We start from the raw sequence: 110531 nt of genomic DNA on the forward strand, positions 1-110531 counted from the left end.
AATCGCTTCGTGAGCCTCTTGTGCGCCTTCCTTGCTGCTGTAGACGTTCGGCTTCTCCGGCAGATAGGTCTTGCCGAACTCGCTTTCAATATACGTGCGCGCCATCGCCACCGCGTCTTGCGACAGGTTGGTGGAGTCGGTACGCATGTAGGTGATGTAACCGGCTTCATACAGACGCTGGGCCATCATCATGGTCTTCTTCACCCCGAAGCCCAAGCGGTTGCTCGCGGCCTGTTGCAGGGTAGAAGTGATAAACGGCGCCGACGGCTTGCTGCTGGTCGGTTTGTCTTCGCGCTTGACGATGCTGTAGCTGGAGGCCTTGAGCTTCTCCAGCGCGGCCATGGCCTGGGCTTCGTTCAGCGGCTTGAAGGCCTCGCCTTTCTCGCGGGCCACTTCAAAGCGCACGTTGGCGCCCTTGGCGGTGCCGAGATCGGCGTGCACTTCCCAATATTCTTCGGGGTTGAACGCACGAATCTCACGCTCACGCTCCACCACCAGCTTCACCGCAACCGATTGCACACGGCCGGCGGACAAACCACGGGCAATTTTCGCCCACAGCAGTGGCGAGACCATGTAGCCCACGACGCGGTCGAGGAAGCGACGGGCCTGCTGGGCGTTGACGCGGTCAATATCCAGCTCGCCCGGCTTGGAGAAGGCTTCCTGGATGGCTTTCTTGGTGATTTCGTTGAACACCACACGCTTGTAGCGGCTGTCATCACCGCCGATGGCTTCGCGCAGGTGCCAGGCAATGGCTTCCCCTTCGCGGTCCAAGTCCGTCGCGAGATAGATGGTGTCAGCATCCTTGGCGAGCCGGCGCAGCTCTTCGATGACCTTTTCCTTGCCCGGAAGGATTTCGTACTTGGCCTTCCAGCCATGGTCCGGGTCCACACCCATGCGCGAGACCAGCTGCTTGCGCGCTTTCTCTTTAGGGCTGAGCACCGGACCTTCGCCCGCAGCCGCCTTGCCGCGCTTGGCGGCAGGCTCCTTGCTGGCGCTAGCCGAACCGCTGGTGGGCAGGTCTCGGATATGGCCGATACTCGACTTCACCACGTACTCGTTGCCCAAGTACTTGTTGATGGTCTTGGCCTTAGCCGGGGATTCCACAATGACCAGCGATTTGCCCATGGATCGGAAAATTCCTGAATTCGAGAAGTGAAAGGCAGTTGGCGCCTGTCGCGGCAACGCTATATATAGTGGCAACAAGGTGAGGTCAAGCGCAGCATTCTGCGCGACCTGCCGTTATTGCCCTTTAAAAAGACTGGGTTCGGCCTGGACCAAAGCAAAGCGCGGGACCTGCTCGCCGTCAACTTCAACGGTCTCCAGGAACATGCTCAAGGGACGCACCCAAAAGCCGTATTCGCCATACAGTGCTTGGTAAAACACCACTTCTTCTTCGGTTTCGGAGTGCCGTGCCACGCTGAAAACGCGGTACTGCGGCCCCTTATAATGTTGGTAGAGCCCTGGTTCAACTTTCATGCTCTGGCCCTCGTACAAAATTTGTTGAAAAAAAATATTAAAAAGTTCCAAAAAACAAAAACCGGGGCACTGGGCCCCGGCTTCCGTCAACCGAACGTTTAGACGCGTTCGAAGACGGTGGAGATGCCTTGGCCGAGACCAATGCACATGGTTGCAACCCCAAGGTTGCCGCCATTTTGCTTCATCACGTTAAGCAAAGTGCCGGAGATACGTGCACCGGAGCAACCGAATGGGTGGCCCAGGGCAATCGCACCGCCGTGCAGGTTAACCTTCTCGTTCATCTTGTCGAGTACTTTCAAATCTTTCAGCACTGGCAGGGCCTGTGCGGCGAAAGCTTCGTTGAGCTCGAAGAAGTCGATATCGGAGATGGAAAGACCTGCGCGCTTCAAGGCTTTTTGTGTGGCCGGTACTGGACCATAGCCCATGATCGCCGGGTCCACACCTGCTACCGCCATCGAACGGATCACGGCCAGCGGCTGGATACCCAGGTCCTGGGCACGCTGCGCCGACATCACGATCATGCACGAAGCACCGTCGGTGATCTGCGACGACGTACCGGCTGTCACGGTGCCGCCCTTTGGATTGAACGCAGGCTTCAACGCCGCGAGGCTTTCCAGGGTGGTGTCCGGACGAATGGTTTCGTCGTAGTCGAACAGTTTCAGGAAACCGTTCTCGTCGTAGCCGTTCATCGGGATGATCTCATCCTTGAACTTGCCTTCCACGGTCGCCTTGTGGGCGAGCTGGTGGGAACGCAGGCCGAACGCGTCCTGGGCTTCGCGAGTGATGCCGTGCATCTTGCCGAGCATTTCTGCGGTCAGACCCATCATGCCCGAGGCTTTTGCCGCGTACAGCGACATGTGCGGGTTGGGATCGACGCCGTGCATCATGCTGACGTGGCCCATGTGCTCCACGCCGCCGACCACGAATACATCACCGTTGCCGGTCATGATCGCTTGCGCAGCGGTGTGTAGCGCGCTCATCGACGAGCCACACAGGCGGCTGACGGTCTGGCCCGCTGCGGTGTGCGGGATCTGAGTCATCAACGACGCCATGCGCGCGATGTTCCAGCCCTGCTCCAGAGTCTGGTTAACGCAGCCCCAGATCACGTCTTCGACTTCGTTCGGGTCAACCTTGACGTTACGTTCCAGCAGCTTGCTGATCAGGTGCGCCGACATGTCTTCAGCGCGGGTGTTGCGGTGCATGCCGCCCTTGGAGCGGCCCATCGGAGTACGACCGAAGTCGACAATCACGACGTCTCTTGGATTCAAGCTCATAAATATTCTCGCTCTAGTCGATTGGGCGCTTAACCGAAGAAGCTCTGGCCATTCTTGGCCATTTCACGCAGCTTCGCGGTCGGGTGGTACAGCGGGCCCAAATCAGCGTATTTGTCAGCCAGGGCAACGAACTCGGCCACACCGATCGAATCGATGTAGCGCAGTGCACCACCACGGAATGGAGGGAAACCAATACCGTACACCAGGCCCATATCGGCTTCGGCGGCGGTTTCGACGATGCCGTCTTCCAGGCAACGCACGGTTTCCAGGCACAGGGCGATCATCATCCAGTTGATGATGTCCTCGTCCGACACCTCACGCTGTTCGTAGATGACCGGAGCGAGCACTTCGTGCACCGACGGGTCGGCGACTTTCTTCTGCTTGCCCTTCTTGTCGGCCTCGTAGGCGTAGAAGCCCTTGCCGTTCTTCTGGCCCAGGCGCTTGGCCTCGTACAGCGCGTCGATCGCCGAACGGCGGTCGTCTTTCATGCGGTCCGGGAAGCCCTCAGCCATCACGTCGCGGCCGTGGTGGCCGGTGTCGATGCCGACCACGTCCATCAGGTACGCCGGGCCCATGGGCCAGCCGAATTTCTCCATGACCTTGTCGATGCGCACGAAGTCCACACCGGCACTGACCAACTTGGCGAAACCGCCGAAGTAGGGGAACAGCACGCGGTTGACCAAAAAGCCCGGGCAGTCGTTGACCACGATCGGGTTCTTGCCCATTTTCTTGGCGTAGGCAACGGTGGTGGCAACGGCCAGCTCGCTGGACTTCTCGCCACGGATCACTTCCACCAGCGGCATCATGTGCACCGGGTTGAAGAAGTGCATGCCGACGAAGTTTTCCGGACGCTTGAGGGCCTTGGCCAGCAGCGAAATGGAAATTGTCGAGGTGTTGGAGGCCAGGATGGTGTCATCTTTGACCTGGGCTTCCACTTCAGCCAATACCGCCTGCTTGACCTTCGGGTTCTCGACAACCGCTTCGACCACCAGGTCGACGTGGCCGAAATCGCCGTAGGACAGCGTAGGACGAATGCCATTGAGCACTTCGGCCATTTTTGCAGCGGTCATACGACCTTTATCAACGCGGCCCACCAGCAGCTTGGCGGCTTCGGCCAGGCCCTGCTCGATACCGTGCTCGTTGATGTCTTTCATCAGGATCGGCGTGCCTTTGGACGCCGACTGATAGGCGATACCGCCGCCCATGATACCGGCGCCGAGTACGGCAGCCTGTTTCACGTCCTTGGCAATTTCGTCGTAGGCCTTGGCCTTTTTCTTCAGTTCCTGATCGTTCAGGAACAGGCCGATCAGGCTCTGGGCCGCCGAGGTTTTCGCCAGTTTGACGAAGCCTGCCGCTTCCACTTCCAGGGCTTTGTCGCGACCGAAGTTCGCGGCCTTCTGGATGGTCTTGATCGCTTCAACCGGGGCCGGGTAGTTCGGACCGGCCTGGCCTGCCACGAAACCTTTGGCGGTTTCGAACGACATCATCTGTTCGATAGCGTTGAGCTTGAGTTTTTCCAGCTTCGGCTGACGCTTGGCCTTGTAGTCAAATTCGCCGCTGATGGCGCCCTTGATCAGGTTCAGCGCGGCTTCGGCCAGTTTGTCCGGAGCCACCACTGCGTCGACGGCACCGACCTTCAGTGCGTCCTCGGCCTTGTTTTCCTTACCGGCGGCGATCCATTCGATCGCATTGTCGGCACCGATCAGGCGCGGCAGGCGCACGGTACCGCCGAAGCCCGGGTAGATGCCCAGTTTGACTTCCGGCAGGCCGATCTTGGCGGTCGCGGACATGACACGGAAATCCGCTGCCAGGCACATTTCCAGGCCGCCACCCAACGCAATGCCATTGATCGCGGCAACGGTCGGCACGTTGAGGTCTTCGAAATCGCTGAAGATCTTGTTGGCTTCGAGGTTGCCAGCCACCAGCTCGGCATCGGGCAGCTTGAAGTTGTCGACGAATTCGGTGATGTCAGCGCCGACGATAAACACGTCCTTGCCGCTGGAGACGATCACGCCCTTGACCGAAGCATCTGCTTTGATGGTGTCTACGGCCTGACGCAGTTCGTTCAGGGTTAGACGGTTGAACTTGTTGACGGACTCACCCTTGAGGTCGAATTTCAATTCGACGATGCCACTTTCAAGAGCCTTAACCGTGATGGCTTTACCTTCGTAAATCATCAACTGATCTCCACGATATGGAAGCTGAACAGTACACACCGGACGCTGGTCGCTGGTTTGACATTGACAGTTGCATCAATGCTCACGCCAATCAGCCAGGCACACCCGCCAGTGCGATAGTCGGGATTCTGTACGAGTCGTCTGACAGGCAAACGCTCAATTCATACGCCCGTTTGATTTGGGTACGCCACCTTCATCCAATTCCGAGCAATTGTCAATCGCTCCAAAGGCTAGGAAAAACGCGACTTTCCAGTCATTTCAGAACCCGGACCACAGGCAGGCAACCCGTCAATATTCAAATATTCACAAGATCAATAATAGAAAAGATGTGGGAAGCGGCTGTACAGAAAGGGACATACGGCTAGGCTAGCGGGAACTTGCAGATTTACCGGCCTGCCTGGCCACCTCCAGCCCGATGATGAAGTCGGGCTTTTTATTGCCCGGCCTCTGTAGGAGTGTCAGGCCAAGGCCCTGAGCAACGCATCAATATCCTTCAACACACTCATGTCGCCCTTCTCGCCCCAGTACAAGGCGATCATCTGCTTGTCGGCCTCGACCTTGTAGACGTTCGCCGGCAGCGTCGCAAAATACGGCAACAACTTTTCATCCACACACTCTTCGCGCCATTGATTGACCCACACACCCGGCTCCAACTGCCAGTAACTCCAGATGGCCGGCGTGCTCCCACGCCGCGGTCGACAGTACTGCGCACAAGGGCTCGGCGGCTCTTGCTTGAGCCAGTGCGGCCATTCCTGGGGCGCCAACTGCATGGCCAGGCCGATGCGGCGTGCCTCCATGCGCAGGGCCATGCGCCCGCTCTGCCCACGCGACGGGCGCAGCCAGGCCAGGGGGCTTAAAACCACCGCAAGGATTGACACCACTATCCACACCGTCATATGTGTACTCCCGAATTTCTAGATGAGCGGATTTGACCTGACGCAACCCCATCCGCTTGAAAGCAGCCATACTGAACTTATTGCAGTCCCTTGGAGGAACGCCTCATGCCCTACAAACATATTCTGGTCGCTGTCGATCTGACCGAAGAGTGCGATCCGGTGATCAAGCGCGCGCAGGAATCCGCATTGGCCAATGGCGCCATACTGTCGCTGGTGCATATCGTCGAGCCCATGGCCATGGCCTTTGGCGGTGACGTACCGATGGACCTTTCCCAGTTGCAGCAACAACAATTCGACCAGGCCAAGGAGCGCCTGGACCGTTTGATTCTCAAATACCCGCACCTGAAAAAGGAAGACTGCCACCTGACATACGGCCAACCGCGTCAGGAAATCCACCACTTGGCCAAGGAAAAGGCCTGTGACCTGATCGTGGTCGGCAGCCACGGCCGTCATGGCCTGGCACTGTTGCTGGGCTCCACCGCCAATGATGTATTGCACGGCGCGCCTTGCGATGTACTGGCCGTCAAACTGGCAAAGAGTTCGTAAGACCGATGAAGGTCTAATGTGGGAGCTGGCTTGCCTGCGATAGCAGCCTGTCAGTTGATGCATCAGGTGGCTGTTACACCGCTATCGCAGGCAAGCCAGCTCCCACAGTTGAATCGCATTTCATATTAAAAAGCCCGGCGCTCATAGAAGAGTGCCGGGCTTTTTTATTGCGGTGCGATTACTCAGGCATCCAGCTCGGCCCAACGCTCAACCAACGCTTCCAGCTCCTGGTTCAACGTCTCCAGGGAAGCGATGACCTTGGCGGTTTCAGCCGCGGGTCGCAGATAGAAACCGGCGTCAGCCATTTCAGCTTCGACCGCAGCAATCTGCTGTTCCTTGGCATCGATCTCACCCGGCAAGGCTTCCAGCTCACGCTGCAGCTTGTAGCTGAGCTTCTTCTTGGCCGCGGGTGCAGCTTCCTGGGCCGGTGCAGCCTCTTGCACAGGAGTCACCACCGCCGAGGTCAGGTCGGCCTTGCCGGACTTGCTCTCGGTCACGCCCAGCAGACGTGGCGAACCACCCTGACGCAACCAGTCCTGGTAACCACCGACGTATTCGCGCACCTTGCCTTCGCCTTCGAAGACCAGAGTGCTGGTGACCACGTTGTCGAGGAATTCCCGGTCGTGGCTGACCATCAGCACAGTGCCGTTGAACGTCAGCAGCACTTCTTCGAGCAACTCAAGGGTTTCCACATCCAAGTCGTTGGTCGGTTCGTCGAGCACCAGCAGGTTGGCCGGTTTGCTGAACAGCTTGGCCAGCAGCAAACGCGCGCGCTCACCACCAGACAGGGCCTTGACCGGCGTACGTGCACGTTGCGGGCTGAACAGGAAGTCGCCCAGGTAGCTGAGTACGTGGCGGCTCTGGCCGTCGATGTCGATAAAGTCGCGACCTTCGGCGACGTTGTCGATCACGGTCTTTTCCAGGTCCAACTGGTGGCGCAACTGGTCAAAGTAGGCCACATCGATGCGCGTGCCCTCTTCCACCTTGCCGCTGGTCGGCTGCAGACCGCTGAGCATCAGCTTGAGCAAGGTGGTCTTGCCGGTGCCGTTGGCGCCCAGCAGGCCGATACGGTCGCCGCGCTGCAGGACCATGGAGAAGTCCTTGATCAGGAACGGGCCGTCCGGGTGATGGAAGCTGACATTCTCCAGCACCATTACCTGCTTGCCCGACTTGTCGGCGGTGTCCAGCTGGATATTGGCCTTGCCGGTACGCTCGCGGCGCTCACTGCGCTCCACGCGCAAGGCTTTCAAGGCACGTACGCGGCCTTCATTACGGGTGCGACGGGCCTTGATGCCCTGGCGGATCCAGACTTCTTCCTGGGCCAGCTTCTTGTCAAACAGCGCGTTGGCAGTTTCTTCGGCAGCCAGGGCGGCTTCCTTGTGCACCAGGAAGCTGGCGTAGTCGCCGTTCCAGTCGATCAGGCCGCCACGGTCCAGCTCGAGGATGCGCGTGGCCAGGCTCTGCAGGAAAGCACGGTCGTGCGTGATAAACAGCACGGCGCCCTGGAAGTCCTTGATGGCTTCTTCAAGCCAGGCGATGGCGCCGATGTCCAGGTGGTTGGTCGGTTCGTCGAGCAACAGCAGGTCCGGCTCGGACACCAGCGCCTGGGCCAGCAGCACACGGCGACGCCAGCCCCCGGACAATTCGGCGAGGGTCTTGTCGGCCGGCAGTTGCAGGCGGCTCAGGGTGCTGTCCACCAGTTGCTGCAAGCGCCAGCCATCACGGGCTTCGAGGTCTTGCTGGACGTGCATCAGCTTGTCTAGGTCTTCCTCGGTGACGCAGTTCTGCGCCAGGTGATGGTATTGCGCGAGCAACTCGCCGACGCCGTCCAGACCTTCGGCAACCACGTCGAACACTGTCCGTCCGTCGGCCACCGGCAATTCTTGCGGCAATTCGCCGATCTTGAGGCCCGGGGCACGCCAGACAGAGCCGTCATCAGGCTTCTGGTCGCCTTTTACCAGCTTCATCATGCTGGACTTGCCGGTGCCGTTGCGGCCGATGATGCACACCCGCTCACCACGGGCGATCTGCCAGGACACCTTGTCCAACAACGGCATGGCGCCGAAAGCAAGGGACACATCGCTGAATTTGAGCAGGGTCATACGCTTCTCCAAAAACTGGGCGCGCATTCTACCTGACTTGAGGGTGGGATGCGGTCGGCATTTTCTCTATTGACACGTTCTGTAGGACATTTCCGGCGAACTTGAACGAACCAGACGGCAAAGCTTTCGCGGGCCGCTGGCAAAAGGCTAAGCTAGAGGCAATCAGTGTCGGCAGTGCCGGTGCTAGTCGTGATTTCTCTGCACGGACGTCTCATGCGCAGTCGCCTTTTCAACTTTTTATCTTGTCTGCTTCTTTCCGCCACTGCCGTTCAAACCGCCCAGGCGGTGGACCTCACCACCCAACGTCAGTATTACGATCAAGCCAAACGCGCCCTGGCCAAGGGCGACAGCGGCCCGTACATGCAATACAGCCAGGCCCTGGCCGACTACCCGCTCACGCCGTACCTGGCGTATGACGAGCTGACTGCACGCCTGAAAACCGCGAGCAACGAGGAAATCGAACAGTTCCTCGCCAAACACGGCGACCTGCCCCAGGCCAACTGGATGAAACTGCGTTGGCTGCGCTGGCTGGCCGAGCGTGGCGATTGGCAGACCTTTGAAAAGTACTACGACACCAAGCTCAATTTCGTCGAGCTGGACTGCCTGCATGGCCAGTACCAGCTCAGCCACAATCTGAAGGCTGAAGGCTACAAGACCGCCGAAAAATTGTGGATGACCGGCAAATCCCAGCCCGCCGCCTGTGACGCCACCTTCGGCCAATGGGCCGCTGCCGGCCAACTGACCGAACAGAAGATTTGGGACCGCACCAAGCTCGCCGCCGAAGCCCGCAATTACGCGCTGGCCAACAGCCTGGTGAAGACCCTGCCAACCCTCGGCGTCCAAGGCCGCCTGATGGTGGATGTGGCGCAAAAGCCTGACATGCTCAGCGATCCGTCACGCTTCCTGCCGGCCACCGAGGCGATGTCTGACGCCGTCGGCCTGGGCCTGCGCCGCCTGGCCCGCCAGGATCCGGACAAGGCCATGGCCCTGCTCGACGGCTACGCCAGCAGCATGCACTTCTCCCGTGACGAAAAGGTGTCGATTGCCCGCGAGATTGGCCTGACCCTGGCCAAGCGCTTCGACCCACGTGCGCTGGACGTGATGACCAAGTACGACCCGGAACTGCGCGACAACACCGTGTCCGAATGGCGCCTGCGCCTGCTGTTGCGCCTGGCACGCTGGGAAGATGCCTACCAGTTGACCCGCAAACTCCCGCAAGACCTGGCCACCACCAACCGCTGGCGCTACTGGCAGGCCCGCAGCCTGGAACTGGCCGAGCCGAAAAACCCGCAGGCCCTGGTGCTGTACAAAAACGTGGCCAAGGAACGGGACTTCTACGGCTTCCTCGCCGCTGACCGTTCCAAATCCCCTTACCAGTTGAACAACAAACCGCTGGTGATGAGCCAGGCGTTGGTCAACAAGGTACGCAATACTCCTGGGGTGCGCCGTGCGCTGGAGTTCTACGCCCGTGGCCAGATCGTGGACGGTCGCCGTGAGTGGTACCACGTCAGCCGGCACTTCAACCGTGACGAGATGGTCGCCCAGGCCAAGCTGGCCTACGACATGAAGTGGTACTTCCCGGCGATCCGTACCATCAGCCAGGCGCAGTACTGGGACGACCTGGACATCCGTTTCCCGATGGCGCACCGCGACACATTGGTGCGCGAAGCCAAAGTGCGCGGCCTGCATTCAAGCTGGATATTTGCCATTACCCGTCAGGAAAGCGCGTTTATGGACGATGCCCGCTCCGGCGTTGGCGCCAGCGGCCTGATGCAACTGATGCCCGGCACCGCCAAGGAAACTGCACGCAAATTCAGCATCCCCCTGGCCTCCCCGGCCCAGGTGCTGGACCCGGATAAAAATATCCAGCTCGGCGCCGCCTACCTGAGCCAGGTGCACAGCCAGTTCAACGGCAACCGTGTGCTCGCTTCCGCCGCCTACAACGCCGGCCCCGGCCGCGTGCGCCAATGGCTGCGCGGTGCAGACCACCTGAGCTTCGATGTGTGGGTTGAAAGCATCCCGTTCGACGAAACCCGCCAGTATGTGCAGAACGTGCTGTCTTATTCGGTGATCTACGGGCAGAAGCTCAATTCACCGCAGCCGCTGGTGGATTGGCATGAGCGGTACTTCGACGACCAGTAAGGCACTGAACCTGCTTCCAATGTGGGAGGGGGCTTGCTCCCGATAGCGGTGGGTCAGCAACAAAACTGCTGATTGACACTCTGCTATCGGGAGCAAGCCCCCTCTCACATTGGTATTTCTGCAATGCTTGTGGCGCTAGTGATCTGCGCTGAACTGCAGCGCCGCCAACCGCGCATACAGTGGATTGCTCGCAATCAACTCCTGGTGCGTGCCCACCGCCACCAGTTTGCCCTGATCCATCACCGCTATTCGATCGGCATTCTTGACGGTCGCCAGACGGTGAGCGATCACCAGTGTGGTTCTTCCTTGCATCAATTGCGGCAGTGCTTGCTGGATCAGGTGCTCACTCTGCGCGTCGAGGGCGCTGGTGGCTTCGTCCAGCAGCAGGATCGGCGCGTCGACCAACAAGGCGCGGGCGATGGCCAGGCGTTGGCGCTGGCCGCCAGAGAGGCCCAGGCCACCGTCGCCGAGGTGGGTCTGGTAGCCGTCGGGCATCTGCAGGATGAAATCGTGGGCGTGGGCGATGCGCGCAGCGGCTTCGACCTGGGACATGGTGGCGGACGGGTTGCCGTAGCGAATGTTGTCCTCGACGCTGCCGAAAAACAGCGCCGGGCTCTGGGACACCAGTGCAAAGTGGCGACGCAGGTCCAGGGGGTCCAGCTCGGTCAGCGGGTGGCCTTCGAGCAGGATGCGCCCTTGCTGGGGATCGTAGAAGCGCAGCAGCAGGTCGAAGATTGTCGATTTACCCGCGCCTGATGGGCCTACCAGCGCCAGGGTTTCGCCGGGATTGATGGTCAGGTTCAAGCCATCAATGGCGTAACTGTCCGGCCGTGAGGGGTAGCAAAAGCGCAGATCTTGCAGCTCCATGCGGCCACTGACCCGCTGCGGCAAGCGTTCGCTGCCATCGGCCGGCGCCTGGATGTCGTTGCTCGACTGCAACAGCTCACCGATACGCTCGGCCGCACCGGCAGCGCGCTGCAACTCGCCGAGCACTTCGCTCAGAGTGCCAACCGCACTGCCGACTATCAGGCTATAGAACACAAACGCCGCCAGCTCACCGCCGGAAATGCGCCCGCTGATCACGTCCATGCCGCCTACCCATAGCATCACGCCCACGGCGCCGAGCACCAGCATGATCACCAGGGTTATCAGCCAGGAGCGTTGCAGGATGCGTTTACGTGCGGTGGTGAACGCGTCCTCCACGGTAACAGCGAAACGCTGTTCGTCCTGCACCTGGTGGTTGTAGGCCTGCACCGTTTTGATCTGGCCCAAGGTCTCGGCGACATAGCTGCCGACGTCGGCGATACGATCCTGGCTCAGACGCGACAGGCTGCGCACCCGGCGCCCGAAGATCAGGATCGGCGCCAGTACCAGCGGCAGCGCCACCACCACGATGCTGGTGAGCTTGGGGTTGGTGATGAACAGCAACACGATGCCGCCGATGACCATCAGGGCGTTGCGCAGGAACAGCGACAGCGATGAGCCGATCACCGATTGCAGCAACGTGGTATCGGTGGTCAGCCGCGACTGGATCTCCGAGCTGCGGTTGTTCTCATAGAAGCCTGGGTGCAGGTAGATCAAGTGATTGAACACTTGCCGGCGAATATCGGCCACCACGCGCTCGCCAATCCACGACACCAGGTAAAACCGCGTGAACGTACCCACAGCCAGGCCCAGTACCAGCACCATGAACAAGCCGATGGACTGGTTGAGCAAGTGCGGTGACTGGGTCATGAAACCCTGGTCGACCAGAAGGCGAATGCCCTGCCCCATGGACAAGGTGATGCCGGCGGTGACGATCAGCGCCAGCAAGGCGCCCAGGGCCTGCCAGCGGTAGGGCGCAATAAAGCGGCTGGCCAGGCGGATCGCACGGCGTTGACGGGTTGAGAGCATGGAAGGCACCACCAATGAGGAATCTGTACTTCAACATTGGGGGAACTTGCGCAAATAACAATGAGTCAGGTTAATTATGCCCGCCGATACAGGCCGCTAGAGGCTATCGGTCTAAGACTCATCTGGAAATATGTACCGGTTTCTGGTGGACTGGGTGTTCGAACCGATGAGCGTGCAAGGAGTTGTAACAGCGCGTTCATGCGGGGGATTTAAGATAGGTACACAACCTGATGAGGAGACAGGCCATGACCTTGCAAGATAGCAGCAACGCCAAGATTGAAGTGATCCGCCAGCAGCAGGTGTTGCCTTGCTCGTATATCGATGCCAAGGGCCACGAAGTGCAGATTACCGAAGAGATGATCCAGCAAGCCTGCAGCGAGCTGGAACAGCGACTGGTCAAACCTGCCCAGCAAGGCTGAAGTGCCCACGCTCTTTCAAACCCGGCCCAGGTGGCCGGGTTTTTTATGGGTGTTTACAGCGTTTCAGCGCCCAGAGCCGAAACGATAGCCGACAGCGCCGTCGACTCGCCCTTGATGCGCACTTTCAGGCCATCTATCTCACGGCGCTGCGGGTAGTGCTTGCGCAGCAAATCGAAGGACTGGCGCTGCTCCTGCACGGTCCCCACCAGGCTGCGACGAAAATCTGCATCATCACGGCGCGGGTCGTACACGCTGCGGCACAGGGCCGCCAGTGCCCAGGCCGGATCGGTTGAAGCGTTAAGGTGGACTTCGTCCAGCCACGGTGCCGGCAATAAATCACTGAGCTGAACGCTCGGTTCGTGGCCCAGGTGCGCGCAAAATGCCTGGTAGATCTGCGCGGTGCCGCGCTGCTTGCCATCGAGGCTGTAGCCGGCGATATGCGGCGTGGCCAGCACGCACAGGTCAGCCAGGTCGACGTCCACTTGCGGCTCGCCTTCCCACACATCCAGCACCGCTTGCAGGTCTTCGCGGGCCAGCAGCACCTCGCGCAGCGCGGCGTTGTCCACCACCGCGCCACGGCTGGCGTTGATCAGCCAGGTGCCGGGCTTGAGTTGCTCCAGGCGCTGGCGGTCGAATAAATGCCAGGTGGCGCCATTGCCGGACTTGATCAGCGGCGTGTGCAAGCTGATCACATCGCACTGCTCGATGATCTGTTGCAGGCTGACGTAGTCGCCGTCCTCGGCGATCTGGCGCGGCGGGTCGCACACCAGCACGTTCCAACCCAGGCCCTTGAGGACCTTGACCAGTCGCCCGCCCACCTCACCGGCACCAACGACACCGTAGGTGCGCGAGCCCAACTCGACGCCTTCGATTTCGGCCAGGGTGTGCAAGCTGCCGAGTACGTAATCCACAACCCCCCGCGCATTGCAGCCAGGCGCGCTGGCCCACTGGATCCCTGCCCGCTTGAAAAAGTCCAGGTCCAGATGGTCGGTGCCGATGGTGCAGGTGCCGACAAAGCGTACGTTGCTGCCTTCGAGCAGGGCACGGTTGACGTTGGTCACCGAGCGCACCAGCAGCACGTCGGCCTGCTCGACGGTAGCGCGGTCGATGGACCGCCCAGGCACGCGGCGAATCTCGCCAAACCCCTGGAAAAAGTCATCAAGCAGCGGAATATTCTCGTCGGCAACAATCAGCATGGCAGGCTCCTTTGGCGGATCAGCAGTGTACAGGCATGGGATTCAACTAACACAACAGATCCCTGTGGGACTGCATTACAAATCAGCAACACAGGTTTTTTCCTGACCACTGCGTCAAAGCGTAGAATCCGCCGTCCTTGCGACTGCTTTTTTATTGGACACCTGTACGTGAACACTGCCACCGCTACCCTTTCCCGCCCCGCCCGCATCAGCCGGGAAGTGCGCGGCCTGCTGACGCTGGCCTTGCCGATCATGATCGGCCAATTGGCAACTACTGCGATGAGTTTTGTCGATGCGGTGATGGCCGGGCGTGTCAGCCCCCAGGACCTTGCGGCGGTCGGCCTGGGTAACTCGATCTGGATCCCGGTGTACCTGCTGATGACCGGCACCTTGCTGGCCACCACGCCGAAAGTGGCCGAGCGCTATGGCGCGGGCAAACTCACCGAGATCGGGCCGTTGGTGCGCCAATCGTTGTGGTTGGCCGTGGTGGTCGGCCTCTGCGGTGCGGTGCTGTTGCTGTGTGCCGAGCCCATCCTGCATGCGATGAAGGTCGAGCCAGACCTGATCGAGCCGTCCATGGGTTACCTGCATGGCATCGCCGCGGGGATGCCGGCAATTGCGCTGTATTACGTGCTGCGCTGCTTCAGTGATGGCCTGGGCCGTACGCGGCCGAGCATGGTCATGGGCCTGTGCGGTCTGGCGCTGAATATTCCGCTGAACTACATCTTCATCTACGGCCACTTCGGCGTACCGGCCATGGGCGGCGTGGGTTGCGGCTGGGCCACGGCCATTGCGATGTGGGTGATGATGCTCGGCCTGGCTGGCTGGACGCGCTGGGGCCCGGTGTACCAGAGCAGCGAACTGTTCAAGCGCTTTGACTGGCCGAAATGGGCGGTGATCAAGCGCATCCTGGGCATCGGCCTGCCGATTGGCGTAGCGATCTTCGCCGAGTCGAGCATATTCGCGGTGATTGCCCTGTTGCTTGGCAGCCTGGGCGCCACCGTGGTTTCCGGCCATCAGATCGCGTTGAATGTCAGTTCTTTGGTATTCATGATCCCCTACTCCCTGAGCATGGCCGTGACCGTGCGCGTCGGCCAGGCCCTGGGGCGTGGCGAACCGCGTGAAGCGCGCTTCGCCGCCGGGGTCGGCATGGGCACTGCACTGGCCTATGCGTGCCTGTCGTGCAGCCTGATGCTGGTGTTTCGTGAGCAGATCGCGGCGATCTACACGCCCGACCCGGTGGTCATCCACCTGGCGTCGATGCTGATTGTGTTCTCGGCGCTGTTCCAGTTCTCCGACTCGATTCAGGTCACTGCCGCCGGTGCTTTGCGCGGCTACCAGGACACCCGGGTGACCATGGTGCTGACCTTGTTCGCCTATTGGGGCGTGGGGCTGCCGGTGGGTTATGCCCTAGGGCTGACCGACTGGCTCGGCGAACCCAGCGGCCCAAGCGGTTTATGGCAAGGGCTGATCGTGGGTTTGAGCTGTGCGGCGGGGATGTTGCTGGTGCGCCTGGCGCGCAGTGCACGCCGGCGCATTCGTGCCGAAAAGGCGCTGGCTTAATCGGCTTTCTTGCGGATCCAGTACAGGTAGGTGCCAGCATCTTCCTGTTGATCCACCAGTTCGTGGTCAAGAAACACGCAGAATTTGGGAATATCACGACGGGTCGACGGGTCGGTGGCGATCACCTTGAGCAAGCCGCCCGCCGGCAGGTCACGGATGTGCTGGTGCAGCATCATCACCGGCTCCGGGCAGTTGAGGCCGGTGGCGTCGAGGGTGCCGTCTACGGGTAAATCAACACTCATACTTCACTCCTGAAACAGGCCCGCTCTTATGTGGGAGCGGGCTTGCCCGCGATGACGGGGGCACATTCAACATACATTTCGACTGTTATACCGCTTTCGCAGGCAAGCCAGCTCCCACAATTATTATCAGCGGCTTTTGGATTTCTTTACGTCTATCAGACGACGCAAGTGGCACGTCACTTCCTCTCGGTCGTGGTACAGCTGCTTGCAACCGATTTCCACCCGTATGCCACGCGCCTTGAAGCCCTCTTCGATGCGTTCGAGCAGGCGCTTCACTTCGGCGTAACGCTGCTTCATCGGCAACTTCAGGTTGACCACCGCCTCACGGCAATGCCCCTCGCCGATCCAGGTTTCCAGCAGCGCCGCGTTGCGCGCAGGCTTCTCGACGATATCGCAGACCATCCAGTCCACCGGCTGCTTGGGCACGAAGGTGAAGCCATCAGCCATCAAGTGCTGCACCAGGCCGGTGTCCATCAGGCTTTCGGCCATGGGGCCGTTGTCGATGGCGGTGACCAGCATGCCACGGTTGACCAGTTGCCAGGTCCAACCGCCCGGCGCTGCGCCGAGGTCGACGCCGGTCATATCACCGTGCAGGCGCTCGTCCCATTGGTCACGGGGGATAAAGTGATGCCAGGCCTCTTCCAGCTTCAAGGTCGAGCGGCTGGGCGCGTCACGCGGGAACTTGAGGCGCGGGATGCCCATCGGCCACATTGCCGAGTTGTTCGACTCGGCCAGCCCCATGAACACTTCGCGGCCGCTCTTGAAGGTCAGCAACAGGCGCGGCTTGCTCGGGTCGTCCACCAGCTTGCCGGCGCCCAGCAGGGCTTTGCGCAGGTGCACTTCGAATTTTTTGCAAAAGTTGGAGAGTTCCTTGCCGTCATTGGTGTCGACCATTTCCAACCATAGGCTGCCGCACACCGGGAAGTCGCGCAGGTGGGTAAGGATCACGCTGATGCGGTCGGTTTCCGGCAGGTCGATAAACACCCCGCGTGCCCACTGCCTTGGGAAGATCAGCTCGGCGAAGCGCTGGCCGTGCATCAAGCGCTGGGCGCCGTCTTCTTCCGTGCAGACAAATTCGGCGCAGGCGCTGCCGGTCTTGGCCTTGGCGTAGCCGGACACGTTCAGGCGCGCGGCGTGTTCCGCGATCTCGGAACAGACTTCGCCTTCAAAACCCGGGCGGCAGTGCATAAAAAGGGTGTTCATCTACTCTCCTGGTGAATCAACTGACCTTGCGCTATCGCAATGCCTGTCATGAAAACGCGCGCATGATAGCCGAGTTCGGAACCTTGGGCTCGGCGATAGAGTCCAGTTATTAGCCTGCTAATGAAAACAGCGCTAACGTGTTAGCTCTGTTCGTCCCGCCAGGTCCGTGGCCGTGCGGACCATAAGGAGTCATGTAATGTCATCCCTTGATAGCCTGAGAACCCTTAAGACACTGCAAATAGAAAGCAAGACCTACCACTACTTCAGCCTGCCCGAAGCCGCCAAGAGCCTGGGTGATCTGGACAAGCTGCCGATGTCGCTCAAGGTACTGCTGGAAAACCTGCTGCGCTGGGAAGATGCCAAGACCGTTACCGGCACCGACCTCAAAGCCATCGCCGCCTGGCTCAAAGAGCGCCAGTCGGACCGCGAGATCCAGTATCGCCCCGCCCGCGTGCTGATGCAGGACTTTACCGGCGTACCCGCGGTGGTCGACCTGGCCGCCATGCGCGCCGCCGTGGCCAAGGCCGGCGGTGACCCGCAGCGCATCAACCCGCTGTCACCGGTGGACCTGGTGATTGACCACTCGGTGATGGTCGACAAGTTCGGTACCACCAGCGCCTTTGAGCAGAACGTTGACATCGAAATGCAGCGCAACGGCGAACGCTACGCCTTCCTGCGCTGGGGCCAGAGCGCCTTTGACAACTTCAGCGTCGTGCCACCTGGCACCGGCATCTGTCACCAGGTGAACCTGGAATACCTGGGCCGCACCGTGTGGACCAAGGACGAAGACGGCCGCACGTACGCCTTCCCCGACACCCTGGTCGGCACCGACTCCCATACCACCATGATCAACGGCCTCGGCGTACTCGGCTGGGGCGTGGGTGGGATCGAAGCCGAAGCGGCCATGCTCGGCCAGCCGGTGTCGATGCTGATTCCGGAGGTCATCGGCTTCAAGCTCACCGGCAAGCTCAAGGAAGGCATCACCGCCACCGACCTGGTGCTCACCGTTACACAAATGCTGCGCAAGAAAGGCGTAGTGGGCAAGTTCGTCGAGTTCTACGGCGACGGCCTGGCCGACCTGCCCCTGGCCGACCGCGCCACCATCGCCAACATGGCGCCGGAGTACGGCGCTACCTGTGGCTTTTTCCCAGTGGATGAGGTGACGCTGGACTACCTGCGCCTGTCCGGCCGCCCGGCTGAGACGGTCAAACTGGTGGAGGCCTACACCAAGGCCCAGGGCCTGTGGCGCAACGCCGGCCAGGAACCGGTGTTCACCGACACCCTGGCCCTGGACATGGGCAGCGTCGAAGCCAGCCTCGCCGGGCCCAAGCGCCCCCAAGACCGGGTATCCCTGCCGAATGTCGGCCAAGCGTTCAGCGACTTCCTCGACCTGCAATTCAAACCCACCAGCAAAGAAGAGGGCCGCCTGGAAAGTGAAGGCGGTGGCGGCGTGGCCGTGGGCAACGCCGATCTGGTCGGCGAGGCCGATTATGAATACGAAGGCAACACCTATCGCCTGAAAAACGGCGCGGTGGTGATCGCCGCCATCACCTCCTGCACCAACACCTCCAACCCCAGCGTAATGATGGCGGCCGGGTTGGTGGCGAAAAAGGCCGTGGAAAAGGGCCTGACCCGCAAACCTTGGGTCAAGACCTCGCTGGCCCCAGGCTCCAAGGTGGTCACCGATTATTACAAAGCCGCGGGCCTCACCCAGTACCTCGACAAGCTCGGTTTTGACCTGGTGGGCTACGGCTGCACCACCTGTATCGGTAACTCCGGGCCGTTGCCCGAGCCTATCGAAAAAGCCATCCAGAAGGCCGACCTCGCTGTGGCCTCGGTGCTGTCGGGTAACCGCAACTTCGAAGGCCGCGTGCACCCGCTGGTGAAAACCAACTGGCTGGCCTCGCCGCCCCTGGTAGTCGCCTATGCGTTGGCCGGCACCGTGCGCATCGACATCAGCAGCGAACCGCTGGGTAACGATCAGAGCGGAAACCCGGTGTACCTGAAAGATATCTGGCCCAGCAGCCAGGAAATCGCCGACGCGGTGGCCCAGGTCAGCACCAGCATGTTCCACAAGGAATACGCCGAGGTGTTCGCCGGTGACGAGCAATGGCAGGCGATTGAAGTGCCGCAGGCAGCGACCTACGTGTGGCAAAAGGACTCCACCTACATCCAGCACCCACCGTTCTTCGATGACATTGCCGGCCCGCTGCCGGTGATCAAGGACGTCAAGGGCGCCAACATCCTGGCCCTGCTCGGTGATTCGGTGACCACCGACCACATCTCCCCTGCCGGCAATATCAAGACCGACAGCCCGGCCGGACGCTACCTGCGCGAGCAAGGGGTGGAACCGCGTGACTTCAACTCCTACGGCTCGCGCCGGGGCAACCATGAAGTGATGATGCGCGGCACCTTTGCCAACATCCGTATCCGCAATGAAATGCTGGGCGGCGAGGAAGGCGGCAACACGTTGTATATCCCCACCGGGGAAAAAATGGCGATCTACGATGCATCCATGAAGTACCAGGCTTCCGGCACGCCGCTGGTGGTGATCGCAGGCCAGGAATACGGCACCGGTTCCAGCCGCGACTGGGCGGCCAAGGGTACCAACCTGCTGGGGGTCAAGGCGGTGATCGCCGAGAGTTTCGAGCGTATCCACCGCTCCAACCTGGTGGGCATGGGCGTGTTGCCGTTGCAGTTCAAGCTGGACCAGAACCGCAAGACGCTCAAGCTCACCGGCAAGGAGAAGATCGACATCCTCGGGCTGACCGATGCCGAGGTCGAACCGCGCATGAACCTGACGTTGATGATCACTCGGGAAGATGGCAGCAGCGAGAAGGTTGAGGTGCTGTGCCGGATTGATACCTTGAATGAAGTGGAGTACTTCAAAGCGGGTGGGATCTTGCACTACGTATTGCGGCAGTTGATCGCGTCATAAGCAACACTGCAAACCAATGTGGGAGGGGGCTTGCTCCCGATGGCGGTATGTCAGGTTAAATATCTATACCTGATCCACCGCTATCGGGAGCAAGCCCCCTCCCACATTTGGCTGCATTTCAAGTCAAGAAATCACAATCAGCCGAACAACCACTTCCACAACAGCACCAACACCACCACCGCCAGCACCGGCCGCGCAATGCGGTACGCCTTGGGATGCTTGCGCTTCCACTGCTTGACCTGGCCACTGAACTTGTCGCTGAAGGTCTTGCTCCAGGCATAGGCCTGGTTGATGCCGCCCACGCGTTCGTCGTCGAGGTTCTGCGGCGCAGTAGCACGGCCCAGCTGCTTGCTGACCCAGCGGTTGACGCGGGTCATCACACGGTTGCTCAACGGCCGTTCGATGTCGCAGAACAGGATCACGCGGGTCTGCTCGGTTTCGTTCTTCACCCAGTGCACGTAGGTTTCGTCGAACATCACGTCTTCACCGTCGCGCCAGGCGTAGACCTGGCCGTCGACGAAGATGCGGCAGTCGTCAGAGTTCGGCGTGGACAGCCCCAGGTGATAACGCAACGAACCGGCGAAGGGGTCACGGTGCGGGTTGAGGTGGCTGCCGCCTGGCAACAGCGCGAACATGGCGCCCTTGACGTTGGGGATGCTGCTGACCAGGGCCACGGTTTTGGGGCACAGGGCCTCGGCCGATGGCAGGGGTTTGTCGTACCACTTGAGGTAGAAGCGCTTCCAGCCTTTCTTGAAGAACGAACCGAAACCGGCGTCGTTGTTCTTTTCGGCGGCGCGGATGTAGCCCTCGTCGAACAGGTGCATGGCCTCTTCGCGGATCACTTCCCAGTTGTCCTTGAGCACGTCCAGTTCCGGGAACTTGCTGCGGTCCAGGTACGGCTTGGACGGCACCGCGGAAAACAGGTACATCAAGGCGTTATACGGGGCGAACAGCGCCGAATGGTTGACGAACTGGCGCAGCATCGGCAAACGGGCCTTGCCACGCAGGTGCACATACAGCGTGCTGCCGATAAACAGCAGCAACACCGACAGTTTGGCGGCCAAAGAAAAGGTCATGCAGCAACTCCTGGAAATAAGCGCCTGGCCGGCAAACTTGCGTCAACGGGAAACCAGACGTAACAGCCGGCCATGATAAACACTTGAGCCATTATGCAGAAGGCCCACGCCGACCGGATGACTTACATCAACCTTGTGGGACCGCTTTGAAGATCAGGCCTGGTTTTCCTGGTCGGTAAACACATCGCTGAACAACATGCTCGACAGGTAGCGCTCGCCGGAGTCCGGCAAAATCACCACGATGGTCTTGCCTTGCATTTCCGGCTTCTCGGCCAGGCGTACTGCCACAGCCATGGCGGCACCGCAGGAGATACCGCACAAGATACCCTCTTCCTGCATCAGGCGCAGGGCCATGGCCTTGGACTCTTCGTCGGTCGCCAACTCCACGCGGTCGACCATCGACAGATCGAGGTTTTTTGGCACAAACCCGGCGCCGATACCCTGGATCTTGTGGGGGCTGGGCTTGATTTCTTCCCCCGCCAAGGCCTGGGTGATCACCGGGGAAACCATGGGTTCCACGGCCACCGACAGGATCGGCTTGCCCGCAGTGTTCTTGATATAGCGTGACACCCCGGTGATGGTGCCGCCGGTCCCCACGCCCGCCACCAGCACATCCACGGCGCCGTCGGTGTCGTTCCAGATTTCCGGGCCGGTGGTTTTCTCGTGGATCGCAGGGTTGGCCGGGTTTTCGAACTGGGCCGGCATAAAGTAGGTGGTCGGGTCGCCGGCGAGGATTTCACCGGCCTTTTCGATGGCGCCCTTCATGCCCTTGGCCGGCTCGGTCAGCACCAGCTCGGCGCCCAGGGCCTTGAGCACTTTGCGGCGCTCAAGGCTCATGGACGCCGGCATGGTCAGCAGCAATTTATAGCCACGGGCCGCCGCGACAAACGCCAGGCCGATACCGGTATTGCCGGAAGTCGGCTCGACAATGGTCATGCCTGGCTTGAGCTTGCCGCTGCTTTCGGCATCCCAGATCATGCTTGCGCCAATGCGGCACTTCACTGAATAACTCGGGTTACGCCCTTCGATCTTGGCCAGAATCGTCACGCCACGCGGTGCGATGCGGTTGATCTGAACCAGGGGCGTGTTACCGATGGAATGCGCGTTGTCTGCAAAGATACGGCTCATGAGGGATCCTGTTGGCGACTTTGAAGAAGGTCCCAAGGGTATGCCTGGTTCTCCAGGGCGTCCAGACGGGGGAACGTTGCGTTCATCAGAACAGTCAATCTCCTACAAGCAAGGAGAACTGCCCCATGAAACGTCGTTACAGTTGGCCGTTAGGGACAATCGCCGCTCTGGTGCTGGTCCTGATTGCCTTGAATATCGCGCTGCCCTACCTGGTGCGCAATTACCTGAACGAGAAACTCGCCAACATGGGCGATTACCGCGGCGAAATCGCCGATGTGGATCTGGCCCTGTGGCGCGGCGCCTACCGGATCAACGGCTTGCAAATCGTCAAGGTGGACGGCAAGGTCCCGGTGCCGTTCGTGAAGGCGCCGCTGATCGAGTTCGCCGTGAGCTGGCATTCACTCTGGTACGACCACGCCGTCGTGGCCGAGGGGCATTTTGTGCATCCGCAGATCAACTTCGTCGATGGCGGTGCCAACAAGCAGGCGTCCCAGACGGGTAAAGGCACCGACTGGCAGGAACAACTGCGCAAGTTGCTGCCGATCACCCTCAATGAAGTGCGCATCGAAGACGGCGAGATTGCCTTCCATAACTTCAGCTCCAAGCCCCGGGTCAATATCAACGCCACTGGGGTCAACGCCAGCTTCTACAACCTGACCAATGTGGTGGATGTCAAAGGCAAGCGCGACGCCCGCTTCGAAGGCAAGGCACTGCTGCAAGGCCAGGCGCCGCTGGAGGCCAATGCCACCTTTGATCCGCTGAGCGATTTCGAAGAATTCGAGTTCCGCTTCCGCGCCCGCGACCTGCAACTCAAGCGCATGAACGACTTTGCATCGGCCTATGGCAAGTTCGACTTCAAGGCCGGCACGGGCGACGTGGTGATCGAAGCCCAGGCTGAAAATGGCCGACTCACCGGCTACATCAAGCCGCTGCTGCGTGACGTAGAGGTGTTTGACTGGCAACAAGATGTTGAAAACAAGGACAAGAATATCTTCCGCTCAATCTGGGAGGCCGTGGTCGGAGCCAGCGAGACGGTGCTGAAAAACCAGCGCAAAAACCAGTTCGCCACCCGTGTGGAGCTCAGCGGTAGCGTGCACCAGCAGAATGTCAGTGCGTTTTCTGCGGTGATCGCAATTCTGCGCAATGGGTTTATCCAGGCGTTCAATGCCCGGTATGAACAACCCAAGCCATCGGCGGATTGAGCCTGACCCGCCATTCAGAGACTGAATGCCCCGTCTGCGTTCACAGTCGCCGGGCCTGCGGGGTATAGTCGGGGCATTGATGAATCCGAGGAATGACCGATGAAGTTCGAAGGCACCCAGGCCTATGTGGCTACCGATGACCTGAAACTGGCCGTCAACGCCGCCATCACCCTGGAGCGGCCATTGCTGGTCAAGGGCGAACCGGGCACTGGCAAGACCATGCTTGCCGAGCAACTGGCCGAGTCCTTCGGCGCCAAGTTGATCACCTGGCACATCAAGTCCACCACCAAGGCGCATCAGGGCCTCTACGAGTACGACGCAGTGAGCCGCCTGCGCGATTCGCAACTGGGCGTGGACAAGGTTCACGACGTGCGCAATTACCTGAAAAAGGGCAAGCTCTGGGAAGCCTTCGAGTCCGAGGAGCGGGTGATCCTGCTGATCGACGAAATCGACAAGGCCGACATCGAGTTCCCCAACGACCTGTTGCAGGAACTCGACAAAATGGAGTTCTACGTCTACGAAATCGACGAGACCATCAAGGCCAAGAAGCGCCCGATCATCATCATTACCTCCAACAACGAAAAAGAGCTGCCGGATGCATTCCTGCGCCGCTGCTTCTTCCACTACATCGCCTTCCCCGACCGCACCACCCTGCAAAAAATCGTGGATGTGCACTACCCGGACATCAAGAAAGACCTGGTCAGCGAAGCGCTGGACGTGTTCTTCGATGTGCGCAAGGTTCCGGGCCTGAAGAAGAAGCCTTCCACGTCCGAACTGGTCGACTGGCTCAAGCTGCTGATGGCCGACAATATTGGCGAAGCGGTGCTGCGCGAGCGCGACCCGACCAAGGCCATCCCACCGCTGGCCGGCGCTTTGGTGAAAAACGAGCAGGATGTGCAATTGCTGGAACGGCTGGCGTTCATGAGCCGCCGCGGTAATCGCTGATGCTGCTCAACCTGTTCAATGAAATGCGTGCGGCCAAGGTGCCGGTGTCGGTGCGCGAGCTGCTGGACCTGATCAACGCGCTGAAACAGCGCGTGACCTTCGCTGACATGGACGAGTTCTACTACTTGGCCCGAGCGATACTGGTCAAGGACGAGCGGCATTTCGACAAGTTCGACCGTGCCTTCGGTGCCTATTTCAATGGCCTGGAAAAACTCGATGACCATTTGCAGGCGCTGATACCCGAAGAGTGGCTGCGCAAGGAATTCGAACGTTCGCTGAGCGATGAAGAACGCGCGCAGATCCAGTCCCTCGGCGGCCTCGACAAGCTGATCGAGGAATTCAAGAAACGCCTGGAAGAACAGAAAGAACGCCATGCCGGCGGCAACAAATGGATCGGCACTGGCGGCACCAGCCCGTTCGGTTCCGGTGGCTACAACCCCGAAGGCATTCGCGTCGGTGACGCCGGCAAGCGCCAGGGCAAGGCGGTGAAAGTCTGGGATCAGCGCGAGTACAAGAACCTCGACGATCAGGTGGAACTGGGCACGCGCAACATCAAGATCGCCCTGCGCCGCCTGCGCAAGTTTGCACGTCAGGGTGCGGCCGAAGAGCTGGATATCGACGGCACCATCGACCACACCGCACGCGATGCCGGCTTGCTGAATATCCAGATGCGCCCCGAACGCCGCAACACCATCAAGCTGTTGCTGCTATTCGACATCGGCGGCTCGATGGACGCCCACGTGAAGATCTGCGAAGAGTTGTTCTCGGCGTGCAAGACCGAGTTCAAGCACCTGGAGTACTTCTACTTCCATAACTTCGTGTACGAGTCGGTATGGAAGAACAACCAGCGCCGCACCTCGGAGCGCACCTCCACCCAGGACCTGCTGCACAAGTACGGCGCCGACTACAAAGTGATCTTTATTGGCGATGCAGCCATGGCGCCCTATGAAATCACCCAGGCCGGCGGCAGCGTCGAGCACTGGAACGAGGAGCCGGGGTATGTGTGGATGCAGCGCTTCATGGCCAAGTACAAGAAGCTGATATGGATTAACCCCTACCCGAAAGATACCTGGGGCTATACGGCCTCGACGGGGATTGTGCGGGAGTTGGTGGAGGACCAGATGTACCCGCTGACGCTGCGCGGGCTGGAAGAAGGTATGCGTTTTCTCTCGAAATAGGCGGTGTTTTGACCGGCCTCATCGCAGGCAAGCCAGCTCCCACATGTTGACTGCATTTCAAGGTTGGAATGCATTCCTCTGTGGGAGCTGGCTTGCCTGCGATGCTTTTAGCGATCGGCAAACCGCTGCAAAAACTTGGTGTGCTGCCGATGCGCCGCCTCCTGCACCACCGGTGCCAACCGCACCTTCTCCCCCGGCAAACACTGCGCCAGCCGCGCCAAGGATAGAGGCGTCAACGCGCCCAACCGCGGATAACCGCCGATCGTCTGCCGGTCATTGAGCAACACAATCGGCTGCCCATCCGGGGGCACCTGGATCGCGCCCAACGGAATCCCTTCGGAAATCAACGACGGCCCCTGGTACTGCAACGGCGTGCCGAGCAAGCGCATACCCATGCGGTCGGCGCGGCTGTCCAGCGCCCATTCGGTGTTGAAGGCGTCGAATAAACTCTGCCCGCTGAACTGGCCGATCTGCGCGCCGATAATCACGTCCAGTGAGGCACCGGATTGCAACTCCGGCTTGGCCAGCACCTTCATTGCACCGCCCGTACCGGAATAAGCCAACCGCCCGCCTTCAGCCAATGCCTTGCCGAAACCGTCCACTCCGCCCAGTTCCTCACGTACCACCGTGGCACAACTGCCAAGTACAGACGGAGCATCGAACCCACCGGGCGCCGCCAGATAAGCGCGTGCCCCATTGAACGGCTGGGTAAAGCGCAGTCGCTGGCCCTTTTGCAGGATAAAACTGCGACCGGGGCTAATGGCGCGCTCATCGATATAGGCGCCCAGGTCTGCACCGGCCAGTGCCAGCAGGCAATAATCCTCGGCCTGCACGGTGAAACCACCCAGGGTGATCTCCACCACCGGCGCATCCAGGGCATTGCCCAAGAGCCAGTTAGCCCAGGACATCGACACCCAGTCCAGTGCGCCGCCCTGGGTTACACCCAGGTGGCGCACGCCAAAACGCCCGGCGTCCTGCAACAGGCACAGCGGCGTGCTGGCCTCGATCATCAAGCGGCTCATGCCAGCGCCTCCAACGGCGTGTCATCGCCACCCAGGTTGACGAATTCGGTGTGGCTGACCGGGGCGAAGCGCACCGTGTCGCCGGGCTGCATCAGGCTGTAGCCGTCGCGCTCACGGTCGAAGAGATTGGCCGGGGTGCGGCCGATCAGGTTCCAGCCGCCCGGGGACACCACCGGGTACGCAGCAGTTTGCCGTTCGGCAATGCCGACGCTGCCAGCGGCCACGCGTTTGCGCGGCGTGTTGAGGCGCGGTGTGGCGAGGCTTTCATCCACCAGGCCCATAAAGGCAAAACCCGGCGCGAAACCAAGGGCGAACACCTGGTATTCATGGGCGCTGTGGCGGCGGATCACGTCCTCTACCGTCAGCCCGCTGCGCTGGGACAACAGGGTCAACTCCGGGCCGACGCTCAGGTCGTACCACACCGGCAGCACGTGGCACTGGCCGCTGCCCTGGGCCTGGGGTTGCAGGTCCGTGAGCGCAAGGTCGATCAGCTCCCGAGCCTGTGTCGGGGTCAGCTCCCTGAGGTCGTAATGCACCATCAAGGTGGTGTAGGACGGCACCAGATCCACCAGCGCCGTGCCGAACTCTGCGCGCAAACGCTGCGTGGCAGCGAGCATCCACGGCATGTTGGCCTCGGCAATCACCTCAAACAGACGCACCATCAGGCAGTCGATGGCCACCACTTCAATGCGTGGCTTCATGCTGTATGCAACGCTTGGCGGATACGCTGCACCGCGGCCACCGAGCTGGCGTTGTCGCCATGCACGCACAAGGTATCGGCCTGCAAGGCCAACGGGCTGCCGTCGCTGGCGACCAATGCCGCGCCACGGGAAATGGTCAGGGCCTGCTGCACGATAGTGTCGCTGTCGTGGTGCACCGCGCCGGGCAACTGGCGGGAAACCAGATGGCCCTTGCTGTCGTAGGCGCGATCGGCAAAGGCTTCGAACCACAGGGTCACACCGTATTCGTCACCCACAGCTTGGGCGGCGCTGTTGTCACGGGTAGCCAGCAGCATCAGCGGCAGGTCGCCGTAGGCGGCCACGGCCTGGATCACCGCACGCAACTGCGCGGGGTTGGCCATCATGTCGTTGTACATCGCACCGTGGGGTTTCACGTAGCTGACGCGTCCGCCCTGGACCCGGCAGATGCCGTCCAGCGCACCGATCTGGTAATGCAACAGATCCTGGATTTCCTGCGGTGTGTAGTTCATTGACCGTCGGCCAAAGCCTTGCAGGTCTTGATAGGCCGGGTGAGCGCCCACTTGCACGCCATGCTTGAACGCCAGGCTGACGGTCTTGCGCATGATGCTCGGGTCGCCAGCATGGAAACCGCAGGCCACGTTGGCGCAATCAATGAACGGCATGACTTCGGCGTCCAGACCCATGGTCCAGTTGCCAAAGCTTTCGCCAATGTCGCAGTTCAGTAGCAGGCGGCTCACGGTGGTCGCTCCTGTAGGTTTTGTTTTTTTGTAGTGTGGGATTTATTACACAGAACTCGCAACTTGTCCTGGCACCCCAACGACGCTTATCGTGGAACGGCTCGATTTTTGGCGCTTGCCCGGTGCGACGTCCAACTAATAAAAACCGATCCATGCATAAGAAAAAGTTGATCCCATGAATTTGAAGTTCCTCGAAACCTTCGTCTGGGTGGCCAAGCTCAAGAGCTTTCGCCTGACTGCCGAGAAGCTGTTCACCACCCAGGCCTCTATTTCCAGCCGCATCGCCGTGCTCGAAAGCGAGCTGGGGGTGAAGCTGTTCCTGCGTGACTCCCGGGGCGTGAGCCTGACCCCGGAAGGCTTGAAGGTGCTCGATTATGCCGAGCAGATGATGGTGACCATGCAGGGTTTGAAACAGTCCCTGGAGACCACCAGCAGCAAGGTCGGACGCATTCGGATCGGCGCGATGGACACGGTGATCCACACCTGGCTCAGCCCGCTGGTGGCAGAACTGATGAAGCTGTTCCCGCTGGTGGAAATCGAGCTGGTCGCCGATACCGCGCTGAACCTCAGCGATCAGTTGCAAAAAGGTTTTCTCGACCTGATCCTGCAAACTGACCTGCTGCGCCTGGAAACCGTGCGCAGCCTGGAACTGGCCAGCCATCCCATGGCCTGGATCGTCGCCAGCCACTCGATTTACAACCGTGACTACGCCTCCCTCGCCGAACTGGCTCAGGAGCGCATCATCACCTACTCGAAAAACTCCCACCCGCATCAGGACGTGCTGAGTCTGATGCAGGCCAACGGCGTGGCCGCGCCCAGAATGAACTGTGTGAACTCGGTGTCGGCGATTACGCGATTATTGCGTGACGGCTTCGGCATCGGTGCCCTGCCGCCGGTGCTGGTCAGTGAAGAGCTGGCGCGGGGGGAATTAGTGATGCTGCCGATGGCACAGCGCCTGCCGAACTTGCAGGTGGTGGTGTCATGGCGTGTGGGGGTGGAGTTGGTGGAGGAGATTGTGGGGTTGTGCCAGAAGGTGGTGGCGCGCTATGCCGAGGAAGTCGGTGCAGAACGCATGCAACTGCATAAACCCGATTAAAACTGTGGGAGCTGGCTTGCCTGCGATAGCGGTGGGCCAACGCGCACATCTGTGACTGGACCACCGCTATCGCAGGCAAGCCAGCTCCCACATTGGACCGAGTCGGCCCTGACTTATAGGCCCTTCAAGTCCCGCTCTTCGATCGGCCGGCTCTGGCGCAAGCGCCGGCCACCCAGCACTACCCAGTCGATCAGGCGATACAGGCACTCGATGCCGAACGACAACAGCATCGCCCCGCCCAAGCCCCAGCCCATGGCTTCGGGCGTCAGCAGAATCTGGTAGCTGTAGCCATTCCAGGTTTCCAGGCGGATATCCGGGTCGGCGGCTACGGCCACTTGCAGGGCGCGGATGTACCACGGGCCTTGCATGGCCTGGAATTGCTTGTCCAACTCAAGCTGGCGATCAAGCATCGCGCCCAGGCTGCTGGCGTCGCTCTGGAAAACCGGGTCATCGCTGGCGCGGTAATGCGCCACCAGCGCTTGCATGTCCCCGTTGAAGAACTGCTGCGCGGTCGACTCAAAGCCGCGCAAGCCAGTCTGCGCCTCGATCAGGTGGGCTTCGACGCGCTTGGCGTAATCGTTGATAAACCCCGGCACTTGCACGCCGACCAACAAGCCAATGGCAAACAGCACCAACCGCAGATAGCTGAGCAACATGGTCGATTCCTTATTCGGTAACGCCCTGGCTGACGCATTCACCGCGTCGCCACAGGCTCCATTGGCCCGGTTCATAGCGGGTCCAGTTTTCGTTGTCGGTCAAAGGCTCGGTGGCGATGACGGTTACCACGTCATTGGGCGTCGTTTCGGCCTGAAAATCGACGATCACGTCGACATCTTTCAAGCGTGCGGGGCCAAACGGCGCGCGCCGGGTAATCTGCGCCAGTTTGGTCGAGCAGTAGCAAAACAGCCAGTCGCCGTCGCTGAGCAAGCAGTTGAACACGCCCTTGCTGCGGTATTCGGCGCAGGCGGCGATCAGGTCCGGCAGCACTTGCTCGATGTCCACAGGCTCAGGGAAGGCTTCGCGCACGCGGTTGAGCAGGTCACAGAAGGCCGCTTCGCTGTCGGTATCGCCGACCGGGCGGTAAAACGTGGCGCGCGGGTGGAAGTCGGCCAACTGGCCGTTATGGGCAAAACACCAGTTGCGGCCCCACAGCTCACGCACGAACGGATGGGTATTGGCCAGGCTGACCTTGCCCACATTGGCCTGGCGGATATGGCCGATCACCACTTCGCTCTTGATCGGATAGCGCTGCACCAACAGCGCCACTTCAGACTCACTGCTCGCGGCCGGGTCCTGGAACAGGCGCAGGCCACGGCCTTCATAGAAGGCGATGCCCCAACCGTCGCGGTGCGGGCCGGTACGCCCACCGCGCTGCATCAGCCCGGTAAAGCTGAACACGATATCGGTGGGGACGTTGGCACTCATGCCCAATAATTCACACATGCCAGGGCTCTCGCTGCAGGGGCAGTCTACGTTTAAAGGCGCGGCTCGACCCGCATACCACCAGCAGGCGCCGGGCGACGGAACGGTTCGTCGTCTTCCGGCTCGGCGGCCAAGGCGGCATCTGCAGCAGCCTTGCGCTCACGGCGAGCGCTGGCCGCGCGTTCGATGGGCCAGCGGATCAGCACAAACACGATGTACAGGGCAAACACGATCATCGTGTACATGAACAGATCGGAGATCGCCCGCCAGGCGTTGTTGCCGACCTTGAGCACCAGGTCCAGGGCGGTAATGGCCACGGCCGGCGCAAACTGGGTCTTGACCGGGTCGACGATGGTCGGGCTCAGTAACAGCACCGCCATCAGCAATTGCAGCGGCTCGCGCAGCCAGCGCCAGACCCAGCGGGTCATGCGCCACCACACTAACAGGCAGCCCAAAGCGGCGAAGGCGTAGAGGCCCCAAGCGGTCAGATAGTCGTTCTCGGTCATGGTGTCCATGGCAAGGCTGGCAAAGAGGCGGCTATGATAACGGCTTTTGCGTGTCGCGGCTGCAATGCCGGCCACCGTCCGCCAGATAGGGAATTATCCATGCCTATTTCCACCGCTCCGATTGCCCGCAAGGCCCCAGGCGCAGACCCCTACGCCTGGCTGCAGGAGCGCGACACCCCTGAAGTGCTCGATTACCTCAAGGCGGAAAACGCCTGGCAGGAAGCCCAACTCGCCGACCAGCAGGCTTTGCGCGAAACGCTGTTCGAAGAGATCAAGGGCCGCATCCTCGAAACCGATCTGTCCCTGCCCTCCCCCTGGGGCCCGTACCTGTACTACACCCGCACCACCGCCGGTGACGAATACGCACGCCACTATCGCTGCCGCCGCCCGGCCGATGACAGCAACCAGGTGGACGAGAGCAGCGAAGAACTGCTGCTGGACCCGAACGTCTTGGCCAATGGCGGCTTTTTCTCCCTCGGCGCGTTCAGCATCAGCCCCGACCATCAGCGCCTGGCCTACAGCCTCGACACCAGCGGTGAAGAGATCTACACCCTGTACGTGAAGGAATTGGCCACCGACAAGGTCAGCGAACTGGCGTTCGACAACTGCGACGGCAGCATGACCTGGGCCAATGACAGCTTGACGCTGTTCTTCGGCGAACTCGACGACACCCATCGCCCGCACAAGCTGTATCGCTACCGTCTGGACGGTACGGCGGCGCAGGAAGTGTTCCACGAGCCCGATGGCCGTTTCTTCCTGCATTGCTACCGTTCCAGCTCCGAGCGCCAACTGCTGCTGGCTCTGGGCAGCAAGACCACCAGTGAGATCTGGGCACTGGATGCCGATCAGCCGCACCTGGCCTTCACCTGCCTGGCGCCGCGGGTCGAGGACCATGAATACGATGTCGACCACGGCAAGCGTAACGGCGAGTGGGCCTGGTTTATTCGCAGCAACCGCGACGGCATCAACTACGCGCTCTACCTCGCCGCCGATACCGGTACGCCGCCTACCGAGGCCGACTGGCAGAACCTGATCCCTCACAGCGACGAAGTCATGCTCGACGGCGTGAGCCTGAACGCCAGTGCCATGACATTGAGCCTGCGCATCGGCGGCCTGCCGGTCATCGAGGTGCACCCCGAGGGTGTACCGGCTTATCGCGTGGAATTACCCGACGCCGCCTACAGCCTCTACGTACAAAACAGCCTGGAATTTCCAAGCGACAAAATCCGCCTACGCTATGAGGCCCTGAACCGTCCCGCCCAGGTGCGTCAGCTAGAGCTGGCAAGCGGCGCGCAGGTGGTGCTCAAGGAAACCCCGGTACTCGGCACATTCAACGCCGACGACTACGTCAGCCAGCGCCTGTGGGCCACCTCTGCCGACGGCACCCAAGTGCCCATCAGCCTGGTGGTCAAGCGTGATCAACTGGGTAAACCCACCCCGCTGTATCTGTACGGCTACGGTGCCTACGGCTCAAGCCTGGACCCATGGTTCTCCCACGCACGCCTGAGCTTGCTGGACCGAGGGGTCGCGTTTGCCATCGCCCATGTGCGCGGCGGCGGTGAGCTGGGTGAAGCCTGGTACCGCAACGGCAAGCAGGAACACAAACAGAATACCTTCAGCGATTTTATCGCCTGCGCCGAACACCTGATCACCGAGGGGCTGACCACTTCCAGGCAACTGGCGATCAGTGGCGGCAGTGCCGGCGGCCTGTTGATTGGCGCGGTGCTCAACCAGCGCCCGGAACTGTTCCAGGCGGCGATTGCCGAAGTGCCGTTTGTCGATGTGCTCAACACCATGCTCGATCCGGAGCTACCGCTGACCATCACCGAGTACGACGAATGGGGCAACCCCGAGGAACCCGAAGTGTATGCGCGCATCAAGGCTTACGCGCCATACGAAAACGTCAGCGCCCAGGCGTACCCGGCCATGCTGGTGATTGCCGGCTACAACGACAGCCGCGTGCAGTATTGGGAGGCCGCCAAGTGGGTGGCCAAGCTGCGCGATACCGCCACTTCAGACAACCTGTTACTGCTCAAGACCGAGCTGGGCGCCGGCCATGGCGGCATGAGCGGGCGCTACCAGGGATTGCGTGACGTAGCGCTCGAATATGCGTTTGTGTTCAAGGCGCTCGGGCTGATCTAAGCACTTGATGGAGCGGTCCTGTCTGAACGCGGGACCGCCTTGACTGTTTTAACCGCCGGGCGTCTTCGGCTTGCTGTCGTTCTGCTGCAAGCCGGGGACAGTCTGGTCCTTGGGCGGCGTGGGCAACACGATGGGCACCAACGGTGGCGTACCGTTCGTCTTGGGCGTGGCGGGCGGGCTGACTTGAGGGTACAACGTCGGGGTCGGCGTGCCCGGCGCGCCTGGGGTTGGTGCGGGCGCGACCGGTACGGTTTGCAACTCCTGAGCCTGCGCCGCAGCGGATATGAGCGCGCTCAATACAATGACCGTTAGAATGCTGCACTTCATCGATGGCTCCATGGCCTGACCGGAATGCCTTAAGGCTACTCCCAACTGCGCAAGAATGCCCTTCCCAATGAGATTTCCATGAAACGTTTCGTTCTGCTGGACACTACTCCGATCCCCGACAACGGCGGCGCCTTGTGCCTGTTCGAGTACGGCGAGGACTTCGTCATCAAGATCCAGGGCGGTGACGGCGGCCAGTTGATGAACACGCGCATGCACGGTTCCGAAGACGCCCTGGCGGAGATTCCCTGCCGCAAGGTCGCCGGTCGCCCGAACTCACGCGTGCTGATCGGCGGCTTGGGCATGGGCTTTACCTTGGCCGCAGCACTCAAGCATTTGGGCAAGACTGCCGAAGTGGTGGTGGCCGAACTGGTGCCGGGCGTCGTGGAATGGAACCGTGGGCCACTGGGAGAAAAATCCGGGTGCCCCTTGCAGGACCCGCGCACGGTGATTCGTCTGGAAGATGTGGCCAAGGTGCTACAGGCCGAGCCCCAGGGCTTCGACGCGATCATGCTTGACGTCGACAACGGTCCCGAGGGGCTTACGCAAAAGGCCAACAGCTGGCTGTATTCCGCCGGTGGCCTGGCCGCCTGCGCCAAAGCCCTGCGGCCCAAGGGCGTGCTCGCCGTGTGGTCGGCCAGTGCCGATAAGCTGTTCAGCGACAAACTGCGCAAGGCCGGCTTCAAGGCTGAAGAGGTTCAGGTGTTCGCCCATGGCAATAAAGGCACGCGGCATACCATCTGGATTGCAGAAAAGCTCAAGGGCTGAATCACCATCGGTCAAATGTGGGAGGGGGCTTGCTCCCGATAGTGGTGTGTCAGCTTGCCTATCCTTAACAGACACACTGCTATCGGGAGCAAGCCCCCTCCCACATTTGGTACTGCTTCAGTCTCTGGATTTGCGGTAATCGATCACGTACGGCACTTTCTTGTCGAAGGTCTTTTCCAACTCCTTTTGATCCAGCTGGGTCATACCACCCAACTGCCCGGCAGTGAAACCGCTGTCGCCGACCATTGCCCCCGGCGCCAGGCTGACCATGCGCTTGGCGACAGCCTCGATGGCACCCTTGTAGCCGCCCTTCTTGTTCAGGTTGTACTGGCCCAGATCAATCTGCGTGCGCAGCCAGTTGCCCCAGTAGAACTCGAGAAATTCCGGCGCAATCGCACCCTCGTTTGGCTTGCCGTACGCGGCCTTGCGGGTGAAATACACCAGGCTGCGGAACGTGTCGTCCTGCAGGTTCTTGAAGCCCAGGTGCGCCGGCAGTTGCTCCGCTGGCAACGCCTGGCCCCGATTGTCCTTGAGCCAGACCTTGCGGGCCGCTTCCATCCGCTGCCAGAACGTGGCGAGGTTGGGGCTGGAACTGAAGTCGTCGGTGACCTTGACCCACATTTTCAAGCGCGGGCCAGCGCCGGGTGTTTCCCACAAGGTAGTGAAACTGTGATGACCATCGGTCAGGTAAAGCTGGCCGCCGGGGCCCACCACCACGGTTTTCATATCCTGCGGGTAGGTGCCGACCGGGTGCTTGCAGGTAAAGCTGTCGGGCCTTAGCAGCTCGGCGTTTTTCGGCACCTGGTCAGCCTCGCCCTGGCCGTTGGTTTCGCAGTATTCATCGAAAGCCTTGGCCGGCTTGTCGGCGAACAGCCCGAGGCTGTAGTAGATCTGGTCGAAACCCACCACGGCCTGGGTGGGGTGCAATTGCTCCAGGGCCACCTCGATCACCTGCCCGGGCTGCGGCGTAGAGAACGCCTGGGCCTGAGCGGTAACCACACAGAGCACAAGCCCGATAGTCCATGAATACAGACGCATAAATTTCAAATCCTTATCAGTCAGTGAAGCAATCCCTAGGGGTGATTTTCAGCGTAAGCGGCTAGAATCAACCTTATCCGTGACCCACCAAATAGCCAGGAGCCATGATGAGCTCGACCAACCCGCCCTCCCACACCGCCAAGCTGGACCGCATCCTCGCCGATGCCCAGCGCGACCGCGAAATGGGCTACCGCGACAAAGCCTTGAAGATGTACCCCCACGTGTGCGGCCGCTGCGCCCGTGAATTCGCCGGCAAGCGTTTGAGTGAACTGACCGTACACCACCGCAACCATAATCATGATGACAATCCCCAGGACGGCTCCAACTGGGAATTGCTGTGCCTGTACTGCCACGACAACGAACACTCGCGCTACACCGACCAGCAGTATTTCGGCGAAGGCTCCACCAGCAGCCCGAGCATTGCCAAGGCGACGCACAATCCGTTTGCGGCGCTGGCGGGGTTGATGAAGAAAGACGACTGAAGATCGTCCTTGTCTGTACTGGCCTCATCGCAGGCAAGCCAGCTCCCACATTTGGAATGCATTCCCCTGTGGGAGCCGGGCTTGCCCGCGATGACGATCGCCCAAGCACTGCATACCCCCAGGCCGTATAATCGCCGTTTTTCTCCAAGGCACCCTTCCCCGTGGGCAATAAACGCTACAGCTGCATCGGTCTGTATAACCCAAAATCCCCCGAAAACGTCGGCTCGGTGATGCGTGCCGCCGGTTGCTACGGCGTGGCCTCGGTGTTCTACACCGGCGTGCGCTACGAGCGCGCCCGGGATTTCATCACCGACACCAAGAAGGTCCACCACGACATTCCGCTGATCGGCATCGACGACCTGAAGAAGATCCTGCCCCTGGGCTGCATCCCGGTTGCCGTGGAACTGGTGGAAGGTGCCCGCCCGCTGCCTGAATACACCCACCCCGACCGCGCGCTGTATATCTTCGGCCCCGAGGACGGCTCCCTGGACAAGGAGATCCGCGACTGGTGCGAAGATGTGGTGTACATCCCCACCACGGGTTGCATGAACCTGGCGGCCACCGTCAATGTGGTGCTCTACGACCGCCTGGCCAAGGGCAACAATACCCGTTCGGGCCCCAAGTACTGATTCTGCGGGAACATCCGGCACCTGCGCGCAGTCAGCTAGTAACACTAGCCCTTGTTGGAGACAGATCATGAGCGACAGCAAAATTTTGCAACCTATCATCGAAGCCACACCGTTGAAGCCTCAGCCTACCCAGAACGTGCATGGCTGGGAGCGCATCGGCTCAGTGGCGGGCGGCGTGATGATGGTCGGCAAAGGCCTGCGCCGCGGCGGGATTTTCGGGCTGATCCAGGTGGCGATTGGCGGCGTGGCACTGGCCCGTGGCTTTACCGGGCACAGTTCGCTCAAAGACAAGCTGGAGCAGGGTCGCCAGGAAATGAACAGCGTGCGCACGAAGATCGAGCGGGCCGGGGAAGAATTGAAGAATTTGAAGACCAAGGCGGAAGTGGCGGCTGAGAAGGCTGTAAAACCCAAAGCCTGACCTAAGTCTTGGACATGCTGGAGATTCAAATGTGGGAGGGGGCTTGCCCCCTCCCACATTTTGAATTGCACAGGGCTTGGGATCAGCGCAGCAGCTTGCTATCCAGTACCACCGACGATTCGCCGATTACGCTTTCAGCCAACTGAACGAACTCTTTGGTGTTGATGCTGTTCACCCGCATCACCGCCTGCGCCAGATCATCCAGGGAGCGCTTGTTGTGGGTTTTCACGCGGATCTCGCGGTCCAGGTCCTGCAACACCAGTACTGCCCGCGCTACACCAGCGCTGCCGATTTGCTCGCCCCTCAGCGTGGTGACCGCCTTGCTTTCTTTGGCCAGGCGCGCCTGGATCGCCGCATAACGCTCATCGGTGAGGCCCCCGGCACGTCGCACCAGTTCAATCGCGTAATACTCCCCCAGGCCCTCGCTGATCCAGTCACTGCTGTCGTGGTCGTTGAAGCGCCCGATGGCCTGCACCACCTCGCGCAGCAACGGGCTGCTGCCATTTTCGCTGACCAGTGGCGTACGGCTGTTAAGGTAGATCGAATCGTGCGACGCCCAGGCTCCGCGGCGCATCGGGTCACTCGCGCCGACGATCAATAATTTGGCGGGATGGCGTGGGAACGCAGCGTCCACCTGCGGCCAGACGAACGTCAGCAGCGTCAGCACGTCCATACGGCGCATGCCCTGCCCCTTTGGCGAGGCCACGGTGACCTCGGTTTCACCCAGGCGCAGGCGACGGCTGCCGAGGTTACCGGCGAGCATCCAGCCGGTGGGGCGATCGAACAGGCGGGACACGTTGTCGATGCGGAATTTGCTTTTGCCAATGCGCGGCCAGGCAGTTTCGACGCTCTTCCAGCCCGCGGGCAGTTCGAACATCAGGCGCGAGACCAATTCAATGCCATCTTGTTGGTCCAGGCGCGCAGCCGGCACCAGGTCTTCACCGCGCAATAATGCCCAATTGGGCGTGGCCCGTGTGTCAAAGGTGCCCGGCTTGCGCGCGTGGGTCAGACGCACGCGGTAGGTCAGGCTGGCCTTGTCGGCGCTGGGCTGCCACACACCACGGCTGCCCGTGACTTGCCAATGGCCGTCGGCCTTGAAGTCGCTGTAATCACCACTGCGGCCCAGGTCAAAGTCCAGGCTGCGCACCGCCGAGCCTTGGGACAGGCTGACGCGCACCTCGGCCTGCTCGCTCTGGGGCAGCAGCTTGACGTGATAATCCAGGTCAACCTTCTTAGCGCACCAGCCCGGCCCGCTCAGGGCCAGCAATACCAGGGCCGCTGCCAACTTGGCTGCCACCTTCATACACACTCCTTTGTTCAGCCTGCACGGAAGATCAGGTAATCCTCCCAGTCGTCCTCTGGCACGCTGCCTTCGCTGAGCATGCGCCCGGACTGGGAAATGCGTTCATGGTGCACGGCGTCGCGGTCGCCGCAGACCAGGTGGTGCCAGAGCGGCAAATCCTTGCGCTCGCTGACCAGACGATAGCCGCAGGTTGGCGGCAGCCATTTGAACTGGTCGGCCTGGCCGGGCGTGAGCTGGATACAGTCCGGCACCGAAGCGCGGCGATTGGGGTAATCGGTGCACTGGCAGGTTTTCAGGTCGAGCAGTTTGCAGGCGATACGCGTGTAATAGACGCTGTTGTCGTCTTCATCCTCAAGCTTTTGCAGACAGCACAGGCCACAGCCGTCGCACAACGACTCCCACTCCTCCTGGTCGAGGTGCTCAAGGGTTTTGCGTATCCAGAAAGGTTCGACTTTGGCGGCCATGGCTCTACATCAGTATCAGAAGGTGAAAAGGCCGCCAGTCTAGTGCCCAAGCCCGTTACGGCCAAGCGCTTACGACTGACGGTGTTGCAAGACTTGTCAGGCCTGGGTTGGCGCAGTAGTTTTGAACCCCGGCTTTTTTCATCAGGATCTGTCCATGAGCGATAACCCACGCGTTGCCGATTACCCGATCCATACCCAATTCACCGAACGCTGGTCGCCCCGCGCCTTTACTGGCGAAAGCATCCCGCAAGAGACGTTGCTGAGTTTCTTCGAAGCCGCACGCTGGGCACCCTCGGCGTACAACTCGCAGCCGTGGCGGTTTCTCTACGCCCGCCGGGACACGCCGGACTGGGAGCGTTTCCTGGGCCTGCTGAATGAGTTCAACCGCAATTGGGCGCAGCATGCGTCGGCCCTGGTCATCATCGCGTCGAAAACCGACTTCATCGCCCCCGGCGCTACAGAAGAAACCCCGGCGCTGTGGCACACCTTCGACACCGGCTCGGCCTGGGGCCACCTGGCGCTGCAAGCCAGCCTCAGCGGCTGGCACACCCACGGCATGGCCGGTTTCGATCAGGAGCTGACCCGCAAAGAGCTGAAGATTCCCCAAGGCTATGCGCTGCACGCGGCCGTAGCGGTGGGTAAGCTGGGTGACAAGTCGAACCTGCCGGAATACCTGCAAGGCCGTGAAGCGCCGAGCCCACGCAAGCCGTTGACTGAACTGGTGTCTGAGGGCGACTTCAGCCTGTAAGCCTAGTGCAACTCCAATGTGGGAGGGAGCAAGCCCCCTCCCACATTTTAGATTGATGCATGGCCAAGGATCAGTAGCCCCGGTCGAAGTCCACTTCGCCGCGCAGCGCTCGCTTGGCCTGGTAGGCGCGCACGTTTTGCACAAACAACGCCACCATCATCGACGGCGAGGTCGGTGCCGAGCTGTGCCCAGTCAACAGCAAACCCCACGCAGTCCAGAACGGGTGGCGTTGCGACAACGGCTCCTGACGGCACACGTCGATCACCGCGCCGGCCAGATGCCCTTCTTTCAGGGCCTCGACCAGGTCGGCATCCACCACCGCCACGCCGCGCCCGACGTTGATAAACAGCGCCGTCGACTTGAATTGCTTGAACAACGCCGCGTTGTACACGTCATGGGTGTCCGGGGTATTGGGCAGCAGGTTGATCACGTAATCGACCTCGCCCACCAAGCGGCCCAACTGATCGAGCCCGGCCACTTCAATGAAGGGTGCCTGTTCCCGCGCCGTACTGGCGATGCCGTACAGCTTGACGCCAAAGGGCACCAGGAAATCAGCCACGCTTTTGCCAATATCACCCGTGCCGACAATCAGCGCCTTGCGCCCCGCCAGGCTCTGGCCCATGCGGTTGTCCCACTTGCGCTCGACCTGGCTGACCAGGCGCGCCAGCACTTCGCGCTCATGGCCCAGCATATAGGTGAGGACAAACTCGGCCATGACCTGGCCAAAGATGCCGACTGCACGGGTGAGGCGATAGTCGCGGGGCAAGCCATCGGCCAGCAGCGGCGTGATACCGGCCCAGGTCGATTGCAACCACTGCGGTTGATGGCCCTGGCGCAGCAGCGTCGCCAGCAGATCGGGCTGGCCCAGCCACACCGGGCAATCGGCGGCCAGGCGCGAGAGTTCGGCCGAGTCACCGCTGGTCAGCACGTCAAGGTCCGGGGCGGCCTCCTTGAGCAGTTGGGCGTAGAGCGGGTGATCCTGTTCAGCAATCAGAACACGCATGGTTCAAACCTTTCAAAAACAATGCAGACGGCCGCCCGCATCCTTACGGCCACCGTCGTCTAATACGATTCCATTTAAAGCCTGTGCCCTGACACGGGCACTGATCGATCACATCGGGTCGTTGCGGCGCAGCAACTCTTCGGGCAAGTGCTCGATGTACTCGTCTTCGGCCGGCGGCATTTGCAGGTGGTAGCCCTGTTTGTCGAGGTTTTCCAGCACCACGGTGATGTCTTCGCGCGACAGCTTGCGCTCCGGCGTCAGCACCATGTCAAACGCGTGATGCGCCTTGCCGAAGGCCTCCATCAACGGCTCGGGCACGCGCTCGAGGGCATCGCTTTTGAGCACGTAGAGGTACATGCCGTCTTTTTTCTTGCTGCGGTAGATGGAACAAATACGTTTCAAGGCTGTTCTCCGGCATTGGCCAGGCTGTCGAGCAGCGCCTGGCCCATCAACTCGCGGCGCCAGCCACGCAGCGAGTCTGGCAATTGGTAAGGTCCATCGGGGTAGCCACTTTTGACCAGGGCTTCGAGGGTTTTCTTGCGCAGCATCAGTTCCGGCGCCATCTCCAGGCGCTCGGCGAACGTCTGGCCCAGGGCGCGCAGTTGCTTGATCAGCGCGGCGGCGTCCACCGGCAACGGTTCGGCCACGGCGGGAGGCCATTGGTCCATCGGCACGCTACCGGCACGTTTGATCAGGTCCAGCAGGAACTGGCCGTCCTGACGCACGGTACGCGGGTGCATGTCTTCGATCTTGCCCAGCGCGGCCAGGTTATCCGGCTGGGATTTGGCCAACGGCCAGAGCGAATGCTCGCGGATGATGCGGTTGCGCGGCAGGTCACGGGCGCGGGCCTGCTGCTCGCGCCAGGCGCACAATTCACGCAGCACGGCAAGTTGGGCACGGGACAGTTTCCACGCCAGCTTGGCATCGCGGTACACCTCGAAAGGGTCGATTTCGCGGCGCAGGTTGGCCACCAGTTCGGCACCGTCTTCCAGGACCCAGGCGTACTTGTCATCCGATAGCTGCGGGCGCAGGCGAATATAGACCTCGGCCAGGTGCACCGCGTCTTCAGCGGCGTAGCTGACCTGCGTCTCGGACAATGGCCGCTGCAGCCAGTCCGAACGGGTTTCGCCCTTGGGCAGCTCGATATCCAGCACGGCTTGCACCAGGCGCGAATAGCCCATGGAAAAGCCGAGGTTGAGGTAAGCCGCGGCCAACTGGGTGTCGAACAACGGTGCCGGCAGGCTGCCGGTCAGGCGCAACAGCACTTCCAGGTCTTCGCTGCAGGCGTGCACCACCTTGATCACCGCCGGGTTCTCCAGCAAAGCGGCCAAGGGTTGCCAGTTGTCGATGGTCAGGGGGTCGATCAGGTAAGCGCGTACGCCATCACCGATCTGGATCAGCCCGGCAATAGGGTAAAAGGTGTCGACCCGCATGAATTCGGTGTCGAGGGCGACGAATGGCAACTGCTGCCATTGGGCGCAATGCTGGCCGAGGCTATCGTTGTCGCAGATCCAGTGAATATCGATGGCCACACGGCTCTCCCTTGAAGAATGGCGCGCAGTATATATCGCGAAAGGGGCTTGCGAGCATCCGTAGTGCACACACCATCATGAAAACTCCGACAGGAGATGAAGAATAGTCCGACATATGGGAGTTATCCTCTCTTACGCAGGACGTACACACACCACAGTTTGGAGCCCGGCAGGAACTCCTGGTAATTCAGAACCTTGAAGCCCGCCTGACGAAACTCATCCTCTACCGGTGTACCCGCGCTTACGGAAACAATCACCGTGTCGCGGCTGACGCGGTGAAACTCGCGCAACAACATTAATCGCACATCGCTGCTGGGCACATGGCGAAACAACTCCAGGCAGAAAATACAGTCCACCGCGTTCGCCGAAAGGCCAATCGAAAACGCCGAGCCCTGGAAGGTTTTGACACGTTTTAGCAACGTGCCCGGGTGATGGGTGCGCGCGTGGTCGAGCATGGCCTGGGAGTTGTCAGAGGCGAGGATCACCCGGTTGACGTGCTCGGCCAGCACCGGCCAGAAGCGCCCCGAACCACAGGCCAGGTCAAGGATAAGCCCTGGCTCACCCGCGACCTTCAGCGCATGGCGTACCAGCCGCGCATCCCGCCACGCGGCCAAGCGCTGCAACAGCCTTGGCGGACGCGGATCACCGCACACCCTGGCATGCTCACGGTCACAGCGCTCGGTGAATTCAGTCTCGATGGGGGATGGAGGTTGTGGCGACATCACGGGCTCATGTGGGTAAAACGGTAGTGAACGACCTTGATTCCCAGCTTAACCACTGCAACGTGAAAAAAAGGTCGAAAGCCGCCACCGTAAACTCCGTCACGCCTGATGCAGGTACCAACGCCAATCCTGCTCGCCGACCTCGCCCATGAACTGGCGATATTCGGCACGTTTGACTGCCAGGTAAACACCAAGGAATTCACTGCCAAACGCATCCTTTGCCCATCGTGAAGCCTCAAGCGCACGCAGGGTGGTCAGCCAGTCAGTGGGCAACAGCTCCTTGGCCTGGGCATAACCGTTTCCTTCCACCGGGGCGCCAGGGTCGCGTTGCTCGCGAATGCCGCGATGGATGCCGGCCAGGATCGCGGCGGCCGCCAGATAAGGGTTGGCATCGGCGCCGCAGATGCGGTGCTCGATATGCCGGGAACTGGCCGGGCCACCGGGCACGCGCAGGCTGACGGTGCGGTTGTCCACGCCCCAGGTGGCAGCCAGGGGTGCATAGCTGTTGGTTTGGAAACGCCGATAGGAGTTGGCGTTGGGGCAGAACATCAGCAGCGAATCGAGCAACGTACTCAGCATCCCGCCCACCGCCTGGCGCAGCAGTGGCGTGCCATCAGCCGCCTCGCTGGCGAACAGGTTATTGCCCTGGGCATCGGCCAGGCTGACGTGCATATGCATACCGGTGCCGGCCAGGTCGTCGAACGGCTTGGCCATAAAACATGCGGCCATTCCATGCTTGTGGGCCACGCCCTTGACCAGGCGTTTGTAGCGCACCGCTTCGTCCATCGCCTGTAAAGCATCAGTGCGATGTTCAAGGGTAATTTCCACCTGGCCCGGGGCGTACTCGGAGATGGCCGTTCGCGCCGGGATACCTTGCAGCTTGCAGGCGCTATAAAGGTCGGCGAGAAACGGCTCGATCTGCTCCAGTTCGCGCAGGCCGTAGACCTGGGTCGAACGCGGGCGATTGCCGTCCATATCCCGCGCCGGTTGCGGACGACCGTTGCCGTCGGGCTTCTGGTCGAGCAGGTAGAACTCCAGCTCTGCCGCCATCACTGGGTAATAGCCATCGGCTTTGAGTGCATCGATGACCTTGGCGAGCAAATGCCGAGGGTCGGCCACGGTAGCGGGCAAGCCTTGTGTGGGGTGCATGCTGACTTGCACCGCCGCGGTGGGGATCAAACGCCAGGGCATACGCTGCAAACTGCCACTGATCGGGTAGGCGCGGCAGTCGATATCGCCGACTTCCCACACCAGCCCTGAGTTTTCTACGTCATCGCCATTGATGGTCAGGCCGAGAATGGTGCTGGGCAGTGGCCGACCGGTTTCGTACACCGCCAGCAGTTCGTCGCGGTGCAGCAGCTTGCCGCGGGGTACGCCGTTGTTGTCGAGGATAAACAGCTCGAACATCTCAATGTCGGGGTTCTGCTCAAGGAAGGTTCGGGCTTCGTGCAGGCGGGCAAAGACACTCATGGCAATTCTCATACGTTTGGGTCGGGCAGATGCAGATGGGCACAGGTGCACGTCATCCGTGGGGGTGGATCAACGTAGAAAAGAGGTGTCTGGCGGGCGCGCGTGTCGACAATGGAACAAGGCCCAGAACGCAAGTGCAGAAGGCAGTGTCGCGGCGTGAGTGTCGGGGCAACCGTCCATGCGCGGATCACAGAAATAGAGAACCCCGAGCGTCACACGCCTGGATAGGCGGTTAAATTCAGGCTTGATGGAGTTTGGGTACAGTTTGGCTAAACATTCCCCACGCCTTGCCACCCTGCCCGGCGCTGGAAATAATGGGCGCCCCGACCGTGCCCCAAGGACTCGCCCCCATGAAAGCTCCTCTGGCCCTCTGTGTGCTGGCAAGCCTCGCCAACATCGCCCAGGCCGACACTGTTCCGTCACGTCTTGACGAGGTGGTCCAGCGCGGCACCCTGACCGTTTGCACAACGGGCGACTACAAGCCCTACACCTCATTGCGCGCCGATGGCCGTTATGAAGGTATCGACATCGCCATGGCCGAGTCCCTGGCCAAGAGCCTCAACGCCACGATCAAATGGGTGCCCACCACGTGGAAAACTCTGATGCCGGACTTCCTCGCCCAACGGTGCGACATCGCCGTGGGCGGGATTTCGGTGTCGTTGGAGCGGCAGAAAAAGGCGTTCTTCAGCCAATCGCTGGGGGTTGACGGCAAGATCCCACTGGTGCGCTGCGCCGACGTGCAGCGCTACCAAACGGTTGAGCAGATCAACCAGCCACAGGTGCGGGTGATCGAGCCGGCAGGTGGCACCAATGAAGTGTTTGCCCGTGCCCACCTGGGCCAGACGCAGATTCGCCTGCATGACAATGTAACGATTTTTGATGAGCTGCTGGCGGGCAAGGCCGATGTGATGATTACCGATGCCAGCGAGGCGCGGTATCAGCAAAAGCTCAAGCCTGGGTTGTGTGCGGTCAATCCTGAGCGGCCGATGCAATACAGTGAAAAAGCCTTCCTGCTGCCTCGCGATGATGTGGCCTGGAAGAGTTATGTGGATCAGTGGTTGCACTTGAGCGTGGCGACCGGGGGGTATGCGGGGATTGTCAGCCAGTGGTTGGCTGCGCCTTGAATTTGCTGCCATGACGGCCTGTCTGGCGCACCGAGATCCAAATGTGGGAGGGGGCTTGCTCCCGATATAGGTGGATCAGCCAAAAAATTGTTAACTGACACTCCGCTATCGGGAGCAAGCCCCCTCCCACATCAGCTCGACGAACGCCCTGCACGCGGCGCTGCGGTAGGCGCCCTTGCGGCTCAATAGTGCGGCAGTACGCTGCGGCAGCGGTGGGTCGATGGTCACGGCGTGCAGCCCCGTCTGCGCCTCGGCCAGTGCTTGGGGCAGGACGGTTGCCAGTGACGTGTTGCGGACGATTTCGATGATTGCGCTGATGGAGTTGGCTTCCATGGCGATAAATGGTTTCACACCTTGCCCGCGGCAGTAATCATCGATATGGCGGCGGGTAGCGAAGCTCGTGTTCAGCAGCACCAGGGGTTGTTCAAGCCAAACGAGTCGGCTCAATTGGGGATGGCTGGCACTGACCACTACGCTCAGTTGTTCGACAAACAGCCCCTCGCACTCAATGTCCGGCCCATGTTCGCCGGTAAATCCGATACCGATATCCAGCAGGTCTTCGCCCAGTGCAGCTTCGATACGGTCCTGGGTCAACTCCTCGACGCTGAGGGTGATGCCCGGGTACAGCGTATTGAATCGCGCCAGCAACGGGCCGATCAGGTAGGCGGTGAAGGTCGGCGTCATGGCCAGTCGCAACTGCCCGCGGCTGAGGTCCTGCACATCGTGTATGGCGCGGCTGCCGGCCTGCAGGTCCTGCAAGGCCAGCCGGGCAAAGCGCACATAGGCTTGCCCCGCATCGGTCAGGCTGATACTGCGCCCGGAGCGGTCGAGCAGCGGCGCGCCGAGGCTTTCTTCCAGCTGTTTGATCTGTTGTGAGAGGGTCGGCTGCGATACATGCAGCGCTTCGGCGGCGCGAGTGAAGTTGCGATGCTCGGCAACGGCGAGCAAGTAACGGATATGACGCAGCAGCATCGACAGCGCTCCAGCTATAGGCATGACTTATGGATAGCATCATAAACCGGTCTTGGACGCTATAGCCGAAAACTTCCATCCTTGCCCCATCAGCGACGCAAGGAGAACCACCATGCAGCATCTCATCGATGGCTTCCGCAAATTCCAACGTGAAGCCTTTTCCCAACGCAGCGACTTGTTCAAGCACCTGGCGACCACACAGAACCCCGGCACCTTGTTCGTGTCCTGCTCCGACAGCCGTGTCGTACCGGAGCTTCTGACCCAGCAGGAACCCGGCGATCTGTTCGTGATCCGCAATGCCGGCAATATCGTGCCGTCCTACGGCCCCGAGCCGGGTGGTGTGTCGGCCACGGTTGAATATGCGGTGGCGGTACTCGGGGTCAGCGACATTGTGATTTGCGGGCATTCGGACTGCGGCGCCATGACTGCCATTTCCACCTGCAAGTGCCTGGACCATCTGCCGGCCGTGGCCAACTGGTTGCGTCATGCCGAGTCAGCCAAGGTGATCAATGCATCCCGTACGCATGTCTCGGACGCTGCGCGCCTGGATTCATTGGTGCGCGAAAACGTGGTCGCCCAACTGGCTAATCTCAAGACTCACCCCAGCGTTGCGCTGGCCCTGGAACAAGGCCGGATGAACCTGCATGGCTGGGTGTATGACATCGAAACCGGTGGCATCGACGCGCTGGACGGTCGCACCGGGCGTTTCGTCTCCCTGCTCGACCATCCAGCCACCCGCGCCCACGCTGCCTGAACCTTAACCACCCGAGAGGAAATCACCATGTTGCAATCCCAATTCGCCCAAACCCCGCGCCTGGCCCTGGCCGATACCGTTATCGACCTCAAGGCACGCAAAAATCTATCATGGCAGGACCTCACCGATGGAACCGGCCTGAGCCTGGCGTTCGTCACCGCCGCCCTGCTCGGCCAGCACCCACTGCCCAAGGAGGCGGCCGACATCGTGTGCGACAAACTCGGCCTCGACCAGGACGCCAGCCGCCTGCTGCAAAGCGTCCCACTGCGCGGCAGTTTCCCCAGCGGTGTGCCGACCGATCCAACCATGTACCGCTTCTACGAAATGCTGCAGGTCTACGGCTCTACCTTGAAGGCCCTGGTGCATGAGCAATTCGGCGACGGCATCATCAGCGCCATCAACTTCAAGCTGGACATCAAGAAAGTCGAAGACCCGGACGGCGGCTCCCGTGCGGTCATCACCCTGGACGGCAAATACCTGCCCACTAAACCCTTCTGATTTGCCGCCAACCGTCTACGCTCTTGGCACACCAACAAGAACGAGGGACGGTAAATGAAGAGACTGCTCCGATTCACTTGGCTGCTGCTGTTGTGTTGCAGCCAGGTGCATGCCGCCACGGCACAGGAAGCGGATGCCCAAGCCGCCAAGGCCCTGCTGGAAAAGGCCTTGGCGTACTACCACAAGCAAGGTGACAAGGCGTTCGCCGCCTTCAGCCGTCAGGGCGAATTCATCGACCAGGACCGTTACGTGTTTGTGGTCAATACCCAAGGCGTACTGTTGGCCAGTGGCGGGCCCTCCTCCGCACTGATCGGTCGCGACGTGTCCGAGGTACTCGGGCCCGACCTGCAAGCCTCGTTCAAACAAGCCTTGAGCGAGCCGGAAGGCCAGGGTATCCAGCAGGCTGACTATCGCTGGCAGAACTGGAACGACGGCAAGGTCGAACATAAGCATGTGTTTTATCAGCGGGTGGGCGAACGCATCCTGGCGGTCGGTTATTACTTGCCGCGCGCCACGCCAGAACAGGCACGGGCGCTGCGCAACAAGGCGGTGGAAGCGCTGGTCAAGGATGAAACCGGCACGCTCAAGGCGATCAACTCCTTGCAGGGCGGCTTCTTGCAAGATGATCTGTACGTGTTCGTGGTAGACCTGAACACGCGACGCTACGTCGCCCACGGCACCAACCTGCGCCTGATCAACACCGACTTTGCCAAGATCAAGGACCCGGATGGCAAACCGGTGGGTGTGCCGATCCTCAAGATGATGGCCGAGCAGGACCAGGGCGAATACAAATACCGCTGGAAAAACCCGGTGACGGGTAAGGTCGAGAACAAGCACGCTTATGTGCGCAAAAGCGGGCATTTCATGGTTGCGGTGGGATATTACAGCCCCTGACCTGACTTGAAATGCAATCAAACTGTGGGAGCAAGTCGAATCGTCGCGCCGCCCCTCCCACATTTGGTTTCCTACATTCAATTGGACCTAGCGGGCTTTGTCTTCCCGACCACGCAGCACCCGGTTCGGCATCACGATCGCAGCCGCCAACCCCAGCAACGACACTGCCGCACTCACCATCAGCAAATGCCGGAACGTCACCGCCAACTCCCCGCGTAACGCATCCTGCGCCGGGCCGGGTGCGGCGTTGAGGCCGTCAAGCAGCACGTTGCCAGAACTGCCTTCGGCCACCAGTGCGGCGCTCGTCAAATGGGCGAAACTGGAGTCGTGCAACAGCGCCAGCAGCAACGCCGACATGCAAGCCACCCCCACTGCCCCGCCCAGGGAGCGGAACAGGTTGGTGGTGCTGGTGGCCACACCGATATCCCGTTGCTCTACCGAGTTCTGCGTACCCACCAACGAGGTCGGGAACTGCATACCGGCGGCAATGCCGCACAACAGCATGAATACGCTGGTGAGCACCACCGCCTGGGGCGCGCTGTAGGCCATGCCGAGAATCGCCAGCGGGCTCAACACCGCGCCGCTCAGGATCATCGGTTTATAGCGGCCAGTCACCGACGTCATGCGCCCGGCAAAATACGCGCCCATCGGCAAGCCCATCGCCAAGGGCAGCAAGTGCAGGGCCGCACTGTCGGCACCGGCGCCGGTCACGGTCTGGTAACGCAGGGGCATCAGCACGGTCAGGGAAATCGCCTGGAAGCTGGTGACAAAAATCGTGCACCAACACAACACCGCACTGCGGTTGGCAAACAAGTGCATGGGCAGCAGCGGTTCGCGCGCGCGGCGTTCGTGCCACACAAACACGCTCAACGCCAACAGTGCGCAGGCCAGCAACCCCAGCACTTGATCGTCACGCCACGAATGGCCCTGGCCGATTTCGGTGATACCCAGCAACAAGGCGGTGAGGCCGACGATCATCAGCACCGTGCCGAGGTAATCGATGATCGGCTTGCGCTGCGGCACCGGCAGCCCCACCAGAGTGCGATGGGCCACGTACCAGGCGCCGGCACCCAGCGGCAGGTTGATCAAAAACACCCAGCGCCACGACAGGTACTCGGTCATATAACCGCCCAGCACCGGCCCCGCCACGCTGGCCACCGCGTACATGCTGCTGAAATACCCCTGATAACGTCCCCGTTCGCGGGGAGGAATAATGTCGCCAATGATTGCCTGGCTCACTGAAATCATCCCGCCGGCACCGATGCCCTGGAGAATCCGCGCCAGCACCAATTGCTCCATGCTTTGCGCCATGCCACAAAACAGCGACGCCAGGGTGAACACGCCCATGCCGATCAGCATCATGGGCCGACGCCCATACAGATCGCCAAGCTTGCCGTAGATCGGCACCGCCACGGTCATCGCCACCATATAGCCGGAAATCACCCAGGCCAGCAGGTTGACGTCATGAAACTGCGCGGAAATGGCCGGCATGGACACCGCCACAATGGTCTGGTCCAGGGCGCCGAGGAAGATCGCCATCATCAGCGCAGCAAGAATACTGCGCACGGCGGGAACGGTTGGGGCGGGCTGATTGAGGTGAGTCACGGCAGAACCTTCGAACAAGGCCCGCAGGACAAGATCGCCCGCGGGAATGCTCAATACGATAGCAGGCTATTCGATAGGCTCGTAAGCAAGCCCGACGTAATTTTCTGCAATGGTTTTGCGCCCGGCATCCGAGTGGATGAAATAGTCCAGCTCACTCTCGGCAATGCGCTGGCTGAAGGCGTCCGCCTGGGGAAACTCATGCAGCATCGAGGTCATCCACCAGGAAAACCGCTCGGCTTTCCATACCCGGCGCAGGCAGATAGCCGAGTACTTTTGCAGCAAGTCCAGGCGCCCTTCGCGGTACACCTTGAGCAAGATCCGGAACAACGTGCTCACGTCACTGGCCGCCAGGTTCAACCCCTTGGCGCCGGTGGGCGGGACAATATGCGCGGCATCGCCAAGCAGGAACAGGCGCCCGTACTGCATGGGTTCCACCACGAAGCTGCGCAGCGGCGCGATACTTTTTTCAATCGATGGGCCGGTCACCAACTGCTGCGCCAATGAACCGGGCAAGCGGGTTTTCAGTTCATCCCAGAAACGCTCATCCGACCAATCCTCCACAGCCTCGTCCTGCGGCACTTGCAGGTAATAACGGCTGCGCGTCGGTGAGCGCATGCTGCACAGGGCAAAACCCCGTGGGTGTTTGGCATACACCAGCTCGGCGTGTACCGGCGGCGTATCGGCGAGCACCCCCAGCCAACCGAAGGGATAGACCCGCTCGAATACCTTCAAAGCCTGCGCCGGAATCGACTGGCGGGCGACGCCATGGAAGCCATCGCAACCGGCGATGTAATCGCACTCCAGGCGATAGGCTTGGCCTTGGTGATTGAACGTCAGCCAGGGTCGATCACTTTTCAGATCATAGGGCTGTACGTCGCACGCCTCGTACAGCGTGGTAGCGCCGGCGGCTGCGCGGGCGGCCATCAGGTCGCGGGTGACTTCGGTCTGGCCGTAGATCATCACCGATTGGCCACCGGTCAATGCCTTGAGATCGATTGGGATAAGTTGGTCATTAAGGGCAATGTCAAAACCTGTGTGCACCAACCCTTCAACATCCATGCGTTGGCTCACCCCGGCTTCGCGCAACAGGTCAACCATGCCCTGCTCCAACACTCCGGCACGGATGCGCCCCTGCACGTAATCGGAGCTCTGGCGCTCTAGAACAAGGGTTTGAATACCAGCGTTGTGCAGCAGCTGGCCGAGCAGCAATCCAGACGGACCGGCGCCAATAATGGCGACTTGGGTTTTCAGGGTTTTCATTATTTTTATGGCCTTCACGCTTTACCCGAACGTATCGAGTGAAAGAGTTGTCAGTGGAATTGTGGCTGACATTTTTCACTTGAGCGAACCGCATAAGAAGGTGAAAACTGCGTCAAAGCCTGCGCTTTTCGCCAATCGGGGCGATTACCGAACCATTATCCTGAGTATCGGATTGAAACCATGACCAAAACCGCGATTCCGGTCTTCAAGCTTTACGGGGAAAGCCAGCAGTGGCCGACGCCCGATTTGTTGCACTGCGAAACCATTTCCCGGCGCAGTCGGGAATACCAGTGGGAAATCCAGCCCCACCGGCACGCGGATCTGTGCCAACTGCTGTATGTGCACAAAGGCCAGGCACAACTGGAAATCGAAGGCCAGCGCACCACCCTCAATGAAGCGAGCCTGCAAGTGTTGCCGCCACTGTGCGTGCATGGCTTTCGTTTTTCCGAAGATGTGCAGGGTTATGTGGTGACCCTTTCGGCGCCGCTGGTCAGCCATTTGCAGGCGCAATTGGGCGACACCGTCGATGGCCTGCAAACCCTCGGCAGTTATCCTGCGGGCAAGGACAGCGACTACTTGAACAACCTGTTCGTGCGCTTGCAGGACGAATACGCCGATGATCAACCGGCACGGGACATGATGTTGCACGCCTTGGTCAGCGTGCTGCTGGTGTGGGTCAGCCGCAAGGCGATCCAGCGCCGTCATCCACGCGCCCCACGTGGTCGTGAGTATTTTCGGCGTTTCACCCAACTGGTCGAACAGCATTACCGTGAGCACCCCAAGATTGAAGATTTGGCCCACAAGCTGGGCATCTCGGTCTCACACTTGAACGGGACTTGTCGGGAGTTGGGCGGGCAACCGGCATTGCAGATCATGCATGACCGCCAATTGCTGGAAGCCAAGCGCTTGTTGACCTACACCAGCATGACCATCAATGAGATGTCCGAGGTGCTGGGCTTTTCCGACCCGACCAACTTCTCGCGACTGTTTCGCCGCAGGGTCGGGTTTTCACCCAAGGCGTTTCGCGAGCAATTGAAGGCCGAGCAGCCTACCTGAGCGCGCTGAAGCTGCCGGTGCGCGGCACGCATTGGTCCTGATGGCAACTGATGGCGAACGCCGCCGGTTGCATGCGCGTTTGCTCAACGCGATAGGCGGCTGTCCCGTACAACGCAGTCGCCAATGCGCAGAGGGTGAAAATCGTCAGGTATTTTCTGGTTTTGATACTCATGGCACAGACCTCTGAACGGATCTACACGGTGCTGTTTAAAGCATAGGTCAGTCAGCGTAAGTTGCCATGATTGGCTGCCATTCAGCGCGTTTATATCGCCTCAGAGACCGACGTCCCACGCAGGCGCCTCCGGAAACCGCAGCACCAGAAAATCCAGCAGGCTGCGCAGTGCCGAGGGCATGTGCTTGCGCGAGGCGTACACCGCATAGATGTTCATCTGTCGTGGCTCTGCTGCAGGCAGCAAGCGCACCAGTTCACCACTGCGGATCAGGTCACCGGCCTGATAACTGGGGAGCATCGCCACCCCTGCCCCGGCCAGGGTTATACGCAATAACGTGCTGGCCTCGTTGGCGGTGATATTGCCGTGCACCGGCACCGACACGTGTTCGCCCTGCTCTTCGAAATGCCACAGGCTCTTGCCGAAATAGGAGTGGGTCAGGCAGTTGTGCCGGGCCAGGTCTTCGACTTTCTGCGGCGCCGGATGCTCACGCAGATAGGCCGGTGTGGCACACACCACCGAGCGGCACACGGTCAAGCGCCGGGCGATCAGGTTCGGGTCCAGGTCATTGCTGGTGCGGATCGCCAGGTCGATGCGCTCGTCCACCAGGTTCACCGTGCGGTCGAGCATCTGCAAGTCCACCGTCACCAGCGGGTAGCGCTTGACGTACTCGGCAATGGCCGCGCCCAACTGCGCCTGGCCGAACGAGGTACTGACGCTCAGGCGCAACAAGCCCCGAGGCGCGTCATCGGGCTCGCTGACGGCGGCCTGCATATCAGCGCACAGCTCCAGCAATTGCCGGCAGCGCGGCAGGGTTTCGCTCCCGGCAGCAGTGAGGCTGAGCTTGCGCGTGGTGCGGTGCAGCAGGCGCGCGCCGACCCAATCCTCCAGCTCAGCCAGGTAACGCGAGACCACCGGGCGCGACAGGTCCAGATGATCGGCGGCGGCAGACTGGCTGCCCAGGTCCACCACGGTGACAAACACGCGCATTGCTTGAAGACGATCCATGATCTGCCCGATTTCAGAAACAAACTATGTCCAAGCATCGCATTTTTTGTGGTGTTTTATGCAACTAAGCTCTACCCACCCCTTACCAATGGCAGGAGCTGCCCGATGTTCTCGACCTTCAAACGCTTGACCCTGGCCACTGCCGCCCTGGCGTTCGCCGCCCACGCCGCAGCCGCTGAGCTGAAACTGGACGTGTACAACCCCGGCGAAGCGGCGATCTTTCCCGTCAGCTCGGTGCTGGTCAGCGGTGCCAAAGACGCGATCCTGGTGGACGCCCAATTCGGCAAAGGCCAGGCCGAGCAATTGGTGCAGAAGATCCGCGCCAGCGGCAAGCACCTGACCACCATCTACATCAGCCATGGCGACCCGGACTACTACTTCGGCCTCGACACCCTGACCGCCGCCTTCCCCGACGCCAAGGTGCTGGCGCCGCAACCGGTGGTCGACCATATCAACGCCACCGTCGCCGGCAAGCTGGAATATTGGGGCCCGAAAATGGGCGCCGACAAACCGACCAAGACGATTGTGCCGCAAGTGTTGCAAGGCCACAGCCTGACCCTTGAAGGGCAACAGCTTGAAGTGGTCGGCCTGGACGGTCCGCAGCCGGATCGCAGCTTTGTGTGGATCCCGTCGATCAAGGCTGTAGTCGGTGGCGTGGTTGTCGCCGAAAACATTCACCTGTGGATGGCTGACACTCAGGGCGCGCAATCTCATAAAGACTGGTTGAGCACCCTTGAGCGTATTGAAGGCTTGAAGCCAAAAACAGTGATCCCTGGCCACTACCTGGGCACCCCATCGCTGGCCTCGGTGAAATTCACCGCCGACTACATCCAGGCCTTCGACATCGAAACCGCCAAGGCCAAGGATTCCGCCGCCCTGATTGCGGCCATGAAACAGCGTTACCCCACCCTCGCCGACGAAAGCTCGCTGGAATTGAGCGCCAAAGTCGCCAAGGGCGAAATGAAGTGGTGATCGGCTTTAAACCCTAACCCTGATGGAGAACGTCATGAGCAAAATCGCAATCATTGGTGCCACCGGCCGTGCCGGTAGCCAACTGCTGGAAGAAGCCCTGCGCCGCGGGCATACCGTCACCGCCATCGCTCGCAACACCGACAAGCTGGGCGTACGCCCAGGCGTCACGGTCAAGCAGGTGGATGCCCTGGACGCCGATGCCCTGCAACACGCTATCAGCGGCAGCGATGTGGTGATCAGCGCCGCGCACTTTGCCACCTTGCCCGCCAGCGCCGTGATCGGCCCGGTGAAAAAGGCCGGGGTCAAACGCCTGCTGGTGGTGGGTGGTGCAGGCTCGTTGCTGCTACCGGACGGCAGTCGCGTCATCGATAGCCCGGGTTTCCCTGCGGAGTACAAGGCCGAAGCCAGTGCCGGGGCTGATTTCCTGGAAACGCTGCGCCAGGAAACGGAATTGGATTGGGCGTTCCTCTCGCCATCGGCGCTGTTCGACGGGACCGAGCGCACCGGCAAATTCCGCCTGGGCCAGGATGACCTGTTGGTGAGCAGTGACGGTAACAGCTCGATCAGCTTTGCCGACTACGCCATCGCCATGATCGACGAGGTTGAAACACCCAAGCACTCGCGTAAGCGCTTCACCGTTGGCTACTGACACCACGCGGTAAAAAATGTGGGAGGGGGCAAGCCCCTCCTACATTTGTGCCTGGCTGGTCAACCAATCCATCAGGGCCAACAACCCGGCAGAAGGCACTGTCTGCGGCGGATACACCAGGAAGTAGCCCATGCCCGTCGGCACCCGCAGTTCAAACGGCATCACCAGGCGCCCCGCCTTCAGGTCCTCGCCAATCAGCGCACGATCACCGATCGCCACGCCCGAGCCTTGTGCCGCCACCGTCATCGCCAAGTCCAGCGTTTCGAAATGATGCCCCTGGCTCAGACTGCTCAGGCGCGTACCCGCCGCTTTTAACCACAATGCCCAATCCCGCTGATCCCGCGTGGGGTGCAGCAGCACCTGGTGTTGCAGATCCGCTGGCGTGTGCAAGTTGTCCAGCAAGGCCGGCGCACAGACCGGTGTGAGTTGTTCATCGAACAAATGCCGAGCCTGCTCGGACTGCTCGGCGATGGGCGCATAGATCACCGCCGCATCAAATGGCTCGCGACGAAAATCCACGGTGTAGGCCACGGTGGTGGTCAGTTCCACCGGTACATCCGGGCGCTCCCTTTGCCATTGCAGCACGCGTGGCAGTAGCCAGCGCATCACACAGGTGGACGCCTTGAGCTGCAAAACCTCGCGGCGACTGCCGATTTGCTCCACGGCCTCACCGATCACGCCGAACACCTGCTGCACCCGCAGCGCCCACTCGCGACCTTCCTCGGTCAGGCTCAAGCCCCGCGCCTGGCGCACAAACAACCCATAGCCCAAATGCCGTTCCAACCCCGCGATCTGGCGGCTCACCGCCCCCTGGGTGATGTGCAGTTGCTCGGCGGCGCGGGTGAAGTTGCAGCATTGGGCCGTGACCCAGAAGGTGTGCAATGCGGGCAACGGTGGAAGGCGTTTCATTAGGGCGCAGCCATGACGTGAGGACATGGCGAGTATGACTTTTTATCGATTGTTGCCGCTACCGGCCAGCCGGTCCAATAGCGCCTTCAATCCATAACAAGAGCGACCGGCATGGCAACCTGCGGCGAAGTATTGGTCCACCTCCTGAAAGGCTACGGTGTCGATCAAGTGTTCGGCATCCCCGGTGTGCATACCGTGGAGCTGTACCGTGGTTTGGCGCGCTCCGGCATCCGTCACGTCACCCCGCGCCACGAACAGGGCGCCGGGTTTATGGCCGACGGCTACGCGCGCACCTGCGGCAGGCCTGGTGTGTGTTTCATCATTACCGGCCCGGGCATGACCAATATCACCACGGCCATGGGCCAGGCCTATGCCGATTCGATCCCGATGCTGGTGATTTCAAGTGTGCAGGCGCGCAGCCAGTTGGGCGGCGGGCGTGGCAAGTTGCATGAGTTGCCGAATCAGAGCGCACTGGTGGCCGGCGTGGCGGCGTTTTCCCATACCTTGATGTCGGCCCACGAGTTGCCCGGCGTGCTGGCGCGGGCGTTTGCACTGTTTCAGGCCGGGCGGCCGCGCCCGGTGCATATCGAGATTCCGTTGGATGTGCTGGTGGAGAATGCCGACGCTCTGCTGGGCAGCCAGCCGGTCAGCGTGGCCCGCGCCGGAGCGGCACCGGCGGCGATCGAGCACATGAGCCGCTTGCTCGCCACCGCCCAACGCCCGCTGATTCTGGCCGGTGGCGGCGCCATCGATGCGGCGCCCGAGTTGACCCGCCTGGCCGAAACCCTCGGCGCGCCCGTGGCCCTGACCATCAATGCCAAAGGCCTGCTGCCTGCCGCACACTCGCTGTTGATCGGCTCGACCCAGACCCTGGCGGCCACCCGCGCACTGGTCGCCGAGGCCGATGTGGTACTGGCCATCGGCACGGAACTGGCGGAAACCGATTACGACGTGACCTTCGCTGGCGGCTTCAAGATTCCCGGTACGTTGCTGCGCATCGATATCGACCCGGATCAGACCGTACGCAACTACCCACCCGAGGTGGCCCTGGTGGCCGACGCGAAAATCGCCGCCCGGGCGCTGCTCACCGAACTGGACCGCCAGTCACTGGCGCCGCGCAATACCGATTGGGGCGCAGTTCGCGTCGCACGTTTGTGGGCCGAGCTGGAGCCCACTTGGGACGCTGCCACCCGTGCACACACGCGGCTTCTCAACACCGTATTGGAAGAACTGCCCGGCGCCGTGCTGGTGGGTGACTCCACCCAACCGGTGTACAGCGCCAACCTGACCCTGAACCTCGACCGACCACGTCACTGGTTCAATTCATCCACCGGCTACGGCACCCTGGGCTATGCCCTGCCCGCCGCCATCGGCGCCTGGCTGGCGCGCGGCGATAGGCAACCGGTGGTGTGCCTGATCGGCGACGGTGGCCTGCAATTCACCCTGCCGGAACTGGCCAGCGCCGTGGAAGCCCGCACACCGGTGATCGTGCTGTTGTGGAATAACCAGGGCTATGAGGAGATCAAGAAATACATGCTCAATCGGGCCATCGAGCCTGTGGGTGTGGACATTTACACCCCGGACTTTATTGGCGTGGCCAAGGCCCTGGGCTGCGCGGCAGAGAGCATCGAAGGCATCGAGCATCTGCGCTCGGCACTGCGCGCCGCAGCTGATCGCCAGGGGCCGACGCTGATTGAAATCGACCAAGGGCGGTGGGAGTCGACCAAGCCTGGAACTCGCTCTATGTGACTCTGGTTTTCCCCTGTGAGAGGGGCGATCTGTCAGTTATCCGCAATTTTTAGATAGCCCCAGCGACTTTCTGATTTGCCCCACTTGCCCCTGCATGGCCTGATTCGCCCTTGTTCGAACAAGGCAGGCCCATGGAAAACGTTCACGCAAAACCCACCACCGCCGTATGGCTGATGATCAGCGTGGTGCTGGTCGCCCTTAACCTGCGACCGTCGATGGCGGCTGTGGGGCCGTTGTTATCGTCGATTCGCGTGGATGTGCCGTTGAGTTTCAGCAGCGCCGCGTTACTGACCATGTTGCCGGTCATGGCCATGGGCCTGGCGATGTTTGTTGGCATGGGCCTGGCCAAGCGCCTGGGCGAACATCGCAGCATTATGCTGTCGCTGCTGGTGATTGGGCTGGCGACCTTATCGCGGCTGTTGCTGGATTCGGCGCTGGAGCTGATCGTCAGCGCGATTGCCGCAGGGGTCGGCATCGCGCTGATTCAGGCATTGATGCCGACGCTGATCAAGTCGCGATTCAGCGCTGACGTTTCGCTGTTCATGGGCCTGTATGTGACTGCGATCATGGGCGGCGCTGCGCTGGCGGCATCACTCTCACCCTTGGTGCAAGTGCGCACCGGCAGCTGGCGCATCGGCCTGGCGATCTGGGCGGTACTGGCGCTGTTGGCGCTGGTGTTCTGGTATGCCCAGCGTTCGGCTCTGCCACCCTTGCCTCAAGCAGAATCGAGCATTCGGGAATCATTTTTCAGCAATCGCCGCGCCTGGTTGCTGGCGATCTTTTTTGGCCTGGGCACGGCGTCCTATACCTGTGTATTGGCGTGGCTGGCGCCGTACTACGTCGAACAGGGCTGGAGCGAGCAGAATGCCGGCTTGCTGCTGGGCTTGCTGACCGCCATGGAGGTGATCTCCGGCCTGGTCACTCCGGCCATCGCCAACCGACGCCAGGATAAACGCGGCGTGATCGCGGTGCTGCTGGTGCTGATCATCCTCGGGTTCTGCAGCCTGATCCTCAGCCCGCAACACTGGAGCCTGCTATGGCCTTGCCTGCTCGGCCTGGGTATCGGCGGGTTGTTTCCCATGAGCCTGATTGTGTCCCTCGACCACCTCGACAACCCACGGCGCGCCGGTAGCCTTACCGCATTTGTACAGGGCATCGGTTACCTGATTGCCGGCGTGTCGCCCTTGATTGCCGGAGTGATCCGCGATCAATTGGGCAGCTTTGAAGGGGCCTGGTGGTCGCTGACCGCGGTGACTGTGGTGATGCTGCTGATGGTCCTGCGCTTCAACCCCCGGCATTACGTACGACATATCCGCTGACGTCGTATTACAAACAGTATTTGTCCCACGCGAAACATTGAATAGTCCTACAGAGCTTTCTATTGGTACGAGCGTTCCGTTAACATTTTGCCCAGTCTTGTACTGAGTTCGGTACAAAGGGTTTACGGACGAAACCGATGCTAAACAGTAACTCGCTCAGAAAGCTCGATATGCAGGATTTGATGGTGTTTATCGCCGTCTACGACCAGAGCAGCGTTACTGATGTGTCCGAAACGCTGTTCGTCAGCCAGTCCACGGTGAGCTACAGCCTGAAGAAGTTGCGCACCAGCTTTGAGGATGAGCTGTTTATCAACACACGGGCCGGTATGCGTCCGACGTACAAGGCCACCACCATGTACGGGCATGTGCAGAAGATCCTGGAAAGCATCAACCTGTGTCACGCCGGTGGCCAGGCCTTTGACCCGACTCAACAGGCGGTGACCTTCAATGTGTGCGCCCCGGAATACTTCGAGCAACTGATCCTGCCACGGCTGTTGAAGCACTTCGACCATGCCGACCTGCCGGTGATCGTCAATGTGCAGAAGCTGGAAACCGACATTCCCGTCGATGACCTGCGTGAAGGCCGCCTCGACCTGGTGATCTGCTTCGGCCCGCACTTTCATCGCACCCATAAAGACTTCAAGACCCAGATGCTGCTGGAGGATGACCTGGTTTGCGTGTTCGACCAGCGCTCGGCACCCAGGGAGCCGGCCTTCAGCCTGCAATCTTTCGTCGAGCGGCGTCACATATTCCCCACGCCATGGTCCTCCGACACCAACATGATCGACGGCTGGCTCGCACGTCAGGCGCGCAAGCGCCAGGTGATCGCGCGGGCCAATAGCTACAGCGCAGCGTTGAAGATGATTACCGGCACCGACTTCATCGTCACCCTGCCGCGTCGCGTGCAAAAGTTGCTGGCGCCGGCACCGGGGTTCGGTGTGTGCGAAGCACCCAACGGTTTGCCGGGGTTCACCCTGGATATGCATTGGAAGGAAACCAATGGGCAAGACAGCGCCAATAGCTGGTTTCGTGAGCAAGTGGTGAGGGTGTGTGAGGAACAGCTGCAAGCGGCAAGTTGAAGGCGCCAAGCCGTCTCTACAGTTGCTTTTAGCTTGGAGCCGGGAGCTTGTCACTCATGAACGCCTCCAGCCGCGAACGCATCCAGCGCTCCGCCGGGTCGGTGTCGACGTGGCTGAGCCAGACCATCGACAAATCCAGGGTCGGGGTCTGGAAGGGAAACGGCTCGCAGTACAAATTGCCGCCGGCGGCCATGGCTTGGGCAGTGTAATCCGGCAGGCTGGCGATCATATCGGTGCCGGCGAGCAACGCCGGCAGCGAACTGTATTGCGGCACCGACAGCACCACATGGCGCTTGCGGCCCACCTCCGCCAGCCACTCATCGGCAAACCCGGCCACGTTGGCAGTGTGGGACACCAGCACATGGGGCCGTGCGCAATATTCATCGAGGGTCAGCGGCGTGTCCGAGGCATCGGCGCGCAGCAGGCAGGGGCGGATATGCCGCAACAGCTTGCGCTTGGCATTTGCCGGCAGGCCGCGGGTCTGGGTGATGCCGACGGTGATATCGCCCGACGCCAGCAAGTCGGGAATACGCCAGTAATCCACGTGCTGCACCACGAACACCACCTGCGGCGCCTCCTGGCGCAAGGCACGCAGCAACGGTGGCAGCAGGCCGAACTCGACGTCATCGGACAGGCCGATGCGAAAGGTCATGGTACTGATGGACGGATCAAAGTCATGGGTCAGGCTCAGGGCCGATGACAAGGAATCCAGGGCCGGCGACAGGTGCTGGATGATTTCCTCGGCACGGGCCGTGGGCTCCATGCGATGGCCGACACGAATGAACAACGGGTCGTTGAACAAGGTGCGCAGGCGGTTGAGGGCCGAACTGATGGTGGGCTGGCCGAGAAACAGCTTCTCCGCCACCCGCGTCACATTGCGCTCAAGCATCAGCGCTTCGAAGACCACCATCAGGTTGATGTCGGCCTTGCGTAGTTCATTGCGATTCATCGGCGCCCACCCCTCTCCCCAAGACAAGCCGCAGTTTAGAAAGGCCACGGGGCTGCGTCTATGTGCGCACTGCTCATCAGGCGGTTTGGGGACTATAAATCAGCGCTTGAGGGCTATGTAAGCCTCACAGAACAACTGTGGGAACGGCCTATCCCACCCCCACAGCTAGATTGTGTTTACCTTGAAGTCAGGGTTTCAGCGGGCGCTCCTGGTCCCGTTCGGAAAGCTCCGTGCCATCGTCCGGGTGCTTCCAGGTTTGCGGTTTTTCTTCCTCTGGCTGCCGCCGATGATGATCACGTTCTGGCTCATTGTGCTGCTGGTGTTCGTTGCCCATAGCCACCTCCCATCCGTAAGAATTGGACACAAGCTCAAGCATAGAACAGGTCTGAAAAATCGGATGGCCGTTTTGACTGATAACCAAAACACATCAATGCATCCATATTTGTCACTTATCATTTCTAAATGTGTCAGCCACTATCCCCAGTCTTAAGCGAAACAAGCACTTTAAAAAGAACGCTGGAGACACAAAATCATGACTAGCCCTTCCCGGCCCGCCCCTGCCAGCTCGAAAGTAGGCGCTGTACTGCGCGTTACTTCGGGCAACTTCCTTGAACAGTTCGACTTCTTTCTGTTCGGGTTCTACGCGACCTATATCGCCGCCGCGTTCTTCCCGGCCGCTAATGAGTTTGCGTCATTAATGATGACCTTCGCCGTGTTCGGCGCGGGCTTCCTGATGCGACCACTGGGTGCAATCATTCTGGGTGCCTATATCGATGACGTGGGCCGTCGCAAAGGTTTGATCGTGACCTTGTCGATCATGGCCAGCGGCACGCTGTTGATCGTGCTGGTGCCCAGTTATCACACCATTGGCCTATGGGCGCCGCTGCTGGTGCTGCTGGGCCGCCTGCTGCAAGGTTTCTCGGCCGGTGCGGAATTGGGCGGTGTCTCGGTTTACCTGTCTGAAATGGCTACGCCGGGCCGCAAAGGGTTCTACACCAGCTGGCAGTCGGGCAGCCAGCAGATCTCCATCGTGGTCGCCGCAGCGCTGGGCTATGGCTTGAACGTGTGGATGGAACCGGCAGTGGTGGCCGATTGGGGCTGGCGTATTCCATTTGCCGTAGGTTGCGTGATCATTCCGTTTATCTTTGTGCTGCGTCGCAACCTGCAGGAAACCGAAGAGTTCGCCAACCGCAAGCATCGCCCGACCATGCGTGAAGTGATGGCGACCCTGGTGAAGAACTGGACCGTAGTCATCGGCGGCATGTTGATGGTGGCCATGACCACCACTGCGTTCTACCTGATCACCGTGTACGCACCGACCTTCGGCAAGACCGTACTGCAACTGAGCACTTCCGATGCCCTGCTGGTGACCTTGCTGGTGGCGGTGTCGAACTTTTTCTGGCTGCCGATCGGCGGCATCCTCAGTGATCGCTTCGGCCGCAAACCGGTACTGATCGCCATGACCGTGCTGACTGTTCTCACTGCTTATCCAGCGCTGTCCTACGTGGTCAACGCGCCAAGCTTTGCGCACATGCTGGAAACCCTGTTGTGGTTCTCCTTCCTCTACGGCCTGTACAACGGCGCAATGATCCCGGCGCTGACCGAAATCATGCCGGTGGAAGTGCGCGTGGCGGGTTTCTCCCTGGCTTACAGCCTGGCGACTGCAGTCTTCGGTGGCTTCACGCCGGCGATTTCCACCTGGTTCATCCACATCACTGAAGACAAGGCATCTCCCGCCTATTGGATGATGTTCGCCGCACTGTGTGCGCTGTGTTCAACCCTGGCGTTGTATCGCCACGCCAATACCCGTGGCCAAGTCATGCAGGAGGCGGTGCAATGAAGCCTTTGTTCAAATCCCTCACTGCCGTCGTCCTCGGCGCCCTGGCGCTGACGGCCCAGGCCGAAGAGCTCAAGGTGATGACCTCTGGTGGCTTCACCGCCGCCTATAAACTGCTTGGCCCGCAATACGCCAAGCAAAGCGGTGACACCCTCGACACCATTCTCGGCCCGTCCATGGGCAAGGCGCCGGAAGCGATTCCCAACCGCCTGGCCCGCGGCGAGCACGCCGACGTGGTGATCATGGTCGGCTACGCCCTGGACGAGCTGATCAAGCAAGGCAAGGTCGACCCCGCGTCCCGCGTGGAACTGGCCGATTCGCGCATTGGCCTGGTGGTGAAGGAAGGCGCGCAAAAACCTGCGATCAATACCGACGCCGAACTCAAGGCCGTGCTGAGCAAAGCCAAATCCGTGGCGTATTCGGACAGCGCCAGCGGTGTGTACGTCGAGAAAGAGTTGTTCAAGAAACTCGGTATGCCGGCCAAAGGCACCATGATCGAACGCGTGCCGGTGGGCGAGCAGGTGGCCAAGGGTGACTACGAAGTGGGCTTGCAACAGGTGGCTGAATTGTTGCCGGTCAAGGGTGTGACGTTTGTCGGCAAAATCCCGGAAGACGTGCAATCGGTGACACGCTTTGCGGCGGGAATTCCGGTCAATGCCGAACACCCCGACGAGGCCAAGGCGCTGCTGCAGTTCATGGCCTCGCCGCAAGCTCAACCGGTGGTGCAATCCACCGGCCTGGACTCGGTGTCACGCTGACCGAAACGGCATCTCCCGCACCAATCGCTCCAACTCCAGCGCCGCGGGCGGCAATGTCCGCCCGCGGCGCTTGATCAAGCCCACATTGCGCATCACCTGCGGCTCTACCAGCGGCACACTCACCAGAATCGGGTGCTCGCACGCCGGCATCGCAATCGACGGCACCATCGCCACGCCCAGCCCCGCCTCCACCAGCCCGATCATGGTGGTCACGTGGTGGGTCTCGCAGATACTCGGCTTTTTCACCCGCACGCCACGCAGCGACTGGTCGAGCAGGAAGCGGTTGCCCGAGGTTTTGTCCACGCTGATGTAGTCGTGTTCATAGGCTTCGGTCCAGGTCACGCTCTCACGCGTGGCCAACGGATGGTCACGCCGACAGGCGAGTACATAGCGCTCTTGCAACAACAGCTCGAACTCGACCTCGTCGGCCAGGCTACCGCTGAAGCTCACGCCAAAATCCGCTTCACCGCTTGCCACCGCATTGCTCACTTCGCCAGCACTGGCATCGAGCACCCGCAGGCGAATCTTCGGATACAGCTTGTGGAATTCGGAGATCACGTGGGGCATGAAGTAATACGCGGTAGACGGCACACAGGCGATGGTGACGTTGCCCATGCGTGTGGACGCGACGTTGCTGATGCCCATCAAGGCGATGTCGAGATCGTCGAGCATTCGCTCCACCTGGGGCAAGAAGGCACGACCGACCATGGTCAGACTGACCCGCCGTGTGGTGCGTTCGAACAGCTTTACATCCAGGGCGGATTCAAGCTTCTCGATGCGTCGGCTGAGGGCCGGCTGCGAGATACGGATGGCCTCGGCGGCGCCACGGAAACTGCCCTTGTCTACCACGGCGCGGAAGGCTTGGAGATCGTTGAGGTCGAAATTGATGATCACGGGAGGCAGGCCAAAGTGGTCGGGTGACGAGCATTATCGTATGGGAGCCGATGGGATGCCATGCGAGCCGGGGGGGCTATATCGAGATAATCCTGTTACAGATATCAAGTCATACATTTCAGCAGCTTATCGGCCACCTGCGGCCACGCGATCGCCAAAACGGGTCAATACTTGCGGCCTGACCCACACAACTGGAGACGCAGCAACTTATGCAAACCTACCCCTTCTGGATGGACGACGAGACGCCGGAGATCGGCATCGATCAGTTGCTTCTTGCATCGCGCCAATGGTCAAGTAGGATTGAATCCTACTCACTTCTGGCGGACATCCCAATGCGCTCAACCCAGCAAATGAGCATCACCTTGCCCCTTGAAATGGCGGCCCTGGTCAAAGCCAAGGTGGCTGCCGGCGAATATGCCAGCGAAAGCGAAGTGATTCGCGACGGATTGCGGGTGCTGCTGGCACGTGACCGTGCCATGGAAGATTGGCTGAGGGACGAAGTCATCCCGGCAGCGACCGCTCTTGAGGCACAACCTGAGCTCGGGTTATCTGCAGAACAGGTTCGCGAGCATATGGCAGCCAGGCGTCAGCGCAAAGGCATCGGGAACGCGTGAGCTACTCGGTGGTTTTTTCGCCTGAAGTCCTGACGTAACTCGATGCCCTTGAGGATTACATCTGCGATGCCGGCTCCCCCTTGGCAGCGACGCGCTTTATCGACAATCTCGTCAGCCACTGTGAAAGCCTCGCCCTGTTCCCCTTGCGTGGCACGCGCCGTGACGACCTGCTTACAGGCTTGCGCATCACGCACTATCGTCGCAGCACCATCATCGCGTTCAGGGTGAGGCCTGATTGCGAAACGGTGTCGATAGTGGGGGTATTTTATGGCGGGCAAAACTACACGGCGCTGTTCCAGGGTGAGGGGAACGACTGCTTATTGATAGATGAAAAGCCTGCTGAAAACTGATCGGCAGGCTTTTAGCACTTAATCGACTGATAGTTTCTCCCACGCCGCTGGCGCGCTGAAAAACGCCCGCGCGTTACTGTCCAGCGTCTCCAGGTGATAACCCCCTTCCTGCACGATCAAGCACGGCAACCCCAGCCCTCGAATGCACTGCCCCAGCCGCGCAAAGCCTTCCCGTGTCACCGCGACCTTGCTTTGCGGGTCCAGCTCGTAAATATCGAAGCCCAGTGACAACACCAGCACATCCGCCGAGAAGTCCTTCACCGCTGCCAGGGCCAGTTCCAGCTTTTCGAAAAACAGCGCTTCGCTGGCACCGTGGGGCATGGGCAGGTTGAGGTTGAACCCTGAGCCTGGGCCATCGCCTTTTTCGTCGGCAAAGCCCGCCACCCCAGGATAGAAGTTGGTCGGATCGCCATGGATCGACGCGTAGAGCACGTCATCGCGCTGGTAGAAAATCTCCTGGATGCCTTGGCCGTGGTGCATGTCGGTATCGAGCACCGCGACGCGCTGGAAGCCTTGGCGTAACGCTTGCGCAGCCACCGCCGCATTATTGATGTAACAGAAACCACCCGCCGCATCGAAGCGGGCGTGATGCCCCGGTGGTCGGCACAAGGCGTAGGCGGCTGGTGCGCCATCGAGGATCGCCTTGGCAGCGGCGACGGCGCTTTGGGCTGACCAATACGCCGAGCGCCAGGTCAGTTCACCGATCGGGCAACTGCCATCAGCCAGGTAACGTGCCGCCTGGGCCAGAATGCCGCGCAGGGCATTGGGCTCGCGTACGAAGATGTTGGACATGACTTCGTCGCCCCAGTCTTCGGGGATTTCCTTCCAACGCTGGTGAGCTTCTTGAAGAAAATCCAGATATGCCGCGCCGTGCACGGCGAGCAGCGGTTCCATACCGTAGTCGCTTGGTTGCTGGATATCAAAGCCCAGGGTTTGCGCAGCCAGCAGCAGGTTGCGCGCACGCTCGGGGACCTCCTGTGGTGTGCGCATCTGGCCACGAGAATAGTAACTGCGTGGATGATGCAGCAGTTGTTCGGGATGGAAAAACGTATTCATAGGATGCTCCTGGATAAACACAGAACCTGTGGGAGCTGGCTTGCCTGCGATTGCGCACGGTCAGAGCACAATGTACTGCCTGCTTCACCGCTATCGCAGGCAAGCCAGCTCCCACATGGGCACGGCGTCAGCCTTTAGAAATGAACCTGGCCGGCGCGTTTCAACACGGCGTTGAGCAATACATCGGTGCCCTGGCGCACGTCTTCAGGCAAGACATCTTCGGCTTCGTTGTGGCTCAGGCCACCGACGCAGGGGATGAAGATCATCGCAGTCGGGCAATAGCGCGCCAGGTGGATAGCATCGTGGCCGGCACCGCTGATGATGGTCTGCTGGCTGTAGCCCAGAGCGTCCACCGACGCTTGTACGCAGGCCACGCACTCAGCATCGAACGGCGTGGCCGGGCTGATCCAGTGCGGTGTGATAGTCACGCTCAGGCCACGGTTGTCGGCAATCGCCTGCAGGCGTGCGCGCACTTGCTGCTCCATGGCGTCGATATCGGCGTCGCGGTGATGGCGCAGATCGACAGTGAAGTCGAGCACACCGGGAATGGTGTTGCGCGACGACTTGGCGATGCTCAACTCACCCACCGTAGTCAGGCCATGCGGGGTAAAATCGGCAGCGAGGTTTTCCAGGGCCTGGATCATTTTTGCGGCGCCGTACAACGCATCTTTGCGCAGCGCCATCGGCGTGGTGCCCGCATGGGCAGCCATGCCTTCGACCCGCACATCGAGCCAGCGAATCGCCTGGCCGCCGGTCACCACGCCGATACTGTTGGCGTTGTCTTCCAGGATCGGGCCTTGCTCGATATGCGCTTCGAAATACGCATCCACTGCCCCACCCAATGCACGCTCGCCGTTATAACCGGTGGTGCGCAACGCCTCGGCCACGCTGACGCCATCACCGTCGGTGGTCGCCAGCGCCTTGTCCAGCGCGAGGGCGCCGGTGAAGACCGCCGAGCCCAGCATCGCCGGGGTGAAACGCGCGCCTTCTTCGTTGGTCCACACCGCAATTTCCAGGGGTTTGCGCGTCAGGATGCCGTGGTCGTCGAGGCTGCGGATCACCTCCAGGCCAGCCAATACGCCGTACACGCCATCGAAGCGCCCGCCTTCGGGCTGGGTATCGAGATGGCTGCCGATCATCACCGGCGCGGCGTCATTGTCGGTACCCGCACGACGGGCGAACAGGTTGCCGATGGCATCCACGCTCAACGTCAGGCCAGCCGCTGTACACCAGTGACTGAACAGCTCGCGACCGGCCTTGTCTTCGGCGCTCAACGCCAGGCGGCAGCTGCCACCGCGTGCAGTCGCGCCGATCTCGGCCATGGCCATCAAGCTATGCCACAGGCGCTCGCCATTGATCTTCAACATTGCTGACTTCCTCAACTGTGTGCCATTTCCAGGCGGTGAGCCGTGGCGTGGCGGCGGGACAAGGCCAGCACGCACACCAACGAGACCGCCGCGATCACGCTGTAAAACACTGCCATCGGCCACCATTGGCCCAGGTATTGATGGGCCAGCCAGGTGCCGATCAACGGTGTCAGGCCGCCGGCCAATGCGCCGCATACCTGGTAAGCCAGAGAGATCGCGGTGTAGCGCACACGGGTTTCAAACAGGCCGCTGACAAAGCCTGCGATGACGGCATAGAACGACGCCATGCACACCACCGCCAGGGCAATGCCGAGGATGATCAAGGGCGCCTGGCCGCTGCTGACCAGCACAAACATGGGGTACGGCGACGCCATTGCCAGTACGCACATGGCGCACAGGAACCGTGTAGCGCCGACCTTCTCTGCCACCCAGGCGGCCAGTGGCTGAACGCAGAACTGGATAATGGCGACGAAGAACAGGCATTCCAGAATCAGCGAGCGCGGCAGGTTCAGTTGCTGAGTGCTGTAGGCAATCATGAAGGTGTTGGTGAAATACACGCCGGCAATCCCCAATGTGTTGGCGCCAATGCACAACAACAGTGGACGCCCTGCGGTCTTCAGCACTTCCAGCACGGGGGCTTGGTCCTTCTTGATCGCCCGAGCTTTTTCCGCCTGGGCCTTGTCTTCGAGGAACTCCGGCGACTCGTTCACACCCAGGCGGATCGCCAGGCCGACGACCAACAGCAAGGCACTGGCCAGGAACGGCAGGCGCCAGCCCCAACTGAGCAGGTCTTCTTCCGGTAAGCGGGTCACCGCACTGAACGCCAGCAGGGAAAGAATCAAACCGGCCGGGCTGCCCAATTGCGCGAAGGATGCAAAGAAGTTACGCCGCCCCTTTGGCGCATGTTCTCCGGCCATCAACACCGCCCCGCCCCACTCACCGCCCACTGCAATGCCCTGCACTACCCGCAGCAGTATCAGCAGCACCGGTGCTGCGGCGCCGATCTGCGCATAGGTCGGCAACAGGCCGATGCACACCGTGACCACGCCCATCATCACGAGGGTGATCACCAGGGATTTCTTGCGGCCGATGCGGTCGCCGATATGGCCAAACACAATGCCGCCCAACGGCCGCGCAAAGAAGCCCACGGCGAAGGTGCCGAACGCAGCCATGGTGCTGAACAATTTATCGTCGGAGGGGAAAAACAGCTGACCGAACACCAGCGCCGCAGCGGTGGCATAGATGTAAAAGTCGTACCACTCGATCATGGTGCCGATAAAAGCGGCGGCCGCGGCACGGCGAGGCTGCGGCGAAGCGGAAGGCTTCATGGGGCTGGCTCCTTTGGTTATTTTTTTGGCAGGAGAAGGTCGAACCGGTGCGCTCTGATGGCGCTTGTTGAGCCCGATTTTTCGGCCTGGGGCTATGATTAGTCAATTTTCTATTTATTATCTTGATTATAAATACTGCTTATTATCGAGCGACACCATGCCCGAATCCCGCCGCGATATTCACCCCCTGCTCAACGACCGCCTGGACTGGAACCTGCTGCGCACCTTCCGCGTGATCGGCCAGGAACTGAGCATCAGCCGCGCTGCTGCTCGCCTGCACCTGACGCAACCGGCCATCAGCCAGGCGCTCAAGCGCCTGGAGGAACAGCTGGATTGCCAGCTCATCGTGCGTCGCGGCCCGCGCTTCGTGCTCACCGAGGCAGGTGAACAGATTTTCGCGATTGCCGGCGAGATGTACGGCCAGGTTTCGCAAATGAGCAACGCCCTGCAAAAGCCCGGCGATGAAGTGATCGGCAAAGTGCGCTTGCTGATGATCAGCCGGATTAATTCCGACACTTTCGATGACTTTCTCGCCAGCTTTCATCGCGAACATCCGCGGGTCGATCTGGAAGTCGAAGTGATGCGCAGCTCCGACATCGTCGCCGCCTTGCTGGAAAAAACCGCGACCCTGGGGTTGAGCCTCAATCGTCGGCCTCAGCCGCGCCTGGAACAGCACCTGTTTCTGCGTCAGCGCTACGCGTTCTTTTGCGGAAAACATCACCCATTGTTCGGGCGCACAAACCTGGCCGAGGGGGATTTGCAGTCGGAAAACTTCGTGAGTTTTACCAGCGACCAGATTGGCGGGATGCTCTCGCCGCTGACGATTTTCCGTGATCAGCAAGGCTTCGGTGGGCGGATCGTGGCGTCATCCTCCAGCCTGGAAGAAGTGCGGCGTTTGGTGATTGCCGGGTTTGGTTTGGGTTGCTTACCGACTCATGTGGTGGCGGACGATGTGAAAAACGGGCTGCTGTGGCGGTTGCCGCCGGATGAGGGGATTGCGGATGTGGATATTCACCTGTTGTGGAACCGGGAGCAGAAGATGAGCCGGGCGGAGGGGGTGTTTATTGAGTGTCTTTTGGGGCGGTTGGCCGACGTGTAATTGGCCACATCCTGCGTGTCAAAAAGCAGTTACAACTCACTGGATGCACGTCGAAGCACGCACGGCTAGGATTGCAGTCAACTAAGCCAATGGCGTACATTAGCGATGATTTTCATAGAGACGTCAGTCTTCACCCGTCGCGTTAAAGAATTGATCGACGAGGATGCCTACACGGCTCTTCAGAACGTGTTGGTAGTCAACCCTTCTGCTGGCGATGTAATCGAGGGTATGGGTGGAGTTCGCAAGATACGAGTAGCAGCCAAGGGCCATGGCAAACGAGGCGGGGCGCGGGTGATCTATTACCACTTCGTCTAGGCATCACAGATTATTCTACTGATGATCTATCCCAAAAATGAACAGCAGGACTTGACTGCCGACGAGCGCAAGTCACTGAAGGCTGCGATTGAGCACTGGAGATAGCTATGAGCAGATTTTTTGATGAATTGATGGAAAGCGTTCAAGAGATGAACGAGATCCTGCGCGGAGAACGCGAACCTTCTCGTGAATTCCATGTTGATTCAATGCGAGTCAAAGAGATCCGTAAGGCGACAGGGCTGACCCAGGCTAAATTCGCAGCGCTGATTGATGTGCAACTTGGCACATTACGTAACTGGGAGCAGGGTCGTCGTGAACCTACCGGACCAGCAAAGGCATTGTTGAAAGCTATCCATAATGACCCAGTCCATGTACTGAATGCGTTGGCTAGCTAAAATAAGACTCCACTGCTGCGCCTTAAACATCGTCATAACCGGAAAAGCTCGGAGCTGACTCAGCGACGGGCTTTTTCGTTTGTACGGCAGATTTAAGGCTCTTTAAAATCTCACATCGATACCACTGATGATTACTATCGAAACGAGCGCCTGAACGATTGCCGCCACTGATTCCTATAATCGCTCCAAATTCCCTCCTCGCCTGGCTTCAGGCGACATTCCTCCCGGAACCCAATCCCATGCCAAGCGCGAGCCAGGCCCCTAGCGGGCTTCCCGAACATAATCAACAAAGCGTCAAACAGCAGTGGCTGGCGATTCTTTCGGTCGCCGTGGGTGCCTTCGCCCTGGTGACCAGTGAATTCCTGCCGGTGGGCGTACTCAACGACGTTGCCAGCGACCTGGGCATCAGTGCCGGTCACGCCGGATTGATGGTCACATTGCCCGGCATCATGGCCGCCCTCGCCGCGCCGTTTCTGTCGGTCAGCATTGGCGCCATGGACCGTCGCTATCTGCTGATTGGCCTGACACTGGTGATGATCATCGCCAACTCGGTGGTGGCCTTCGCCACCGATTTCAGCCTGCTGCTGTTCGGCCGTGTATTGCTCGGCATCAGCATCGGCGGCTTCTGGGCCACGGCCATTGCCCTCAGCGGGCGGCTGGCGCCCAAAGGCGTGGGAGTTGCGAAAGCCACCTCGATCATCATGATGGGCGTGACCCTGGCCACCGTTCTGGGCGTGCCTGTGGGTACCTGGCTCAGTGGACTGATGGGCTGGCGCATGACCTTCCTGGTTACTGCGTTGGTGGGCATTCCGGTGCTGCTGGCGCAGATCTTCCTGCTACCGCGACTGACCCCGGAAAAGGCCATTGAGATTCGTGACTTGCCCGCGTTGTTTATCAACCCACAGGCGCGAGTCGGCTTGATCGCTGTATTGCTGATCGGCCTGGCGCACTTTGCTGCGTATACCTATGTCGCGCCCTTCTTCAAAAACAGCTCCGGCTTTGACGGCCCGACAATTGGTTCATTGCTGCTGCTCTATGGCGTAGCCGGGGTAATGGGCAATGTTTTTGCCGGTTTCGCCGCTAACCGCAGTGTACGTCACACCCTGCTGCTGGTTGCGTTGATGATCGGTACCAGCACCGCACTGTTCCCCTACTTCGCCACCGGCCTTTCCGGCGCCTCGATGCTGATCGCACTCTGGGGTTTCGCCTTCGGCGCCTTCCCAGCCTGCGCCAGTATCTGGATGTTTGTGGTGGCGCCCAAGGATGTAGAGCGCGGCATGCCACTGTTTGTGGCGCTGTTTCAGGTGATCATCGCCCTGGGTTCGTTCTTTGGCGGGCGCATCGTCGACCAAATGGGCAGCTCGGTGTTGTTGAGCCTGGCCACGGTGTTGGTAGGGTTCGGGTTTGCGACCGTGCTGGTGTTGGGGCGCAAGGTCAGTAATAACCTGGTGGCACAGCCTGCCTGACCGGGTTGTATGCGCAAAAAAGCCTGCTGAGCGTTGAGTTCAGCAGGCTTTTTTCGTTTCAGGGAGCAGGTATTTATTTGGCCGTGGGGAAATCACGCTCGAGGACAGCATCCACCAAGGCTTGCGCGTTCTCGATCAATTGAGCCAGGGCCATGATCACGGGCGACTGCGTGCTGTCTGGATCTTCGGCGCATTGGTAGGCGGTTTGAAGGGCGGATGAGAGGATTTCGGTGGCGTTTGTGAGGGCTTCTTCGGTGCGGACATCATCGGCTACGCAAAAGATTTTGCGTGCTTGCCCTTCGGTAGAATCAGCGGTGCTCTTCTTCATGATGTAACTCCACGTTATGAAAAGAAGCTACCACTCCCTGCTGTCAAACAGGATTGGGTGGCAGCTGTACGCGGGTTGACAGACCGGAAACGTGGAAACCCGGCGCACCCGAAGATGCCCCACGCACAGCCGCCATAACAAATGGGCACAGACAGACGCCTGGAACCAGTTTGGGGATGCACAGAGATCGCACGTTATTCGGCCTGTCAAAACCGGTCGCCATGAGGACGACGGCGGAAGATTAGCGCCCTACCCCAGTCAACGCAACCCTGCTCGAAAACTGCCAAACCTGCACAACGTAAGCACCTGTTTCGGAAAAGCTTGGTAACCAGAATCCCCACCGGGAACCTTGTGTGCATAAGCCTGCGAGCTAGTCTCAAAAAGTCGCCGCCGTGGCGACATACTGTCAAGGATGCTGATATGCCAACGAGATATCGCGATGCGGTCACAGGTGAATACGTAACCGAGCAAGAGGCGAAGAAAAGACCAAGGGAAACAGTGAAGGAAACCGATAAAAAGCGCCCGGCAAAGCCGACGGCCAAGAAGTAGGATCAACAGATGAGAGCGACTGCCGTATGTCCAGACAGACTTGCCAATGAAACCCGATTGCCCCAATGTAATGACCAACGTCATTACACAAGGAGCTATCCCTTGGCATCTATCAACATCCGTATCGATGACGACCTGAAAGCTCGCGCCTACCTTGAGTTGGAGAAACTCGGTGTCACCCCTTCCGAACTGATACGTCAGGCGTTGCAATATGTTGCCGAACGCGGCCAGTTGCCATTTAAGCCTGTCCTCATGACTGAAGAGGATGAAGCCTTGATGGCGACCGTACGTGAGCGCCTTGCGTCGCCTCAACGCGTAAGGGTTTCTTTGGATGACCTATAGCCTTGATTTTGATGCGCGTGCATTGAAGGAATGGCAGAAACTCGGCGACACCCTCCGTCAGCAACTCAAGAAGGAGCTGATGGAAATCCTGAACAACCCACGTATTGAGGCTAACCGCCTACATGGCCTGCCTGACTGCTACAAGATCAAACTGCGTAGTAGCGGGTAAAGGCTGGTCTATCAAGTGATAGATCAGGAAGTTACCGTGTTCGTGGTCGCTATTGATAAACGTGAACGAGATCAGGCTTATCGCAAAGCGTCAGAGCGCCTTGATCAGCGCTAGGCAGGACTGGAAAAAATCACTGAAGCAGTCGTAGATAAAGGCTGGAAACGAAAAAGCCCCGCAGCTTATTCAGCTACGGGGCTTTCTCTATGTAATGGCGGAGAGATAGGGATTCGAACCCTAGGTACCGGTGAAGGTACAACGGATTTCGAATCCGTCCCATTCGGCCACTCTGGCATCTCTCCAACGGCGCGCATCATAACAGCATGATTGATGGATGCAAAGCGCCGAAGCGATTTTTTTCCGTGCTATCAGATGCTTGCGTCGATTACAGCGGTACGCCGAGACGATTGGCGACTTCTTCGTAGGCTTCGATCACGTCACCGAGGCCCTGGCGGAAGCGGTCTTTGTCCATCTTTTTCTTGGTGTCCTTGTCCCACAGGCGGCAGCCGTCCGGGCTGAATTCGTCGCCCAGGACGATGGAGCCGTCGTGGAACACGCCGAATTCGAGCTTGAAGTCCACCAGCAACAGGCCTGCGTCGTCGAACAGCTTGGTCAGCACGTCGTTGACCTTGAGGGACAACTCCTTCATGCGCGCCAGTTGTTCAGCGGTGCCCCAGCCGAACGCCACAACGTGGGATTCGTTGATGAACGGGTCGCCCTTGGCGTCGTCCTTCAGGAACAGTTCAAACGTGTAAGGGTTGAGCTTGAGGCCCTCTTCCACGCCCAGGCGCTTGACCAGGCTGCCGGCGGCGTAGTTACGCACGACGCATTCCACCGGGATCATGTCGAGCTTCTTGACCAGGCACTCGTTGTCGCCCAGCAGTTTGTCGAATTGGGTCGGGATACCGGCCGCTTCGAGCTTCTGCATGATGAAGGCGTTGAACTTGTTGTTCACCATGCCCTTGCGATCAAGCTGTTCGATGCGCTTGCCGTCGAACGCCGAGGTGTCGTTGCGAAACAGCAGGATCAGGCGGTTGGCGTCGTCGGTCTTGTACACCGACTTGGCTTTGCCGCGGTAGAGTTCTTCACGTTTTTCCATGATGGGCTCCGCTTTGAGTAAGGTGGGCTAGGCGATGTGTCGCCAATCGAGCCCTGAATCTTGATCGGCCAGTTGCAGCCAGTCCGGGTCGCACCCGAGGGTGTCGACAAAACATTGCCGGGCAAGCGTCGGCAGGTTGTTCTTGCTGCTGAGGTGAGCCAGGACCAGGTGTTGCAGGTCTTGCCAGCCCAACTCATACACCAGGTACGCCGCCTGGTGATTGTTCAAATGTCCCAGCTCGCCGCCCACCCGCTGCTTGAGAAAGTAAGGGTAGTGACCGCGCGCCAGCAGATCCCTGCAGTGGTTGGACTCGATCATCAAGGCATCGAGGTCCCGGTAACCGTCCAGCACCCTGGCGCAGTAGGAACCCAGGTCGGTCAGCACGCCAAAACGCCGCTGGCCGTCACTGAATACGTATTGCGTAGGCTCCTGGGCATCGTGGGCAACCGCGATGACATTGATGCTCAAGGCACCGATTTGCAGTTGCTCGCCACCGGCCAGAAAACCTGCCGGCTCGATGGGTTTGCGCATCCCGCGCAGCGTGCCGCGACTCAAGTACACCGGCAGATTGTAGCGCCGAGACAGTAAACCCACGCCATGCACGTGGTCGGCATGTTCGTGGGTGACCAGAATTGCGCTCAACTGCGTGGGGTGAACCCCGAGGCGCAGCAGGCGTCGCTCGGTTTCTCTTAACGAGAAACCACAATCGACCAGCACATACGTGTCATCGTGGGCGACCAGCGTACCGTTCCCTTGGCTACCGCTGCCGAGAACGGCAAAGCGCACCGAATCAGCCCAGGTTGTCTTGAATCACGCCCAACACTTTGCGCGCTGTTTCAGCTGGCGCGACGGTGTTGATGTTCTTCTCGACGGTGACTTGCACGCTTTCGCCAACCTTGCTCAAACGAACCTGATAACGCTCGGCACGGGTTTCAATCTCTTCCTTGGTCGGCGCGCTGCCGAACAGTTTGCCGAAGAAACCTGGCTCGTCGTCTTTCTTCTCGGCCTTTTCAGCCACGTTGATGTAGTACAGGCCCAGGCTGCGGTTGATGTCTTCAACGCGCCAAGGGCCTTGCTCCAACGCACGGCCAACACTGGCCCAGGCACGGTCGAGGTCTTCACCGAGGTTGAGCACCACGTTACCGCTGCCGTCTTCGGTGAGGCTGACGCGGTTAGGGGTGTCGTAGTCACGGGCGGCGAGCAAGGAAACGGAACCGCCCTTCTCGGAGATACGGCTCATGCTGGCGAGCATCTCGTCGACCAGCGCGGCATCGACGCCGGTGTTGACCGAACGCGGGGTGAAATCGACGTTGGCCGTGCTGCCGGCAGGGCGCTCGGCGCTGACCACATAGACTTCACTGGTATTGCGCTGCACGCCTGGCTCGATGCGCACACGCACACGGGCCTCGCTGTCGGCGGCTACACCGCCGGCCAGCAGGCGCTGAGCCATGTTGGCGGACAACTCGCGGCCTTGCTGCCACGCCGTGGTGAACTCACCGGTTTGCGGGCGTTGCTGGTCGAGACGGAAACCGTTGTCCTGGAAGAACTGCACTGCCACCGGCCAGACTTCGGCAGGTGGGCGCTGAGCCACGATCCAGCGGTTGTCGCCACTTTTCTGCAGGCTGTAGTCGCTGGCATCGGCCACTGCCGTGATCGGCTGCGGGCGTGGTACTACGTACTCGCCCTTGACGGTGTCGTCGGCGACGTTGCGTGGGATCGGCAACAAGGGGTCAAGACGCTTGGCGACATTGACATCAGGCGGCAATTGCATCGGTTTGGTTGCTTGCGCTTCCAGGTAATCGCTGCCGCGGTCACGGAAGTAGCCTTCCGGGCCCCATACCCAACCGCAGCCACTGGTGCTGGAGATAATCAAGGCAAGTGCGGAAAGTCCGGCCAATCGCTTCATGCGTAGTGCTTCCTCAATTAAACCAGGACGCCGGACTGGCGCAGGGCCTGTCGCAGCGGTTCGTGACAGGCTTCGCTGAGCCGGGTGAGCGGCAGACGGATACCGTCCGGCATCAGGCCCATCTCAGTCAGCGCCCATTTCACGGGAATAGGATTGGATTCGATAAACAGTGTCTTGTTGAGCGGCATCAGCTTCTCGTGGATCGCACGGGCCGTCGCGGCATCGCCGGCGATGGCGGCGGCGCACATTTGGCTCATGGCACGCGGAGCCACGTTGGCGGTCACGGAGATGTTGCCCTTGCCACCCAGCAGGATCAGTTCGACAGCGGTGGCGTCGTCACCGGAATACACCAGGAAGTCACTGCTCACGCCGGCCAGGATGTCCTTGGCGCGCTGCAGGTCGCCAGTGGCTTCCTTGATACCGATGATGTTCGGCACGGTGGACAGGCGGATCACGGTCTCGGCCTTCATATCGCACGCGGTACGACCCGGTACGTTATAGAGGATCTGCGGGATCTGGACGGCTTCGGCGATGGCTTTGAAGTGCTGGTACAAGCCTTCCTGGGTCGGCTTGTTGTAGTACGGGGTCACCAGCAGGCACGCATCGGCGCCGGCTTTCTTGGCGTTGCGGGTCAGCTCGATCGCTTCGCGCGTGGAGTTGGCACCCGTTCCGGCGATCACGGCGATGCGGCCCGCAACGCGCTTGACCACGAACTCGATCACCTGGATGTGTTCTTCCACATCGAGGGTGGCCGATTCACCTGTGGTGCCGACCGCCACGATGGCGTTGGTGCCCTCTTGCAGGTGGAAGTCCACCAGTTTGCCCAGGCTGTCCCAGTCGAGACGACCTTGTGCATCCATGGGTGTGACCAGTGCCACCATACTGCCCGCAATCATGCAACCGCTCCTGCCGGAAAAAGAGAGCCGTAATGGTACTGGCGCCAAGATGCTTGTACAAGCGAAGTACCGCGTGAGGATGCGTTCTGGAGCAACTAAACGTCGAGCAATGCCATCATTGGGCCAAAGCACCGCTTCAAGCCGGCCGATCACGCAATGAAAACGCCACCTCCTAGCCCTTGGCGACGCTTTTCGCTACCCTTGATCCTTTGATCGATACGGCCCACACAGTATTGACCGCTCATCGCTTTAGGAAGGCTGCATGTCCACCCCCACAGTTCGCGAACAATTCCTTGTTATCAGTGCCCTCGGCGCCAACCCCATGGAGCTGACCAACGTCCTGTGCCGCGCCAGCCATGAGAACCGCTGCGCGGTGGTGACCTCGCGCCTGACTCGCCATGGCGAGTGCAGCGCGCTGGTTTTGCAGATTTCCGGCTCCTGGGACGCATTGGCGCGCCTGGAAACCGGCCTGCCGGGCCTGGCCAAAAAGCACGACTTCACCGTCAATGTGGTGCGCAGCGCCGCCCTGGAAAATCGCCCACAGGCCTTGCCTTATGTGGCGTACGTCAGCTCGGCCTACCGCTCGGACATCGTCAACGAGTTGTGCCAGTTCTTCATCGACCACAACGTCGAGCTGGAAAACCTGACCTGCGACACCTACCAGGCGCCTCAAACCGGCGGCACCATGCTCAACGCCACGTTCACCGTTACCCTGCCGGCCGGCGTACAGATCAGTTGGTTGCGCGACCAGTTCCTGGATTTTGCCGATGCCCTGAACCTCGACGCGCTGATCGAGCCATGGCGCCCACAGAACCCAATGTAAGGAAAGACTCATGCCGGTAGCCATCGATAAACCCGTCGCCGATTTCGAAGCCCAGGCCACCAGCGGCCAGACTTTCAGCCTCGCAGCTCTCAAGGGCAAGCAAGTGGTGATCTACTTCTACCCCAAGGACAGCACCCCGGGCTGCACCACTGAAGGCCAGGGCTTTCGTGACCAGTACGCAGCTTTCCAGGCCGCCAACACTGAAGTGTTTGGTGTGTCGCGTGACAGCGTGAAGTCCCACGAGAACTTCAAGGCCAAGCAGGAGTTTCCTTTCGAGCTGATCAGCGACAAGGACGAAGCGGTCTGCCAGCTGTTTGATGTGATCAAGCTCAAGAAGCTGTACGGCAAGGAATACCTGGGCGTGGATCGCAGCACCTTTCTGATCGACAGCGAAGGCGTGCTGCGTCAGGAATGGCGCGGCGTGAAAGTGCCGGGGCATGTGGATGCCGTGTTGGCGGCAGCGCAGGCGCTGAACAAGGCCTGATTGTGCGTCGATAAAGCCGTCAGGCCTTGCGCAACCAATACCGGTACACACCCTCGGCGTCTTCTTCATGCTCCAGGGTGTGGCCGGCGAGTTTGGCAAAGGTGCGGAAGTCACGCTGGGAGCCAGCGTCGGTGGCGGTCACCTTGAGCACCGCACCGCGGGCCATTTTATTGAGTTCCATCTTGGCCTTGAGCAAGGGCAACGGGCAGTTGAGGCCGCTGGCATCAAGTTCGGCGTCAAAGGCTACAGCGTCGGTCATAGTGTTACTCCAGGCAAACATTCGGGTTGCTTAGAATATCTGGTCCCAGGCGCAGTGTCCGGCTACAGTAAGCTCTTTGTCGAAAGGCTTTGTGCATGACTTTTTTGCGCCCTACCCTGCTGACGCTGGCCTGCCTGCTGGCCTCCCCGGCCTTCGCTGATGAGCTGCCGTCACTTGGTGACGCCAGTTCTGCCATTGTCTCGCCCCAACAGGAATATCAACTGGGCCGCGCCTGGCTGGCCTATTTGCGCGGTCAGGTGTCGCAGCTTAACGACCCGCAACTTAAGGACTACGTAGAAACCAGCGTGTACAAGCTGGTGGAAACCAGCCAGGTCAACGATCGGCGCCTGGAATTCATCCTGATCAACAGCCCGCAGCTCAACGCCTTTGCGGCACCCGGGGGGATCATTGGGGTGAACGGCGGCTTGTTCCTCAATGCCCAGACCGAAGGTGAGTATGCGTCGGTACTGGCCCACGAACTGGCGCACTTGTCCCAGCGTCACTTTGCCAGGGGCGTGGAAGCCCAGTCACGCATGCAACTGCCAATGATGGCGGCGCTGCTTGGCGGCATTATTGCCGCCGCCGCGGGTGCCGGCGATGCGGGTATCGCCGCGATTGCCGGCTCACAAGCGGCTGCGATCCAGGAGCAGCGTCGGTTCTCCCGGCAGAACGAACAAGAGGCAGACCGCATCGGCATCCTCAACCTGGAGAAAGCCGGCTACGACCCGCGGTCGATGCCCACCATGTTCGAACGCCTGATGCGTCAGTACCGCTTCGATGCCAAGCCACCGGAGTTCCTGTTGACGCACCCAGTGACCGAATCGCGTATTGCCGACACCCGCAACCGCGCCGAGCAGGCCAAACTCGGCGGCAAGGAAGACAGCCTGCGCTATCAACTGATTCGCGCACGCGTGCAGTTGAAATACGAAGACACGCCTGGCCTGGCTGCCAAGCGCTTCCAGGCGCAGTTGGACGACAACCCCAAAAACGATGTAGCGCGTTATGGCCTCGCCATTGCGCAGATCAAGGGAGTCCAACTCAAGGAAGCACGGGAAAGCCTGGCACCGCTGCTGGCCAAGGCGCCCAACGACATCACCTACAACCTGGCGCAGATCGAGTTGGACATTACCAACAACCGCATGGCGGATGCCCAGCAACGGACTGACCGTATGCTCACCCAGTACCCCAGCAACTATCCGCTGAACCAGGTGCGGGTAGACCTGCTGCTTAAGCAGAACCGCACCGCCGATGCCGAAAAGGCGCTGGATGGCTTGCTCAAGTCACGCCCCGACGATCCGGACGTGTGGTATCAGGTGGCCGAAACACGCGGCCTGTCCGGCAACATCATCGGCCTGCATCAGGCCCGCGCCGAATACTTCGCACTGGTGGGGGACTTCCAGCAGGCCATCCAGCAACTGGACTTTGCCAAGCGCCGCGCCGGCAGTAATTTCCCACTGTCCTCACGTATCGACGCACGTCAGCGTGAGCTGATCGAACAGGAACGCCTGGTGAAAGGGATGATGAGCTAAACCCGTCACCCACAAAAAAGCCCCGCTGCCGTTAACCGGCAGCGGGGCTTTTTGTTTCTATTGCAATGCAGGCTTGACGATTACTCGGCCAACTTGAAGGTAATGAAGCTGGCACGACCTTGACGCAGTACGCGCATCGACACCGAACGGTTCTTCGGCAACGCCTTGGCGATGTCGGTGAACTCCTTGGTGGTGTTGATCGCCTGATTGTTCAGGTGAGTGATCACGTCGCCCGGCTGCAGGCCGATCAGGGCGGCTGGGCCGTCCTGGACTTCCTTGATCACCACACCGCTTTGCAGGTCAAACGTCTTCTTCTGCTCGGCGGTCAGTTCAACCACGGCGATGCCCAGGCGGTTACTGCTGCGCTCTGCACCCGGCTTGGCATTACCCAGGGCATCCAGCGTCGCGCCTTCTTCCGGGATCGCACCAACGGTCAGCTCTACGTTCTGGCGCTTGCCGTCACGAATCACTTCCAGTTTGGCCTTGCCGCCAGCCTTGAGCGCGCCGACCAGATGAGGCAGGTCCGCCGACATGACGATGGGTTGGCCGTTCATGCTCAGAATCACGTCGCCGACTTTCAGGCCGCCTTTGGCCGCTGGACCATTGTCCTGGATTTGCGCAACCAGAGCACCGGCCGGCTTGTCGAGGCCGAAGGATTCAGCCAGGTCTTTGTTGACTTCCTGGATCACTACGCCCAACCAGCCACGGCTGACTTTGCCACCGCTTTTGAGCTGATTGGAGACGTCCATGGCCACGTCGATCGGGATCGCGAAAGACACGCCCATGAAACCACCGGAACGGGTGTAGATCTGTGAGTTGATGCCTACCACTTCGCCAGCCAGGTTGAACAATGGCCCCCCAGAGTTGCCCGGGTTGATCGGCACGTCGGTCTGGATAAACGGTACGTAGTTTTCATTCGGCAGGCTGCGGCCAATAGCACTGACGATACCCTGGGTGACGGTATGGTCAAAGCCGAACGGCGAACCGATCGCGACGACCCATTGGCCGGCCTTCAAGTCCTGGGATTTGCCCAGCTTGAGAACCGGCAGGTCCTTGCCATCGATTTTAAGCAAGGCTACGTCGGAACGCGGGTCGGTACCGATCAGCTTGGCCTTGAGCTCACTGCGATCAGCCAGGCGCACGAGGATTTCGTCGGCATCGGCAATCACGTGGTTGTTGGTCAGAATATAGCCGTCAGGCGAAATGATGAAGCCGGACCCCAGGGATTGGGCTTCGCGCTGACCACCGCCACCACGAGGGGTGCGCGGTTGCGGCATACCGCGCTCGAAGAACTCGCGCAGCATGGGCGGCAAGCCTTCCAGGTCGGGCATCTGCTGGTTCGAGACTTTGCGATCCGGCAGTTTCTGGGTGGTACTGATATTCACCACCGCCGGTGAGGCTTGCTCTACCAGTTGGGTGAAGTCAGGCAGCTCAACTGCTTGCGCAGGCAAGGCCTGACCCAGTACCAGCACTGTGGCGACTATGGATAGGTAAGACTTCAAACGTGGTATCGACATACAGCTCCCGTTACGACGAGCAGGGTTAAGCGACAGGGTCCAATAAACGCCGAATGCGGCAAACGACATTTTTGTTCCGCGAACAAAACAAGGCCAGAGCCAACAAACCCTGACCTATAAAAAACATGGGAAGTTTTTGCAAGTGAAAATGCTGATCCAGAAATTTCATACGATCGGCCCTCAACCTAACTTGAGCACAGATTGAAAGGTCAGGATGAACATAGAATTAACAATCTCACGGCTTGGCAGCGGCATTTTCACCGCGTACTGACAGCGCGATACGCTCAGCAGTGCCGACGGGGATCTCCCCTACTACGGTGACCATCATCTCACCGTCAACCGTATTCAAACGCCGAGAAACCGCCACCGTCGGGCCGAGCTGAGCGCGGGTTTCATTCATGTCGGCGCCCTTGGCGGACTCAAGAAATACAGAAAAGCGTGCGAGCCCATCATCATACATCAGGCTATCGACGGTCGATTTCGTTTGGCTGTCTTTGCGCGTGGTGCTGCTGACCTGCTGGAAACCAGGCGGCAGCCAACCCAGATGCCACGCCTGGGAGGCAGGCATGTCAGAGGCTTTGTCGGTGGAAGCAGCAACAGGCTTGCATTCGCTGCCAGGCTGTAAGTCATGCTCGGCAGGAACGACCGAGGTATCCAGGCGCGCATACTGAAAGCGCTCCAGCAACTGCCCCTGATCATTGAGCAGCAGGGATTTGAGCGGCAGAGCCGTCTCACGATCCAGGTGCAATTCAAAGCCGTAGCGGTAGTGATCTCGCGGGCTGATTGACACAATCACAGCATGACGACCGGCCACGCGGGATTTGCCAATGACGGCAAGTTCATAGAATTGAGTGAGTTTTTTTGAATCGGGAGCACGCGAAGGTGCATCAGAAGACGTAACCAACCCAGCACTCAGATCGCCACTGACGCAGTGCGTCCGGCCATCCAACCGTACAGTTTCCTGAGGCGAGCCGTCCAGTTGCAGCAACCGCTCACGGACATGACCGTCCTGCACACGGTGCCAGATAGCGTGGGTAGAAAAACTGCCATTACGTTCGTAAACAAACGTACCTTCAAAGCTTTGCTGCTGCTCTGCACGCCCAAGTCGAGTCAGCCAGTCTTGGGCTTCATCGGCATGGGCGGACTGTGCAATCCAACTACTGAGCAAAAGCGCAAGGAGCGGTATGGCGCGCATAGAGCTCCCTAACGGATCAGCGGTTTTCCTGACTGGCTGCGCGAGCGTATGGCAGAGCGCTTTCGGTGCCTTTGGCGGCCGATTCCTGTGCGTGCTGACGCAGGTAGCCTGGTAGACGCTGATCTTGCCAGCCGGATTGCCCTTGAAGCACACCATTGGCCATCGGACCTGTGGTATCAGAGCTTTCCTTGTAGCCTGCCAGTACAGCCGGGCCTTTGACTTGCGGACCCGCCATGACGGGCTGCTGAGTTTGCTGGGCCAGTTCGGCACCGGCAATTTCGTCCTGGTTGTACAGGCGAACACCAGCCAGTACGGCGACGGTCACCGAGGCAGCCACTGCCAGTCGACCCAGGCTACGCCACGGGCCACGAGCAGCTTTGGCCGGAACGGCTTCATCAGCCAGCGCGGCAGAAACGGCCGCAGCAATATCCAGACGAGGGATTAAAAGATCCTTGTGCATCACCGCCCGAGCGACTTGGTAACGAGACCAGGTATCACGGGTTTCGGCATCATCAAATGCGTTAAGCACTCGACGAAGTTCCAGTTCATCCGCTTCGTTATCCATCACTGCGGACAGCGATTCCTGCAGGGCATCACGACTCATGGCGGTTCCTCTCTTGGCTGTCGCCGCTGTCTTTAGTTTTCCTGCAACAATGGTTGCAAGGCTTTGTCGATGGCTTCCCGGGCCCGGAAAATCCGTGACCTTACAGTCCCCACCGGACATTGCATGACGCTCGCAATGTCTTCGTAACTCAGACCATCGAATTCACGTAAAGTTAATGCCGTACGCAAATCTTCTGGCAGTTGCTGAATTGTTCGATGGACGGTGCCTTCGATCTCGTCGCGCAGCAATGCACGCTCCGGCGACTCGAGATCTTTGAGGCCGTGATCACCATCGTAAAATTCAGCATCTTCTGAACTGACATCACTGTCTGGTGGGCGGCGGCCGCGAGACACCAGATAGTTCTTCGCCGTGTTAATGGCGATGCGATATAGCCACGTATAAAACGCACTATCACCGCGGAAATTTCCAAGTGCACGGTACGCCTTGATAAAGGCTTCCTGTGCAACGTCCTGCGCTTCATGGGTGTCGTGCACAAACCGCACGATCAACCCGAGAATTTTGTGCTGGTATTTCAGCACTAGCAGATCAAATGCTCGCTTGTCGCCGCGTTGTACGCGCTCGACCAGCTGCTGATCCTCTTCCTGGGTTAGCATGAACACTCCTCGTTGTACTTGAAGGAGGCTTGCATAACTAAACGATCAGGCTTGCAAACATAGACTCGGGCTTTTCGCAAAAGTTCTCCCCCTTCAAGCAAGTTTCCGGCATGCACTGATTTGGCACACACGAAAAACGCAGCCCGGGCGGGGCCGGCTGCGCGAATAATCTTGTCGCCGGTTTCGTGACGCGTCCAATGCTCCCGACGGGCCAATAAACTCAACGTTTTCCCAGCTTTCGGGCAACCTGCTATTGAGTCGGGGCCCATGCAAAAAGTTCCCGTCCCGCCAACCGGCTGTTTCCCAAAGCTGCGCAGCATAATCTCACAATGCCACGAATGCGTGGCTATTGTGCCGCTCCACCCCTCTATATACTAGTGGCCCGTGTGACCCTTTGATTCGCCGATCCAGGCGTCCTGTTTGCGCCGCTCCTTCGGATCGCTTTTTGCGGAATCCTTCCAATGAGCCAACAGTTTCAACACGATGTGCTGGTGATCGGCAGCGGCGCAGCCGGCTTGAGCCTTGCCCTGACCCTACCCAGCCACCTGCGCATTGCGGTTTTGAGCAAAGGCGACCTGGCCAACGGCTCGACATTCTGGGCCCAGGGCGGTGTCGCGGCGGTACTGGACGACACCGATACGGTGCAATCCCATGTCGAAGACACCCTTAACGCTGGCGGCGGCCTGTGCAATGAGGAGGCCGTGCGCTTCACCGTCGAGCACAGCCGGGAAGCCATCCAATGGCTGATCGACCAAGGTGTGCCCTTCACCCGTGATGAACATGCCGGCAGCGACGACGGCGGCTTTGAGTTCCACCTGACACGCGAAGGCGGCCACAGCCATCGCCGTATCATTCACGCCGCCGACGCCACGGGTGCCGCGATTTTCAAGACCTTGCTCGATCAGGCTCGCCAACGGCCCAACATCCAATTGCTGGAGCAACGCGTCGCTGTCGACCTGATCACCGAAAAACGCCTGGGCCTTGCGGGCGAGCGCTGTCTCGGCGCCTACGTACTCAATCGCACCAGTGGCGAAGTCGATACCTACGGGGCGCGCTTCACTATTCTTGCCTCGGGCGGAGCAGCCAAGGTTTACCTCTATACCAGCAACCCTGACGGCGCCTGCGGTGACGGCATTGCCATGGCCTGGCGCTCGGGCTGCCGGGTGGCCAACCTGGAGTTCAATCAGTTCCACCCCACCTGCCTGTATCACCCGCAAGCCAAGAGCTTCCTGATCACTGAAGCCCTGCGCGGCGAAGGTGCGCACTTGAAGCTGCCCAATGGCGAGCGCTTCATGCAGCGCTTCGACCCACGCGCCGAGCTGGCACCGCGCGACATTGTCGCCCGCGCCATCGACCACGAGATGAAGCGTCTGGGGATCGATTGCGTATACCTGGACATCAGCCACAAGCCCGAAGCGTTTATCAAGGCCCACTTCCCGACCGTCTATGAACGCTGTCTGACGTTCAATATCGATATCACCAAAGGCCCGATCCCGGTAGTGCCGGCCGCGCACTACACTTGCGGCGGCGTGATGGTTGACCAGCACGGGCGCACCGACGTGCCCGGCCTCTACGCCATCGGCGAAACCAGCTTTACCGGTCTGCACGGCGCCAACCGCATGGCCAGCAATTCGCTGCTCGAGTGCTTCGTGTACGCTCGCTCGGCAGCAGCGGATATCCTTGAACAACTGCCGCGCATCAAGGTTCCAGCCGCCCTGCCCCGCTGGGACGCCAGCCAGGTCACCGATTCGGACGAAGACGTGATCATCGCGCACAACTGGGACGAGTTGCGGCGTTTCATGTGGGACTACGTGGGCATTGTGCGCACCAACAAGCGCCTGCAACGGGCGCAGCACCGGGTACGTTTGCTGTTGGACGAGATCGACGAGTTCTACAGCAACTATAAAGTCAGCCGCGACCTGATCGAATTACGCAACCTGGCGCAAGTGGCCGAGTTGATGATCCGCTCAGCCATGGAGCGCAAGGAAAGCCGGGGCCTGCATTACACCCTCGATTATCCGCAGATGTTGCCCGAAGCCCGCGACACTATTCTGGTGCCAACCACCTACGGCGGCTGAACTTCAGGCGTACCCGCAGGCGCCGATGCACATCGGCGGCCTGCGCGTCCTTGGGCACACAGACCGCGCGTACTCGCCGCTCACCCTGCACGCGATAACGCAACACCACGATCAACGGTAACGCCAGGCTGTCGGGGCGAAGTTGCACGGCGTGCCAGCCGCGCGCAGAGCTCCATAACTGCCAGCCATCTTCGTCGCGGCGCAGGCCACGAATCGACGAACGGTGAGTAAGCAGAACATGGCGCGGTAGCACCCACGCACAGTGTGCCAGGCATAACAGGATGCCGAGGCTCGAATAAGGCAGGTTCAAAACCAGCAGGCTGCCCAGTGCGATCAGCAGGGCAAGCAGATACGCCGCCAGCAACCGCCGCGAGGTCTGCCAGCGGCATTCAAAACGATTACTTGGGCTGGACACGATCCAGGATCATCCGAACCATGCGCTGCAGCTCTGGATCTTCAGATTCAGCACGCTCCATGAACCAGCCGAACATGTCCTGATCTTCACAGGTCAGCAACCTGACGTAGAGGTCGCGGTCCACCTGATCGAGCGTCGCGTACACCTCTTTGGTGAAAGGCACCAGCAATACATCCAGCTCCAGCATGCCACGACGGCTGTGCCAGTAGAGGCGATTGATTTCTACATCTTCGACCATGGAGCCCTCCTCAAATAGAGCGCAAGTATACAGGCCCGGCGACACCGGAACAGTCGGCTTTGGTCGCCCGCGACGAAACTATGCATTTGCCGGACGCCCCTCTATGATGCACCCATGACTTTTTAACCTGCGATGACCCATGGCTGACTCTGCTTTCTTCTGCCCCCTGTCCCACGAAGGCGTTCTCGCCGTCCGCGGTTCTGATGCTGCCAAATTCCTGCAAGGCCAGCTGACCTGCAACCTCAATTACCTGAGTGATACCCAGGCCAGCCTGGGCGCGCGCTGCACGCAAAAAGGCCGGATGCAGTCCAGCTTCCGCATCCTGCTGCAAGGTGACGGCGTACTCCTGGCCATGGCCACGGAGCTGCTCGAACCGCAGTTGGCAGACCTGAAGAAATACGCGGTGTTCTCCAAATCCAAACTTACCGACGAAAGCGCCGCTTGGGTGCGCTTCGGATTGGCGAACGCAGACGCGTCCCTGGCCGCCCTTGGCCTGACGCTACCCGCCGAAACCGACAGCGTGGTGCGCACCGACACCTTGATCGCTATTCGCGTGTCCCCTGGCCGTGCCGAACTCTGGGTGCCCACCGAACAAGCCGACACCGTGCGCAACCAACTGGCCGCACAATTGCCACAGGCTGAGTTGAATGCCTGGCTGCTTGGCCAGATTCGCGCGGGTATCGGCCAGGTAATGGCGCAGACCCGCGAACTGTTCATCCCGCAGATGCTCAACCTGCAAGCCGTGGGCGGCGTCAGTTTCAAGAAAGGCTGCTACACCGGCCAGGAAATCGTCGCGCGCATGCAATACCTGGGCAAACTCAAGCGGCGCCTGTATCGACTGAGCCTTGAAGCCACGCAATTACCCGAGCCCGGCACGCCGTTGTTTTCCCCAGACCATAACAGCGCGGTTGGCGAGGTCGTGATCGCGGCAAAAGCTGACCAGTCGATTGAACTTCTCGCTGTGCTGCAAGCCGAAGCTGCCGAGAGTGGCGACGTGCGTACAGGCAGCCTGGAAGGGCCCGGCCTGCAGCTGCTTGATCTGCCTTACCAACTGGACCGTGATCGCGAGATCCAGCGTTAATCGCCATACCTTTTTGCAGCACCCTAGAGAGCATGAATGAACAAGCTGGCGGAAAAAGTCCAACAGGCGTTGGTGACGGCCATCGACAACGATGACCTGGTTCTGCCGACATTGCCGGAGGTGGCCCTGAAAATTCGCCAGGCCGCCGAAGACCCTGAGATCAGCATCAGTCATTTGAGCAAGGTGATCAGTCGCGACACCGCCCTGTCGGCGCGCCTGATCAAGGTGGTCAACAGCCCGCTGTTACGGGCGAGCCAGGAAGTCACCGACCTGCACACGGCCATCACGCGGCTGGGCACCAACTACAGCAGCAACCTGGCCATCGGCCTGGTGATGGAGCAGATTTTTCACGCCCGCTCCGAAGTGGTCGCACAGAAAATGCGCGATGTGTGGTGCCGTAGCCTGGAAGTCGCCGGCGTCAGCTATGCCTTGTGTCGCCGGCATAGTCACCTCAAGGCCGACCAGGCGGCCCTCGGCGGGTTGGTGCATCAGATCGGCGTGCTGCCGATCCTCACCTACGCCGAAGACCACTACGAGCTGCTTTCCGACCCGGTCAGCCTCAACCACGTCATCGAAAGTATTCATCCGTTACTGGGCGACAAACTGCTGAGTGGCTGGGACTTCCCCGAAATGCTGGCGAAACTGCCGGGCCAGTACCTGAACCTGGAACGCAACTCTGCCACACTCGACTATGTGGATCTGGTGCAGATCGCCGTGCTCTACTGCCATCACAACACCGATCATCCGCTGGCGAAAGTCGACATTACCAGCGTACCTGCGATGAAAAAGCTGCGAATTGATCTCTACAGCGAGAAATCGCGCACCGAACTGGATGAAGCACGGTCGATGTTCTACTGATCAACCGGCGATAAAACTCACGCGCACTTTCAACCCAGCCAACTCGCCATCATGCAGGCTGATCTGCGCCAGGTGCGCACGGCAGATCTCCCCGACAATTGCCAGCCCCAAGCCAGACCCCATGCCCTGCTGGCTACGGCGATAAAAGCGCTCGAATACCCGGTCCCGCTCATCCAATGGGATGCCCGGGCCATCATCCTCAACCTCCAGCACCGCCGGCGCGGTCACGCGCAAAATCACATTGCCGCCAGGTGGCGTATGGGCCATAGCGTTGTCCACCAGATTGCTCAGCAGCTCATTCAACAGCGTCGGTTCACCGCGCAACCAGACCGGCTCGTCCGCCTCCAGTGCCAGGGCCACCCCGCGTGCGTGAGCCAGCGGCGCCATGGCCATGCCCAGTTCGCGCGCCAACTGGCTGAGGTCGAGCAACTGCGCGCCTCCTTCAGCAATGGCTCGGGCACCGTTTTCGATACGGGCCAGGGACAACAATTGATTAGCCAGATGGGTCAGGCGGTCGGTGCCCTGGGCAGCGCTTTCCAGGGTGCTGTGCCAGGTGGCCGGCTCCTGGGCACGCAAGCCCAGTTCCAGGCGAGCCTTGAGCGCCGCCAAGGGCGTACGCAGTTCGTGGGCTGCATCGGCAATAAACTGGGCCTGGCGCTCGAACTGGCCGCGCAGACGTTCGGTAAAATGGTTGAGGGAGCGCACCAGCGGGCCGAACTCATCCTGAACTTCCACCAATGGCAGCGGCCGCAAATCATCGGGTTGGCGTTCTTCCACCGCTGTACGCAGGCGTTCGAGCGGACGCAGTGCAGCGCTCACCGCAAACCACACCAGCAGCAACGCGCCGATGGCCAGCATCCCCAGGCGCAGCAACGTGTCGGCCATCAAGCTGCGGGCCATGGCAACGCGTGCTTCGTCGGTCTCCGCGACACGAATCTCGGCCATCCCATTCATGTTCGGCTCGGAAACGGCCTTGAGCAGGCTCACCACTCGCACGTGCTGGCCCTGGTACATGGCGTTGTAGAAGCGCGCCAAGGCCGGGTAATCGTCGGTGCGGGGAGTGCCGGGCGGCGGGCCTGGGAGGTTTTCGTAACCGGAAATCAGCTTCTGATGGATATCGTTGACCTGATAATAGATGCGCCCGGCACTGTCGTAGGCGAAAGTGTCGAGGGCCACATACGGCACATTGGCGCTGAGGGTGCCGTCCACCTGGGTCAAGCCTGCGGCAATGGTGCGCGCCGAAGCCAACAGCGTGCGGTCATAGGCCGTGTCGGCGGCTTCGCGCCCGTTCCAGTAGGCGCTCATGCCGCTGGCGAGCATCAACAGCACCAGCAACAGCGCCAGGTTCCACAGCAAGCGCCAGCGCAGACTGCTGGGCTTATGCATCGCGGGCTTCCAGCAAGTAGCCCAAGCCGCGGAACGTCACGATGGCGATGGGCTGGCCGTCGAGCTTCTTGCGCAGGCGGTGCACGTAGATTTCGATGGCATCGGGGCTGGCCTCCTCGTCCAGACCGAAAACCTGAGAGGCCAATTGCTCTTTGCTCATCACGCGGCCCGGTCGGGCGATCAAGGCTTCGAGTACGGCTTGTTCGCGGGAGGTCAACGTCATCAATTCACCGCCAACCGTGAAGCGTCGTGTGTCCAGGTCGTATACCAGCACCCCGCACGTCTGCTGGCGCTCCCCGCCCAATACACTGCGGCGCAGCAGCGCCTTGACCCGCGCTTCCAGCTCTGTCAGTTCGAACGGCTTGGCGAGGTAGTCGTCGGCGCCCAGGTTCAGGCCGTGCACGCGGTCTTTGACATCACTGCGTGCCGTCAGCATCAGCACCGGCAGGTTTTTCCCTCGGGCCCGCAAGCGCGCCAGCACCTCGAAACCATCCATGCGCGGCAGGCCCACATCGAGGATCGCCGCCGCGTATTCCTCGCTGCCCAAGGCCAGGTCCGCGGCCACACCATCGTGCAGCACGTCGACGGTCAGACCCATGCCCTTGAGCGCTTGCGCAACACTTTCGGCAAGTTGCAGATGGTCTTCAACCAGGAGGACACGCATGGATTTCTACCTCATGAGGAGTGGTCGGCGCGGCGTTTTATTGGCCCGCTGGCCGGCGAGTTTACAGGCGCAACCTGCCCTGTGAAGCCCGAAAACATTGAAAGACAATTGAAAGGTTAGTGAAAGCTTCGCCCTTTAGCATCCAGCTACGGTGGTTTCTGCCCGCCGAGCTGCCTCACCCGTAGCGCCCGAAAAACGCCTCGAAGCGTTTTCGCCAAAAATAAGAACAATAACGGAGTCCATCACGATGCTGTCGACACAGCCCCAGGCTTGCACGCCTGTTCGTTCTTGCCGTCTGAGCCACACCGCTCTCGCCAGTGCTTGCGCCCTCGCCGGCTTTTCGCCGCTAAGCCAGGCTGCCTTCTTCGAAGACAGTACCGCGACCCTGGAAACCCGCAACATGTACTTCAACCGCGACTTTCGCGACGGTACCCGTGCGCAGCAATCCAAACGCGACGAATGGGCCCAGGGTTTCATGCTCAACCTGCAATCGGGCTACACCGACGGCACTGTCGGTTTTGGCGTGGATGCGCTGGGTATGCTCGGCATCAAGCTCGACTCCAGCCCCGACCGCACCGGCACCGGCCTGCTGCCGACCCACGATGACGGCCGTGCCGCCAATGAGTACTCCAAGCTGGGCCTGACCGGCAAAGTGAAAATCTCCGCCACCGAGCTGAAGATCGGCGCGCTGATACCCGAATTGCCAATCCTCAAGCCCAACGACGGTCGCATCCTGCCGCAGACCTTCAACGGTGGCCTGCTGACGTCCAAGGAATTCAAGAACCTTGTGTTCACTGGTGGCCGCCTGGATAAGGCCAAGGACCGCGACGACACCAATTACGAAGATATTGCGCTCAATAACAAGAACAGCCGCTTCCTCAGTGGCGCCACCGGCAAGCACTTCAACTTCGGCGGCGTGGACTACAAGTTCGCCGACAAAATCACCGGCAGCTATCACTTCGCCCAACTCGATGACGTGTACCGCCAGCATTTCCTCGGCCTGGTCGCCGCGCGCCCGATGGGCCCCGGCACGTTTGCCGCCGACCTGCGCATGGCCATCAGTGACGACACCGGTAGCGCCCGCGGCGGCAATATCGACAACACATCCCTCAACGGCCTGTTCAGCTATGCCCTCAATGGCCATAAGCTCAGCGCCGGCTACCAGCACATGTCCGGCGACAGCGCCTTTCCGTATGTGGATGGCAGCGACCCGTACCTGGTCAACTTCGTACAGATCAACGACTTTGCCGGCGCCGAAGAACGCTCCTGGCAGGCACGCTACGACTACGACTTCGCCAAGCTGGGGATTCCCGGCCTGAGTTTCATGAGCCGTTACCTGTCGGGCGACAACATCAAGCTCAAGAACGGCCAAACGGGCAAAGAGTGGGAGCGCAACAGCGAGATCAAGTACGTGGTGCAAAGCGGCACGTTCAAGGATGTGGCCGTGCGCCTGCGTAACGCGACCTATCGCTCCAACTATTCAGCCCGTGATGCGGATGAAATGCGTTTGCTGGTCAGCTATAGCATTGCCCTTTGGTAAATGTGCGTTGGTACTAAAACCTTATAACAACAACGATGGAGATAACCATGAACCCTTCAGCGCGTAAATTTGCCCTCGCCGCCGGCTGCATGTTGTTCGCCGGCCAGTTGCTGGCCGCCGACGAGCCCAAGCGCCCGGAATGCATCGCCCCGGCCTCCCCCGGCGGTGGTTTTGACCTGACCTGCAAGCTGGCGCAAAGCGCGCTGGTCAACCAGAAGCTGCTGAGCAAGCCGATGCGTGTGACCTACATGCCCGGCGGCGTTGGCGCGGTGGCCTACAACGCAGTGGTTGCCCAGCGCCCTGCGGACGCAGGCACTTTGGTGGCCTGGTCCAGTGGTTCGCTGCTGAACCTGGCCCAGGGCAAGTTCGGTCGCTTTGATGAAAGCGCCGTGCGCTGGCTGGCGGCGGTAGGCACCAGCTACGGTGCCATCGCAGTGAAAAACGATTCGCCCTACAAGACCCTCGACGATCTCGTAAAAGCCTTGAAGAAAGATCCGGGCAGCGTAGTGATAGGTTCCGGCGGCACCGTCGGCAGCCAGGACTGGATGCAAACCGCGCTGATCGCCAAGGCTGCCGGGATCAACCCGCGTGAACTGCGTTATGTGGCCCTTGAAGGCGGCGGTGAAATCGCTACCGCCCTGCTCGGCGGTCATATCCAGGTGGGTAGTACCGACATCTCCGACTCCATGCCGCACATCCTCAGCGGTGACATGCGCCTGTTGGCGGTGTTCTCCGAGAAACGCCTGGACGAGCCGGAAATGAAAGACATCCCCACTGCCAAGGAGCAAGGCTACGACATCGTCTGGCCGGTGGTGCGCGGTTTCTACCTTGGGCCAAAAGTCAGCGATGCCGACTACGCCTGGTGGAAAGACGCCTTCGACAAGCTGCTGGCCTCCGACGAGTTCGCCAAGCTGCGTGACCAGCGCGAGCTGTTCCCGTTTGCCATGACCGGCCCGGAGCTGGACACCTACGTGAAGAAACAGGTGGCTGACTACAAAGTGCTGGCCAAAGAGTTCGGCCTGATCCAGTAAACGCCCGTCATTTGTGTAATGCCCCTGTAGGAGCGAGCTTGCTCGCGAAGAACCCAAGGACATCCACGTGCGTCCAGACAGCACGCGTTATCGTTGAAGTTTTTCGCGAGCAAGCTCGCTTCTACAAGAGGGGCCTTGGAGTTTTCTATGCTCTTACAACGCATTTTCGCTGCAGCGCTGTTGCTGGCCTGCGCCGGCCTGGCCCTGATGGCCTGGCCGTATCAGGCGGCGTTTTCCTACGAGCCGGTCGGCCCACGTGCCTACCCGCTGCTGATGCTCGGGCTGATGAGCCTGGCGCTGATCTACATGCTGTTTCGCCCGCAACCGACCAGGCACACCGAAGAAGAACCGGCGCTGGACCGCGAAACCCTGATCAAGATCGGCCTTTGCGTCGCGCTGTTGCTCGTGTTCGCCGCCACCTTCGAATCCCTGGGGTTCATTCTCAGCAGCATGTTGATCGGCATTCCAATGGCGCGCCTGTATGGCGGCCGCTGGATGCCCAGCGTGGTGATCGTCGGCCTGATGGCTATCGGCTTGTACCTGCTGTTCGATAAAGCCATGGATGTGCCGTTGCCCCTCGGCCTGCTCGACGTTCTGGAGAACTGATATGGATACTTTTGGCTATTTGGGCCAGGGTTTCGGCGTCGCGCTGAGCCCGTACAACCTGGTGACCGCGCTGTGCGGCACTTTGATCGGCACCGTGGTGGGCCTGCTGCCGGGCCTGGGCCCGATCAACGGCGTGGCGCTGTTGATCCCCATCGCATTCGCCCTGGGCCTGCCGCCGGAGTCAGCGTTGATCCTGCTCGCAGCGGTGTACCTGGGTTGCGAATACGGCGGCCGCATCAGCTCGATCCTGCTCAACATCCCGGGCGAAGCGTCCACCGTGATGACTACCCTCGACGGTTACCCGATGGCCCGCAAAGGCCTGGCTGGCGTAGCACTGTCGTTGTCGGCATGGAGTTCGTTCATCGGTGCGTTTATCGCTACCTGCGGCATGGTGCTGTTTGCCCCGCTGCTGGCCAAATGGGCGATTGCCTTCGGCCCGGCGGAATATTTCGTACTGATGGTGTTCGCGATTGTGTGCCTGGGCGGCATGGCCGGTGACAAGCCGCTGAAGACCTTCGTGGCGGCGCTGATCGGGCTGTTCCTCTCGGCCGTGGGCATCGACGCCAACAGCGGCGTGTATCGCTTTACCGGAGATAACATCCACCTCACCGATGGCATCCAGTTTGTGGTGCTGGTGCTGGGCCTGTTCTCCATCAGCGAGATCCTGTTGCTGCTGGAAAAAACCCACCGTGGTCAGGAAGCGGTCAAGGCCACCGGACGCATGATGTTCAACCTGAAGGAAGCGGGTGCGGTGTTCGTGGTTAACATCCGCTGCGGCTTGCTCGGTTTCATCATGGGCGTGTTGCCGGGTGCCGGTGCAACACTGGCTTCGGCCGTTGCCTACATGACCGAAAAACGCATGGCCGGTGCCAGCGGCAAGTTCGGCCAGGGCGATATGCGCGGCCTGGCGGCACCGGAAACCGCCATTGGGGCGTCCGCCTGTGGCGCGTTGGTGCCGATGCTAACGCTCGGCGTGCCAGGTTCGGGCACCACTGCGGTGATGATCGGCGCCCTGTCGCTGTACAACATCACCCCAGGCCCGCTGCTGTTTCAACAGCAACCCGACATCGTCTGGGGCCTGATCGCATCGTTGTTCATTGCCAACATCATGCTGGTGATCCTCAACATCCCGATGATCCGTATCTTCACCCGTATCCTCGCCGTGCCGAACTGGGCACTGGTGCCGGTGATCGCGATCATTACCGCGATTGGTGTGTATGCGGTGCATGCCACCACCTTCGACCTGTTCCTGATGGTCGGCATCGGCATCTTCGGCTACATCCTGCGCAAGCTGGATTTCCCGCTGTCGCCGGTATTGCTCGGTTTTATCCTCGGCGGCCTGATGGAGCAGAACCTGCGCCGTGCGTTGTCGATTTCCAACGGTGCGCTGGAGATCCTGTGGTCGAGCCCGATAACCTTCGGTGTATGGGTACTCACCGCCATCATGCTGCTCGTGCCATTGCTGCGTATCTGGCGCAAGCGCTCCTTGCAGCGCCGTGCCGTAGCCGATGTCTGAAGTCACCTTCAAACATTGGTGGGGAACACCGCTGGTCGGCCTGGCCGGCGGTTACCTGGCCAGCCTCGTCGGCTGGCCTTTGCCGTATATGGTCGGCGCGTTGCTGGCGATCATCCTGGTGCGCTGCCTCACGCCGTGGCAGTTGGTAGAGATTCCCGGCGGGCGCAAATGCGGCCAATGGGTGGTGGGCATCGGCATCGGCCTGCACTTCACGCCCGTGGTGATCGAACAGGTGATGAGCCACTTCGGCCTGATCTTCTTCGGGGCGCTGGTCACCAGTTTGTCGAGCGTGGTGGGTGTGTGGCTGATGCGCCGCAGCGGTGAAGACCGCGCCACGGCGTTTTTCTCCAGTATGCCGGGCGGCTCCGGGGAGATGGTCAACCTGGGCGCCCGCAATGGTGCGGTACTCAGCCGGGTGGCGGCAGGACAAAGCCTGCGTGTCCTGGTGGTAGTGCTGTGTGTGCCGGCGATCTTCAAGTATTTGCTGGGTGGCGGTACACCGCAGTTTCACCCGGCGCCTGTGGACTGGGCCTGGCTGGCCCTGCTGTTCCCGGTAGGTGCGCTGGTGGCCTGGGGCTGGCAGCGCTTGCGCCAGCCCAATCCTTGGCTGTTCGGGCCATTGTTGGTGAGTGCCATCGCCAGCGTGACCTGGGATCTACACATCGGCCTGCCCGACGGCGGCAGCCAGATCGGCCAATGGTTGATCGGCAGCGGTTTGGGCTGCCACTTCAATCGGCAGTTCTTCCGTAGCGCTCCGGCGTTCATGGGCCGCACCTTGATTGGCACCGCCTTGACCATGGCGCTCGCCACGTTGGCAGCGGTAGGGTTGAGTGCGCTGACCCACCTGGACCTGCGCTCACTGACGTTGGGCATGATGCCCGGCGGCATTGCCGAGATGAGCCTGACGGCGGAGACCCTGCAATTGTCGGTGCCGTTGGTGACGGCAATGCAGGTGATGCGTCTGCTGTTTGTGCTGTTTTTGGCAGAGCCGTTGTTCAGGCACTGGAACCGCCAATCTTAACTCTGGAAGTGGCCCCTCAGGGGCCACGACCGTTTGTCTGAACTGGCACTCTTCACAGCTAGCCAAGGTCACCTTATCAGGTGTTCCATGGCGCGACTTCCCTTTGAGGAGCGCAATCGTGGTGACCCCAACCGAAACAACGCTCGAAAACGAGAATGAAGAGCCCGCCGCAATCGTCAATACGATTACCGTCCATGGTTCCCCCAATCGCCTTGTACTCAATGGGGATGGAACGCGTCTGTATGTCGCAAGCTCCACATTGCCACAAGGCATTACTGTCATCGACACAGCGAACTTTAGCGTCGTCAGGACCATCACCAATGTGGGATCCCCCATTTGGCTGGCCATGCACCCCACGGCCCCGCGCCTTTACGCCAGCGATAACAGCCAGGCCAGCAATACGCCGATCACAGTGATAGACACCTTGACCGATACCGTCAGTGACCAGATCAGGGGGTTTACTGCCATCAATGGGTTGGCCTTGAATTCTACCGGAGCACGCTTGTACGTCGCCGACCACGCCGCATCGGAAGTGGTGGTGATCGATACCGCCAATCATCAGCGAATCGCCACCACCCCAGTGCGTTACCCTCGAGAGATAGCGATAGCACCCGGCAACGCCCGTTTACACCTTGCCTCGGATTTGGATGGGTGGACCAGCATCCACCTGGGGACCAACAGGGTTGTGACCCAAACCAATACCGTTGCCGGTCAACCTACCTCCATTGCTCATGCTCGCTTCAACGCACGTGTCTACATCACCTACCAGGACCGTGGTGAGGTCTATATCGGCAATACCTCCGCCGCACAGGTCAGTACCATACTGGACGGTTTGCTAGGCCCCTATCAGGTGGCATTTCATACGATGCTCGAATTCGCCTACATCACGGAAACCGATGGCGATCGCGTGAGTATCCTCCACACCCGCACACAAACCGTAACGGACACCCTCACAGGCTTCAACAAACCGCGGGGTATTGTCGTGACACCCAACGGCCGAACCGCCTACGTGGCCAATATTGGCAATAGCACAGTGTCGCAAGTCCGTCTGTAGCCATGGTCGTCCGGTTCAGAGTGGCGGCAGCCGCCACTCGATCGGTGCCTCGCCATTCTGTTCAAGAAACTTGTTAGCCCGGCTGAAATGCCCGCAGCCCAGAAACCCGCGATACGCCGACAACGGCGACGGATGCACCGACGTCAGCACCAGATGCTTGGTGGCATCGATCAGCTTCTGCTTGCTTTGAGCATGAGCGCCCCACAGCAGGAACACCAGGTGCGGCTGATGCTCGCTGACTACCTCGATAATCCGATCGGTGAAGAACTGCCAGCCCTTGCCCGCATGGGCGTTGGCGTTGGCGCGCTCCACGGTCATGGTGGTGTTGAGCATCAGCACGCCCTGATCGGCCCAGCTTTGCAGGTAGCCGTGGTTGGGGATGTCGATGTTCAGGTCGCGCTTGAGCTCTTTATAGATATTGACCAGCGACGGCGGCGCCGGCACCCCCGGTTGTACCGAAAAGCACAGGCCATGGGCCTGGCCGGGACCGTGGTAGGGGTCCTGGCCGAGGATCACGACCTTGACCTTGTCCAGGGGCGTTGAATTGAGAGCGTTGAAAATCAACGGACCGGGCGGGTAGATCTCTTTGCCGGCGGCATGTTCCTGGCGCAGGAATTCGCGCAACTGGGCCATGTAGGACTTCTCGAACTCATCGCGCAAGGCGTGTTTCCAGCTGGGTTCGAGTTTGATACGGTCGCCATCGGTCATAGTTGAATTGTCTTGTAAAAAAGAATGAGGCGAACCCTAGGAAAGCCGACCCCGCTTGTCAATTGATCTGACACACCACCGGCACTTTCCCACGAAGGGATCATACTCATCCTTCACCTTCTCGATTGAGGTCACAATGAACCTGCACTTCGAAGAACTGGCCGGCAACGGCGGTGCGCGCATAGGCATCGCCAGCCTGGACGCTCAAAAATCCCTCAACGCCCTCTCCCTGCCCATGATTCTGGCGTTGGCAGAACGCCTGGATGCCTGGGCCAACGACCCGCAAATCGCCTGTGTGTTGTTGCGCGGCAACGGGCCAAAAGCCTTTTGCGCTGGGGGTGAAGTGCGCAGCCTGGCTCAGGAGTGCCGTGAACAACCCGGCGAAGTACCGGCCCTGGCCGCGCAGTTTTTTGCTGCCGAATATCGCCTCGACTACCGCTTGCATACCTACCCCAAGCCGCTGATTTGCTGGGGCCACGGCTATGTATTGGGCGGTGGCATGGGTTTGTTGCAAAGTGCCTCGGTACGTATTGTTACGCCGAGCAGTCGCCTGGCCATGCCCGAGATCAGCATCGGGTTGTACCCGGATGTAGGTGCCAGCTGGTTTCTGTCTCGCCTGCCGGGCAAGCTCGGTTTGTTCCTGGGCCTTACCGGTGCTCATGTCAACGGCCGCGACGCCCTGGAACTGGGCCTGGCTGACCGCTTCCTGCGTGATGACCAGCAAGACGAGCTGCTTGACGGTTTGCTGCAACTGAACTGGCAGGAACAGGCCGCAATGCAGCTCAACAGTTTGCTCAAGGCCCTTGCCCAGGAAGCGGTCGGCCACCAACCCGAAGCGCAATGGTTGCCGCGCCGTGGGCTGATCGACGAATGGCTGGATGTGGGTGATATACGGTGTGCCTGGCGTGCATTGAGCCTGTTGCGTGATCACAGCGATCCGCTCTTGGCCCGCGCGGGTAAAACCCTCAGTGAAGGCTGCCCGCTGACGGCACACCTGGTGTGGGAGCAGATTCAGCGTGCCCGTCATCTATCCCTGGCACAGGTGTTTCAGATGGAGTACACCCTGAGCCTCAATTGCTGCCGTCATCCAGAGTTCGCCGAAGGTGTTCGAGCACGCCTGATCGACAAGGACCAGACACCTCATTGGCATTGGCCGGATATCAATACCCTTCCGGAAGCGGTGGTGCACGCGCATTTCAGCAAGGCATGGGAAGGTAGGAATCCTCTGGCGGATTTATCTGACTACTGACAGGTCCGTTCGCTTGTCGTTGACGTTGAAAGCGCAGTTGTCCGGCTGGCTGTCCGTGCAGGTATATACCGGCAGTGTGAACGCGCCGGGCCGCAGTTCCCAATACAAGGTGCTGGTCAATGACATGTTGATAATTTTACTGTCCTTGTAGGGCCTCAGTGCTACCACACCGTCCCAACCGGTGCGGTAGATGCACTTATCCATGTAGCCGTTTTCCCTCTGCTCGTCCTCACCCGGTATGAAGACCGCGCCGATGAATCCGTCGATAAGGCCCCGATACTTGACCTTCGGGCTTTGCCACCGCAGGCCGTTGTCCTCGGCTCGATAATGCCCGTCGACATACGAGACCTGCGCCGGGTAAGGACAGCCTTGCTCCGCTCTGGCCGATGCAACGATGCAGCTCGTCAGCAGGAGCACGCAAATAAGTTGTTTGAACATAGGGATTCCATCTGCTCAGTTTCACCACGCAAAGCGCAGGGCTTTTCGCTAGTGAAATACAGCTATCGCCTCAAAGATAGCTGTTAAATCTGACAGTACGGACATACGGTACCTATAAAAAACGGCGCTTGATGCGCCGCTTGTTTTTCAAGATATTTAACGATGACCGCCGCGGCCACCTCCGTGATCGGAACCACGCCCATGCCCGCCGTTGCCCCAGCGATTACCCCACCCTTGATTGGAGTAAGGTCGGTAACCCGCCCTTGGGTAATAACGCGGTGCCGGCTGGTAATAACGCGGCGCCGAGTAATAGCGAGGTTGTGGTGCATAGTAGCGAGGCGCTGGGGTGTAATAACTGCGCCCATAGGGAGAATAACGCGGGCCGCCGTAATAATAGGCGGGCGCCGGTGCGGTATAGACTTCGGAGCGATAGTAAGTGGCGCCTCCATCGTAGTAGGGCACACAAGCTGACAAGGTCAGGCCGAGCAAAGCGATAAGCAGCAGTCGTCTATACATGGCGGCCTCCTGGACCGCGGAAGAGCTCCTCCAGCGACGCTGGAGAGCGGCATTCAGCCTTCACTGAATGACGAAATATCTGACATCAAAAACCGAATCTGGTGCGCCTACGACATAAGTCGAAACATCTGTTTCAGACGAAGTGAATGCTCGCCTTCAGGACGCGGCGATGGAACCGGACTCAGCGGCGCTGTATCGTGCAAGGACTTGTGCGCCCCTGCCCGATTCCTGCCTGAAGCGACCGATGACCACACCCACCCTTTGCCCTGCCTGCGGCGCTCGCAACGACTGCACCCTGGCCGATCCGCGTACCGCCGACCAGCCCTGCTGGTGCTTCAGCGTAACCATCGATCCGGCGGTGCTTGAAGCCTTGTCCGATGAACTGCGCAATAAAGCCTGCCTGTGCCCGCGCTGTGCCCAGGCGGACGAACAGTTGCGTAACCGCAATGCGCGTTGATCGTTTCCTCAGCAACCTGGCGCAGTTCAATCGCCAGCAAGTGCGCCTGCTGCTGGCGGGGCGCCGGGTGACCGTCGACGGGGTCGAGATCAGCGACCCTCATCATCCAGTGCGCGAATTCAGCCATGTCTGCGTTGACGGTGAAGTACTGCAGGCAGGCAAACCGGCGCGCTATTTCATGCTGCACAAACCCCAGGGCTGCGTGAGTGCCACATCGGACCCGCAACACCCCACTGTCCTGGACTTGCTGGATGTACCAGACAAGGCCGAGCTGCATATCGCCGGTCGCCTGGATTTCAATACCACCGGCCTGATGCTGATTACCAACGACGGCCAGTGGTCGCGGCGCCTGACGCAACCACAGACCAAGTTGCCCAAGGTTTACCGCGTGGAAACCGAGCAGGACATCGGTGCACAGTACGCAGTGACTTTTGCCGAGGGTGTGTATTTCGCTTTCGAAGATCTCACCACCCAACCTGCCGAACTTGAGTTGCTGGGCCCAAGGACGGCGCGCTTGAGCATCATCGAAGGCCGCTATCACCAAGTGAAGCGGATGTTTGGCCATTTCGACAATAAGGTGACCGGCCTGCATCGCGAGCGGATGGGCCCCTTGGCTCTGGATACAAGCCTTGCGCCGGGCCAATACCGGCCATTGACCGACGACGAAATCCGACAGGTCTGACGACCGTTCGGCCAGCGCCGGCAAAAATCCGGCCGTTCAACTTGCGGCCTGCCGGTTGTGCTGCTTGACTCAGGGCTTGCGCCACATCATGACTGATGAGTCGCCCTATAATCTCCAAGAAACACCTTGCCTCGTCCGCGCTTGATCTGCGGGCCATCCCGGCAAACCGCCCTTCATAACAATACCCGCCGGCCAGCCGTCATCGGACCGACATGGGCCCTCATTTCAAGGCGTATGCCTACCTGTCACAAAGCTCGTGCAGAGTGATCTGCGCGCACTACCCGCTTGCCAGGAGTCTTACGACATGAGGCCAGAAATCGCTGTGCTGGATATACAGGGTCAGTATCGGGTGTACACGGAGTTCTATCGCGCGGACGCGGCTGAAAAGACCATCGTCCTGGTCAACGGCTCCATGGCGACCACGGCGTCCTTCGCTCAAACCGTGAAAAGCCTGTACCCGCAATTCAATGTGGTTTTGTACGACCAGCCTTACGCCGGCCGTTCCAAAATCCATAACCGCCATGAGCAGATGCTGACAAAGGAAGTTGAGGGTCAGATTCTCCTGGAACTGCTCGATCACTTCGCCGCAGAGCATGTGCTGTCCTTTTCGTGGGGCGGTGCCGCCACGCTGGTCGCGCTTGCACACCGGCCTCGACGTGTGGAAAAAGCCGTGATCAGCTCATTCTCGCCAGTGATCAATGCGCCGATGCGCGATTACCTTGAGCGCGGTGTCGACTACCTCGGCAACCTCGACCGCGACCGCGTCGGCCACCTGGTCAACAGCACCATCGGCAAGCATCTGCCGTCGCTGTTCAAGCGCTTCAACTACCGCCACGTCAGCAACCTGGCCGAGCACGAATATGGGCAGATGCACTTTCACATCAGCCACGTACTCAACAGCGACCGGCTGTGCTACCTCAGGGCGGCCAAACAGATCGACATTCCGGTGTTGTTCTTGAACGGCGAATGGGACGAATACACCAGCGCCGAGGATGCCAGGCTGTTTGGCCAGCATGTGGCCAAGAGCAGCTTCAGCACCATCCAGGCCACGGGGCACTTTCTGGATATGGAGCACAAAGCGGCGTGCCGGGATAGCCGTGAGGCAGTGGTGGGCTTCTTGAAACCAGAGCGACAGGTGAGCCGGCTGCGATATCACCAGGGGCAGACGCAGCATGCAGCTACCCTTTGAAATGGAGACTGGCGACGGCGAACAAGCGCCCTCGCCACACGCAACCCACACATTTTTCAAAGAAAAACTTCAAATTGCAGCGAACATCTGGTACAAAGTCAGCCGCTCTGAGCGGGTATAGTTTAGTGGCAAAACGAAAGCTTCCCAAGCTTTAGTTGAGGGTTCGATTCCCTCTACCCGCTCCACTTGAAAGTGGCACCTGCGTCAGGATGAATCTGGCGAAGGATGCATAGAAACCGGTCCTGGTGACCGGTTTTTTTATGCCTGGGATTTGAGGTTCAAGAGCGTTGTGCACCAACCCGTTCGGGTTCGACAGGCTTCCAGCCCACCAACGCGATCAACAGGCTCAGCAGTTGCAAACCGATGATCAGCCCCACACACCCGGCCCAGCCCCAGCGCTCCCAAATCAGCGCCGGCACGATAGCTCCGCAGCTACCGCCCAGGTAGTAACAGGTCAGGTAGACCCCCACTGCTCTTGCCTTGCTGTCGCCAGCGTTGGCAGTGATGAAGGCATTGGCAGCGGCTTGGGCGAGGAACACGCCGGTGGAGCTGAAGGCCAGGCCTACCACGATGCACCCCAGGGAAGGCACCAGGGTCAGGGCCGAACCACAAACGCCCAGCACCGCGGCGATGCTCAGCAATTGGGCCTGTGGGCGGGCTTTGCTGAGGCGGCCGGCGATGGGTATCACGATCAGCGCCAACAGAAATACGGTGTACAGCGCTCCCAAGGCCGCAGGCCCGAGGTTGAAAGGCGGTAGGCCAAGGTACAAACCTGCGTAGGTGAAGGCGGCGACCTGTGAAAATAACACGCAAAAACCTACGGCATACGCAGCCATCAGCGGCGTGCGTAAAACACCTGACCAAGCCGCCTTGGCCAGCTTCGCCCGCGGGCGATTGGCGGGCAGCAGAAACTGGATAAAACCGCCGACCATCAAGCTCAACACGGCCAGCCACTCAAACGCTTCGCGCCAGCCCACGTACTCGGTCACCACTCCGGTGACGAACCGCCCGGCGAACCCACCCAGCACGGTACCCGCCACATACAGGCTGGTGACTTCAGTCACCGTGCCACCGCTCCAGCGATCGCCGACGTAAGCCACGCTCGTGGCAAACACTATGGGGATCAGCATGCCCTCGACAAAGCGCCAGACCAACACTCCGGCGAAGCTGTCAGCATAAGCCGTCATCAACGCCGGCCCCGCCAGCAACAGCGCCGCCAGGCTTATCACCGTGCGTTGCTCGAAGCGTCGGGTCAGGTGGCTGACAAATGGCGCAGTGATCGCCACCGCCAGCGTGGTCACGGTAATGCTCCAGCCGGCAGCCTTGGCGCTGATGTCGAACTGCGCCGCAAACACCTGCAGGATGCTCTGGGTGGCGTAGAGGTTGAGGAACGCCGCGCAGCCACACAGGAACAGGGCAAGGCGGGCACAATGCAGGCGCGGTTTCATGAAACCTCTCGTTTTATTTTGTGCGGCCTTTATAGAATGGCCGGCGTGCCTTTAACCAATACCGAATTCCGACCGATTGATACCCAAGGATCAGGATGCTCGACCTACGCAAGCTGCGTTACTTTCTGACGGTCGCTGAAGAACTGCACTTCGGCCGTGCGGCACTTCGCCTGAATCTGGCCCAACCGCCGCTGACTCGGCAGATTTCTGCGCTGGAGGCAGAGTTGGGGTTCAAGCTGTTTGACCGCACCAGCCGCACGGTCACCCTCACCGCTCAGGGACGTTCGTTCCTGCCCTATGCCCGCGGTGTGTTGGAGCAAGTAGAACTGGCGCAAGTGATCGCGCGTAAATTGGCCGCCGGCACTGCGGGCCAACTGGCACTGGGATATGCCAGTTCAATCGCGCTGTCGGACCTGTTCAGCCAGGCGATCCAGGCATTCGCCCAGCGCTTTCCCGATGTGCAGTTGACCCTGGTGGAATGCGCCTCCGGCAGCCTGGGCGCCCAGGTGGCGGACGGACGCCTGGATATCGGCTTGAGCCGCCTGATGCCGCAAAGCGCCGATGTCCAGGCGTTATCGCTGGGTGAGGAGCGGTTGGTGGCCGCCGTCTCCAGCGACAGCCCATTGGCCAGCCAAACGATGCTCGGCGTGGCGCAACTCAGCACTTATCCGCTGATTCTGTTTCCGGCCGATTACGGGTCTGGCTTGAACCAGTCCATCGAGCAACTTTACCGACACCACGGCCAGCCCCTGCGCCCTGGGCCGACCGGGCGACAGATCACTTCGATCATTGCCTTGGTGGCGGCCGGGCAAGGCGTTGCGCTGGTCCCGGAATGTACCCAGAGCTTGATGAACAAAGGCGTGACGTATCGACCGCTGCAGGAAGTGGACGCATGTGCGCAGTTATTGGTACTTACCCCGACATCAGGAAGAGGCGTATTAGTGGACGCATTTATGGGTGTACTTGAACAGGCATTACACATCCCGTAATACCGCGAAAAATCCCGCAATACGTCTCGGCGGCGCCATTCCAGCGCCGCCATACACTTCCTTCAACCGCTACCGAAATACCGGACATCGACCATCGGTAGGTAGAGTGTTGATAATTTTTTTTCAGTAGTTATAGTCACCACCAACACACACCACAAGGAGGTGATGTGGATAGCCGCTATTTGATAGGTAACATCGTTGCAGACGGTTGGTATCTGGTGCGCATCAGGGGCAGTCATCATCACTTCAAGCACCGGACAAAGCCCGGTCTGGTCACGATTCCTCATCCAAAAAAGGACCTGCTGGATAAAACCGCCAAGAGCATTTTGAAACAGGCTCTGCTGAGTTAACCGTCCCTGGAGGGCAACACACATGCTTTATCCCATCGCAATTTCAACGGGCGACGAGGACCACGCCTGGGGCGTGGAAGTCCCGGATATTCCCGGGTGCTATTCCGCCGGCGATGACCTGGACGACGCCATGGCCATGGCCCGCGAAGCCATCGAGGGGCACTTCGAGATCCTTGCAGAAGATGGCGCGCCGATTCCCAGCGCGCAGAAAGTCACCTTGCACGCCGCCAACCCACAGTACGCAGGCTGCACCTGGGCGGTGGTAGACATCGACGTCACCAAGTACCTGGGCAAGGCGCAAAAACTCAACATCACCCTGCCGGGGTATCTGTTGAATCGCATCGATGACTATGTACTGAATCACCCGGAAGAAAAAAGCCGTTCGGGGTTTCTGGCGTCCGCGGCACTCAAGGTATTGCAACAGGATCGATAATCGCGGCGAAGCAACACCGAAGGGTTTACCGCAACGTTCAACTGACAAGAATTTGACCGCAAGAAACGTAGTTTCCAGGCCCGCTGGCGGAACTAGAGTAGCGTCATCCCCATTAAACGCCTGTTCGAGGAGCACGCTCATGACTTACCAATTCAAGCTCATGCCTTCCCCTGTCGGTGAACTGACCCTGGTAGCGCGCAACGGCAAACTGAGCGCCATTTTATGGGAAGTGGAACGCGCGAACCGTGTGCGCCTGGGTGAATTGGTCGAGGCCAATGACAGCCCGGTATTGCTGGAAACCCAACGCCAGTTAACGGAATACTTTGCCGGATCGCGCAATCGGTTTGAGCTGGAGCTGGATTTCGCCGGTACCGATTTTCAGAAACAGGTTTGGCGGGCTCTGCTGACAATTCCCTTCGGCGAAACGCGCAGCTACAGCCAGATTGCCCAACAGATCGGCAACCCCAAGGCTGTACGCGCAGTCGGTGCGGCGAATGGGCGTAATCCGATCTCGATTGTCGCCCCCTGCCACCGGGTGATTGGCGCATCAGGCGGGCTGACAGGATTTGCCGGGGGGTTGCAGGCCAAGCAGTATTTGCTGGCGCTGGAAGGCGCAGGTCAGGCAGAGCTGGCGCTCTGACTTTGGCGGCGACTGAACTGCTTGCCGAGATATTTGTTAAAAGAAATTTCAGAGAACTGCCGTGGTCAATTGTTCATCACCTCTTCACACAGGAAACGGTAATGAAATTCTCCACGGTCTCGCAAACCCTGTCCCGCTGGGCAGGCAGCCCCCGAACCTTCTACACAGCCGTCGCACTGATCCTGATATGGAGCCTGAGCGGACCCTATTTCCACTACAACGACACCTGGCAACTGATCATCAATACCTCGACGACCATTATCACGTTCCTGATGGTGTTCCTGATCCAGAACACGCAAAACCGCGACAACGATATCCTGCATATCAAGATTGATGAGCTGCTGCGCGTATCCAAGGATGCCCAGAATGCCGTGCTCAGCCTCGACGGCCTGGACCGCAAGGAACTGGAAAAGCTGCGCCAGGAATACCGCAACATTGGCAACACCAGCAGCCTGAGTTTGAACAACGGTTGCGCTGACAACACTGCGCCGACCAAGACAGACCTGAACCAGGCATAAAAAAACGGCGGTTGGGTAGGCCCCAACCGCCGATTTCATTTCACGCTACGGTCTCAACCGTCGCCTTGATGACCCTTGCCATAGGTCGACGCCAGGGCACGTGCTTTTTGCAGACGCTCTTCGAGCTTGGGCAGCGTCTCATCCACCAGCGCTTTTATCTCCGGCACATCCGACGCGGCACCTTCTTTCTTGAACAGGGCGATGGCGTCTTCGTTTTCCTTGACCTGCTGTGCGGTATAGGCAGCGTCAAAGGAGTCGCCATCCTTGAGTTCAGGCATCAGGGTTTCGGCTTTATCGACGATCTTTTCCCGTGGCGCGACCGGCAAATCGAGCTTCTTGGCAATGGCTGCCAAGTGCTGGTTGGCCAGGGTGCGCTCGTTGATGACCTCAATGGTGTAGTCCTTGATCTCCTGGGACGAGGTCTTGGCGTGGGCCATGCGACTGGTTTCGATATCGGCCATACCTTTGGCCGAAGCCTGCTCGATAAATTCAGCAGGCGACTGGGCGAAAGCATTGCTGGCGCCGAGGCCCAGCAGCATCGCGAAACTGGCGGTGCGTAACCGGATAGCCATGCGGCTCATGATGGGTTCCTCCAGAGCAAAAATAGGTACGGGGATCTACACCCGCTCTGGATTCGAATTTTCAGAGCCGCAAAGGTTTAGAAAAAACTTGTCAGTGCGACGAACGGTTGTCGTCATTTCATGCAGGCTTGCTTGCGAACAAGCCCGGCAATGCATGCGCCAGGGCATTAATGGCAAAGCCGATGAACATCACGCCGCAGAGCTTGGTGATCAGGATTTCATGGCGTTGATACACCGTACGTACTCGTTGGGCGCCGACCACGCCGATCAAAATCCCATAGGCCAACAGGCCGCCCACAAAGCTCAGGAAGATCAGCGACGGCAGCATCGACCACGTCAACAACTCGGCACGGCTGGACAGCAACGCGGTGAAGGTCGCCACGGCAACCGGATAGGCTTTGGGGTTGGTCAAGCCGAACACAATGCCATGCCAGAACGGGTGCCGCGCGGCGCCCTGGGGGGCATCGCCGTTGCGGCGCTGGGTACGGATCGCACGCCAGCCGAGCCAGAACAGATACACACCGCTGAGTACGCCCAATACATCAAACGCACTGCTGCCCACTTCTCGCGCACCGACGATGGCAATCAGCGCAGTACTGCACCACACCACATCACCGAGCAAATGCCCGCACAAAAAACCCGCTCCGGCACGTCGGCCACGCGCAGCACCGATGCCGAACACGGCCAAAACACCTGGGCCAGGTGTAATACCGTAGATAAAACCCGAAGCAAGGACGGCGAGCAGCAAGGATGGGGTCATGAATAGACGCTCTGAGGGACTCTTAAAGGTGATTGATTCTGCATGTTTCACTGCGGTGGGTAAAACTTCATTCCTGCGTAAGGCTTGGCGCGACAAGCTTGCAGGCGCGAGGCCAGATCGCCGACATGAACCTCCAGCTTGTGGCCGTCGGGATCGAGGAAATAAAACGACACGCCTTCGCTGCGGTTGTCACGCCACTCCTGCACGCCGGCGGCCCGCAGGCGTTCGACCAATGCGGTGAAATCAGCGGCATCGACGGTGAAGGCATAGTGGGTGTAATCCATTGCCGCAGTGGTCGAGCGCACCGGATCCTGCGACAGGCACAGCCAAAGCCCGGGCAAGGAAAGGTAAGCACCATTGTCCCAAGTGGCATCGAGTTGAACACGCAGCAGATCGTGATAAAAACTGACGCTGCGCGGCACGTCGGTGACGGCCAGGGTCAGGTGGTTGAAGCCGGTTAGCATTTAGGTTTTCTCTTATTACCGGTGACCATCGGACAATACACCGCGCACCCGCCCAATCAACCACTGCAACCCAGAATCACCACCCCGCCGCACATGCCAGGCGAGCTCAAAAGCAAACGAGGGAATATGAAACGGCGGTGGCACGGTCAGCAAATGTTGATGGTCGATATTCAGTAAACCCCGGGACGACACCGTCAAAATCAGATCCGTGCCCTCGATCAACTGAGGCGCCACGCCCCAGTGTGGCAGGCTGATTGCCACATGCCGCCGTTCACGTATCGCAGCCAGTGCCCGTTCGATTTCCGGCGTACCGCTGCCGCGCATCTCCAACAGTACATGTGGGCGTGACAGGTAAGTCGGCAGGTCCAGCGCACCGCTGGGTGCAAGGCTGTGGCGGTCGACTAGGCAGGTGTAATGCTCTTCGAACAATGGCGTCGTACACAGTTCGGCGGGCATGTCGGGGAATACGCCCGCCGCCAGGTCGAGATCGCCATTGAGCACGCCGTCAACCATACCTTCGCGGCTGGCCTGGATGATCTGCAGGTCGATGCCCGGCGCTTCGCTGCGCAGGACGCGGACCAATCCAGGTAGGAGGATCGCTGCGCTGTAGTCTGACATCGCCACGCGAAAGCGGCGCTTGGCCGAGGTGGGGTCAAAACGATTCGGCGCCAATAATGCCTGCACCTGGCCCAGCGCTTCGGCCAATGGCGCTGCCAACTCCAGAGCCCGAGCCGTGGGCAC

114 protein-coding genes, 2 tRNA genes and 3 pseudogenes (2 of these 119 running past the window's edge) are annotated in these 110531 nt (G+C 60.2%); 57 read left to right on the forward strand and 62 right to left on the reverse strand.

What is annotated here, in order from left to right; all coding sequences use genetic code 11:
* The 5 genes from topA to JH25_RS20770 form a co-directional block, all read right to left on the reverse strand.
* On the reverse strand, nt 1–1125 hold the beginning of the coding sequence (gene topA / locus JH25_RS20790) for a type I DNA topoisomerase (RefSeq protein ID WP_032877218.1). 1497 nt of this gene lie to the left of the window's left edge; the window shows 1125 of its 2622 coding nt (coding positions 1–1125); it begins with the start codon at nt 1123–1125; its stop codon lies off the left edge, out of view.
* A 114-nt stretch (nt 1126–1239) separates the two neighbouring features.
* Entirely contained in the window at nt 1240–1476 is a 237-nt protein-coding gene (locus tag JH25_RS20785; protein WP_032803813.1) for a DUF1653 domain-containing protein, read from the reverse strand.
* Between the two features lie 98 nt (nt 1477–1574).
* A complete protein-coding gene (gene fadA, locus JH25_RS20780) occupies nt 1575–2750 on the reverse strand; it encodes an acetyl-CoA C-acyltransferase FadA (RefSeq protein ID WP_005786153.1) in 1176 nt (391 codons plus the stop codon).
* Between the two features lie 29 nt (nt 2751–2779).
* Nucleotides 2780–4927: a fatty acid oxidation complex subunit alpha FadB gene (gene fadB, locus JH25_RS20775; protein ID WP_005786151.1), complete on the reverse strand. Its 2148-nt coding sequence runs from the start codon at nt 4925–4927 to the stop codon at nt 2780–2782.
* Nucleotides 4928–5385: 458 nt separating this feature from the next.
* The gene (locus tag JH25_RS20770; protein ID WP_032877219.1) at nt 5386–5823 is read right to left on the reverse strand and encodes a hypothetical protein; all 438 of its coding nucleotides are present in this window, start codon (nt 5821–5823) and stop codon (nt 5386–5388) included.
* 105 nt (nt 5824–5928) lie between these two features.
* On the opposite strand from JH25_RS20770, the gene JH25_RS20765 reads away from it, so the two are divergent.
* Entirely contained in the window at nt 5929–6369 is a 441-nt protein-coding gene (locus JH25_RS20765; protein WP_005786147.1) for a universal stress protein, read from the forward strand.
* 182 nt (nt 6370–6551) lie between these two features.
* On the opposite strand, the gene JH25_RS20760 is transcribed toward JH25_RS20765, so the two are convergent.
* Nucleotides 6552–8471 carry an ATP-binding cassette domain-containing protein gene (locus JH25_RS20760; RefSeq protein ID WP_032877220.1) on the reverse strand — a complete coding sequence of 640 codons (1920 nt, stop codon included), beginning with the start codon at nt 8469–8471 and terminating at the stop codon, nt 6552–6554.
* A gap of 213 nt (nt 8472–8684) precedes the next feature.
* Between JH25_RS20760 and JH25_RS20755 the strand changes: the two genes are divergently transcribed.
* Nucleotides 8685–10613 (forward strand): transglycosylase SLT domain-containing protein, encoded by a 1929-nt coding sequence (locus JH25_RS20755; RefSeq protein ID WP_005786144.1) that lies wholly within the window; start codon nt 8685–8687, stop codon nt 10611–10613.
* Between the two features lie 135 nt (nt 10614–10748).
* Here the strand turns inward: JH25_RS20755 and JH25_RS20750 are convergent, their stop codons facing one another.
* Nucleotides 10749–12515, reverse strand: a complete 1767-nt coding sequence (locus JH25_RS20750; protein WP_164699552.1) for an ABC transporter transmembrane domain-containing protein — start codon at nt 12513–12515, stop codon at nt 10749–10751.
* 236 nt (nt 12516–12751) lie between these two features.
* Between JH25_RS20750 and JH25_RS28585 the strand changes: the two genes are divergently transcribed.
* A complete protein-coding gene (locus JH25_RS28585) occupies nt 12752–12925 on the forward strand; it encodes a PA1571 family protein (protein ID WP_005786139.1) in 174 nt (57 codons plus the stop codon).
* Between the two features lie 53 nt (nt 12926–12978).
* Here the strand turns inward: JH25_RS28585 and pdxB are convergent, their stop codons facing one another.
* The gene (pdxB, locus tag JH25_RS20740; protein WP_032877222.1) at nt 12979–14121 is read right to left on the reverse strand and encodes a 4-phosphoerythronate dehydrogenase PdxB; all 1143 of its coding nucleotides are present in this window, start codon (nt 14119–14121) and stop codon (nt 12979–12981) included.
* A gap of 168 nt (nt 14122–14289) precedes the next feature.
* On the opposite strand from pdxB, the gene JH25_RS20735 reads away from it, so the two are divergent.
* Nucleotides 14290–15684, forward strand: coding sequence for an MATE family efflux transporter (locus JH25_RS20735; protein ID WP_032877223.1), 1395 nt, complete (start codon nt 14290–14292; stop codon nt 15682–15684).
* On the opposite strand, the gene tusA is transcribed toward JH25_RS20735, so the two are convergent.
* Both tusA and rlmM read right to left on the reverse strand, forming a co-directional pair.
* Entirely contained in the window at nt 15681–15926 is a 246-nt protein-coding gene (gene tusA / locus JH25_RS20730; protein ID WP_032877224.1) for a sulfurtransferase TusA, read from the reverse strand. The genes JH25_RS20735 and tusA overlap by 4 nt on opposite strands.
* A 126-nt stretch (nt 15927–16052) precedes the next feature.
* On the reverse strand, nt 16053–17129 hold the full coding sequence (rlmM, locus tag JH25_RS20725) for a 23S rRNA (cytidine(2498)-2'-O)-methyltransferase RlmM (protein WP_032877225.1): 1077 nt from the start codon (nt 17127–17129) through the stop codon (nt 16053–16055).
* Between the two features lie 196 nt (nt 17130–17325).
* Between rlmM and acnA the strand changes: the two genes are divergently transcribed.
* On the forward strand, nt 17326–20067 hold the full coding sequence (acnA, locus tag JH25_RS20720; RefSeq protein WP_032877226.1) for an aconitate hydratase AcnA: 2742 nt from the start codon (nt 17326–17328) through the stop codon (nt 20065–20067).
* A 137-nt stretch (nt 20068–20204) separates the two neighbouring features.
* On the opposite strand, the gene JH25_RS20715 is transcribed toward acnA, so the two are convergent.
* Both JH25_RS20715 and cysK read right to left on the reverse strand, forming a co-directional pair.
* Complete coding sequence (locus JH25_RS20715; protein ID WP_032877227.1) at nt 20205–21143, reverse strand: aspartyl/asparaginyl beta-hydroxylase domain-containing protein; 939 nt, start codon at nt 21141–21143, stop codon at nt 20205–20207.
* Nucleotides 21144–21296: 153 nt separating this feature from the next.
* The gene (gene cysK / locus JH25_RS20710; protein ID WP_032877228.1) at nt 21297–22271 is read right to left on the reverse strand and encodes a cysteine synthase A; all 975 of its coding nucleotides are present in this window, start codon (nt 22269–22271) and stop codon (nt 21297–21299) included.
* A 125-nt stretch (nt 22272–22396) separates the two neighbouring features.
* Between cysK and JH25_RS20705 the strand changes: the two genes are divergently transcribed.
* The 3 genes from JH25_RS20705 to JH25_RS20695 all read left to right on the forward strand — a co-directional run bounded on the left by JH25_RS20705 (nt 22397) and on the right by JH25_RS20695 (nt 25596).
* On the forward strand, nt 22397–23473 hold the full coding sequence (locus JH25_RS20705) for a DUF748 domain-containing protein (RefSeq protein WP_032877229.1): 1077 nt from the start codon (nt 22397–22399) through the stop codon (nt 23471–23473).
* Nucleotides 23474–23572: 99 nt separating this feature from the next.
* A complete protein-coding gene (locus JH25_RS20700; RefSeq protein ID WP_003210690.1) occupies nt 23573–24418 on the forward strand; it encodes an AAA family ATPase in 846 nt (281 codons plus the stop codon).
* Nucleotides 24418–25596, forward strand: coding sequence for a vWA domain-containing protein (locus JH25_RS20695; RefSeq protein WP_003189625.1), 1179 nt, complete (start codon nt 24418–24420; stop codon nt 25594–25596). Before JH25_RS20700 ends, JH25_RS20695 begins: the two co-directional genes overlap by 1 nt.
* Before the next feature lie 107 nt (nt 25597–25703).
* On the opposite strand, the gene JH25_RS20690 is transcribed toward JH25_RS20695, so the two are convergent.
* From JH25_RS20690 to JH25_RS20680, 3 genes are read right to left on the reverse strand one after another with little or no spacing between them, the layout of a single operon-like run.
* Entirely contained in the window at nt 25704–26618 is a 915-nt protein-coding gene (locus JH25_RS20690; RefSeq protein WP_032877230.1) for a biotin-dependent carboxyltransferase family protein, read from the reverse strand.
* Nucleotides 26615–27319, reverse strand: coding sequence for a 5-oxoprolinase subunit PxpB (pxpB, locus tag JH25_RS20685; RefSeq protein ID WP_032877231.1), 705 nt, complete (start codon nt 27317–27319; stop codon nt 26615–26617). Before pxpB ends, JH25_RS20690 begins: the two co-directional genes overlap by 4 nt.
* Complete coding sequence (locus JH25_RS20680; protein WP_032877232.1) at nt 27316–28056, reverse strand: 5-oxoprolinase subunit PxpA; 741 nt, start codon at nt 28054–28056, stop codon at nt 27316–27318. The genes pxpB and JH25_RS20680 overlap by 4 nt, the downstream gene beginning before the upstream one ends.
* Before the next feature lie 175 nt (nt 28057–28231).
* On the opposite strand from JH25_RS20680, the gene JH25_RS20675 reads away from it, so the two are divergent.
* Entirely contained in the window at nt 28232–29152 is a 921-nt protein-coding gene (locus JH25_RS20675; protein WP_005786115.1) for a LysR family transcriptional regulator, read from the forward strand.
* A 113-nt stretch (nt 29153–29265) separates the two neighbouring features.
* Here the strand turns inward: JH25_RS20675 and JH25_RS20670 are convergent, their stop codons facing one another.
* From JH25_RS20670 to JH25_RS20660, 3 genes are read right to left on the reverse strand one after another with little or no spacing between them, the layout of a single operon-like run.
* A complete protein-coding gene (locus tag JH25_RS20670; RefSeq protein WP_005786113.1) occupies nt 29266–29808 on the reverse strand; it encodes a DUF2937 family protein in 543 nt (180 codons plus the stop codon).
* Between the two features lie 10 nt (nt 29809–29818).
* A complete protein-coding gene (locus JH25_RS20665) occupies nt 29819–30595 on the reverse strand; it encodes a class II glutamine amidotransferase (protein WP_032877233.1) in 777 nt (258 codons plus the stop codon).
* 32 nt (nt 30596–30627) lie between these two features.
* Nucleotides 30628–31155 carry an MFS transporter gene (locus JH25_RS20660; protein ID WP_032877234.1) on the reverse strand — a complete coding sequence of 176 codons (528 nt, stop codon included), beginning with the start codon at nt 31153–31155 and terminating at the stop codon, nt 30628–30630.
* A gap of 24 nt (nt 31156–31179) precedes the next feature.
* On the opposite strand from JH25_RS20660, the gene JH25_RS20655 reads away from it, so the two are divergent.
* Nucleotides 31180–33222: a S9 family peptidase gene (locus tag JH25_RS20655; RefSeq protein WP_032877235.1), complete on the forward strand. Its 2043-nt coding sequence runs from the start codon at nt 31180–31182 to the stop codon at nt 33220–33222.
* A 48-nt stretch (nt 33223–33270) separates the two neighbouring features.
* Here the strand turns inward: JH25_RS20655 and JH25_RS20650 are convergent, their stop codons facing one another.
* Nucleotides 33271–33549 (reverse strand): hypothetical protein, encoded by a 279-nt coding sequence (locus tag JH25_RS20650; RefSeq protein WP_005786107.1) that lies wholly within the window; start codon nt 33547–33549, stop codon nt 33271–33273.
* Nucleotides 33550–33627: 78 nt separating this feature from the next.
* Between JH25_RS20650 and JH25_RS20645 the strand changes: the two genes are divergently transcribed.
* A complete protein-coding gene (locus tag JH25_RS20645; RefSeq protein WP_032877236.1) occupies nt 33628–34314 on the forward strand; it encodes a spermidine synthase in 687 nt (228 codons plus the stop codon).
* A gap of 117 nt (nt 34315–34431) precedes the next feature.
* On the opposite strand, the gene JH25_RS20640 is transcribed toward JH25_RS20645, so the two are convergent.
* Nucleotides 34432–35352, reverse strand: a complete 921-nt coding sequence (locus JH25_RS20640; protein WP_032877237.1) for a ParB/Srx family N-terminal domain-containing protein — start codon at nt 35350–35352, stop codon at nt 34432–34434.
* Between the two features lie 107 nt (nt 35353–35459).
* On the opposite strand from JH25_RS20640, the gene JH25_RS20635 reads away from it, so the two are divergent.
* The 3 genes from JH25_RS20635 to JH25_RS20625 all read left to right on the forward strand — a co-directional run bounded on the left by JH25_RS20635 (nt 35460) and on the right by JH25_RS20625 (nt 36881).
* Nucleotides 35460–35834: a YajD family HNH nuclease gene (locus tag JH25_RS20635; protein WP_005786102.1), complete on the forward strand. Its 375-nt coding sequence runs from the start codon at nt 35460–35462 to the stop codon at nt 35832–35834.
* A gap of 161 nt (nt 35835–35995) precedes the next feature.
* Nucleotides 35996–36463 (forward strand): RNA methyltransferase, encoded by a 468-nt coding sequence (locus JH25_RS20630; RefSeq protein ID WP_003189607.1) that lies wholly within the window; start codon nt 35996–35998, stop codon nt 36461–36463.
* 67 nt (nt 36464–36530) lie between these two features.
* Entirely contained in the window at nt 36531–36881 is a 351-nt protein-coding gene (locus tag JH25_RS20625; protein ID WP_032877238.1) for a YgaP family membrane protein, read from the forward strand.
* Nucleotides 36882–36963: 82 nt separating this feature from the next.
* Here the strand turns inward: JH25_RS20625 and JH25_RS20620 are convergent, their stop codons facing one another.
* Both JH25_RS20620 and JH25_RS20615 read right to left on the reverse strand, forming a co-directional pair.
* Nucleotides 36964–38184 carry a hypothetical protein gene (locus tag JH25_RS20620; protein ID WP_032877239.1) on the reverse strand — a complete coding sequence of 407 codons (1221 nt, stop codon included), beginning with the start codon at nt 38182–38184 and terminating at the stop codon, nt 36964–36966.
* 14 nt (nt 38185–38198) lie between these two features.
* Entirely contained in the window at nt 38199–38648 is a 450-nt protein-coding gene (locus JH25_RS20615; RefSeq protein ID WP_003172524.1) for a YcgN family cysteine cluster protein, read from the reverse strand.
* 154 nt (nt 38649–38802) lie between these two features.
* On the opposite strand from JH25_RS20615, the gene JH25_RS20610 reads away from it, so the two are divergent.
* The gene (locus JH25_RS20610) at nt 38803–39396 is read left to right on the forward strand and encodes a nitroreductase family protein (RefSeq protein ID WP_032877240.1); all 594 of its coding nucleotides are present in this window, start codon (nt 38803–38805) and stop codon (nt 39394–39396) included.
* Between the two features lie 70 nt (nt 39397–39466).
* On the opposite strand, the gene JH25_RS20605 is transcribed toward JH25_RS20610, so the two are convergent.
* The 5 genes from JH25_RS20605 to JH25_RS20585 form a co-directional block, all read right to left on the reverse strand.
* Nucleotides 39467–40399, reverse strand: a complete 933-nt coding sequence (locus JH25_RS20605) for a D-2-hydroxyacid dehydrogenase (protein ID WP_032877241.1) — start codon at nt 40397–40399, stop codon at nt 39467–39469.
* Between the two features lie 108 nt (nt 40400–40507).
* Nucleotides 40508–40801 (reverse strand): YcgL domain-containing protein, encoded by a 294-nt coding sequence (locus JH25_RS20600; protein ID WP_014717482.1) that lies wholly within the window; start codon nt 40799–40801, stop codon nt 40508–40510.
* Nucleotides 40798–41931, reverse strand: coding sequence for a ribonuclease D (rnd, locus tag JH25_RS20595; protein ID WP_032877242.1), 1134 nt, complete (start codon nt 41929–41931; stop codon nt 40798–40800). Before rnd ends, JH25_RS20600 begins: the two co-directional genes overlap by 4 nt.
* Before the next feature lie 122 nt (nt 41932–42053).
* The gene (locus JH25_RS20590; RefSeq protein WP_005786086.1) at nt 42054–42653 is read right to left on the reverse strand and encodes a class I SAM-dependent methyltransferase; all 600 of its coding nucleotides are present in this window, start codon (nt 42651–42653) and stop codon (nt 42054–42056) included.
* A gap of 99 nt (nt 42654–42752) precedes the next feature.
* Complete coding sequence (locus JH25_RS20585; protein ID WP_005786085.1) at nt 42753–44123, reverse strand: glutamine synthetase family protein; 1371 nt, start codon at nt 44121–44123, stop codon at nt 42753–42755.
* A gap of 350 nt (nt 44124–44473) precedes the next feature.
* Here JH25_RS20585 and JH25_RS20580 point away from each other — a divergent pair, with 350 nt between their 5' ends.
* Nucleotides 44474–45247, forward strand: a complete 774-nt coding sequence (locus tag JH25_RS20580; RefSeq protein ID WP_032877243.1) for a transporter substrate-binding domain-containing protein — start codon at nt 44474–44476, stop codon at nt 45245–45247.
* A 105-nt stretch (nt 45248–45352) separates the two neighbouring features.
* Here JH25_RS20580 and cynR read toward each other — a convergent pair whose 3' ends face one another.
* The gene (gene cynR / locus JH25_RS20575; RefSeq protein ID WP_032877244.1) at nt 45353–46219 is read right to left on the reverse strand and encodes a transcriptional regulator CynR; all 867 of its coding nucleotides are present in this window, start codon (nt 46217–46219) and stop codon (nt 45353–45355) included.
* Nucleotides 46220–46331: 112 nt separating this feature from the next.
* On the opposite strand from cynR, the gene JH25_RS20570 reads away from it, so the two are divergent.
* From JH25_RS20570 to JH25_RS20560, 3 genes are read left to right on the forward strand one after another with little or no spacing between them, the layout of a single operon-like run.
* Nucleotides 46332–46973 (forward strand): carbonic anhydrase, encoded by a 642-nt coding sequence (locus tag JH25_RS20570; protein WP_032877245.1) that lies wholly within the window; start codon nt 46332–46334, stop codon nt 46971–46973.
* Nucleotides 46974–47000: 27 nt separating this feature from the next.
* Nucleotides 47001–47471: a cyanase gene (gene cynS / locus JH25_RS20565; protein WP_005786081.1), complete on the forward strand. Its 471-nt coding sequence runs from the start codon at nt 47001–47003 to the stop codon at nt 47469–47471.
* 54 nt (nt 47472–47525) lie between these two features.
* Complete coding sequence (locus JH25_RS20560; protein WP_032877246.1) at nt 47526–48365, forward strand: cache domain-containing protein; 840 nt, start codon at nt 47526–47528, stop codon at nt 48363–48365.
* A gap of 87 nt (nt 48366–48452) precedes the next feature.
* Here the strand turns inward: JH25_RS20560 and JH25_RS20555 are convergent, their stop codons facing one another.
* Together JH25_RS20555 and pobA are read right to left on the reverse strand one after the other, a co-directional pair.
* On the reverse strand, nt 48453–49970 hold the full coding sequence (locus JH25_RS20555; RefSeq protein ID WP_032881060.1) for an MDR family MFS transporter: 1518 nt from the start codon (nt 49968–49970) through the stop codon (nt 48453–48455).
* 66 nt (nt 49971–50036) lie between these two features.
* The gene (pobA, locus tag JH25_RS20550) at nt 50037–51230 is read right to left on the reverse strand and encodes a 4-hydroxybenzoate 3-monooxygenase (RefSeq protein WP_032877247.1); all 1194 of its coding nucleotides are present in this window, start codon (nt 51228–51230) and stop codon (nt 50037–50039) included.
* 180 nt (nt 51231–51410) lie between these two features.
* On the opposite strand from pobA, the gene JH25_RS20545 reads away from it, so the two are divergent.
* The gene (locus JH25_RS20545; protein WP_032877248.1) at nt 51411–52286 is read left to right on the forward strand and encodes a helix-turn-helix domain-containing protein; all 876 of its coding nucleotides are present in this window, start codon (nt 51411–51413) and stop codon (nt 52284–52286) included.
* Here the strand turns inward: JH25_RS20545 and JH25_RS20540 are convergent.
* Both JH25_RS20540 and JH25_RS20535 read right to left on the reverse strand, forming a co-directional pair.
* Nucleotides 52279–52458 (reverse strand): hypothetical protein, encoded by a 180-nt coding sequence (locus JH25_RS20540; protein ID WP_003189580.1) that lies wholly within the window; start codon nt 52456–52458, stop codon nt 52279–52281. The genes JH25_RS20545 and JH25_RS20540 overlap by 8 nt on opposite strands.
* Nucleotides 52459–52558: 100 nt before the next feature.
* Nucleotides 52559–53464 (reverse strand): LysR family transcriptional regulator, encoded by a 906-nt coding sequence (locus JH25_RS20535; protein ID WP_005786071.1) that lies wholly within the window; start codon nt 53462–53464, stop codon nt 52559–52561.
* A 105-nt stretch (nt 53465–53569) separates the two neighbouring features.
* On the opposite strand from JH25_RS20535, the gene JH25_RS20530 reads away from it, so the two are divergent.
* Together JH25_RS20530 and JH25_RS20525 are read left to right on the forward strand one after the other, a co-directional pair.
* Nucleotides 53570–54436 carry an MBL fold metallo-hydrolase gene (locus JH25_RS20530; RefSeq protein WP_032877249.1) on the forward strand — a complete coding sequence of 289 codons (867 nt, stop codon included), beginning with the start codon at nt 53570–53572 and terminating at the stop codon, nt 54434–54436.
* A 34-nt stretch (nt 54437–54470) separates the two neighbouring features.
* A complete protein-coding gene (locus JH25_RS20525) occupies nt 54471–55085 on the forward strand; it encodes an NAD(P)-dependent oxidoreductase (RefSeq protein WP_032877250.1) in 615 nt (204 codons plus the stop codon).
* 39 nt (nt 55086–55124) lie between these two features.
* Here JH25_RS20525 and JH25_RS20520 read toward each other — a convergent pair whose 3' ends face one another.
* Nucleotides 55125–55994 (reverse strand): LysR substrate-binding domain-containing protein, encoded by an 870-nt coding sequence (locus JH25_RS20520; protein ID WP_032877251.1) that lies wholly within the window; start codon nt 55992–55994, stop codon nt 55125–55127.
* A 111-nt stretch (nt 55995–56105) separates the two neighbouring features.
* Here JH25_RS20520 and JH25_RS20515 point away from each other — a divergent pair, with 111 nt between their 5' ends.
* The 3 genes from JH25_RS20515 to JH25_RS20505 all read left to right on the forward strand — a co-directional run bounded on the left by JH25_RS20515 (nt 56106) and on the right by JH25_RS20505 (nt 60141).
* Nucleotides 56106–57743 carry a 5-guanidino-2-oxopentanoate decarboxylase gene (locus tag JH25_RS20515; RefSeq protein WP_032877252.1) on the forward strand — a complete coding sequence of 546 codons (1638 nt, stop codon included), beginning with the start codon at nt 56106–56108 and terminating at the stop codon, nt 57741–57743.
* A 131-nt stretch (nt 57744–57874) separates the two neighbouring features.
* On the forward strand, nt 57875–59062 hold the full coding sequence (locus JH25_RS20510; protein ID WP_032877253.1) for a cyanate transporter: 1188 nt from the start codon (nt 57875–57877) through the stop codon (nt 59060–59062).
* A 137-nt stretch (nt 59063–59199) separates the two neighbouring features.
* Nucleotides 59200–60141, forward strand: coding sequence for a LysR family transcriptional regulator (locus JH25_RS20505; RefSeq protein WP_032877254.1), 942 nt, complete (start codon nt 59200–59202; stop codon nt 60139–60141).
* A gap of 28 nt (nt 60142–60169) precedes the next feature.
* Here JH25_RS20505 and JH25_RS20500 read toward each other — a convergent pair whose 3' ends face one another.
* A complete protein-coding gene (locus JH25_RS20500) occupies nt 60170–61090 on the reverse strand; it encodes a LysR substrate-binding domain-containing protein (RefSeq protein ID WP_032877255.1) in 921 nt (306 codons plus the stop codon).
* Nucleotides 61091–61277: 187 nt separating this feature from the next.
* Nucleotides 61278–61424, reverse strand: coding sequence for a hypothetical protein (locus tag JH25_RS28590; RefSeq protein WP_164699504.1), 147 nt, complete (start codon nt 61422–61424; stop codon nt 61278–61280).
* A gap of 198 nt (nt 61425–61622) precedes the next feature.
* Here JH25_RS28590 and JH25_RS20495 point away from each other — a divergent pair, with 198 nt between their 5' ends.
* Together JH25_RS20495 and JH25_RS20490 are read left to right on the forward strand one after the other, a co-directional pair.
* Nucleotides 61623–62930 (forward strand): MFS transporter, encoded by a 1308-nt coding sequence (locus JH25_RS20495; protein WP_032877256.1) that lies wholly within the window; start codon nt 61623–61625, stop codon nt 62928–62930.
* Nucleotides 62927–63685, forward strand: coding sequence for a substrate-binding domain-containing protein (locus JH25_RS20490; protein ID WP_005786057.1), 759 nt, complete (start codon nt 62927–62929; stop codon nt 63683–63685). The genes JH25_RS20495 and JH25_RS20490 overlap by 4 nt, the downstream gene beginning before the upstream one ends.
* Here JH25_RS20490 and JH25_RS20485 read toward each other — a convergent pair.
* Nucleotides 63677–64579, reverse strand: a complete 903-nt coding sequence (locus tag JH25_RS20485; protein ID WP_032877257.1) for a LysR family transcriptional regulator — start codon at nt 64577–64579, stop codon at nt 63677–63679. The two genes, JH25_RS20490 and JH25_RS20485, sit on opposite strands and share 9 nt — an antisense overlap.
* Before the next feature lie 209 nt (nt 64580–64788).
* Here JH25_RS20485 and JH25_RS20480 point away from each other — a divergent pair, with 209 nt between their 5' ends.
* Complete coding sequence (locus tag JH25_RS20480; RefSeq protein WP_078820595.1) at nt 64789–65193, forward strand: ribbon-helix-helix domain-containing protein; 405 nt, start codon at nt 64789–64791, stop codon at nt 65191–65193.
* Nucleotides 65194–65243: 50 nt separating this feature from the next.
* Nucleotides 65244–65543: pseudogene (locus JH25_RS0126945) on the forward strand (type II toxin-antitoxin system RelE/ParE family toxin); the annotation flags it as partial.
* 18 nt (nt 65544–65561) lie between these two features.
* Here JH25_RS0126945 and JH25_RS20475 read toward each other — a convergent pair.
* The 3 genes from JH25_RS20475 to JH25_RS20465 form a co-directional block, all read right to left on the reverse strand.
* Nucleotides 65562–66599, reverse strand: a complete 1038-nt coding sequence (locus JH25_RS20475) for a histone deacetylase family protein (protein ID WP_032877258.1) — start codon at nt 66597–66599, stop codon at nt 65562–65564.
* Between the two features lie 134 nt (nt 66600–66733).
* Nucleotides 66734–67966, reverse strand: coding sequence for a Zn-dependent hydrolase (locus JH25_RS20470; protein ID WP_032877259.1), 1233 nt, complete (start codon nt 67964–67966; stop codon nt 66734–66736).
* 11 nt (nt 67967–67977) lie between these two features.
* Nucleotides 67978–69294, reverse strand: a complete 1317-nt coding sequence (locus JH25_RS20465; RefSeq protein WP_032877260.1) for an MFS transporter — start codon at nt 69292–69294, stop codon at nt 67978–67980.
* A gap of 157 nt (nt 69295–69451) precedes the next feature.
* Between JH25_RS20465 and JH25_RS20460 the strand changes: the two genes are divergently transcribed.
* From JH25_RS20460 to JH25_RS20450, 4 genes and pseudogenes are all read left to right on the forward strand, one after another.
* Nucleotides 69452–70393, forward strand: coding sequence for a LysR family transcriptional regulator (locus JH25_RS20460; protein ID WP_032877261.1), 942 nt, complete (start codon nt 69452–69454; stop codon nt 70391–70393).
* A 105-nt stretch (nt 70394–70498) separates the two neighbouring features.
* Nucleotides 70499–70813, forward strand: a pseudogene (locus JH25_RS28995) (type II toxin-antitoxin system RelE/ParE family toxin).
* Between the two features lie 2 nt (nt 70814–70815).
* Nucleotides 70816–71103, forward strand: a complete 288-nt coding sequence (gene nadS / locus JH25_RS20455; RefSeq protein WP_003189536.1) for a NadS family protein — start codon at nt 70816–70818, stop codon at nt 71101–71103.
* A gap of 239 nt (nt 71104–71342) precedes the next feature.
* The gene (locus JH25_RS20450; RefSeq protein WP_032877262.1) at nt 71343–72569 is read left to right on the forward strand and encodes an MFS transporter; all 1227 of its coding nucleotides are present in this window, start codon (nt 71343–71345) and stop codon (nt 72567–72569) included.
* Between the two features lie 73 nt (nt 72570–72642).
* Here JH25_RS20450 and JH25_RS20445 read toward each other — a convergent pair whose 3' ends face one another.
* Entirely contained in the window at nt 72643–72897 is a 255-nt protein-coding gene (locus JH25_RS20445) for a DUF6124 family protein (protein WP_032877263.1), read from the reverse strand.
* A 651-nt stretch (nt 72898–73548) separates the two neighbouring features.
* Between JH25_RS20445 and JH25_RS20435 the strand changes: the two genes are divergently transcribed.
* Both JH25_RS20435 and JH25_RS0126955 read left to right on the forward strand, forming a co-directional pair.
* The gene (locus JH25_RS20435; protein WP_014717442.1) at nt 73549–73788 is read left to right on the forward strand and encodes a type II toxin-antitoxin system RelB/DinJ family antitoxin; all 240 of its coding nucleotides are present in this window, start codon (nt 73549–73551) and stop codon (nt 73786–73788) included.
* Nucleotides 73778–74071, forward strand: a pseudogene (locus JH25_RS0126955) (type II toxin-antitoxin system RelE family toxin). The gene JH25_RS20435 and the pseudogene JH25_RS0126955 overlap by 11 nt, the downstream one beginning before the upstream one ends.
* A 95-nt stretch (nt 74072–74166) precedes the next feature.
* Here the strand turns inward: JH25_RS0126955 and JH25_RS20430 are convergent.
* The 5 genes from JH25_RS20430 to dapA all read right to left on the reverse strand — a co-directional run bounded on the left by JH25_RS20430 (nt 74167) and on the right by dapA (nt 77855).
* Nucleotides 74167–74256 (reverse strand) — tRNA-Ser (locus JH25_RS20430).
* 83 nt (nt 74257–74339) lie between these two features.
* Nucleotides 74340–75053, reverse strand: a complete 714-nt coding sequence (gene purC / locus JH25_RS20425; protein WP_005786030.1) for a phosphoribosylaminoimidazolesuccinocarboxamide synthase — start codon at nt 75051–75053, stop codon at nt 74340–74342.
* Between the two features lie 27 nt (nt 75054–75080).
* Nucleotides 75081–75839, reverse strand: a complete 759-nt coding sequence (locus tag JH25_RS20420; RefSeq protein WP_005786028.1) for an MBL fold metallo-hydrolase — start codon at nt 75837–75839, stop codon at nt 75081–75083.
* A gap of 4 nt (nt 75840–75843) precedes the next feature.
* On the reverse strand, nt 75844–76959 hold the full coding sequence (gene bamC, locus JH25_RS20415; protein WP_005786026.1) for an outer membrane protein assembly factor BamC: 1116 nt from the start codon (nt 76957–76959) through the stop codon (nt 75844–75846).
* A gap of 17 nt (nt 76960–76976) precedes the next feature.
* Nucleotides 76977–77855 carry a 4-hydroxy-tetrahydrodipicolinate synthase gene (dapA, locus tag JH25_RS20410; RefSeq protein ID WP_032877264.1) on the reverse strand — a complete coding sequence of 293 codons (879 nt, stop codon included), beginning with the start codon at nt 77853–77855 and terminating at the stop codon, nt 76977–76979.
* A gap of 262 nt (nt 77856–78117) precedes the next feature.
* Between dapA and JH25_RS20405 the strand changes: the two genes are divergently transcribed.
* Both JH25_RS20405 and JH25_RS20400 read left to right on the forward strand, forming a co-directional pair.
* Nucleotides 78118–78678 carry a glycine cleavage system protein R gene (locus tag JH25_RS20405; RefSeq protein WP_003189463.1) on the forward strand — a complete coding sequence of 187 codons (561 nt, stop codon included), beginning with the start codon at nt 78118–78120 and terminating at the stop codon, nt 78676–78678.
* A gap of 10 nt (nt 78679–78688) precedes the next feature.
* The gene (locus tag JH25_RS20400) at nt 78689–79162 is read left to right on the forward strand and encodes a peroxiredoxin (RefSeq protein ID WP_005786022.1); all 474 of its coding nucleotides are present in this window, start codon (nt 78689–78691) and stop codon (nt 79160–79162) included.
* 19 nt (nt 79163–79181) lie between these two features.
* Here the strand turns inward: JH25_RS20400 and JH25_RS20395 are convergent, their stop codons facing one another.
* A complete protein-coding gene (locus JH25_RS20395) occupies nt 79182–79421 on the reverse strand; it encodes a sulfurtransferase TusA family protein (RefSeq protein ID WP_032877265.1) in 240 nt (79 codons plus the stop codon).
* Nucleotides 79422–79516: 95 nt separating this feature from the next.
* Between JH25_RS20395 and JH25_RS20390 the strand changes: the two genes are divergently transcribed.
* A complete protein-coding gene (locus JH25_RS20390; RefSeq protein ID WP_032877266.1) occupies nt 79517–80950 on the forward strand; it encodes a M48 family metalloprotease in 1434 nt (477 codons plus the stop codon).
* Nucleotides 80951–81030: 80 nt separating this feature from the next.
* Here JH25_RS20390 and JH25_RS20385 read toward each other — a convergent pair whose 3' ends face one another.
* The 4 genes from JH25_RS20385 to rpoE all read right to left on the reverse strand — a co-directional run bounded on the left by JH25_RS20385 (nt 81031) and on the right by rpoE (nt 84880).
* Nucleotides 81031–82467: a DegQ family serine endoprotease gene (locus tag JH25_RS20385; RefSeq protein ID WP_005786015.1), complete on the reverse strand. Its 1437-nt coding sequence runs from the start codon at nt 82465–82467 to the stop codon at nt 81031–81033.
* A 235-nt stretch (nt 82468–82702) separates the two neighbouring features.
* Nucleotides 82703–83662, reverse strand: coding sequence for a MucB/RseB C-terminal domain-containing protein (locus JH25_RS20380; protein ID WP_032877267.1), 960 nt, complete (start codon nt 83660–83662; stop codon nt 82703–82705).
* Between the two features lie 16 nt (nt 83663–83678).
* On the reverse strand, nt 83679–84266 hold the full coding sequence (locus JH25_RS20375) for a sigma-E factor negative regulatory protein (protein ID WP_005786011.1): 588 nt from the start codon (nt 84264–84266) through the stop codon (nt 83679–83681).
* Between the two features lie 32 nt (nt 84267–84298).
* The gene (rpoE, locus tag JH25_RS20370; RefSeq protein ID WP_003172477.1) at nt 84299–84880 is read right to left on the reverse strand and encodes an RNA polymerase sigma factor RpoE; all 582 of its coding nucleotides are present in this window, start codon (nt 84878–84880) and stop codon (nt 84299–84301) included.
* 461 nt (nt 84881–85341) lie between these two features.
* Between rpoE and nadB the strand changes: the two genes are divergently transcribed.
* The gene (nadB, locus tag JH25_RS20365; RefSeq protein WP_032877268.1) at nt 85342–86958 is read left to right on the forward strand and encodes an L-aspartate oxidase; all 1617 of its coding nucleotides are present in this window, start codon (nt 85342–85344) and stop codon (nt 86956–86958) included.
* Here nadB and JH25_RS20360 read toward each other — a convergent pair.
* Together JH25_RS20360 and JH25_RS20355 are read right to left on the reverse strand one after the other, a co-directional pair.
* Entirely contained in the window at nt 86927–87373 is a 447-nt protein-coding gene (locus tag JH25_RS20360; protein WP_032877269.1) for a protein YgfX, read from the reverse strand. The two genes, nadB and JH25_RS20360, sit on opposite strands and share 32 nt — an antisense overlap.
* Nucleotides 87357–87611 (reverse strand): FAD assembly factor SdhE, encoded by a 255-nt coding sequence (locus JH25_RS20355; protein ID WP_032877270.1) that lies wholly within the window; start codon nt 87609–87611, stop codon nt 87357–87359. The genes JH25_RS20360 and JH25_RS20355 overlap by 17 nt, the downstream gene beginning before the upstream one ends.
* A gap of 139 nt (nt 87612–87750) precedes the next feature.
* On the opposite strand from JH25_RS20355, the gene ygfZ reads away from it, so the two are divergent.
* Entirely contained in the window at nt 87751–88692 is a 942-nt protein-coding gene (ygfZ, locus tag JH25_RS20350) for a CAF17-like 4Fe-4S cluster assembly/insertion protein YgfZ (protein WP_032877271.1), read from the forward strand.
* Nucleotides 88693–88728: 36 nt separating this feature from the next.
* Nucleotides 88729–89550, forward strand: a complete 822-nt coding sequence (locus JH25_RS20345) for an HDOD domain-containing protein (RefSeq protein ID WP_032877272.1) — start codon at nt 88729–88731, stop codon at nt 89548–89550.
* Here JH25_RS20345 and JH25_RS20340 read toward each other — a convergent pair whose 3' ends face one another.
* Together JH25_RS20340 and JH25_RS20335 are read right to left on the reverse strand one after the other, a co-directional pair.
* Entirely contained in the window at nt 89551–90936 is a 1386-nt protein-coding gene (locus JH25_RS20340; protein WP_032877273.1) for a sensor histidine kinase, read from the reverse strand. It lies immediately after the preceding gene.
* On the reverse strand, nt 90929–91600 hold the full coding sequence (locus tag JH25_RS20335) for a response regulator (protein WP_005785982.1): 672 nt from the start codon (nt 91598–91600) through the stop codon (nt 90929–90931). The genes JH25_RS20340 and JH25_RS20335 overlap by 8 nt, the downstream gene beginning before the upstream one ends.
* Before the next feature lie 247 nt (nt 91601–91847).
* Here JH25_RS20335 and JH25_RS20330 point away from each other — a divergent pair, with 247 nt between their 5' ends.
* The 6 genes from JH25_RS20330 (at nt 91848) to JH25_RS20305 (ending at nt 98368) form a co-directional block, all read left to right on the forward strand.
* Entirely contained in the window at nt 91848–93140 is a 1293-nt protein-coding gene (locus tag JH25_RS20330; RefSeq protein ID WP_032877274.1) for an OprD family porin, read from the forward strand.
* A 47-nt stretch (nt 93141–93187) separates the two neighbouring features.
* Nucleotides 93188–94171 carry a Bug family tripartite tricarboxylate transporter substrate binding protein gene (locus tag JH25_RS20325; RefSeq protein ID WP_032877275.1) on the forward strand — a complete coding sequence of 328 codons (984 nt, stop codon included), beginning with the start codon at nt 93188–93190 and terminating at the stop codon, nt 94169–94171.
* Between the two features lie 147 nt (nt 94172–94318).
* On the forward strand, nt 94319–94777 hold the full coding sequence (locus tag JH25_RS20320; RefSeq protein WP_005785979.1) for a tripartite tricarboxylate transporter TctB family protein: 459 nt from the start codon (nt 94319–94321) through the stop codon (nt 94775–94777).
* A 1-nt stretch (nt 94778) separates the two neighbouring features.
* Nucleotides 94779–96293: a tripartite tricarboxylate transporter permease gene (locus tag JH25_RS20315; RefSeq protein WP_032877276.1), complete on the forward strand. Its 1515-nt coding sequence runs from the start codon at nt 94779–94781 to the stop codon at nt 96291–96293.
* Nucleotides 96286–97314: an AbrB family transcriptional regulator gene (locus JH25_RS20310; protein WP_032877277.1), complete on the forward strand. Its 1029-nt coding sequence runs from the start codon at nt 96286–96288 to the stop codon at nt 97312–97314. Before JH25_RS20315 ends, JH25_RS20310 begins: the two co-directional genes overlap by 8 nt.
* Before the next feature lie 118 nt (nt 97315–97432).
* On the forward strand, nt 97433–98368 hold the full coding sequence (locus JH25_RS20305) for a YncE family protein (RefSeq protein WP_164699505.1): 936 nt from the start codon (nt 97433–97435) through the stop codon (nt 98366–98368).
* 15 nt (nt 98369–98383) lie between these two features.
* Here the strand turns inward: JH25_RS20305 and ung are convergent, their stop codons facing one another.
* Nucleotides 98384–99076, reverse strand: a complete 693-nt coding sequence (gene ung, locus JH25_RS20300) for a uracil-DNA glycosylase (RefSeq protein WP_032877279.1) — start codon at nt 99074–99076, stop codon at nt 98384–98386.
* A 136-nt stretch (nt 99077–99212) separates the two neighbouring features.
* Between ung and JH25_RS20295 the strand changes: the two genes are divergently transcribed.
* Nucleotides 99213–100325 (forward strand): enoyl-CoA hydratase/isomerase family protein, encoded by a 1113-nt coding sequence (locus tag JH25_RS20295; RefSeq protein ID WP_032877280.1) that lies wholly within the window; start codon nt 99213–99215, stop codon nt 100323–100325.
* Here the strand turns inward: JH25_RS20295 and JH25_RS20290 are convergent.
* Together JH25_RS20290 and JH25_RS20285 are read right to left on the reverse strand one after the other, a co-directional pair.
* A complete protein-coding gene (locus JH25_RS20290; RefSeq protein WP_032877281.1) occupies nt 100311–100763 on the reverse strand; it encodes a DUF3757 domain-containing protein in 453 nt (150 codons plus the stop codon). The genes JH25_RS20295 and JH25_RS20290 overlap by 15 nt on opposite strands.
* 156 nt (nt 100764–100919) lie before the next feature.
* Complete coding sequence (locus tag JH25_RS20285) at nt 100920–101279, reverse strand: hypothetical protein (protein WP_081883289.1); 360 nt, start codon at nt 101277–101279, stop codon at nt 100920–100922.
* 244 nt (nt 101280–101523) lie between these two features.
* Here JH25_RS20285 and JH25_RS20280 point away from each other — a divergent pair, with 244 nt between their 5' ends.
* The 4 genes from JH25_RS20280 (at nt 101524) to JH25_RS20265 (ending at nt 103792) form a co-directional block, all read left to right on the forward strand.
* Complete coding sequence (locus tag JH25_RS20280; RefSeq protein WP_032877283.1) at nt 101524–101736, forward strand: cysteine-rich CWC family protein; 213 nt, start codon at nt 101524–101526, stop codon at nt 101734–101736.
* Nucleotides 101726–102418 (forward strand): pseudouridine synthase, encoded by a 693-nt coding sequence (locus tag JH25_RS20275; protein WP_032877284.1) that lies wholly within the window; start codon nt 101726–101728, stop codon nt 102416–102418. Before JH25_RS20280 ends, JH25_RS20275 begins: the two co-directional genes overlap by 11 nt.
* 304 nt (nt 102419–102722) lie before the next feature.
* A complete protein-coding gene (locus JH25_RS20270; protein WP_005785967.1) occupies nt 102723–103607 on the forward strand; it encodes an alpha/beta fold hydrolase in 885 nt (294 codons plus the stop codon).
* 111 nt (nt 103608–103718) lie between these two features.
* Nucleotides 103719–103792 (forward strand) — tRNA-Gly (locus JH25_RS20265).
* Between the two features lie 93 nt (nt 103793–103885).
* On the opposite strand, the gene JH25_RS20260 is transcribed toward JH25_RS20265, so the two are convergent.
* Nucleotides 103886–105055 carry an MFS transporter gene (locus JH25_RS20260; protein WP_032877285.1) on the reverse strand — a complete coding sequence of 390 codons (1170 nt, stop codon included), beginning with the start codon at nt 105053–105055 and terminating at the stop codon, nt 103886–103888.
* 95 nt (nt 105056–105150) lie between these two features.
* Between JH25_RS20260 and JH25_RS20255 the strand changes: the two genes are divergently transcribed.
* From JH25_RS20255 to JH25_RS20235, 5 genes are all read left to right on the forward strand, one after another.
* Nucleotides 105151–106044, forward strand: coding sequence for a LysR family transcriptional regulator (locus JH25_RS20255; protein WP_032877286.1), 894 nt, complete (start codon nt 105151–105153; stop codon nt 106042–106044).
* Nucleotides 106045–106211: 167 nt separating this feature from the next.
* Nucleotides 106212–106394, forward strand: a complete 183-nt coding sequence (locus JH25_RS27880) for a type II toxin-antitoxin system HicA family toxin (protein ID WP_078820528.1) — start codon at nt 106212–106214, stop codon at nt 106392–106394.
* Nucleotides 106395–106416: 22 nt separating this feature from the next.
* Entirely contained in the window at nt 106417–106827 is a 411-nt protein-coding gene (locus JH25_RS20245; protein WP_032877288.1) for a type II toxin-antitoxin system HicB family antitoxin, read from the forward strand.
* A 139-nt stretch (nt 106828–106966) separates the two neighbouring features.
* Nucleotides 106967–107467: a methylated-DNA--[protein]-cysteine S-methyltransferase gene (locus tag JH25_RS20240; RefSeq protein ID WP_032877289.1), complete on the forward strand. Its 501-nt coding sequence runs from the start codon at nt 106967–106969 to the stop codon at nt 107465–107467.
* A 101-nt stretch (nt 107468–107568) separates the two neighbouring features.
* On the forward strand, nt 107569–107985 hold the full coding sequence (locus JH25_RS20235; RefSeq protein WP_032877290.1) for a low affinity iron permease family protein: 417 nt from the start codon (nt 107569–107571) through the stop codon (nt 107983–107985).
* Nucleotides 107986–108038: 53 nt separating this feature from the next.
* Here the strand turns inward: JH25_RS20235 and JH25_RS20230 are convergent, their stop codons facing one another.
* From JH25_RS20230 to JH25_RS20215, 4 genes are all read right to left on the reverse strand, one after another.
* Nucleotides 108039–108566: a DUF4142 domain-containing protein gene (locus JH25_RS20230; protein WP_005785958.1), complete on the reverse strand. Its 528-nt coding sequence runs from the start codon at nt 108564–108566 to the stop codon at nt 108039–108041.
* Nucleotides 108567–108684: 118 nt separating this feature from the next.
* A complete protein-coding gene (locus JH25_RS20225; RefSeq protein ID WP_032877291.1) occupies nt 108685–109326 on the reverse strand; it encodes a LysE family translocator in 642 nt (213 codons plus the stop codon).
* Between the two features lie 47 nt (nt 109327–109373).
* Nucleotides 109374–109790: a fosfomycin resistance glutathione transferase gene (gene fos, locus JH25_RS20220; protein WP_032877292.1), complete on the reverse strand. Its 417-nt coding sequence runs from the start codon at nt 109788–109790 to the stop codon at nt 109374–109376.
* A gap of 15 nt (nt 109791–109805) precedes the next feature.
* Nucleotides 109806–110531, reverse strand: the 3' portion of a protein-coding gene (locus tag JH25_RS20215) for a LysR substrate-binding domain-containing protein (RefSeq protein WP_177327396.1). It continues 192 nt past the right edge of the window; the window shows 726 of its 918 coding nt (coding positions 193–918); the start codon falls outside the window, past its right edge; it ends in the stop codon at nt 109806–109808.

Source organism: Pseudomonas sp. BRG-100 (genome assembly GCF_000737955.1).
Lineage (GTDB): Bacteria > Pseudomonadota > Gammaproteobacteria > Pseudomonadales > Pseudomonadaceae > Aquipseudomonas > Aquipseudomonas synxantha_A.

Coding starts and splice junctions, on each gene's coding strand:
- JH25_RS20785 (WP_032803813.1), bottom strand. CDS start 1,476: ATGAAAGTTGAACCAGGGCTCTACCAACATTATAAGGGGCCGCAGTAC.
- fadA (WP_005786153.1), bottom strand. CDS start 2,750: ATGAGCTTGAATCCAAGAGACGTCGTGATTGTCGACTTCGGTCGTACT.
- fadB (WP_005786151.1), bottom strand. CDS start 4,927: ATGATTTACGAAGGTAAAGCCATCACGGTTAAGGCTCTTGAAAGTGGC.
- JH25_RS20770 (WP_032877219.1), bottom strand. CDS start 5,823: ATGACGGTGTGGATAGTGGTGTCAATCCTTGCGGTGGTTTTAAGCCCC.
- JH25_RS20765 (WP_005786147.1), top strand. CDS start 5,929: ATGCCCTACAAACATATTCTGGTCGCTGTCGATCTGACCGAAGAGTGC.
- JH25_RS20760 (WP_032877220.1), bottom strand. CDS start 8,471: ATGACCCTGCTCAAATTCAGCGATGTGTCCCTTGCTTTCGGCGCCATG.
- JH25_RS20755 (WP_005786144.1), top strand. CDS start 8,685: ATGCGCAGTCGCCTTTTCAACTTTTTATCTTGTCTGCTTCTTTCCGCC.
- JH25_RS28585 (WP_005786139.1), top strand. CDS start 12,752: ATGACCTTGCAAGATAGCAGCAACGCCAAGATTGAAGTGATCCGCCAG.
- pdxB (WP_032877222.1), bottom strand. CDS start 14,121: ATGCTGATTGTTGCCGACGAGAATATTCCGCTGCTTGATGACTTTTTC.
- tusA (WP_032877224.1), bottom strand. CDS start 15,926: ATGAGTGTTGATTTACCCGTAGACGGCACCCTCGACGCCACCGGCCTC.
- rlmM (WP_032877225.1), bottom strand. CDS start 17,129: ATGAACACCCTTTTTATGCACTGCCGCCCGGGTTTTGAAGGCGAAGTC.
- acnA (WP_032877226.1), top strand. CDS start 17,326: ATGTCATCCCTTGATAGCCTGAGAACCCTTAAGACACTGCAAATAGAA.
- JH25_RS20715 (WP_032877227.1), bottom strand. CDS start 21,143: ATGACCTTTTCTTTGGCCGCCAAACTGTCGGTGTTGCTGCTGTTTATC.
- cysK (WP_032877228.1), bottom strand. CDS start 22,271: ATGAGCCGTATCTTTGCAGACAACGCGCATTCCATCGGTAACACGCCC.
- JH25_RS20705 (WP_032877229.1), top strand. CDS start 22,397: ATGAAACGTCGTTACAGTTGGCCGTTAGGGACAATCGCCGCTCTGGTG.
- JH25_RS20700 (WP_003210690.1), top strand. CDS start 23,573: ATGAAGTTCGAAGGCACCCAGGCCTATGTGGCTACCGATGACCTGAAA.
- JH25_RS20695 (WP_003189625.1), top strand. CDS start 24,418: ATGCTGCTCAACCTGTTCAATGAAATGCGTGCGGCCAAGGTGCCGGTG.
- JH25_RS20690 (WP_032877230.1), bottom strand. CDS start 26,618: ATGAGCCGCTTGATGATCGAGGCCAGCACGCCGCTGTGCCTGTTGCAG.
- pxpB (WP_032877231.1), bottom strand. CDS start 27,319: ATGAAGCCACGCATTGAAGTGGTGGCCATCGACTGCCTGATGGTGCGT.
- JH25_RS20675 (WP_005786115.1), top strand. CDS start 28,232: ATGAATTTGAAGTTCCTCGAAACCTTCGTCTGGGTGGCCAAGCTCAAG.
- JH25_RS20670 (WP_005786113.1), bottom strand. CDS start 29,808: ATGTTGCTCAGCTATCTGCGGTTGGTGCTGTTTGCCATTGGCTTGTTG.
- JH25_RS20665 (WP_032877233.1), bottom strand. CDS start 30,595: ATGTGTGAATTATTGGGCATGAGTGCCAACGTCCCCACCGATATCGTG.
- JH25_RS20655 (WP_032877235.1), top strand. CDS start 31,180: ATGCCTATTTCCACCGCTCCGATTGCCCGCAAGGCCCCAGGCGCAGAC.
- JH25_RS20650 (WP_005786107.1), bottom strand. CDS start 33,549: ATGAAGTGCAGCATTCTAACGGTCATTGTATTGAGCGCGCTCATATCC.
- JH25_RS20645 (WP_032877236.1), top strand. CDS start 33,628: ATGAAACGTTTCGTTCTGCTGGACACTACTCCGATCCCCGACAACGGC.
- JH25_RS20640 (WP_032877237.1), bottom strand. CDS start 35,352: ATGCGTCTGTATTCATGGACTATCGGGCTTGTGCTCTGTGTGGTTACC.
- JH25_RS20635 (WP_005786102.1), top strand. CDS start 35,460: ATGAGCTCGACCAACCCGCCCTCCCACACCGCCAAGCTGGACCGCATC.
- JH25_RS20625 (WP_032877238.1), top strand. CDS start 36,531: ATGAGCGACAGCAAAATTTTGCAACCTATCATCGAAGCCACACCGTTG.
- JH25_RS20620 (WP_032877239.1), bottom strand. CDS start 38,184: ATGAAGGTGGCAGCCAAGTTGGCAGCGGCCCTGGTATTGCTGGCCCTG.
- JH25_RS20615 (WP_003172524.1), bottom strand. CDS start 38,648: ATGGCCGCCAAAGTCGAACCTTTCTGGATACGCAAAACCCTTGAGCAC.
- JH25_RS20610 (WP_032877240.1), top strand. CDS start 38,803: ATGAGCGATAACCCACGCGTTGCCGATTACCCGATCCATACCCAATTC.
- JH25_RS20605 (WP_032877241.1), bottom strand. CDS start 40,399: ATGCGTGTTCTGATTGCTGAACAGGATCACCCGCTCTACGCCCAACTG.
- JH25_RS20590 (WP_005786086.1), bottom strand. CDS start 42,653: ATGTCGCCACAACCTCCATCCCCCATCGAGACTGAATTCACCGAGCGC.
- JH25_RS20585 (WP_005786085.1), bottom strand. CDS start 44,123: ATGAGTGTCTTTGCCCGCCTGCACGAAGCCCGAACCTTCCTTGAGCAG.
- JH25_RS20580 (WP_032877243.1), top strand. CDS start 44,474: ATGAAAGCTCCTCTGGCCCTCTGTGTGCTGGCAAGCCTCGCCAACATC.
- cynR (WP_032877244.1), bottom strand. CDS start 46,219: ATGCTGCTGCGTCATATCCGTTACTTGCTCGCCGTTGCCGAGCATCGC.
- JH25_RS20570 (WP_032877245.1), top strand. CDS start 46,332: ATGCAGCATCTCATCGATGGCTTCCGCAAATTCCAACGTGAAGCCTTT.
- cynS (WP_005786081.1), top strand. CDS start 47,001: ATGTTGCAATCCCAATTCGCCCAAACCCCGCGCCTGGCCCTGGCCGAT.
- JH25_RS20560 (WP_032877246.1), top strand. CDS start 47,526: ATGAAGAGACTGCTCCGATTCACTTGGCTGCTGCTGTTGTGTTGCAGC.
- pobA (WP_032877247.1), bottom strand. CDS start 51,230: ATGAAAACCCTGAAAACCCAAGTCGCCATTATTGGCGCCGGTCCGTCT.
- JH25_RS20545 (WP_032877248.1), top strand. CDS start 51,411: ATGACCAAAACCGCGATTCCGGTCTTCAAGCTTTACGGGGAAAGCCAG.
- JH25_RS20540 (WP_003189580.1), bottom strand. CDS start 52,458: ATGAGTATCAAAACCAGAAAATACCTGACGATTTTCACCCTCTGCGCA.
- JH25_RS20535 (WP_005786071.1), bottom strand. CDS start 53,464: ATGGATCGTCTTCAAGCAATGCGCGTGTTTGTCACCGTGGTGGACCTG.
- JH25_RS20530 (WP_032877249.1), top strand. CDS start 53,570: ATGTTCTCGACCTTCAAACGCTTGACCCTGGCCACTGCCGCCCTGGCG.
- JH25_RS20525 (WP_032877250.1), top strand. CDS start 54,471: ATGAGCAAAATCGCAATCATTGGTGCCACCGGCCGTGCCGGTAGCCAA.
- JH25_RS20520 (WP_032877251.1), bottom strand. CDS start 55,994: ATGAAACGCCTTCCACCGTTGCCCGCATTGCACACCTTCTGGGTCACG.
- JH25_RS20515 (WP_032877252.1), top strand. CDS start 56,106: ATGGCAACCTGCGGCGAAGTATTGGTCCACCTCCTGAAAGGCTACGGT.
- JH25_RS20510 (WP_032877253.1), top strand. CDS start 57,875: ATGGAAAACGTTCACGCAAAACCCACCACCGCCGTATGGCTGATGATC.
- JH25_RS20505 (WP_032877254.1), top strand. CDS start 59,200: ATGCTAAACAGTAACTCGCTCAGAAAGCTCGATATGCAGGATTTGATG.
- JH25_RS20500 (WP_032877255.1), bottom strand. CDS start 61,090: ATGAATCGCAATGAACTACGCAAGGCCGACATCAACCTGATGGTGGTC.
- JH25_RS28590 (WP_164699504.1), bottom strand. CDS start 61,424: ATGGGCAACGAACACCAGCAGCACAATGAGCCAGAACGTGATCATCAT.
- JH25_RS20495 (WP_032877256.1), top strand. CDS start 61,623: ATGACTAGCCCTTCCCGGCCCGCCCCTGCCAGCTCGAAAGTAGGCGCT.
- JH25_RS20490 (WP_005786057.1), top strand. CDS start 62,927: ATGAAGCCTTTGTTCAAATCCCTCACTGCCGTCGTCCTCGGCGCCCTG.
- JH25_RS20480 (WP_078820595.1), top strand. CDS start 64,789: ATGCAAACCTACCCCTTCTGGATGGACGACGAGACGCCGGAGATCGGC.
- JH25_RS20475 (WP_032877258.1), bottom strand. CDS start 66,599: ATGAATACGTTTTTCCATCCCGAACAACTGCTGCATCATCCACGCAGT.
- JH25_RS20470 (WP_032877259.1), bottom strand. CDS start 67,966: ATGTTGAAGATCAATGGCGAGCGCCTGTGGCATAGCTTGATGGCCATG.
- JH25_RS20465 (WP_032877260.1), bottom strand. CDS start 69,294: ATGAAGCCTTCCGCTTCGCCGCAGCCTCGCCGTGCCGCGGCCGCCGCT.
- JH25_RS20460 (WP_032877261.1), top strand. CDS start 69,452: ATGCCCGAATCCCGCCGCGATATTCACCCCCTGCTCAACGACCGCCTG.
- nadS (WP_003189536.1), top strand. CDS start 70,816: ATGAGCAGATTTTTTGATGAATTGATGGAAAGCGTTCAAGAGATGAAC.
- JH25_RS20450 (WP_032877262.1), top strand. CDS start 71,343: ATGCCAAGCGCGAGCCAGGCCCCTAGCGGGCTTCCCGAACATAATCAA.
- JH25_RS20445 (WP_032877263.1), bottom strand. CDS start 72,897: ATGAAGAAGAGCACCGCTGATTCTACCGAAGGGCAAGCACGCAAAATC.
- purC (WP_005786030.1), bottom strand. CDS start 75,053: ATGGAAAAACGTGAAGAACTCTACCGCGGCAAAGCCAAGTCGGTGTAC.
- bamC (WP_005786026.1), bottom strand. CDS start 76,959: ATGAAGCGATTGGCCGGACTTTCCGCACTTGCCTTGATTATCTCCAGC.
- dapA (WP_032877264.1), bottom strand. CDS start 77,855: ATGATTGCGGGCAGTATGGTGGCACTGGTCACACCCATGGATGCACAA.
- JH25_RS20405 (WP_003189463.1), top strand. CDS start 78,118: ATGTCCACCCCCACAGTTCGCGAACAATTCCTTGTTATCAGTGCCCTC.
- JH25_RS20400 (WP_005786022.1), top strand. CDS start 78,689: ATGCCGGTAGCCATCGATAAACCCGTCGCCGATTTCGAAGCCCAGGCC.
- JH25_RS20395 (WP_032877265.1), bottom strand. CDS start 79,421: ATGACCGACGCTGTAGCCTTTGACGCCGAACTTGATGCCAGCGGCCTC.
- JH25_RS20390 (WP_032877266.1), top strand. CDS start 79,517: ATGACTTTTTTGCGCCCTACCCTGCTGACGCTGGCCTGCCTGCTGGCC.
- JH25_RS20385 (WP_005786015.1), bottom strand. CDS start 82,467: ATGTCGATACCACGTTTGAAGTCTTACCTATCCATAGTCGCCACAGTG.
- JH25_RS20380 (WP_032877267.1), bottom strand. CDS start 83,662: ATGCGCGCCATACCGCTCCTTGCGCTTTTGCTCAGTAGTTGGATTGCA.
- JH25_RS20375 (WP_005786011.1), bottom strand. CDS start 84,266: ATGAGTCGTGATGCCCTGCAGGAATCGCTGTCCGCAGTGATGGATAAC.
- rpoE (WP_003172477.1), bottom strand. CDS start 84,880: ATGCTAACCCAGGAAGAGGATCAGCAGCTGGTCGAGCGCGTACAACGC.
- nadB (WP_032877268.1), top strand. CDS start 85,342: ATGAGCCAACAGTTTCAACACGATGTGCTGGTGATCGGCAGCGGCGCA.
- JH25_RS20355 (WP_032877270.1), bottom strand. CDS start 87,611: ATGGTCGAAGATGTAGAAATCAATCGCCTCTACTGGCACAGCCGTCGT.
- ygfZ (WP_032877271.1), top strand. CDS start 87,751: ATGGCTGACTCTGCTTTCTTCTGCCCCCTGTCCCACGAAGGCGTTCTC.
- JH25_RS20345 (WP_032877272.1), top strand. CDS start 88,729: ATGAACAAGCTGGCGGAAAAAGTCCAACAGGCGTTGGTGACGGCCATC.
- JH25_RS20340 (WP_032877273.1), bottom strand. CDS start 90,936: ATGCATAAGCCCAGCAGTCTGCGCTGGCGCTTGCTGTGGAACCTGGCG.
- JH25_RS20335 (WP_005785982.1), bottom strand. CDS start 91,600: ATGCGTGTCCTCCTGGTTGAAGACCATCTGCAACTTGCCGAAAGTGTT.
- JH25_RS20330 (WP_032877274.1), top strand. CDS start 91,848: ATGCTGTCGACACAGCCCCAGGCTTGCACGCCTGTTCGTTCTTGCCGT.
- JH25_RS20325 (WP_032877275.1), top strand. CDS start 93,188: ATGAACCCTTCAGCGCGTAAATTTGCCCTCGCCGCCGGCTGCATGTTG.
- JH25_RS20320 (WP_005785979.1), top strand. CDS start 94,319: ATGCTCTTACAACGCATTTTCGCTGCAGCGCTGTTGCTGGCCTGCGCC.
- JH25_RS20315 (WP_032877276.1), top strand. CDS start 94,779: ATGGATACTTTTGGCTATTTGGGCCAGGGTTTCGGCGTCGCGCTGAGC.
- JH25_RS20310 (WP_032877277.1), top strand. CDS start 96,286: ATGTCTGAAGTCACCTTCAAACATTGGTGGGGAACACCGCTGGTCGGC.
- ung (WP_032877279.1), bottom strand. CDS start 99,076: ATGACCGATGGCGACCGTATCAAACTCGAACCCAGCTGGAAACACGCC.
- JH25_RS20295 (WP_032877280.1), top strand. CDS start 99,213: ATGAACCTGCACTTCGAAGAACTGGCCGGCAACGGCGGTGCGCGCATA.
- JH25_RS20290 (WP_032877281.1), bottom strand. CDS start 100,763: ATGTTCAAACAACTTATTTGCGTGCTCCTGCTGACGAGCTGCATCGTT.
- JH25_RS20285 (WP_081883289.1), bottom strand. CDS start 101,279: ATGTATAGACGACTGCTGCTTATCGCTTTGCTCGGCCTGACCTTGTCA.
- JH25_RS20280 (WP_032877283.1), top strand. CDS start 101,524: ATGACCACACCCACCCTTTGCCCTGCCTGCGGCGCTCGCAACGACTGC.
- JH25_RS20275 (WP_032877284.1), top strand. CDS start 101,726: ATGCGCGTTGATCGTTTCCTCAGCAACCTGGCGCAGTTCAATCGCCAG.
- JH25_RS20270 (WP_005785967.1), top strand. CDS start 102,723: ATGAGGCCAGAAATCGCTGTGCTGGATATACAGGGTCAGTATCGGGTG.
- JH25_RS20260 (WP_032877285.1), bottom strand. CDS start 105,055: ATGAAACCGCGCCTGCATTGTGCCCGCCTTGCCCTGTTCCTGTGTGGC.
- JH25_RS20255 (WP_032877286.1), top strand. CDS start 105,151: ATGCTCGACCTACGCAAGCTGCGTTACTTTCTGACGGTCGCTGAAGAA.
- JH25_RS20245 (WP_032877288.1), top strand. CDS start 106,417: ATGCTTTATCCCATCGCAATTTCAACGGGCGACGAGGACCACGCCTGG.
- JH25_RS20240 (WP_032877289.1), top strand. CDS start 106,967: ATGACTTACCAATTCAAGCTCATGCCTTCCCCTGTCGGTGAACTGACC.
- JH25_RS20235 (WP_032877290.1), top strand. CDS start 107,569: ATGAAATTCTCCACGGTCTCGCAAACCCTGTCCCGCTGGGCAGGCAGC.
- JH25_RS20230 (WP_005785958.1), bottom strand. CDS start 108,566: ATGAGCCGCATGGCTATCCGGTTACGCACCGCCAGTTTCGCGATGCTG.
- JH25_RS20225 (WP_032877291.1), bottom strand. CDS start 109,326: ATGACCCCATCCTTGCTGCTCGCCGTCCTTGCTTCGGGTTTTATCTAC.
- fos (WP_032877292.1), bottom strand. CDS start 109,790: ATGCTAACCGGCTTCAACCACCTGACCCTGGCCGTCACCGACGTGCCG.